The sequence below is a fragment of the Nonomuraea sp. NPDC005650 genome, assembly GCF_040605375.1.
In the GTDB taxonomy this organism is placed as follows: domain Bacteria; phylum Actinomycetota; class Actinomycetes; order Streptosporangiales; family Streptosporangiaceae; genus Nonomuraea.
The window spans coordinates 56,212-169,478 of record NZ_JBEXCR010000018.1; the positions used below are offsets into that span (position 1 = coordinate 56,212).

The 113,267-nt window shown below is 70.5% G+C and carries 102 protein-coding genes (2 of these 102 only partly in view); 54 read left to right on the top strand and 48 right to left on the bottom strand.

Translation table 11 applies throughout. The features are described from left to right. Positions 1–332, bottom strand: the 5' portion of a protein-coding gene (locus tag ABZS69_RS29650) for a hypothetical protein (RefSeq protein WP_355378314.1). Its footprint begins 250 nt before the window's first position; the window shows 332 of its 582 coding nt (coding positions 1–332); the start codon lies at positions 330–332; its stop codon lies beyond the left edge, outside the window. Between the two features lie 96 nt (positions 333–428). Here ABZS69_RS29650 and ABZS69_RS29655 point away from each other — a divergent pair, with 96 nt between their 5' ends. Further along, the gene (locus ABZS69_RS29655; protein WP_355378316.1) at positions 429–2,366 is read left to right on the top strand and encodes a hypothetical protein; all 1,938 of its coding nucleotides are present in this window, start codon (positions 429–431) and stop codon (positions 2,364–2,366) included. A gap of 45 nt (positions 2,367–2,411) precedes the next feature. Here ABZS69_RS29655 and ABZS69_RS29660 read toward each other — a convergent pair whose 3' ends face one another. Next, positions 2,412–3,818, bottom strand: a complete 1,407-nt coding sequence (locus ABZS69_RS29660; protein ID WP_355378318.1) for an MFS transporter — start codon at positions 3,816–3,818, stop codon at positions 2,412–2,414. Positions 3,819–3,905: 87 nt separating this feature from the next. Here ABZS69_RS29660 and ABZS69_RS29665 point away from each other — a divergent pair, with 87 nt between their 5' ends. Next, on the top strand, positions 3,906–4,292 hold the full coding sequence (locus ABZS69_RS29665; RefSeq protein WP_355378320.1) for a MarR family transcriptional regulator: 387 nt from the start codon (positions 3,906–3,908) through the stop codon (positions 4,290–4,292). Positions 4,293–4,381: 89 nt separating this feature from the next. Here the strand turns inward: ABZS69_RS29665 and ABZS69_RS29670 are convergent, their stop codons facing one another. The 6 genes from ABZS69_RS29670 to ABZS69_RS29695 all read right to left on the bottom strand — a co-directional run bounded on the left by ABZS69_RS29670 (position 4,382) and on the right by ABZS69_RS29695 (position 11,221). Further along, positions 4,382–5,662, bottom strand: a complete 1,281-nt coding sequence (locus ABZS69_RS29670) for a thymidine phosphorylase (RefSeq protein ID WP_355378322.1) — start codon at positions 5,660–5,662, stop codon at positions 4,382–4,384. Positions 5,663–5,665: 3 nt separating this feature from the next. Further along, positions 5,666–6,064 carry a cytidine deaminase gene (locus ABZS69_RS29675; RefSeq protein WP_355378324.1) on the bottom strand — a complete coding sequence of 133 codons (399 nt, stop codon included), beginning with the start codon at positions 6,062–6,064 and terminating at the stop codon, positions 5,666–5,668. After that, positions 6,061–7,341, bottom strand: a complete 1,281-nt coding sequence (locus tag ABZS69_RS29680; protein ID WP_355378325.1) for an ABC transporter permease — start codon at positions 7,339–7,341, stop codon at positions 6,061–6,063. Before ABZS69_RS29680 ends, ABZS69_RS29675 begins: the two co-directional genes overlap by 4 nt. Next, complete coding sequence (locus tag ABZS69_RS29685; protein ID WP_355378327.1) at positions 7,338–8,480, bottom strand: ABC transporter permease; 1,143 nt, start codon at positions 8,478–8,480, stop codon at positions 7,338–7,340. The genes ABZS69_RS29680 and ABZS69_RS29685 overlap by 4 nt, the downstream gene beginning before the upstream one ends. Beyond that, the gene (locus ABZS69_RS29690; RefSeq protein WP_355378329.1) at positions 8,480–10,066 is read right to left on the bottom strand and encodes an ABC transporter ATP-binding protein; all 1,587 of its coding nucleotides are present in this window, start codon (positions 10,064–10,066) and stop codon (positions 8,480–8,482) included. The genes ABZS69_RS29685 and ABZS69_RS29690 overlap by 1 nt, the downstream gene beginning before the upstream one ends. Before the next feature lie 84 nt (positions 10,067–10,150). After that, positions 10,151–11,221, bottom strand: a complete 1,071-nt coding sequence (locus ABZS69_RS29695) for a BMP family ABC transporter substrate-binding protein (RefSeq protein ID WP_355378331.1) — start codon at positions 11,219–11,221, stop codon at positions 10,151–10,153. 289 nt (positions 11,222–11,510) lie between these two features. Here ABZS69_RS29695 and ABZS69_RS29700 point away from each other — a divergent pair, with 289 nt between their 5' ends. Further along, positions 11,511–13,397, top strand: coding sequence for a Xaa-Pro dipeptidyl-peptidase (locus tag ABZS69_RS29700; protein ID WP_355378333.1), 1,887 nt, complete (start codon positions 11,511–11,513; stop codon positions 13,395–13,397). A 49-nt stretch (positions 13,398–13,446) separates the two neighbouring features. Here ABZS69_RS29700 and ABZS69_RS29705 read toward each other — a convergent pair whose 3' ends face one another. Further along, on the bottom strand, positions 13,447–14,673 hold the full coding sequence (locus ABZS69_RS29705) for a M20 family metallopeptidase (protein ID WP_355378334.1): 1,227 nt from the start codon (positions 14,671–14,673) through the stop codon (positions 13,447–13,449). A 493-nt stretch (positions 14,674–15,166) separates the two neighbouring features. Between ABZS69_RS29705 and ABZS69_RS29710 the strand changes: the two genes are divergently transcribed. Further along, positions 15,167–16,558: a peptide ligase PGM1-related protein gene (locus ABZS69_RS29710; protein ID WP_355378336.1), complete on the top strand. Its 1,392-nt coding sequence runs from the start codon at positions 15,167–15,169 to the stop codon at positions 16,556–16,558. Here ABZS69_RS29710 and ABZS69_RS29715 read toward each other — a convergent pair. Then, positions 16,530–16,763: a hypothetical protein gene (locus ABZS69_RS29715; protein ID WP_355378338.1), complete on the bottom strand. Its 234-nt coding sequence runs from the start codon at positions 16,761–16,763 to the stop codon at positions 16,530–16,532. The genes ABZS69_RS29710 and ABZS69_RS29715 overlap by 29 nt on opposite strands. Before the next feature lie 89 nt (positions 16,764–16,852). On the opposite strand from ABZS69_RS29715, the gene ABZS69_RS29720 reads away from it, so the two are divergent. After that, positions 16,853–17,962 carry a D-alanyl-D-alanine carboxypeptidase gene (locus tag ABZS69_RS29720; RefSeq protein WP_355378339.1) on the top strand — a complete coding sequence of 370 codons (1,110 nt, stop codon included), beginning with the start codon at positions 16,853–16,855 and terminating at the stop codon, positions 17,960–17,962. Here ABZS69_RS29720 and ABZS69_RS29725 read toward each other — a convergent pair. Together ABZS69_RS29725 and ABZS69_RS29730 are read right to left on the bottom strand one after the other, a co-directional pair. After that, on the bottom strand, positions 17,951–18,913 hold the full coding sequence (locus ABZS69_RS29725) for a YihY/virulence factor BrkB family protein (protein WP_355378340.1): 963 nt from the start codon (positions 18,911–18,913) through the stop codon (positions 17,951–17,953). The two genes, ABZS69_RS29720 and ABZS69_RS29725, sit on opposite strands and share 12 nt — an antisense overlap. Before the next feature lie 44 nt (positions 18,914–18,957). Then, positions 18,958–20,238 (bottom strand): amidohydrolase family protein, encoded by a 1,281-nt coding sequence (locus tag ABZS69_RS29730; RefSeq protein WP_355378341.1) that lies wholly within the window; start codon positions 20,236–20,238, stop codon positions 18,958–18,960. A gap of 61 nt (positions 20,239–20,299) precedes the next feature. Between ABZS69_RS29730 and ABZS69_RS29735 the strand changes: the two genes are divergently transcribed. Then, positions 20,300–20,806, top strand: coding sequence for a MarR family transcriptional regulator (locus ABZS69_RS29735; RefSeq protein WP_355378343.1), 507 nt, complete (start codon positions 20,300–20,302; stop codon positions 20,804–20,806). A 7-nt stretch (positions 20,807–20,813) separates the two neighbouring features. Here the strand turns inward: ABZS69_RS29735 and ABZS69_RS29740 are convergent, their stop codons facing one another. Next, complete coding sequence (locus tag ABZS69_RS29740; protein WP_355378344.1) at positions 20,814–21,731, bottom strand: haloalkane dehalogenase; 918 nt, start codon at positions 21,729–21,731, stop codon at positions 20,814–20,816. Between the two features lie 42 nt (positions 21,732–21,773). On the opposite strand from ABZS69_RS29740, the gene ABZS69_RS29745 reads away from it, so the two are divergent. From ABZS69_RS29745 to ABZS69_RS29755, 3 genes are all read left to right on the top strand, one after another. Then, a complete protein-coding gene (locus ABZS69_RS29745; protein WP_355378347.1) occupies positions 21,774–22,247 on the top strand; it encodes a MarR family transcriptional regulator in 474 nt (157 codons plus the stop codon). A 71-nt stretch (positions 22,248–22,318) separates the two neighbouring features. After that, a complete protein-coding gene (locus ABZS69_RS29750) occupies positions 22,319–23,509 on the top strand; it encodes a helix-turn-helix domain-containing protein (protein ID WP_355378349.1) in 1,191 nt (396 codons plus the stop codon). 77 nt (positions 23,510–23,586) lie between these two features. After that, positions 23,587–23,781, top strand: a complete 195-nt coding sequence (locus ABZS69_RS29755; protein WP_355378351.1) for a hypothetical protein — start codon at positions 23,587–23,589, stop codon at positions 23,779–23,781. A gap of 65 nt (positions 23,782–23,846) precedes the next feature. Here ABZS69_RS29755 and ABZS69_RS29760 read toward each other — a convergent pair whose 3' ends face one another. The 4 genes from ABZS69_RS29760 to ABZS69_RS29775 are packed head-to-tail and all read right to left on the bottom strand — an operon-like array spanning position 23,847 to position 26,425. Further along, positions 23,847–24,713, bottom strand: coding sequence for an MMPL family transporter (locus tag ABZS69_RS29760; RefSeq protein WP_355378353.1), 867 nt, complete (start codon positions 24,711–24,713; stop codon positions 23,847–23,849). A 35-nt stretch (positions 24,714–24,748) separates the two neighbouring features. Then, entirely contained in the window at positions 24,749–25,567 is an 819-nt protein-coding gene (locus ABZS69_RS29765) for an alpha/beta hydrolase (protein WP_355378355.1), read from the bottom strand. Positions 25,568–25,619: 52 nt separating this feature from the next. Continuing rightward, positions 25,620–25,820, bottom strand: coding sequence for a hypothetical protein (locus ABZS69_RS29770; protein ID WP_355378356.1), 201 nt, complete (start codon positions 25,818–25,820; stop codon positions 25,620–25,622). Then, positions 25,817–26,425 carry a hypothetical protein gene (locus ABZS69_RS29775; protein WP_355378358.1) on the bottom strand — a complete coding sequence of 203 codons (609 nt, stop codon included), beginning with the start codon at positions 26,423–26,425 and terminating at the stop codon, positions 25,817–25,819. Before ABZS69_RS29775 ends, ABZS69_RS29770 begins: the two co-directional genes overlap by 4 nt. A gap of 278 nt (positions 26,426–26,703) precedes the next feature. Between ABZS69_RS29775 and ABZS69_RS29780 the strand changes: the two genes are divergently transcribed. Next, positions 26,704–28,248 carry an alpha/beta hydrolase gene (locus ABZS69_RS29780; protein WP_355378359.1) on the top strand — a complete coding sequence of 515 codons (1,545 nt, stop codon included), beginning with the start codon at positions 26,704–26,706 and terminating at the stop codon, positions 28,246–28,248. A 215-nt stretch (positions 28,249–28,463) separates the two neighbouring features. Here ABZS69_RS29780 and trpS read toward each other — a convergent pair whose 3' ends face one another. Both trpS and ABZS69_RS29790 read right to left on the bottom strand, forming a co-directional pair. Further along, on the bottom strand, positions 28,464–29,468 hold the full coding sequence (gene trpS, locus ABZS69_RS29785) for a tryptophan--tRNA ligase (protein ID WP_355378362.1): 1,005 nt from the start codon (positions 29,466–29,468) through the stop codon (positions 28,464–28,466). Positions 29,469–29,482: 14 nt separating this feature from the next. Beyond that, the gene (locus tag ABZS69_RS29790) at positions 29,483–30,796 is read right to left on the bottom strand and encodes a hemolysin family protein (RefSeq protein ID WP_355378364.1); all 1,314 of its coding nucleotides are present in this window, start codon (positions 30,794–30,796) and stop codon (positions 29,483–29,485) included. Positions 30,797–30,882: 86 nt separating this feature from the next. On the opposite strand from ABZS69_RS29790, the gene galE (ABZS69_RS29795) reads away from it, so the two are divergent. Further along, on the top strand, positions 30,883–31,833 hold the full coding sequence (galE, locus tag ABZS69_RS29795; protein WP_355378366.1) for a UDP-glucose 4-epimerase GalE: 951 nt from the start codon (positions 30,883–30,885) through the stop codon (positions 31,831–31,833). 210 nt (positions 31,834–32,043) lie between these two features. Here the strand turns inward: galE (ABZS69_RS29795) and ABZS69_RS29800 are convergent, their stop codons facing one another. After that, positions 32,044–33,030: a malate dehydrogenase gene (locus ABZS69_RS29800; protein WP_355378368.1), complete on the bottom strand. Its 987-nt coding sequence runs from the start codon at positions 33,028–33,030 to the stop codon at positions 32,044–32,046. A 53-nt stretch (positions 33,031–33,083) separates the two neighbouring features. Further along, complete coding sequence (locus ABZS69_RS29805) at positions 33,084–35,036, bottom strand: serine/threonine-protein kinase (protein WP_355378370.1); 1,953 nt, start codon at positions 35,034–35,036, stop codon at positions 33,084–33,086. A 145-nt stretch (positions 35,037–35,181) separates the two neighbouring features. Between ABZS69_RS29805 and ABZS69_RS29810 the strand changes: the two genes are divergently transcribed. Continuing rightward, positions 35,182–36,309, top strand: coding sequence for a saccharopine dehydrogenase NADP-binding domain-containing protein (locus tag ABZS69_RS29810; RefSeq protein ID WP_355378371.1), 1,128 nt, complete (start codon positions 35,182–35,184; stop codon positions 36,307–36,309). Here the strand turns inward: ABZS69_RS29810 and ABZS69_RS29815 are convergent, their stop codons facing one another. The 4 genes from ABZS69_RS29815 to ABZS69_RS29830 form a co-directional block, all read right to left on the bottom strand. Then, the gene (locus tag ABZS69_RS29815; RefSeq protein ID WP_355378373.1) at positions 36,310–37,314 is read right to left on the bottom strand and encodes a polysaccharide deacetylase family protein; all 1,005 of its coding nucleotides are present in this window, start codon (positions 37,312–37,314) and stop codon (positions 36,310–36,312) included. It abuts the gene before it with no gap. A 316-nt stretch (positions 37,315–37,630) separates the two neighbouring features. Next, positions 37,631–38,848, bottom strand: coding sequence for an NADP-dependent isocitrate dehydrogenase (locus tag ABZS69_RS29820; protein WP_355378375.1), 1,218 nt, complete (start codon positions 38,846–38,848; stop codon positions 37,631–37,633). A gap of 53 nt (positions 38,849–38,901) precedes the next feature. Then, complete coding sequence (locus ABZS69_RS29825) at positions 38,902–39,201, bottom strand: DUF3017 domain-containing protein (protein WP_355378377.1); 300 nt, start codon at positions 39,199–39,201, stop codon at positions 38,902–38,904. A 6-nt stretch (positions 39,202–39,207) separates the two neighbouring features. Then, on the bottom strand, positions 39,208–40,329 hold the full coding sequence (locus tag ABZS69_RS29830) for a citrate/2-methylcitrate synthase (RefSeq protein WP_355378379.1): 1,122 nt from the start codon (positions 40,327–40,329) through the stop codon (positions 39,208–39,210). A 181-nt stretch (positions 40,330–40,510) separates the two neighbouring features. Here ABZS69_RS29830 and ABZS69_RS29835 point away from each other — a divergent pair, with 181 nt between their 5' ends. Further along, complete coding sequence (locus ABZS69_RS29835; RefSeq protein ID WP_355378381.1) at positions 40,511–41,158, top strand: FHA domain-containing protein; 648 nt, start codon at positions 40,511–40,513, stop codon at positions 41,156–41,158. Between the two features lie 177 nt (positions 41,159–41,335). Here the strand turns inward: ABZS69_RS29835 and ABZS69_RS29840 are convergent, their stop codons facing one another. After that, on the bottom strand, positions 41,336–42,802 hold the full coding sequence (locus ABZS69_RS29840; protein WP_355378384.1) for a family 10 glycosylhydrolase: 1,467 nt from the start codon (positions 42,800–42,802) through the stop codon (positions 41,336–41,338). A gap of 151 nt (positions 42,803–42,953) precedes the next feature. Between ABZS69_RS29840 and ABZS69_RS29845 the strand changes: the two genes are divergently transcribed. Together ABZS69_RS29845 and ABZS69_RS29850 are read left to right on the top strand one after the other, a co-directional pair. Next, complete coding sequence (locus ABZS69_RS29845; RefSeq protein WP_355378386.1) at positions 42,954–44,390, top strand: glycoside hydrolase family 3 protein; 1,437 nt, start codon at positions 42,954–42,956, stop codon at positions 44,388–44,390. Then, on the top strand, positions 44,387–45,247 hold the full coding sequence (locus ABZS69_RS29850; protein ID WP_355378387.1) for a MurR/RpiR family transcriptional regulator: 861 nt from the start codon (positions 44,387–44,389) through the stop codon (positions 45,245–45,247). The genes ABZS69_RS29845 and ABZS69_RS29850 overlap by 4 nt, the downstream gene beginning before the upstream one ends. A gap of 19 nt (positions 45,248–45,266) precedes the next feature. On the opposite strand, the gene ABZS69_RS29855 is transcribed toward ABZS69_RS29850, so the two are convergent. Then, positions 45,267–46,037 (bottom strand): IclR family transcriptional regulator C-terminal domain-containing protein, encoded by a 771-nt coding sequence (locus ABZS69_RS29855; protein WP_355378389.1) that lies wholly within the window; start codon positions 46,035–46,037, stop codon positions 45,267–45,269. A 101-nt stretch (positions 46,038–46,138) separates the two neighbouring features. Here ABZS69_RS29855 and ABZS69_RS29860 point away from each other — a divergent pair, with 101 nt between their 5' ends. Genes ABZS69_RS29860 through ABZS69_RS29885 form a run of 6 tightly spaced genes read left to right on the top strand, consistent with a single transcriptional unit; the run spans position 46,139 to position 52,431 of the window. Continuing rightward, the gene (locus ABZS69_RS29860) at positions 46,139–47,077 is read left to right on the top strand and encodes an ABC transporter substrate-binding protein (RefSeq protein ID WP_355378390.1); all 939 of its coding nucleotides are present in this window, start codon (positions 46,139–46,141) and stop codon (positions 47,075–47,077) included. Next, positions 47,074–47,853: an ABC transporter permease gene (locus ABZS69_RS29865; protein WP_355378392.1), complete on the top strand. Its 780-nt coding sequence runs from the start codon at positions 47,074–47,076 to the stop codon at positions 47,851–47,853. Before ABZS69_RS29860 ends, ABZS69_RS29865 begins: the two co-directional genes overlap by 4 nt. Then, positions 47,850–48,602 (top strand): ABC transporter permease, encoded by a 753-nt coding sequence (locus ABZS69_RS29870; protein ID WP_355378394.1) that lies wholly within the window; start codon positions 47,850–47,852, stop codon positions 48,600–48,602. The genes ABZS69_RS29865 and ABZS69_RS29870 overlap by 4 nt, the downstream gene beginning before the upstream one ends. Continuing rightward, a complete protein-coding gene (locus ABZS69_RS29875; protein ID WP_355378396.1) occupies positions 48,595–49,365 on the top strand; it encodes an ABC transporter ATP-binding protein in 771 nt (256 codons plus the stop codon). Before ABZS69_RS29870 ends, ABZS69_RS29875 begins: the two co-directional genes overlap by 8 nt. Continuing rightward, positions 49,362–50,960, top strand: coding sequence for a thiamine pyrophosphate-dependent enzyme (locus ABZS69_RS29880; protein ID WP_355378398.1), 1,599 nt, complete (start codon positions 49,362–49,364; stop codon positions 50,958–50,960). Before ABZS69_RS29875 ends, ABZS69_RS29880 begins: the two co-directional genes overlap by 4 nt. 10 nt (positions 50,961–50,970) lie before the next feature. Next, positions 50,971–52,431 (top strand): aldehyde dehydrogenase family protein, encoded by a 1,461-nt coding sequence (locus tag ABZS69_RS29885; protein WP_355378400.1) that lies wholly within the window; start codon positions 50,971–50,973, stop codon positions 52,429–52,431. A 45-nt stretch (positions 52,432–52,476) separates the two neighbouring features. Here the strand turns inward: ABZS69_RS29885 and ABZS69_RS29890 are convergent, their stop codons facing one another. After that, positions 52,477–53,322 (bottom strand): bifunctional methylenetetrahydrofolate dehydrogenase/methenyltetrahydrofolate cyclohydrolase, encoded by an 846-nt coding sequence (locus tag ABZS69_RS29890; RefSeq protein WP_355378402.1) that lies wholly within the window; start codon positions 53,320–53,322, stop codon positions 52,477–52,479. A gap of 279 nt (positions 53,323–53,601) precedes the next feature. On the opposite strand from ABZS69_RS29890, the gene ABZS69_RS29895 reads away from it, so the two are divergent. Beyond that, a complete protein-coding gene (locus ABZS69_RS29895; RefSeq protein ID WP_355378404.1) occupies positions 53,602–54,513 on the top strand; it encodes an ROK family protein in 912 nt (303 codons plus the stop codon). Positions 54,514–54,575: 62 nt separating this feature from the next. Here the strand turns inward: ABZS69_RS29895 and ABZS69_RS29900 are convergent, their stop codons facing one another. The 3 genes from ABZS69_RS29900 to purN all read right to left on the bottom strand — a co-directional run bounded on the left by ABZS69_RS29900 (position 54,576) and on the right by purN (position 57,119). Then, entirely contained in the window at positions 54,576–54,752 is a 177-nt protein-coding gene (locus ABZS69_RS29900) for a hypothetical protein (protein WP_355378405.1), read from the bottom strand. A gap of 202 nt (positions 54,753–54,954) precedes the next feature. Then, positions 54,955–56,493, bottom strand: coding sequence for a bifunctional phosphoribosylaminoimidazolecarboxamide formyltransferase/IMP cyclohydrolase (purH, locus tag ABZS69_RS29905; protein WP_355378407.1), 1,539 nt, complete (start codon positions 56,491–56,493; stop codon positions 54,955–54,957). Continuing rightward, on the bottom strand, positions 56,490–57,119 hold the full coding sequence (purN, locus tag ABZS69_RS29910; protein WP_355378409.1) for a phosphoribosylglycinamide formyltransferase: 630 nt from the start codon (positions 57,117–57,119) through the stop codon (positions 56,490–56,492). Before purN ends, purH begins: the two co-directional genes overlap by 4 nt. 74 nt (positions 57,120–57,193) lie before the next feature. On the opposite strand from purN, the gene ABZS69_RS29915 reads away from it, so the two are divergent. Next, the gene (locus tag ABZS69_RS29915; protein ID WP_355378411.1) at positions 57,194–57,613 is read left to right on the top strand and encodes a hypothetical protein; all 420 of its coding nucleotides are present in this window, start codon (positions 57,194–57,196) and stop codon (positions 57,611–57,613) included. A gap of 11 nt (positions 57,614–57,624) precedes the next feature. Here ABZS69_RS29915 and ABZS69_RS29920 read toward each other — a convergent pair whose 3' ends face one another. The 3 genes from ABZS69_RS29920 to sucC all read right to left on the bottom strand — a co-directional run bounded on the left by ABZS69_RS29920 (position 57,625) and on the right by sucC (position 61,597). Beyond that, a complete protein-coding gene (locus ABZS69_RS29920) occupies positions 57,625–59,250 on the bottom strand; it encodes a DUF6350 family protein (RefSeq protein WP_355378413.1) in 1,626 nt (541 codons plus the stop codon). A gap of 286 nt (positions 59,251–59,536) precedes the next feature. Then, positions 59,537–60,412, bottom strand: a complete 876-nt coding sequence (gene sucD, locus ABZS69_RS29925; protein WP_355378415.1) for a succinate--CoA ligase subunit alpha — start codon at positions 60,410–60,412, stop codon at positions 59,537–59,539. Positions 60,413–60,415: 3 nt separating this feature from the next. After that, positions 60,416–61,597: an ADP-forming succinate--CoA ligase subunit beta gene (gene sucC / locus ABZS69_RS29930; protein WP_355378417.1), complete on the bottom strand. Its 1,182-nt coding sequence runs from the start codon at positions 61,595–61,597 to the stop codon at positions 60,416–60,418. A gap of 337 nt (positions 61,598–61,934) precedes the next feature. Here sucC and ABZS69_RS29935 point away from each other — a divergent pair, with 337 nt between their 5' ends. Both ABZS69_RS29935 and ABZS69_RS29940 read left to right on the top strand, forming a co-directional pair. After that, positions 61,935–62,726: a hypothetical protein gene (locus tag ABZS69_RS29935; protein WP_355378419.1), complete on the top strand. Its 792-nt coding sequence runs from the start codon at positions 61,935–61,937 to the stop codon at positions 62,724–62,726. Between the two features lie 63 nt (positions 62,727–62,789). Continuing rightward, positions 62,790–63,581 carry a hypothetical protein gene (locus ABZS69_RS29940; protein WP_355378420.1) on the top strand — a complete coding sequence of 264 codons (792 nt, stop codon included), beginning with the start codon at positions 62,790–62,792 and terminating at the stop codon, positions 63,579–63,581. A gap of 277 nt (positions 63,582–63,858) precedes the next feature. Here ABZS69_RS29940 and galE (ABZS69_RS29945) read toward each other — a convergent pair whose 3' ends face one another. Beyond that, positions 63,859–64,836, bottom strand: a complete 978-nt coding sequence (galE, locus tag ABZS69_RS29945) for a UDP-glucose 4-epimerase GalE (protein ID WP_355378422.1) — start codon at positions 64,834–64,836, stop codon at positions 63,859–63,861. Positions 64,837–65,361: 525 nt separating this feature from the next. Between galE (ABZS69_RS29945) and ABZS69_RS29950 the strand changes: the two genes are divergently transcribed. The 4 genes from ABZS69_RS29950 to ABZS69_RS29965 all read left to right on the top strand — a co-directional run bounded on the left by ABZS69_RS29950 (position 65,362) and on the right by ABZS69_RS29965 (position 68,860). Next, complete coding sequence (locus ABZS69_RS29950) at positions 65,362–66,822, top strand: glutamate--cysteine ligase (protein WP_355378423.1); 1,461 nt, start codon at positions 65,362–65,364, stop codon at positions 66,820–66,822. Beyond that, positions 66,819–67,466: a neutral zinc metallopeptidase gene (locus ABZS69_RS29955; protein ID WP_355378425.1), complete on the top strand. Its 648-nt coding sequence runs from the start codon at positions 66,819–66,821 to the stop codon at positions 67,464–67,466. Before ABZS69_RS29950 ends, ABZS69_RS29955 begins: the two co-directional genes overlap by 4 nt. Positions 67,467–67,840: 374 nt before the next feature. Further along, positions 67,841–68,098, top strand: coding sequence for a WhiB family transcriptional regulator (locus tag ABZS69_RS29960; RefSeq protein ID WP_355378427.1), 258 nt, complete (start codon positions 67,841–67,843; stop codon positions 68,096–68,098). A gap of 78 nt (positions 68,099–68,176) precedes the next feature. Then, positions 68,177–68,860, top strand: coding sequence for a CPBP family intramembrane glutamic endopeptidase (locus ABZS69_RS29965; RefSeq protein WP_355378429.1), 684 nt, complete (start codon positions 68,177–68,179; stop codon positions 68,858–68,860). Between the two features lie 130 nt (positions 68,861–68,990). On the opposite strand, the gene ABZS69_RS29970 is transcribed toward ABZS69_RS29965, so the two are convergent. Next, complete coding sequence (locus tag ABZS69_RS29970; RefSeq protein ID WP_355378431.1) at positions 68,991–69,710, bottom strand: PIG-L deacetylase family protein; 720 nt, start codon at positions 69,708–69,710, stop codon at positions 68,991–68,993. A 126-nt stretch (positions 69,711–69,836) separates the two neighbouring features. On the opposite strand from ABZS69_RS29970, the gene pcrA reads away from it, so the two are divergent. Next, positions 69,837–72,059: a DNA helicase PcrA gene (gene pcrA / locus ABZS69_RS29975; protein WP_355378625.1), complete on the top strand. Its 2,223-nt coding sequence runs from the start codon at positions 69,837–69,839 to the stop codon at positions 72,057–72,059. Positions 72,060–72,121: 62 nt separating this feature from the next. On the opposite strand, the gene ABZS69_RS29980 is transcribed toward pcrA, so the two are convergent. The 3 genes from ABZS69_RS29980 to ABZS69_RS29990 all read right to left on the bottom strand — a co-directional run bounded on the left by ABZS69_RS29980 (position 72,122) and on the right by ABZS69_RS29990 (position 75,486). Next, a complete protein-coding gene (locus tag ABZS69_RS29980) occupies positions 72,122–73,096 on the bottom strand; it encodes a L,D-transpeptidase (protein WP_355378432.1) in 975 nt (324 codons plus the stop codon). Between the two features lie 552 nt (positions 73,097–73,648). Next, a complete protein-coding gene (locus ABZS69_RS29985) occupies positions 73,649–74,281 on the bottom strand; it encodes a response regulator transcription factor (RefSeq protein WP_355378434.1) in 633 nt (210 codons plus the stop codon). Continuing rightward, positions 74,278–75,486: a PspC domain-containing protein gene (locus tag ABZS69_RS29990; RefSeq protein ID WP_355378436.1), complete on the bottom strand. Its 1,209-nt coding sequence runs from the start codon at positions 75,484–75,486 to the stop codon at positions 74,278–74,280. Before ABZS69_RS29990 ends, ABZS69_RS29985 begins: the two co-directional genes overlap by 4 nt. 113 nt (positions 75,487–75,599) lie before the next feature. Between ABZS69_RS29990 and ABZS69_RS29995 the strand changes: the two genes are divergently transcribed. The 8 genes from ABZS69_RS29995 (at position 75,600) to ABZS69_RS30030 (ending at position 85,841) form a co-directional block, all read left to right on the top strand. Next, positions 75,600–77,219 carry a PspC domain-containing protein gene (locus ABZS69_RS29995; RefSeq protein ID WP_355378438.1) on the top strand — a complete coding sequence of 540 codons (1,620 nt, stop codon included), beginning with the start codon at positions 75,600–75,602 and terminating at the stop codon, positions 77,217–77,219. Continuing rightward, positions 77,209–77,409 carry a hypothetical protein gene (locus ABZS69_RS30000; protein ID WP_355378440.1) on the top strand — a complete coding sequence of 67 codons (201 nt, stop codon included), beginning with the start codon at positions 77,209–77,211 and terminating at the stop codon, positions 77,407–77,409. The genes ABZS69_RS29995 and ABZS69_RS30000 overlap by 11 nt, the downstream gene beginning before the upstream one ends. A gap of 71 nt (positions 77,410–77,480) precedes the next feature. Continuing rightward, positions 77,481–77,963 (top strand): (2Fe-2S)-binding protein, encoded by a 483-nt coding sequence (locus ABZS69_RS30005; RefSeq protein WP_355378442.1) that lies wholly within the window; start codon positions 77,481–77,483, stop codon positions 77,961–77,963. Beyond that, a complete protein-coding gene (locus ABZS69_RS30010; protein ID WP_355378444.1) occupies positions 77,960–80,323 on the top strand; it encodes a xanthine dehydrogenase family protein molybdopterin-binding subunit in 2,364 nt (787 codons plus the stop codon). The genes ABZS69_RS30005 and ABZS69_RS30010 overlap by 4 nt, the downstream gene beginning before the upstream one ends. Next, positions 80,320–81,174, top strand: coding sequence for a xanthine dehydrogenase family protein subunit M (locus ABZS69_RS30015; RefSeq protein ID WP_355378446.1), 855 nt, complete (start codon positions 80,320–80,322; stop codon positions 81,172–81,174). Before ABZS69_RS30010 ends, ABZS69_RS30015 begins: the two co-directional genes overlap by 4 nt. Before the next feature lie 96 nt (positions 81,175–81,270). After that, positions 81,271–81,963, top strand: coding sequence for an SRPBCC family protein (locus ABZS69_RS30020; RefSeq protein ID WP_355378448.1), 693 nt, complete (start codon positions 81,271–81,273; stop codon positions 81,961–81,963). Positions 81,964–82,149: 186 nt separating this feature from the next. After that, a complete protein-coding gene (locus ABZS69_RS30025; RefSeq protein ID WP_355378450.1) occupies positions 82,150–84,777 on the top strand; it encodes a CDP-glycerol glycerophosphotransferase family protein in 2,628 nt (875 codons plus the stop codon). Then, positions 84,777–85,841 carry a glycosyltransferase gene (locus ABZS69_RS30030; RefSeq protein ID WP_355378452.1) on the top strand — a complete coding sequence of 355 codons (1,065 nt, stop codon included), beginning with the start codon at positions 84,777–84,779 and terminating at the stop codon, positions 85,839–85,841. The genes ABZS69_RS30025 and ABZS69_RS30030 overlap by 1 nt, the downstream gene beginning before the upstream one ends. Positions 85,842–85,847: 6 nt before the next feature. Here the strand turns inward: ABZS69_RS30030 and ABZS69_RS30035 are convergent, their stop codons facing one another. The 3 genes from ABZS69_RS30035 to ABZS69_RS30045 are packed head-to-tail and all read right to left on the bottom strand — an operon-like array spanning position 85,848 to position 89,224. Continuing rightward, positions 85,848–86,885, bottom strand: coding sequence for a sulfotransferase (locus tag ABZS69_RS30035; protein ID WP_355378453.1), 1,038 nt, complete (start codon positions 86,883–86,885; stop codon positions 85,848–85,850). A gap of 20 nt (positions 86,886–86,905) precedes the next feature. Then, positions 86,906–87,727, bottom strand: a complete 822-nt coding sequence (locus tag ABZS69_RS30040) for a CDP-alcohol phosphatidyltransferase family protein (RefSeq protein WP_355378455.1) — start codon at positions 87,725–87,727, stop codon at positions 86,906–86,908. Between the two features lie 48 nt (positions 87,728–87,775). Continuing rightward, positions 87,776–89,224, bottom strand: coding sequence for a glycosyltransferase family 2 protein (locus tag ABZS69_RS30045; protein ID WP_355378457.1), 1,449 nt, complete (start codon positions 89,222–89,224; stop codon positions 87,776–87,778). Between the two features lie 133 nt (positions 89,225–89,357). Between ABZS69_RS30045 and ABZS69_RS30050 the strand changes: the two genes are divergently transcribed. Both ABZS69_RS30050 and pseI read left to right on the top strand, forming a co-directional pair. Further along, a complete protein-coding gene (locus ABZS69_RS30050) occupies positions 89,358–89,864 on the top strand; it encodes a GNAT family N-acetyltransferase (RefSeq protein WP_355378458.1) in 507 nt (168 codons plus the stop codon). Beyond that, positions 89,861–90,904 (top strand): pseudaminic acid synthase, encoded by a 1,044-nt coding sequence (gene pseI / locus ABZS69_RS30055; protein WP_355378460.1) that lies wholly within the window; start codon positions 89,861–89,863, stop codon positions 90,902–90,904. Before ABZS69_RS30050 ends, pseI begins: the two co-directional genes overlap by 4 nt. On the opposite strand, the gene ABZS69_RS30060 is transcribed toward pseI, so the two are convergent. Then, positions 90,885–91,850 (bottom strand): hypothetical protein, encoded by a 966-nt coding sequence (locus ABZS69_RS30060; RefSeq protein ID WP_355378461.1) that lies wholly within the window; start codon positions 91,848–91,850, stop codon positions 90,885–90,887. The genes pseI and ABZS69_RS30060 overlap by 20 nt on opposite strands. After that, positions 91,847–92,602 carry an NTP transferase domain-containing protein gene (locus tag ABZS69_RS30065; RefSeq protein ID WP_355378462.1) on the bottom strand — a complete coding sequence of 252 codons (756 nt, stop codon included), beginning with the start codon at positions 92,600–92,602 and terminating at the stop codon, positions 91,847–91,849. The genes ABZS69_RS30060 and ABZS69_RS30065 overlap by 4 nt, the downstream gene beginning before the upstream one ends. Positions 92,603–92,679: 77 nt before the next feature. Here ABZS69_RS30065 and pseB point away from each other — a divergent pair, with 77 nt between their 5' ends. Together pseB and ABZS69_RS30075 are read left to right on the top strand one after the other, a co-directional pair. Beyond that, positions 92,680–93,657: a UDP-N-acetylglucosamine 4,6-dehydratase (inverting) gene (pseB, locus tag ABZS69_RS30070; protein WP_355378464.1), complete on the top strand. Its 978-nt coding sequence runs from the start codon at positions 92,680–92,682 to the stop codon at positions 93,655–93,657. Next, positions 93,657–94,781 carry an aminotransferase class V-fold PLP-dependent enzyme gene (locus ABZS69_RS30075; protein WP_355378465.1) on the top strand — a complete coding sequence of 375 codons (1,125 nt, stop codon included), beginning with the start codon at positions 93,657–93,659 and terminating at the stop codon, positions 94,779–94,781. The genes pseB and ABZS69_RS30075 overlap by 1 nt, the downstream gene beginning before the upstream one ends. Here ABZS69_RS30075 and ABZS69_RS30080 read toward each other — a convergent pair. Genes ABZS69_RS30080 through ABZS69_RS30090 form a run of 3 tightly spaced genes read right to left on the bottom strand, consistent with a single transcriptional unit; the run spans position 94,778 to position 98,940 of the window. After that, the gene (locus tag ABZS69_RS30080; protein ID WP_355378466.1) at positions 94,778–96,664 is read right to left on the bottom strand and encodes a glycosyltransferase family 2 protein; all 1,887 of its coding nucleotides are present in this window, start codon (positions 96,662–96,664) and stop codon (positions 94,778–94,780) included. The genes ABZS69_RS30075 and ABZS69_RS30080 overlap by 4 nt on opposite strands. A gap of 42 nt (positions 96,665–96,706) precedes the next feature. Beyond that, a complete protein-coding gene (locus ABZS69_RS30085; RefSeq protein WP_355378467.1) occupies positions 96,707–98,314 on the bottom strand; it encodes a hypothetical protein in 1,608 nt (535 codons plus the stop codon). Next, positions 98,311–98,940 carry a hypothetical protein gene (locus ABZS69_RS30090; protein ID WP_355378470.1) on the bottom strand — a complete coding sequence of 210 codons (630 nt, stop codon included), beginning with the start codon at positions 98,938–98,940 and terminating at the stop codon, positions 98,311–98,313. Before ABZS69_RS30090 ends, ABZS69_RS30085 begins: the two co-directional genes overlap by 4 nt. Positions 98,941–99,309: 369 nt before the next feature. Here ABZS69_RS30090 and ABZS69_RS30095 point away from each other — a divergent pair, with 369 nt between their 5' ends. The 11 genes from ABZS69_RS30095 to ABZS69_RS30145 all read left to right on the top strand — a co-directional run bounded on the left by ABZS69_RS30095 (position 99,310) and on the right by ABZS69_RS30145 (position 111,427). Beyond that, positions 99,310–99,558, top strand: a complete 249-nt coding sequence (locus ABZS69_RS30095) for an acyl carrier protein (protein WP_355378473.1) — start codon at positions 99,310–99,312, stop codon at positions 99,556–99,558. Then, positions 99,533–100,291 carry an SDR family NAD(P)-dependent oxidoreductase gene (locus tag ABZS69_RS30100; RefSeq protein ID WP_355378475.1) on the top strand — a complete coding sequence of 253 codons (759 nt, stop codon included), beginning with the start codon at positions 99,533–99,535 and terminating at the stop codon, positions 100,289–100,291. The genes ABZS69_RS30095 and ABZS69_RS30100 overlap by 26 nt, the downstream gene beginning before the upstream one ends. Beyond that, a complete protein-coding gene (locus tag ABZS69_RS30105; RefSeq protein WP_355378476.1) occupies positions 100,291–101,598 on the top strand; it encodes an AMP-binding protein in 1,308 nt (435 codons plus the stop codon). Before ABZS69_RS30100 ends, ABZS69_RS30105 begins: the two co-directional genes overlap by 1 nt. Before the next feature lie 118 nt (positions 101,599–101,716). Then, entirely contained in the window at positions 101,717–102,742 is a 1,026-nt protein-coding gene (locus tag ABZS69_RS30110; protein WP_355378479.1) for an acyl-protein synthetase, read from the top strand. Continuing rightward, entirely contained in the window at positions 102,742–103,962 is a 1,221-nt protein-coding gene (locus tag ABZS69_RS30115) for an acyl-CoA reductase (protein WP_355378480.1), read from the top strand. Before ABZS69_RS30110 ends, ABZS69_RS30115 begins: the two co-directional genes overlap by 1 nt. Continuing rightward, a complete protein-coding gene (locus tag ABZS69_RS30120; RefSeq protein WP_355378482.1) occupies positions 103,959–106,181 on the top strand; it encodes a hypothetical protein in 2,223 nt (740 codons plus the stop codon). The genes ABZS69_RS30115 and ABZS69_RS30120 overlap by 4 nt, the downstream gene beginning before the upstream one ends. Before the next feature lie 110 nt (positions 106,182–106,291). Next, complete coding sequence (locus ABZS69_RS30125) at positions 106,292–107,503, top strand: glycosyltransferase (RefSeq protein WP_355378484.1); 1,212 nt, start codon at positions 106,292–106,294, stop codon at positions 107,501–107,503. A 3-nt stretch (positions 107,504–107,506) separates the two neighbouring features. After that, positions 107,507–108,205 carry a class I SAM-dependent methyltransferase gene (locus tag ABZS69_RS30130; RefSeq protein WP_355378485.1) on the top strand — a complete coding sequence of 233 codons (699 nt, stop codon included), beginning with the start codon at positions 107,507–107,509 and terminating at the stop codon, positions 108,203–108,205. 65 nt (positions 108,206–108,270) lie between these two features. Continuing rightward, positions 108,271–108,942 carry a polysaccharide deacetylase family protein gene (locus ABZS69_RS30135; protein WP_355378487.1) on the top strand — a complete coding sequence of 224 codons (672 nt, stop codon included), beginning with the start codon at positions 108,271–108,273 and terminating at the stop codon, positions 108,940–108,942. A gap of 6 nt (positions 108,943–108,948) precedes the next feature. Beyond that, positions 108,949–110,712 (top strand): hypothetical protein, encoded by a 1,764-nt coding sequence (locus ABZS69_RS30140; protein WP_355378489.1) that lies wholly within the window; start codon positions 108,949–108,951, stop codon positions 110,710–110,712. A gap of 193 nt (positions 110,713–110,905) precedes the next feature. Beyond that, positions 110,906–111,427: a hypothetical protein gene (locus ABZS69_RS30145; RefSeq protein ID WP_355378490.1), complete on the top strand. Its 522-nt coding sequence runs from the start codon at positions 110,906–110,908 to the stop codon at positions 111,425–111,427. Positions 111,428–111,487: 60 nt separating this feature from the next. On the opposite strand, the gene ABZS69_RS30150 is transcribed toward ABZS69_RS30145, so the two are convergent. Next, positions 111,488–112,402 carry a CHRD domain-containing protein gene (locus ABZS69_RS30150; protein WP_355378492.1) on the bottom strand — a complete coding sequence of 305 codons (915 nt, stop codon included), beginning with the start codon at positions 112,400–112,402 and terminating at the stop codon, positions 111,488–111,490. A gap of 218 nt (positions 112,403–112,620) precedes the next feature. Here ABZS69_RS30150 and ABZS69_RS30155 point away from each other — a divergent pair, with 218 nt between their 5' ends. Next, a protein-coding gene (locus ABZS69_RS30155; RefSeq protein WP_355378493.1) for a DUF1996 domain-containing protein crosses the window boundary here: on the top strand, positions 112,621–113,267 show its 5' end (the start). 1,345 nt of this gene lie beyond the right edge of the window; only the first 647 of its 1,992 coding nucleotides appear in the window; its start codon is at positions 112,621–112,623; the stop codon falls past the right edge of the window.

Here is a 113,267-nt window from a genome sequence, read left to right on the forward strand (position 1 = left end):
GGCTTGCCCGAGCCGTCCCCGGCGAGCTCGTCCACCCACTGGACGCTGTAGCCGGGGACCTTGCCCTTGAGGTCGATGACCACGCGGTCGTACGTGCCGTGGCCGGCGAACCGGACGGCAGTGACGATCGCAGGCTCGATCCCGTCGCGCTGGACGTCCACCTCGGCGGTGCTCGTCGGCGTGCCGGGCTCCGGCCGATCCGTACGGGTGGCGGCCGGCTGCTCCGGCAGGGCGGTCTGGGTGACCTGGCCACAGGCGGTGAGCAGGGCCAGGCAGGCGAGCGGGGCGAGGACGCGGGCCGACCGGCCTGCTCGCGGGGTTGGCGAGCGCATACCCCTTAGATGCCCGGCTCGCGGGCCCGCATGCGACGTCGCGGCCGGGCGTCCGCTCTGCCGAGTACCCTGATCACCCCACTAGGAGTCATATACGTGAATAAGTCTGCCGATTTATCGACCTTTCTGGCCAACTACTCGACGTCGTTCGCGCGGACCGCGTACCTGCTGACGGGTGACGCGGACCGGGCCCGCGAGCTGGCGGTCGAGGCGTTGGTCACGGCGGGCCGCAGCTGGTCCACCATCCGCCACGGCCAGCCGGCCGTGACGGTGCTGCGGGAGTTGTACGCGCGCTTCCTGGCCGCCGCGCCACCGCCCTCACCCTCGCCCTCGTCCTCACCCGAAGGGCACGTGCTGGCCGTACTGGCGCCCACGGCCCGAGCCGTGCTGGTGGCGCGCTACCACGACAGGCTTCCGCCGGAGCAGGTGGCCATGGTGACGGGCCTGTGGACCGCCGCCCTGGACGAGGAGGCCCGCCAGGCCCGCACCCACCTCCAGGCGGCACACCCCGAGCTCTTCACCCACCCCGAACCACCCGCCGACCCCCCGTCCCCGGAACCGGCCGCCACCTCTCCCTCAGAGCCTGCCGCCCCTTCCACAGAGCCTGCCTCCCCTTCCACAGAGCCCGCCGCCGCCCCTTCCGCGGAGCCGGGCGACGCCCCGTCCCCGGAGGCGGGCAAGGCCCAGGAGGCGGTGCCGGGCGATGCGCAGGAGGCGGTGCCGGAGCCGGGTGACGCGCAGCAGCAGGAGGAGGCTTCAGAACCGGGTGACGCCCAGGGAGCGGCGTCGGAGCCCGCTGCGCCCGGCGACGGGCAGGAGGCGGCCTGGGCGGCGCCGGGCGACCCCCAGGAGGAGGCGGAGTCCACCCCGTGGGCGGCCCCGGCGCAGGCGTCGGACGCCGACGAGCCCGGACTGCGTGCCGCCCTGGTCCGGATCGCGGCCGAGATGCCGCACACCAACCTCTCCGAGCCCGTCCTGACCCGCATCGGCAGGCGGCGCAGGGGCCGCGTCGCCATGTGGGCGACCGTGTCCGCGGGGGTCGTCGGCGCGTTCGCGGCCCTGGTGGTGATCGCGGCGAGCACCCTGGCGGGCAACCTGGAGCGCGCGGCCGGTGACCTCAGCACCGACCTCCCGTCACCGGACGACGTCCCCACGGCGATGCCGGACAAGCTGAGCGACCCCATCCGGTACGCGCACACGAGCTACTGCGAGGGCGACGCCACCGACTCCAGCGACCCGCAGCCGTGCGGCCAGTGGCGGCTGACGACGACGTCGGGCAAGGAGTGGCGGCTGCACGCCGCGCGCGCCGGCTACGACGAGGAGACGCTCCTCGCCCTGCCCCTCGCCATCAGCCAGGACGGCCACCGCCTGGCCTACCGGCACCGCGACGGCACGTACGTGGTGCACGACCTGCCCACGGGCGTCGTCAAGAAGATCGACATCGAGCACGAGGAGACCCTCCCGCACATCACCTCCTCGCCCGACGGCCGCTACTTCGCCCTCGACTTCGGCGCCGCCGACGGCGCGCTGCTCGACTTCGACACCGGCAGGACCCGGCACGTCAAAGGCGCCAAGATCAAGATCCTGGCCGTGGGGAACGACGGCACGCGGGTGGTCAGCGACGAGGTGGACGTGAAAGACGTACCGGGCCACGCGTCCGTCACCACCCTCACCGTCCAGGGCGCGAAGCGCCGCGCGAGCCGCGGGTACCGCGTGGACCCGGGCCTCATCGAGCATGGCGCCGCGCTCTCCCCGGACGGCCGCACGCTGGCCCTGGTGTCGGCGGACGAGCGGCTCGTCACCATGAACGCCCGCACCGGCCGCGTCTTCGGCCCCCGCACGGCCCTGAGCGACTACGGCGTGATCGCGGTCGAACGCTGGCTCAGCACCGGCGAGGTCCTCGTACGCCAGCCGGACGAGGACGAGGAGGACGCCTACCTGACCAAGGTCGACGTACGGTCGGGGAAGAGCGCGGAGCGCGGGGACGACGAGGAGGAGATCGGCTACGACTTCCCGATCGGTGCCCTGGAATGACGAGAAGGCCCCGCCGCGTGCGACGGGGCCTTCTCGTGACGAGGGTCAGACGGTCTCGTAGACCTTGGCGTTCTCGCTCTCGACGGCCACGGCCTTGCGGGCGCGCAGCCCGGTCGCCGAGATCACCAGCCCGACCAGGGCCAGCACCAGCGAGACCAGGATCGCCGAGCGCAGCGAGCCGATCGAGAGCGTCTCGCCGCCGCCCGAGGTGAGCACGGCGGTGACCACGGCCAGCACGATCGCGCCGCCCACCTGGCCGGAGGTGTTGAGCAGCCCGGAGGCCAGCCCCTGCTCGTCGTCGTCCACGCCGGTGGTGGCCTGGATGTTCAGCGAGGGGAACGACAGCGCGAACGCGATGCCCATCAGGAGCATGCCCGGGATGACCAGGCCGCCCAGGCTGGGGTTGCGGTCGATGCCGAGGAACATCGCGTACCCGCCGGCCAGCGCGGCGGAGCCGATGACGATCAGCTTGGCGGTGCCGAACCTGTCGGCGAAGTCGCCCATCTTGGTCGAGGTGACCGCGACCAGCAGGCCGGCGGGCAGGAACGCCAGGGCGGTGCCCAGGGCCGACCAGCCGAGGAGGTTCTGGAAGTACTGCATGGCCACGAACTGGAAGGCCACGTACGAGCCCATGAGGATGAGCAGCCCCAGGTTGGCGCGGACGATGTGGCCGGAGCGCAGGATGCCGAGGCGCACCAGCGGGTGCCGCGTCCGCAGCTCGGCGAAGACGAACAGGCCGATCAGCACGGCCACCGCCACCAGCGAGCCGATGGTCTGCAGCGAGGTCCAACCGGCCTCGGGCGCCTGCACGACCGTGAACACCAGCAGCAGCATGGAGGCGGTGATCAGCACGGCGCCGATCAGGTCGTGACCGCCTTCGGCCCGCTCGTCACGGCCGCGCAGCACCCGCGGCGCGACCAGCAGCGCGATCAGCGCCACGGGAACCGGCATCAACAGCGTCCAGCGCCAGCCGATCTCGGTGAGCAGACCGGACAGCACGAGGCCCAGCGAGTAGCCGCTGGCACCGGAGGCGGTGAAGATGCTCAACGCCTTGTTGCGCTCCGGTCCCTCAGGAAAGGTCGTCGTGATGATCGACAAAGCCGCGGGTGCGGTGAACGCGGCGGCCACACCCTTGACGAACCGGGCCGCGATCAGCAGCCCACCGTCGTCCACAATGCCACCGAGCAACGACGCAACGGCGAAGACCCCCAAAGCGACCAGGAACACCCTGCGCCGCCCGAGCAGGTCGGCGGTCCTGCCCCCGAGCAACAGAAGACCGCCGTAGCCGAGCACGTAGCCGCTGACCACCCATTGCAGAGATGACGTACTCAGGCCCAGGTCGTGCTGAATGGCGGGAAGGGCGACACCGACCATCGAGACGTCAAGGGCGTCAAGGAAGATCACTGCGCAGAGCACGGCGAGCGCGCCCCAACGGGATGAGGAAGAGGACATGGGACAGAACAATACATGCGTCTGCATCTAATGCAAACGCATTTAATGCCGTTGCATCAGTTTTAGCGAAGTGGTAACCTCCGCGACATGGACGAGGAGTTCGTGGTCGACACCTGGCATTACGTCCTGGCCAAGCACGCCAAGGCCATGTGCGCCCTGGAGCGTGAGCTGGGAGATCGGCATGGGCTGGGGCCGAGCGAGTTCGAGGTGCTTGACCGGATCGTCCATCACGACAGGAAGCTGCGCATCCAGGAGCTCTGCGACGAGGTCCACCTGAGCCAGAGCGCGCTGTCCCGGGTGGTGGCCCGCCTGGAGAAGGCCGCGCTCGTGTCGCGCGGGGTCTGCGACGCGGACCGGCGGGGCGTGTTCGTCTGCATCACGGACGAGGGCCGCGCCCGCCACGCCGAGGCCCTCCCCACGCAGCGGGCCGTCCTGACCGAGATCTTCGCCGACGCCCCGGCCCTGGCCCGCTGACCCATCCCCCGGCGTCCTTTCGCGCAGCGACCCCATAGCCCTTCCAGGCCGCTGCGGCGAGAAGCGAGCGCCCCTCGGGGCGGGGCTCGTCAGGAAGCGGTGATGCGGTCGATGACCAGGGGCAACTGGTCCCCACTCGTCGGGCCCACCGCGTAGCCGCCCTCCAGCGCCTCCAGGGCACGCTCGAACCGGGCCGTCTCATCCGCGTGCAGCGTCATCAGGGGCTGCCCCGCGCGCACCAGATCCCCAGGCTTGGCGTGCAGGGTGATCCCGGCCCCGAACGACACCGGGTCCTCCTTGCGCGCCCGGCCGGCTCCGAGCCGCCAGGCGGCCAGCCCCACGGCGTACGCGTCCAGCCGGGTCAGCACCCCGGACGCGGGCACCTCCACGGTCAGGGTCTCCGCCGCCCGGGGAAGCAGGGCGTCGGGGTCGCCGCCCTGCGCCACGATCATCCGCCGCCACGCGTCCATGGCCGACCCGTCGGCGAGGGCCTTCGCGGGGTCCTTGCCGGACGACACCCCGGCCGCCTCCAGCATCTCGCGCGCCAGCCGTACCGTCAGCTCCACGACGTCGGCGGGCCCGCCGCCGGCGAGCACCTCGACCGACTCCGCGACCTCCAGCGCGTTGCCCACGGCCCGGCCCAGCGGCCGGTCCATCGCCGTCAGCAGCGCCACCGTGCGGACCCCCGCGTCGGTCCCCAGGGCCACCATGGTCTCGGCCAGCTCCCGAGCCGTCTCAGGGGTCTTCATGAACGCCCCGGAGCCCACCTTCACGTCGAGGACGAGCGAGCCGGTGCCCTCGGCGATCTTCTTGGACATGATCGAGGAGGCGATCAGCGGGATCGACTCGACGGTGCCGGTGACGTCGCGCAGCGCGTACAGCTTCTTGTCGGCGGGCGCCAGCCCCGACCCGGCCGCGCACACGACCGCGCCCGCCGAGCGCAGGACCTGCAGCATCTCGTCGTTGGAGAGCGAGGCCCGCCAGCCGGGGATCGACTCGAGCTTGTCGAGCGTGCCGCCGGTGTGCCCGAGCCCGCGGCCCGAGAGCTGCGGCACGTACGCCCCGCACGCCGCCACCAGCGGCGCCAGCGGCAGCGTGATCTTGTCGCCGACGCCGCCGGTCGAGTGCTTGTCGGCGGTGGGCCGGTCGAGCGCCGACCAGTCCATGCGCTCGCCCGAGCGGATCATGGCCTGGGTCCAGTCGGCGATCTCGCGCCGGTTCATGCCGTTCAGGAGGATGGCCATGGCCAGCGCGGACATCTGCTCGTCGGCGACCACGCCGCGGGTGTACGCGTCGATCACCCAGTCGATCTGGGCCGTGGTCAGCTCGCCCCGGTCGCGCTTGCCGCGAATGACCTCGATGGCGTCCATGGCTCAGGCGCTCCGGCTGAGGTCCTCGGGACCGAACGCGTACGGCAGGATCCCCGCCATCCGCTTCGGCCCGTCCACGGTCTCGACCAGCAGGTCCTCGCCGCCGAACTCGTACAGCAGCTGCCGGCAGCGCCCGCACGGCATCAGCAGCTCGCCGTGCCCGTCCACGCAGGTGAAGGCCACCAGCCGGCCGCCGCCCGACGCCTGCAGCGCCGACACCAGGCCGCACTCGGCGCACAGGCCCAGGCCGTAGGAGGCGTTCTCGACGTTGCAGCCGGAGACGATCCGCCCGTCGTCCACCAGCGCCGCCGCCCCCACGGGGAACTTCGAGTACGGCGCGTACGCGTTCCGCATGGCCTCCGCGGCCACGTTACGCAGGCCGTCCCAGTCGATGGTGCTCAATGTTGTTCCCCCCGGCGGTAGCGCACGCCGTCGGCCTTGGGCATTCGCAGCCGCTGCGAAGCCACCATGAGCACGAGCAGCGTGAGCACGTGTGGTGTGATGAAGACGAACTCGTTCGGCAGCTGGTCGACGGTCCGCCAGAGCCAGAAGAGCACGACCATGCCCGCGGCGGCGACCGCCATCAGCGTATATTCCCTGGCGCCCCTGGCCGCGAGCTCGGCGGGCCGGTCGGGCGACAACATCCGGCGGACCCTGCCGATCAGGTAGCCGAGCAGCAGCACGGCGCCGAACAGGAAGAACGAGGTGATCGCCTGGTTGCTGCGCAGTTGGAGACCGTCGGCGTAGCCGAACAGCGAGGCGCCGACGGCGAGCCCGCCGGGGCGCCAGTTGCCGAAGATCATGGCGGCCAGGCCGATGAAGCCGCGCCCTTGCGTCTGGCCCTCGACGTACTTGGTGGAGACGAAGACCAGGAACACGCCGCCGAGCCCGGCGAACGCGCCGGAGATGACGACCGCGACGTACTTGATCCGGTAGACGTTCACGCCCAGCGACTCGGCCGCCCACGGGTTCTCGCCCGCCGAGCGCAGCCGCAGCCCGAACGCGGTGTGCCAGAGCACGAAGAACGTCACGGGCAGCAGCAGGACCGCCAGGACGACGAGCACGTTCACGTCGTGCGTGAGCCCGCGCAGGATGCCCGCCAGGTCCGAGAGGAGGAACCAGTGGGTCCCTTCCAGCTTGCCCAGCAGGTCGGGCCCGTCGGAGAGCAGTGGCAGGCTGACCGACGGCGCGGGCGAGGTGATCGCGGGCGAGCTGGTGATGCCGGCGCCCGCGTCCCCCGCGTGGGTGCCCTCCTTGTAGAGCACCTCGGACAGGAAGCGGGTGACACCGGGGCCGAGCAGGTTGATCGCGACACCGCTGATGATGTGGTCGACGCCGAACGACACGGTCGCGATGGCGTGGATGAGCCCGCCGAGCGCGCCGCCGAGCAGCCCGGCCAGCAGCGCGGCCCAGGCTCCCCACTGGTATCCGGCCCAGCCGGCGAACCAGGTGCCGAGCACCATCATGCCTTCGAGGCCGATGTTGACCACGCCGGCCCGCTCGGCCCACAGGCCGCCGAGGCCGGCCAGGCCGATCGGCACCGCCAGCAGCAGGGCGGCGGCGAACGTGCCGGACGAGGTGATGTCGTTCTGGCCGGACACGACGCGCACCAGCGACATCAGCAGGATGAGCGCGGCGATGCTGACGAGCACCAGGTGGTACTTGGTGAACCTGGTCATGCTGCCACCTCAACCGGAGTGTTCATGCCGAGCTTCTGGGCGGCCCGGCGCTCCTCGAGTCTGAGCGCGAGCCGGTTCGTCACCTCGTTGGCCACGACGACCAGCAGGACGGTGACGCCCTGGATGATCGTGATGACGGACGGCGGGACGTTCGCGATCTGCAGCGCGCCCTGCGCCCGGTCGAGGAAGGCGAACAGCAGCGCGGCGACCGCGATGCCGACGGGCTTGTTCCGGCCGAGCAGCGCCACCGCGATGCCGAGGAAGCCCAGTCCGGCGGTGAAGTTGGAGTTGAAAGCGCCCTTGTCGCCGAGGATCTCGGGCAGGCCGATGAGCCCGGCGATCGCGCCGGACAGCACCATCGCCGCGATGACCATCGTCTTGGGGTTGACGCCGGAGGCGAGGGCGGCCGGGCCGTTGAGGCCGCTGGCCTTGACGTTGAAGCCGAACCTGGTCCGCTCCAGCAGCACCCAGACCACCACGCCGAGCACGATCGCCACGGTCAGGAAGCCCCACAGGCCGCCGCCGCGCGTGGGCGGGAGCAGGCCGAACCCGTCGAACAGGAAGTTCAGGTTGGGGAACATGGCCGACTCGGGCAGCTGCGGCGTGGTCGTGGTGAGCTGGCCCGCGGCGCGCTGGCCCGCGAAGGGGCCGCGTACGAGGTAGGACGTCAGGTTGATCGCGATGTAGTTCAGCATGATCGTGGCGATGACCTCGTTCACGCCCCTGGTCACCTTCATGACCGCGGGGATCAGCGCGTAGAGGCCGCCGACGGCCGCGGCGACCACGATGATCACCGCGATCTGGATCGGCGCGGGCGCCTCGAACGTCGAGCCCACGTACGCCGCGACGATGGCCGCGAGCCGGTACTGGCCCTCCACGCCGATGTTGAAGAGGTTCATGCGGAAGCCGACGGCCACCGCGAGACCGGCGATGAACAGGGGCACGGCCCGGTTGAGGAAGGTCGCGATGCCGTTGGAGACGGCCCGCGGGGTCGCGCCGAAGTCGAAGAAGGCGGCGAACGCGTCGAACGGGCTGGCGCCCGCCGCGATGATCGCCACGCTGGAGATCGCGATCGCGAGGACGATGGCGACGACGGCGCCCGCCACGGTGAGCAGCGCCCGGTTGAGCCCGGCGGGCATCACGTCTCCTCAGTGCCGGCGATGGCGCCGGTCATGTAGCCGCCCAGCCGCTCGGGCGTGATGTCGGAAGGGTCGAGCGCGGCCACGAGCCGTCCGCGGTAGATCACCCGGAGCGTGTCGGACAGGCCGATCAGCTCGTCGAGGTCGGCGGAGATGAGCAGCACGGCCAGCCCGGCCGCCCTGGCGTTGCGCAGGTGGTCCCAGATGGCGGCCTGCGCGCCGACGTCCACGCCTCTGGTGGGGTGGGCGGCGATGAGGAACCTCGGCTCGCCGCTCATCTCGCGGCCCACGATCAGCTTCTGCTGGTTGCCGCCCGACAGGGCCAGGGCCAGGGTGTCGACGCTGGGCGTGCGCACGTCGTAGTCCTTGACGATGCGCTCGGTGTCGGCCTTCGAGGCCCGCCGGTTGATCCAGATGCCGCTGCGCGCGGGCCGCCTGGTCTGGTGGCCGAGCACGCGGTTCTCCCACAGCGAGGCCTCCAGCAGCAGGCCCTGCCGGTGCCGGTCCTCGGGGATGTAGCCGATGCCGGACTCCCGGCGCTTGAGCGTGGACCAGTCGCTGATGTCCTGGCCGTCCAGCTCGATGCTGCCGTGCGCGGGCCGGATGCCCATGATCGCCTCGATCAGCTCGGACTGGCCGTTGCCCTCGACGCCGGCGATGCCGAGGATCTCGCCGCGGTGGATCTCGAACGACACGTCGTCGAGGAGCAGCCGCTTGCCTTCTTCGCGCAGCTTGGCGGGGTCGGCGGAGGCGTGGTAGCCGTCGGCCTCCATGGTGACCTGGGCGACCCGCAGCGTCACGACGTCGGTCACCGTGGACTCGCGGGTCTCGGGCGTGGGCAGCTCGCTGCCGACCATCAGCTCGGCGAGCTGGCGGGCGGTGACGTCGCCGGGGTTCACGCTCGCGACCGTGGTGCCGCGCCGGATCACGGTGATCGCGTCGGCGATGCCGAGCACCTCGTCGAGCTTGTGGGAGATGAAGATGACGGTCAGGCCGTCGGCCTTGAGCTCGCGCAGGTTCTGGAAGAGCTCCTCGACCTCCTGCGGCACGAGCACGGCCGTCGGCTCGTCGAGGATGAGGATGCGCGCGCCCCGGTAGAGGACCTTGAGGATCTCGACGCGCTGGCGGTCGCCGACGCCGAGGTCCTCGACGAGCTTGTCGGGGTCGACCCGCAGGCCGTGGCTCTCGGCCAGCTCGGTGATGCGCCTCCTGGCGGAGGCCAGGTCGAGCATGCCGACCTTCTTCGGCTCGGCGCCGAGGACGATGTTCTCCAGCACCGTGAGGTTGTCGGCCAGCATGAAGTGCTGGTGGACCATGCCGATGCCGACGCCGATGGCGTCGCTCGGCGTACGGAAGCTGACCTCGGCGCCGTTGATCTTGATGCTGCCCTCGTCCGGCTTCTGCATGCCGTACAGGATCTTCATCAGCGTGGACTTGCCCGCGCCGTTCTCCCCGACGATGGCATGCACCGTGCCCGGTTCTACGGTGATGCGGATGTCGTGGTTCGCGACGACACCGGGGAAACGCTTGGTGATGCCCTCCAGCTCTACAGCGGGTTTCGCCGTGGCCAGGGTGTCAGCACTCATTTCGCCTCTCCTAGCGGGGGGCGGGGGATAGACAGAAGGCCCGAAGTGGGGACTCCGGGCCCTCAGCTGTCACTCCTACCCCGATTACGGCTTCGACGGAACCGTGATTTTGCCGTCGACGATGTCCTTCTTGGCCGCGTCGAGCTTGTCCTTGATGTCGTCGATCTCGCCGCCGGTGGTGGACAGGCCCACGCCGTCGACCTTGAGGTCGTACGTGGTGTTGCTGCCGCCCTTGGCGCCGCCCTGGAAGGCCTTGATGAACTCGAACACGCCGACGTCGACGCGCTTGAGCATCGAGGTCATGATGACGCTCTGCAGGTCGGTCTCCTTGACCGTCTGGCGCTGGTCGGAGTCGACGCCGATGGCCTTCTTCTTGGCCGCGGCCGCCGCCTGGAACACGCCCAGGCCCGAGTCGCCGGAGGCGTGGTAGACGATGTCGGCGCCGTCCTGGTACATCTTCTCGGCCGCGACCTTGCCCTTGTCGGGGGCCTTGAAGCCGGAGAAGTCACCGTCGGGGGTGAGGTACTTGATATCGATCTTGGCGTCCGGCTTGACCGACTTCACGCCGGCCACGTAGCCCGCCTCGAACTTCTTGATCAGGTCGTTCTCGACGCCGCCGACGAAGCCCACGTGGTTGGACTTGGACTTGGTGGCCGCCGCGACGCCCGCCAGGTAGGAGCCCTGCTCCTCGGCGAACAGCAGGCCGGTCACGTTGGGCCCGTTGGAGGCGGAGTCGACCACCGCGAACTGGATGTCGGGGTACTCGGCCGCCGTCTTCTTGATGTCGTCGCCGTACGCGAAGCCGACGCCGATGATCGGGTTGTAACCCGCGTCGGCGAGCTGGCGCAGCAGGTCGCCGCGGTTGGAGCCGTCGGCCGCCGGGCTCAGCTCCTTGATCTCCGCGTTGAGGTCCGTCTTGGCCTTCTCCAGACCGGCGTAGGCCGCGTCGTTGAAGGACTTGTCACCGCGCCCGCCGACGTCGAACGCCAGCCCGACCTTGAGCCCGCCCTTCGGCGCCTCACTGCTCGCGCCGGCGCTGCTCGGCGCCTCGCTGGCCGTGGTGCCCCCGCCGCCGCCACCACAGGCGGCAACTGCCATGAGCATGACCCCGGCTACCGAGCCGATCGCCATCCTGTTGAATCGCTTGCCGAGCAAGGCGACTCCCTTCCCTTTCCCCGTCGTCTTCGCCGCTGTCGATACTTCATCGCACACGCGAAGCACGTACGGCACCTGCACGGAAGATAGTTGCTTGACCAGGGCGAACCAAACCAGCACACAGGGTCGCAACCGCTCCGTTATCGACATCACTCGCGTCCGTGACCTGACGCGCCAATTCAACCCAATCCGTGACACACGGAAAGATTTGCCCAACTTTGACCCTTGTGTCGGGGCGGGTCATGACGGAGATTCCGACAGACGGTGGAAATCTGAGCTCGGAGCCCGTATGCACCCTTGGAAGGTCCTGACCGTACCGCTGGCCACGCTGCTCGTCGTGGCCCTGAGTGGAACCACCCCCGCCACGGCCGGGACACCGGCCATCAAGGTCGAGAACCGCGCCACGCAGCCCGTCTTCTCCCGGGCGGACGCCGTCAAGCAGACGGTGTTCGTCGAGGTCGAGGGCACTGACAGCGACAACGACGGCCGGCCCGACCGGGTGGCCGTGGACATCCTGCGCCCCAAGGAGACCGACCAGGGCCTGAAGGTCTCGGTCATCATGGAGGCCAGCCCGTACTACGCCGGCGGCAACGACGTCGCCAACCACCTCGTGGACGTGGACGCGAACGGCAACCCGCTGCCCACCCTCGCCTCGGCCACGAACAAGCTGGCCTCCGAGCCGTTCGACGGCTACTACGACAACTACTTCCTGCCCCGCGGGTACGCCGTGGCGCTGGTGGAGAACCTCGGCAGCGGCCGCGCCACCGGCTGCCCCACCAGCGGCGACCGCAACGAGACGGCCGGCCCGAAGGCCGCGATCGACTGGCTGAACGGCCGCGCCAAGGGCTTCGACGCCGACGGCAACCCGGTCGAGGCGACCTGGTCCACGGGCAAGGTCGGCATGATCGGCGTCTCGTACAACGGCACGCTGCCCAACGCGGTCGCCGCGACGGGCGTGGAGGGCCTGAAGACGATCGTGCCGATCGCCGCGATCTCCAGCTGGTACGACTACTACCGCGCCAACGGCGGCGTGCTGGCCCCCGGCGGCTTCCAGGGCGAGGACCTGGACGTACTCGCCAAATACGTGCTGACCAGGGAGAACGGCCAGGCGGCCTGCGGCGCCCTGATCGACGGGATCACCACGGCCCAGGACCGGATCACCGGCGACTACAGCCCGATGTGGGACGCCCGCAACTACCTGAACGACGTCGGCAAGGTCAAGGCCAGCGTCTTCCTCGTGCACGGGCTCAACGACTGGAACGTCAAGACCAAGCAGTTCGCCCAGTGGTGGTACGCCCTGGCCAAGCGGCACGTGCCACGCAAGATCTGGCTGCACCAGGGCACCCACATGAACCCCTTCAACCTGCGCACGGCCGAGTGGCTGCGCCAGTTGCACGGCTGGTTCGACTACTGGCTGTACGGGATCGACTCGGGCATCATGCGCGAGCCGCAGGCCGACGTGGAGATCGCGCCCGGCCAGTGGAACCAGCACGCCTCGTGGCCGCTGCCCGGCGCGACCACGGTGCCGCTCTGGCTGGGCTCGGGCTCGAAGCTGGGCCTGCTGCCCAGCCCGCGCTCGGCCAGGGAGTCGTTCACGGACCAGAAGGCCAGGACGGCCGAGCAACTGGTGGAGGCGACCGGCTCCGACCCGAACCGGCTGGCGTACCTGACCGGTGACCTGCCCTCCGACGTGCGGATCTCCGGCACGCCGACGGTGTCGGTGCGGGCCTCGCTGAAGGACGGCGCCTCGCCGTACCTGACGGCCCTGCTGGTGGACTACGGCACGGACGTCCGCGCCACCGGCGCGCTGGTCTCGACCGGCCAGAACTACTGCTACGGCCAGGGCATCCCGGGTGACACGGGTTGCACGACGCTCAGGACGCTCGGCACGGCCACCACCCCGTACAAGATCGTCACCAGGGGCTGGCTGGACGTCCGCAACCGGCACCGCCCGGACCGGACCGAGGCCCTGCGCCCGGGCAACGAGTACGCGTTCACGTGGGACTTCCAGCCGACGGACTATCTGTTCAAGAAGGGCCACCGGCTGGGCCTGGTGATCATCTCGACCGACGTCGACTACACCCTGCGCTACCCGGCGGGCACGAAGATCACGCTCTCCCCCGGACAGTCGGCGCTGCGGCTGCCCGTGGTCTTCGGCACCTTGCCGCGGCCATGAAAAAAGTCCCCCGCCGTAGTACGGCGGGGGACGACAAGCTGTCGCAGGACTACTTGGCCATCGCGGTGGTGACCGGGTCGAGCGGGCCGACCTCCCACAGCGCGGTCAGCGCGGTGGCGGCCATGACGCGCACGCCCATCGCGATCGCCTTCTCGTCGACGTCGAAGGTGCCCTGGTGGATGTCGTACGTCATGCCGTCGGGCGAGCGCGTGCCCAGGCGGGCGAACGCGCCGGGGGTCGACTCGAGGTACCACGCGAAGTCCTCGCCGCCGAGCGACTGCTGGGTCGGGACCACCGCGCCCGCGCCCAGCACGCGCTCGGTGGCCTCGGCCAGCATCTCGACGCTGACCTCGTCGTTGACCACCGGCGGCACGCCGCGCGTGTAGTCCATTTCGGCCTCCACGCCGTAGGCGCCGGCCACCGACTCCAGCAACGACTTGATCAGGTCGGGCGCGGCGTGCCAGGCCCCCTCGTCGAGGCAGCGGACCGTACCGGCGGCGAGGCCGTCGTCGGGGATCGCGTTGGCCGCGGTGCCGGCCTCGACCTTGCCCCAGACCAGGCTGAGCGAGGACCGGGGGTCGACGCGGCGCGACAGGGCGGCGGGCAGCTCGGTGAGGATCTTGGCCAGCGCGAAGACCAGGTCGGCGGTCAGGTGGGGGCGGGCGGTGTGACCGCCGGGGCCCGACACCCTGACGACCAGCTTGTCGCAGGCCGAGGTGATGGGGCCGGGCTTGAGCCCGACCTGGCCGACGTCCACGCGCGGGTCGCAGTGGAGGCCGAAGATGCGGTCGACGCCGCTGATGCCGCCCTGGGCCATGACCTCGAGCGCGCCGCCGGGCAGCTCCTCGGCGGGCTGGAAGATCAGGCGCACCCGGCCGGGCAGCAGGCCCGCGGCGGCCTGCTGGGCGAGGAAGAGCGAGGTGCCGAGCAGGACCGTGGTGTGCACGTCGTGGCCGCACGCGTGGCAGACACCGCCCACGGTGGAGCGGTAGGGCACGTCCTTCTCGTCCTGCAGGGGCAGCGCGTCGATGTCGGCGCGCAACGCGACGGTCGGGCCGTCGCCGCTGCCCACGTCGCAGATCAGCCCGGTGCCGCGCGGGAGCACCGACGGGGTCAGCCCGGCGGCGGTGAGCCGCTCGGCGATCCGCTGCGTCGTGCGATATTCGGCGAAGGCCAGCTCAGGGTGCATGTGCAGGTCGCGGCGAAAGGCCACGAGATCCTGCTCGGTCTCCGCCAGGAACGCGTCGAGTTCCCCCCGAAGCTCACGTCCCCGCATATGTCACCGTCCCGTCCACGCCGCGCGCCCTAATATGTCTGACCACTGCGGCTCATCCGCTGTGAAAACTCGTCCATCCCACCGCGGCCCCCCGGTCGAGCGGCCACTCGGCGGATCAAAAAACACACCCTCTGGTTGGGGTGCGCGAGATCGTCAGCATGGGCTTTGCGTTCGTCGGTCGCGAGCGCCGCTGCAGCCCGGGAACACAGCGGTCGGCCGTGAGCCCGATGGCGATGCTTCGACTTTATCGCCCCGGCGCAAGTCCGCGGTGACAGATACTCCAAAAGTTCCGGTGAGCATGTCCGTAACCCCAGGTGGTCACGGCCCGTGAACGTTCAGGTGATCCGGAAATGGTCACAACGGATCAGTAGATCATGACCCAATGCTGCCAGTTCAAACGTGGTCAGCGATTACGAATCCTGTCACCTTATGTCATGGTCATCACACTTCGGCGATGGCTGCATTTGAGAAGAATGCGTGTTTCACTCGCAATATGATCACTAATATCCCGTTCGGGGAGAAGTATGCTGGGTTGAGCATCTTCGAGCCGGGCGAGGGGACCCTGGTGGTCGTACCCTCGCTCTCCCTTCCACAGGATGAGCTCCGCCGGATCACGGCGGCCAGGTCCTACGAGGAGCGGCTGCTGTTCCTGCTGCTCACGCTGCGCGAGCCCGGGGTGAAGGTGGTCTACCTCTCCTCCGCGCCCATCGATCCCGACATCATCGACTACTACTTCGCGTTCCTGCCGGACCCGGATGACGCAGCCAAGAGGCTCACGCTGATCAGCCTCGACGACCCTTGGTCTCAGCCGCTGACCAAGGCCCTGCTCGCGCGTCCGGACGTGTTGAAGCAAGTGCGCGCGGCCGTCGATGGAGACGCCTGGCTGGTGCCGTTCGTCCTGAGCGAGCTCGAGGAGGAGCTCGCCGCGTTACTCAACGTCCCCCTCTACGGACCTGCCACCTCCCTGGCCTATTACGGCTCCAAGAGCGGGGCGCGCGAGGTCGGCCACGAGGCGGGCGTGCCGATGCCGCGGGGCTTCGGCGACGTCCGGCACGTGCTGGAGATCGAGGAGGCGATCGAGGCGCTGCCGGGCGAGCGGGTGATGGTCAAGCTGAACGACAGCTACTCCGGGCTCGGCAACGCGATCGTCACCAAGGCCGACAGGTCCCAGACCAGCTTCTCGGCCTCCGGGGAGACCTGGGCCGACTTCACCACGAAGATCAGGGACCGGGGGGCGGTGGTCGAGGAGTTCATCGAGCACCGGCCGCTGTTCTACCCGAGCGCGCTGGCCTGCATCACGCCGGGCGGCCAGGCCCGGGTGCTGGCCACGCACGACCAGGTGCTCGGCGGGCCCAACGGCCACGTCTACCAGGGGTGCACGTTCCCCGCGGCGAGCGAGTACCGGTCCGAGGTGGGCTCGTCCGCCGAGCGGATCGCCCGCGTCCTGGCCGACCGGGGCGTGGTGGGGATCTTCGGCATGGACTTCTTCACGCTGAAGGCCGACGCCGGGTACGCGGCGCTGCTGTGCGAGATCAACCTGCGGATCGGCGGCACCACGCATCCGTTCGGCGCCGCCGTGCTGACGACCGGGGCCACGTACGATCCGGCCACCGGCCTCCTCATGTCCGGAAATCAGCCGAAGTTCTACACCGCGACTGACAATTGCTCCTCGTCCTGCTTACGCGGGCGCAGCCCCGGCGAGGTCGTGCGCATGGCGGACCGGCTCGGGGTCGGGTTCGACGCGGAACGGCGTACCGGGAACGTCTTCCACCTGCTCGGGGCCGTCCCCGAGCACGGGAAGCTGGGCTTCACCTCGATCGGCGACTCACGGGAGGAGGCCGACGAACTGCACGCCCTCACCCGGCGTCTCCTGTGCGGCCCTTGACCCCCTTCCCGCCGCTCCCGCGCAGGCCCCGCCAGCCGATCACCCCCAGCACGACGGCGAGGATGATGTTCACCGCGATCAGGATTCCGTGCACCACGTAGAAGCTGGTCGGATGCCCGTCGGCCAAGTTAAACCCGAGGTTCACCCACTCGAAGATCATGAATGCGCCCAGGATGATGAGGAATCCGGCGATCTTTCGTGACATCTGTGCCTCTCTAGTATCGAAGGTGGATCAACGGGGGATGTGTCGCCACATGGCCATTCACTCGAAGCTACGCTGAGACCGCCATGTGGATGAAACTCGTGCCCGTCACGGCACTCATCGCCTCGGTCTCGCTCACCGGTGGGACCGCGTATGCCGCCCCGACGACACCGGTCGGGGGTGACGCGCTGGGCAGCCGCGGCCTGGTCGCGCCCAAGGGCGTCAAGGAGCCGCCCAAGACCGAGGCTACGTCGTTCGTCATCGCGGACGTGGACACGGGAGAGGTGCTCGCGGCCAAGGACGCGCACGGGCGTTACCTGCCGGCCAGCACGCTCAAGACGCTGACCGCGCTCACGCTCATCCCCAAGCTCGACAAGGACCGCAAGATCCGGCCCAGCGAGAACGCCTGCAACCAGGAGGGCACGGCGGTCGGCCTGTCGGTCAAGGCGACGTACAAGATCGAGGACCTGTTCAAGGCGCTGATGATGTCGTCCGGGAACGACGCGGCCATGGCCCTGGCCGAGACGAACGGCGGCCTGGCCAAGACCATGAGCGACATGAACGCCGAGGCCAAGCGGCTGCAGGCGTTCGACACCGTGGCAAAGACGCCCAGCGGGCTGGACAAGCCGGGGCAGAGCAGCTCCGCGTACGACCTGGCGCTGATCGCCCGCGCCGGCCTCGCCAATCCCGCTTTCCGTGGATATATCAGTACGAAGACGTCTAAGTTCCCGGCCCCCAAGGGCTATTACGAGATCAGCAACCACAACAAACTGCTCTGGCGCTACAAGGGCATGATCGGCGTCAAGAACGGCTGGACCTCGAAGGCCCAGGGCAGCTTCGTCGGCGCGGCCACCCGCGACGGGCACACGATCGTCGTGAGCATCATGCGGCACGAAGGGTACTTCTGGGACGAGGTGGCCAAGCTGCTCGACTGGGGCTTCTCGGTCCGGGGCAAGGCCCAGCCGGTCGGCCGGCTCGTGGACCCGGTCCCCGACGTCCAGGCCGCCCCGCGCTCCTCCGCCCCGCCGGCCGCCTCCAAGGTCACGCCCGCCGCCCAGCCGCCGCTGCTGGACACGGCCGCCTCCAAGCAGACCGACTCCACGAAGACGATCGGGTCCGTGGTGATCGGCGGGGGGCTGCTGTTCGGGCTGGTCTGGCTGGGATACGGCATCCGCCGCCGGCGCGGCCGCTCAGGCACCTGACACGCCCTCGCGCACGGCCCAGGCGTCGGGGTTCGTGGACGGGACCGGGGTCGGGGACGGCGGCGGGCAGCGGCCGGCGGTGGCCGTCCAGGCGGCGACGTAGAGCACGAGCCTGGCCGAGAAGTTGATCCAGATGAGCAGCCCGACGATGACGGCGAACGTCCCGTAGACCGGGTTGCTCAGCGTGTGCCCGAGCAGCAGCGTCGCCGCCTGCTTGAGCACCCCGAACCCGATCGCGCCCAGCAGCGCCCCCTTGGCGATCAGCCGGAACGACCGGGCCGGCCGGTCCACCCACCCGAGCAGGATCAGGAACAGCAGCCAGTCGGCCGCCACGCTCGCCGCCACCCCCGCGAGCCGCAGCACCCAGGTGGCCAGCGCCGACTCGCTCCCGAAGACGAACTCCATGACCTTGTCCGTGGCCGTGGTGGCGAACCCGGCGACCAGCACGGACGCGATCATCGTGACCCCGATCAGGACGATCGAGACCAGGTCGCGCACCTTGCCCATGAGGAATCCGGGCGGCGAGGCGGTGGTCATCGACATCTCGCGCAGGGCCTGGCGCAGCGCGTCGAGCGCGCCGAGCCCCGCGTAGAGGAGGCCGAGCAAGCCGATGATCCCGGCGGCCTCCCTGGCCCCGCCGATGGCGTCGAGGTTGAGCTGGGTGGCGATGCCGGGCAGCCGCTCGGCGATGGCCTGCTCCAGCGCTTTCCTGGTGGTCTCGCTGGTCGCCACCGCGAACCCGAGCACCGCGTACGCGAGCGCGACGAGCGGGAAGAACGACAGGAACGCGAAGTACGTGACGGCGCCCGCCAGCAGGTCGCCGGACTGGAACTGGTAGCGCCGCACCGCCCTGATCCCGTGGTCGAGCGCCGGCCGGCGTTCCCGCCAGCGGGTCACCTTGCCGCGGCCCCACGCTTTGACAGCTTTGATCTGCTTCATCACGCTCGCCATCACGCGCCTCCTGGGGACCCACTACCCCGGCGCCGGGGCGACGATCAGGGGTTTGCCACGGTACCGGCCGATTCGATCAGTGCCGAGAGGATTGCCGCAAGATCGTGGTGGAGCAGCCGCCCATCACGCTTGACCACCCGTCCCCCGACCAGGACCGTGTCCACGGCACTGGTGTCGGCGTTGAGCACGACGGCGCCGATCGGGTCGTGCGCCGCCGCCATGCCGAGCGTGTCCGTACGCAGCAGCACCAGGTCGGCCTGCTTGCCCGGCCGCAGCGAGCCGACGACGTCGGCCAGTCCGAGCACCTGGGCGCCCTCGATGGTGGCCATGCGCAGCGCGTCCCGGGTGGTGAAGCCCATGCCGGCGCCGCCGGGACGGCCGCGTTCGAGCAGGTGGGCGGTCCGCATCAGGCTGAACAGGTCTCCGGGCGCGCAGACCACGGTGTCCGCGCCGAGGCCCGTCGGGATCCCCGCGGCCCTCAGCCGGCCCGTGGCCGGGTAGCCGAGGCCCAGGTTCATCTCGTCCACGGGAGCGAGCGAGGCCGTGCCCCCGGCGGCCGCGATGCGCGCGAGCTCCTCGTCGGTGTAGTGCAGCGCGTGGACGAAGGTCGTGGGGGTGGCCAGCAGGCCGTTCGCCTCCAGGAACGCGAGCCCGCGCGCGGCGCTCTCCGGGCCGTGGCCGCCCAGGTGGGCGGTGACGGGCAGGCCGAGCTCGGCCGCCACCCGCCACTCCTCCAGCGCGCGCTCCTCCCCCGCGATCTCCGGACCGAACGCCGCGACCGCCATCGTGACCAGCTCGGACGCGCCGGAGAGCGTGTCGTGGATCCGCCGGGTCTCCTTGGTCAGCTCGCCGGACCCGCCGCCGTAGCAGTAGCCGAACACGGCCCTGATGCCGGACTCGTCCAGCGCCCGTACGGCCGAGTCGGTGTGGTCCGGGCTGAACTGGACGTGCGACCAGTCGAGCAGCGTGGTGACGCCCGCGTCCAGGCACTCCAGCGCGCCCGCGAGGTTGCCCGCGTAGACGTCCTGGGGGCGGTGGCGGGGGGCGAGCTCGGTGATGACCCGCCGCAGATAGGTGTCGAACGTGATGTCGGTCGCGACGGCCCTGATGCCCGCCTGCCAGGTGTGGCGGTGGGTGTCGACGAACCCGGGCAGCACGATCCGCCCGGTCGCGTCGATCACCTCCGCGCCGGGGACCTCCGGCAGGCCGGGGCCGACCTCGGCGATGCGGCCGTCCTCGATCCGCACGTCCACCTGGCCCAGCACGACGGGCTCCGGCTCGGTGTCGACGACGACGCCGTTCCTGATCAAGATCGTAGATGTCATGACCGAAAGCTTAGTGAGAAGCTTTTTAGAAAGCAATATTGCGACAGGTATCCTCGATGGCGTGAACCACGATGAGGTCGACGCGATGGTCCCCCGCTGGGAGGAGGCGGGCCTGTCGCCGTCCCTCATCGCCACCCTTGAGCTCAGCAAGCGGATGTCGCGGCTGCACCTGCTGTTCGACCAGGTGATCAAGGCCGAGCTGGCCGAGCTGGGGCTGACGTACGCCGAGTTCGACGTGCTGGCCGCGCTGAGCCGGGCGGCGCCGACGTACCGGATGAAGCCGAGCGAGCTGTCGAAGTCGCTCTTCCTCACCTCGGGCGGGATCAGCAACGTGCTGCAGCGGCTGACGGCGGCGGGATACGTCGAGCGCGAGGCCAACGCGGGCGACGCGCGCAGCCGCTGGGTCCAGCTCACGGAAGAGGGACAGCGCGTGGCGACGGCCGCGCTGGTGGCCTCGGGGCGGGCACACGAGGAGGTGGCGGGCGGGGTCCCGGACGAGATCGTCCGGGAGGCGGCCGACGCGCTCCGCGAGATCCTCTCCCGCATCGGCCGCCGCCGCTACCGCTGACCCCCCTTTAGGATGCGCTCCCCCGCAGCCCGTGGCGGGCCGCCCAGGCGGCGATCGCGGCGGCGATGGCCTCGGGGCGGTCCTCGGGGACGTGATGGCCGGCCGGGCCGCAGTGCTCGACCTCCAGGGCGGCCATGTTCGCGACACACCAGGCGGCCACCTCCTCCCCGATCAGCAGCGTCGGGGAGGAGTCGAAGGTGAGCAGCAGCTTGGGCACCTCATCGCTGGCCGCGAACCACTTCCCGTAGGCGTCCACCCGCTCGGCCACGTCGGCGGGCTCGCCGTCCAGCGGCAGGGACCGAGCCCACTCCAGCAGCGGCCGCCTGCTCTCCCGGGTGGGGTACGGCGCCCGGTACGGCTCCTTCTCCTCCTCGCTCAGGCTCGTCAGCACCCCGCCCGAGAACGCCGTCTCCACGAGGAAGTTCTGGTCGAGCGCCAGCGACTCCCCCTGGGCGCTGCGCAGGGTCTCGGCGCGGGCCCGCGGCGCCTCGCCCAGGTCGCCCCAGCTCATCCCGCGGACGATGGTCTCCATGAACGCCACCCCCCGGACGCGCTCCGGGTGCCGGGAGGCCCAGTCGAAGGCGAGCGCGCCACCCCAGTCGTGCCCGACCAGCACCACTTCCTCCAGCCCGAGCGCGTCGAACCACGCGTCGAGGTAACGGGCGTGGTCACCGAACCGGTAGGGGAGGTCCGGCTTCCCCGAACGCCCCATGCCGATGAGGTCAGGGGCGAGCAGGCGGCCGTCCAGCTCCGGCAGCACCTTCCGCCACAGGTGGGACGAGGCGGGGTTCCCGTGCAGGAACACGATGGGCAGGCCGGAGCCGCCGGAGTCCTCGAAGTACATGGTCGAGTTGAGCACGTCGATCGTCGGCATAGCGGTTCTCATTTCGTAAGTGCGACTAACGTTTGTGACACTAACGAACATATATCGTTAGTGTCACTAACGCAAGCGGCTATGATCGGGAGCATGACGGACGACTTCAGGGCCACCCCCGCACCGCTGCGGCTCCTGCCCAGCCGGACGCTGTCGCTGGTCGCGATGTACTCCGACCGGCTGGTGAACGAGGGCCTGGCCGCCGTCGACGCCCGCAAGTGGCACTACGCGGCGCTCGTCGCACTGCGCGAGGCGGGCCCGGTGAGCCAGGCCGAGCTGAGCAGGCGCACCGGCATCTACCGCAGCGACATGGTCGCCGTGATCAACGAGCTCGCGGAGCGCGGCTTCGTCGAACGCACCCCCGACCCCGCCGACCGCCGCCGCAACGTCATCACCATCACCCCCGAGGGCCTCCAGCAGGTACGACGGCTGCACACGCTCATCGCGAGCCTTCAGGACGAGCTGTTCGCCCCTTTGAGCCAGCCGGAACGCGAGCAGTTGTCAGGTCTGCTGACCCGTCTCCTGGAGCACCATTCGCGCCCCGGCAGCTCCTCTGAGCAGGGCTGAATCCAGGACAGGCGATCTCCTGGAGCCCTAGCCTGTGGGATGTCGGGACCCACCCAGGAGGCGTCACGTCCATGTCCGAAATAGCCACCGGGCAGATGATCAGGCTCCAGCGCGAACGAAGGGGCATGAGCACCACCGCGCTGGCGACCCAGTCCGGCTGCACCCCCAGGCACATCGAGCTGATCGAGCACGGCAAGCGAACCCCCTCGCTCCCCCTCCTGCGGGAGATCGCCAAAGTGCTGGGCGTACGCACCGCCGTGCTGTTAGGAGAGACCCCGCGCGACTCGCACGAGCCCAGCAGGCCGCAGATCAGCGACATCGAGCGCGCGCTGTTCACCTGGCACTCGGTGGAGCCCGACCTCGAGCCGCCCGACGCCGACCAGCTCTCCGAACGGGTGGCGTCGGCACGCAACGCCTGGTTCACCTCGGCGCACCGCTACTCGATCCTGATGGCGGCCCTGCCGTCCCTGATCTCCGACGCCGAGAACCTCGCACTCGCGGACACGCCGCAGGCCCACAGCGTCGCGTCCGACGCGTACATGCTGGCCAGGGGCGTGCTCAAGCACCTGCGGCGGGTGGATCTCGCCCATCTGGCCGCGGACCGGGCCATGCGCTTCGCGGAGGAGACGGGCGATCCGCTGATCCGGGCGTGGGCGTACTGGAGCCTGGGGCAGTCGATGTTGTCGGACGACATGCACCAGATCGCGTACGACGTCGGGCGGCGCGGCATCGAGATGCTGGAGCCCCACGTCGGCGACGGCGACGACCGCCACGTCAAGGCGCTCGGCGCGCTGCACCTGCTGACCGCGATCGGCGCGGCCCGCGCGGGCGACGACGACGAGGCCAGGGAGATCGTACGCGGGCCCGCCGCCCGGCTCGCGCAGCGCGTCGAGGACGGGGCCGACGTCTACGACCTGGCCTTCTTCGGGCCGACCAACGTCGCCATCCACATGGCCAGCATCGAGAACGACATGGGGCGCCCGGAGGCGGTGCTGCAGATCGCCGACGACATCGACCTGCGGCGCACGCCGTCCATCGAGCGGCGCGCCACCCACCTCAGCCAGGTCGCCCGCGCCTGCGAGGACGTGGGCGACGACGCCGCCAGCCTGCTCCACCTCCTGCGGATCGAGCGCGAGTGCCCGGAGGAGCTGGACCACAAGCTGCTGCTGCGGGAGATGGTGCGGTCGCTGGCGCGGCGCGCGCGACCGTCGTGGGCGCCGGAGGTCCGCTACCTGGCCGAGCGCCACGGCATCGCGAACTGACAGTTCGGGCTTGGCGAACGGGGAGTTCTGCGGCCCGAGTTCGTCACGGAACGGGGTGCGGGTGACACTCTGCGTTCATGACCATAGCGCCGAGTGCCGAGTTCGTCATGGAACGACTGCTTCAGGAGGCGACGCGGGAGTTCCCCGGGTGGTCGTTCCAGCGGGACCACTCAGGCTGGACCGCCACCCACGGGGACACCCGGCTCACCCGCCCCAGCCTGGCGGCCCTCCGAGCCCTGCTCCGGCTCCACCGCGGGACCCGGAGAACCTGACCGGCCCGCCTCGGCGACCCGCCGAGAGCTCGCCACCCCGGCCCCTCAACCGCCAGGCCAGGACCTCAGCGACCCGAACCCTCAGCTGCCGGCCAGACTGCGCTCGCAGGGGGCTTGACCGATGCAGCGGGCGCAGGATCGTATGCAGAGGGCATCCATCTCAGCCATCGTGGCAGCGCCCAGGCATGTACCCCCATAAGGGACATAGCCGCTGGCAGGAGCACTCCGCGCACGAGGGTGGCGCCGATGAGGATGGCGATCGAGAGCCCCACGCCCATCATTTTGTATTCGATGGCCGTCAGGACGACGAAGACGGTGAAGGCGCCGGTCATGATGACGGCGGCGCTGGTGACGACGCCTGCGCTGCCGCGTACACCGGTGACAATCGCGTCGCGGACGCCCGCGCCGGCGGCGTGATGTTCCCGGATCCGGCTCAGGATGAAGATGTGGTAGTCCATGCTCAGGCCGAAGAGGATCACGAACATGAACAGCGGCAGCCATCCGACCACGCCGCCGTAGGGGGTGAAGCCGAGCGCTGAGCTGACGTGACCATCCTGGAATATCCAGGTCAGGACGCCGTAGGCGGAGCCGATCGACAGCAGGTTGAGGGCGATGGACACCAGCGGGACGGCCAGCGAGCGGAAGGACACGACGAGCAGGACGAACGCCAGGACGAGGACGAAGCCGAAAACCAGCGGCGTGCGGCTGGTGAGCTGCTTGGTGAAGTCGTACGGCACCGCGGTCTTGCCGGCGACCGCGTAGCCGACGCCGTCGAGGGAGCCGAAGGCGGCGGGCAGCGTCTGCCCGCGCAGGTTCTCCAGCGACCGGTTGGCCGCCTCGCCCGTCCCGAAGTGCGCCAGCCGCCCCTCCGCCGCCCGCCCGGCACCCCGGCGACCCCGCCCCTCAACCCCGCGCCAACGCCAGACGCTCAACAGCCGACCAGGAGTCCAGCGCGCCCCTCGGCCCCTCAACCGCCGGCCTGGTCGAGGACCTTGGCGGCGAAAGCGTCGATGACGGCGGCGACCTCGCCGGGCGCCTTGACGTGGGCGGCATGCCCCTGTCCGCGCAGCACCACCCGCTCCGCCCCCGGCATCACCCGCTCCAGCGCGTCGAGCCGCTCCCCGAGATGCGCCGGGCTGCGGTCGCCGCCGAGCAGCACCGTGAGCACCTCTATCCCCGAGTAGGCGTCGAGCCGCACCCCCAGCGAGTCCATCCCTGCGTTGTCCTCGATCTGCGACGGAACGAGCGCCCGCATCCTCGGCGCCACCGTCACGAACACCCCAGCCAGGACCGCCACCCACGCGGGCACCCGCACGGTCTCCCGCAGGAAAACCCTCATCGCCTTCCCCGGCCGCCCGGCCGCGATCGCCGCCCGGGCCCGCGCGTGGACCTCACCGTGCGGCCCGCCAAGCGGCGCCCCGATCACGGTGGGCGGCTCGTACAGGACCGCCCCCGCGAACGCCGACGGATCGGCTGCCAGGGTCTCCAGCGCGATCACGGCACCCGAGGAGTGCCCGACGAGCACCATCGGCCCGCCGCCCAGCGCCGCCACCACCGCCAGCACGTGCTCGACCTCCTGCGCGACCGTGCAGGAGGCGCCGTCGAGATCGAGCCGGTACCGCCGCCGGTGCAACCGCACGACCCGATGGCGCGCGGCGAGCCGCTCGGCCACCTCCCGCCAGGACGAGCCGTCGTCGAGGCCAGGATGGAGAACGAGAACGATCGGCCCCCGCCCTTCGTCAACGGCCAGCGCCTCGGTCCCGTCGGCCGTCATGACCCTGATCATCAGTCCCCCTTAGCGCCGCTAAGGCGAATTTAGCACCGCTAAGGCAACACGGCTACTGCTCGTCCGGCGGTGACTCCTCCACGGTCGGCAGGCGTGCCGCGTCCTGGTACGCCCGGGTGACAGCGGCGATCATGGCCAGCAGCGCGACGACGGGCGCGACGATCCAGCCGATCTCCCCGGAGGCGTACCAGGCGGGAATCAGCTGCGCGGCAGCCAGGAAGACCCAGAAGCCGGGCGTTCCAGGGACTCTCAAAACCGGCTCTCCCATACGTACCAGGGGCCCCGGATATGGGTGTATCCGGTGTGGGACTCGGCCGGCGGCTCACCGCCGGGGCTCCACGCGAACCCGTGACGGTCGAGGAACCCGGTGCCGCTCACCAGGAACCGCGCCCCGCCCTCGATCCGCTCGATCGACGTCAGCGGATAGAGCCCCGCCCATTGGTCGTCAGGCCCGGCGGGCTCGTCTCCCGAGGCCACCGTCCGCGCGAACTGCTCCAGGCTCGACTCCGAGAGCGCGAACCGGGCAGTGAACGGCAGATCGGCGTACACCAGGCCGACCACGGCCACTCCCATGACCGGCGCGCACACCCAGCGCACCCAGTGCCGCCGCAGCCCGGCGCGGCCGTCCGAACGCAGCAGACCCACCACGAACCGCGCGGTCCAGACGACGACCGTGCCCAGCCCCAGCATCAGGCCCGTCAACACCAGCGGGAAGGGACCGCCACCCGGCAGGCTCCAGTGGTTCAGGATGATCAGCGCGAGCAGGGCGACAAGGGGAAGCAGCACCTTGCCGGGCGGGCCGATCAGGATCCGGGTGAGCTCCGGTAACGGAGGTCGCGCGGTGACGTCGTCGGGCACGCCGCGAGCGTATCGCGGCGGGCCCGCGTGGGAGGAGCTACTGGCCCGGGTGGAAACGCACAGCCTGGACGAGCCCGCCACTGCGCGCTATTGGCCGGCGACCTGACGATACGAAAGCTCATGGAGGCACCCGACCTTTGATGAGAATCGAAATCTCCGAATGACCGGAAACCCGGCGTATAGGACCAAAGGCCCAGTGCCGTCGTCCTCGCGAAGGAGCCGCTGATCCATACTTGCGCCCGATTCACAGTCGTCCGGAGGCCGTTGAAGATCAGAGCATGCGAAGACTCACCGCATTGTTGTTCGGACTCATCGTCCCGCTCGCCTTACTCACGCCGGTCGCGTCCGCCACCACGCAGGCCGCGCAGCCACGGGACACGATCTCGTGGACGCCGTGCCCGGAAGAGCCGGGCGTCGAATGCGGAACGCTCACCGTGCCCATCGACTGGAACCAGCCGTCGAGCGGCACGTTCGAGGTGGGTGTGGCCCGCCGCAAGGCCACCGATCCCGCCGCCAGGATCGGCGCGCTCGTGCTGGGAGCGGGCGGCCCGGGAGGATCTGGGGTGGGGCTGGTCTTCGGCAGCCCGCACCGGTTCAGTCCCGAGATCCTGCGCCGCTTCGACGTCGTCGGCCTCGACCCGCGGGGCACCAACCGCAGCCACCCCGTGGTCTGCTCCACGGACGTGATGGCGCAGGCCCCGGATCCGCTCCTGAAGAGCCAGGCCGACTTCGACAGGATGCTGGCCTACAACGACCGTCTGCGTGCCGACTGCCGGGCCCGTACCGGCCCGCTCTTCGACCACGTCGACTCGCTCAGCACCGCGGCCGACCTCGACGCCTTCCGCGCCGCGCTCGGCGAGGAGAAGCTGACCTTCTGGGGCGGCTCCTACGGCACCCTCCTCGGCCAGCTGTACGCCGAGCGTTACCCGTCGCGGGTCCGCGCCTTCGTGCTCGACAGCACGATGGACCACAGCCTGGACACGCGGGGTTTCATGGACACGGAGACCTGGGGCGCGCAGGACGCCTTCAACGAGTTCGTGGCCTGGTGCGACCGCGACAGCCGCTGCGTCCAGCACGGCAAGGACGTCAGGTCGATCTGGAAGGGGCTGCTGGAGCGAGCCGACCGCGGCGAACTGCCCGTCCCGGGAGAGCCGGAAACCAAGATGACCGCGTTCGTGCTGATCAACAACGCCCTGGGCGCCTTCTACGATCCGGCCAACTGGCAGCCGCTCTCCCAGTTGCTCGCCGACCTGGAGGCCGGTGAGACCCCGCGCGCGGGCGCGCTCCCCTTGGCGATCGACCGGACGCAGGAGGTCAGTCCCAACCCGTTCCAGGTCTTCTGCCTGGACTACCGGCTGCCCGTACGCGACTACCGCGAGTTCGGCAAGCACCTGCGCCGCCTGGCGAAGATCGCGCCCGACATGCGTTACAGCCCGCTGGCGATCGGCCCGGTCATCTCGTGCCTCGGCCAACCGGACCCGATCCCCAACCCACAGCACCACCTGAAGGTGCGGACGAACACGCCGCTGCTGGTGCTCAACTCCCTGCACGACCCGGCCACCGTCTATCCGTGGGCGCTGAGCACGACCCGTCAACTGGGCCGGTCGGGCCGGCTGCTCACGTACGAGGGCTGGGGCCACATCGTCTACGGACGTGGAGCCTGCGGCACGGGGGCCGTCGACGCCTTCCTGATCTCGCAGACCCTCCCTGCTCCGGGGACCCGCTGCCCGGCCGTCCCCCCTGCCGAGGTCCAGACGCTCAGGCAGCCCGTCACCCCGCTACCTGGCACACCGGGCTGGATGCCTCCCGGCCTCTTCAAATGATCTTCGGGTGATCTCTTGATGCGGGGTGGCTCGTGCGTATACGAGCCACCCCGCTGTCGACTGTCACGGAGAGCAGGGAGAACGCCGGCTCAATACGCGGGTGCCCCTGTGGTCGACGAACTGCGCTCAGATGACAGGGCGACCTTGGGCGACAGCGCGGCCGAAGGCCGCCCGGGGCGGGGTCCAGCGGGCCCACCTGGGTGGAGTCGCGTGACCTACAGCGTGGGGAGGAAGCCGACCTTGTCGCGGACCTCGGCCATGGTCTGCTTGGCCACCGCCGCGGCGCGTCCGGCGCCGATGGCCAGCAGGCGGTCGAGCTCGGCCTCGTCCGACAGCAGCTTCTCCGTGCGCTCCCTGATCGGCGTGAACGTGTCCACCACCGCCTCCGCCACGTCCTTCTTGAACGTGCCGTACCCCTGCCCCTCGTAGCGGGCCACCAGGTCGGGGATGGGCGTCCCGGTCAGGGCCGACTGGATGCGGAGCAGGTTGGAGATGCCCGGCTTGTTCTCCTCGTCGAACAGCACCTCCGAGCCCGTGTCCGTGACCGCCCGCATGACCTTCTTGCGCAGCGGCCCGGGCTGCTCCAGGACGTCGAGGATGCCGGCGGGGCTGGAGGAGGACTTCGACATCTTCGCCGTGGGGTCCTGGAGGTCGGTGATCTTCTCGACCTCCTTGAGGATGTACGGCTCGGGCAGCGTGAACGTGTCGCCGAAGCGGTGGTTGAAGCGCTGGCCCAGGTCGCGGGTGAGCTCCAGGTGCTGCTTCTGGTCGGCGCCGACCGGGACCCGGTTGGCCTGGTAGAGCAGGATGTCGGCGGCCTGCAGGATCGGGTACGTGAAGAGGCCGACGCTGGCCGCGCTCTCCCCGAACTTGGCCGACTTGTCCTTGAACTGGGTCATCCGCCCGGCCTCGCCCATGCCGGTGAGGCAGATCAGGATCCAGGCGAGCTCGGTGTGCTCGCGCACGTGCGACTGCACGAAGACGGTGGAACGCTCCGGGTCGAGGCCCGCGGCGAACAGCTGCGCGGCGGCGACCCGGCTGCGGCGGCGCAGCGCGGCGGGCTCGGTCGGCACGGTGATCGCGTGGAGATCGACCACGCAGTAGAAGGCGTCGTGGGTCTCCTGCAGAGCGACCCACTGCCGGACGGCACCCAGGTAGTTGCCCAGGTGGAAGGAGTCCGCTGTGGGCTGGATGCCGGAGAGTACACGAGGTCTGGCCATAGAACGCAATTGTGTCAGGAATCCTGGTCGGGCGGCGACTCGACCACTGGGCGGCGTTTCACTCTCACCCTCGCGATACGGCGCCCGTCCAGCTCCGTAACAGTCAGCTCAAAACCCGATATTTCCACCTTTTCCCCGGCAGATGGCACATGTCCCAGCATCGCCATGACAAATCCGGCAAGCGTTTCATAAGGGCCGTCCGGCAGCCGGATGCCGGTCTCGGTGGCGAAGTCGTTGAGGTTCGTGAGGCCGTCGATCTCGATCTCGCCGGCGGGCAGGACCACGACGTCCTCCTCGACGTCGTACTCGTCCCTGATGTCCCCGATCAGCTCCTCGACCAGGTCCTCCATGGTCACGATGCCCGCCGTGCCGCCGTACTCGTCCACCACGATCGCCAGGTGCTGGCCCTCGTCGCGCATCTCGTTCAGGGTGCTGAGCAGCCGCTTCGAGGCCGGCACGAACTTGGCCGCGCGGATCGGCACCACCGCGCTGATCGGCTCGGTCCGCCCGATGAGCTCGGGATCCAGCAGGTCCCGTACGTGCACGAACCCGATGATCTCGTCGTACGACTCCCGATAGACGGGGAAGCGCGAGTGCGGCAGCCCGGCGGCGGTGCGGGCCGCCTCGTCCAGCGGCGTGTCGACGTCCATGAAGTCCACCTCGGTACGCGGCAGCATCACCTCCCTGAGCTGCCGTTTCCCGGCCGCGAACACCTCGCCGATCAGCTTGCGCTCGTCGGCGGTGAGGTCGGTGTGCCCGACCACCATGTCGCGCAGCTCCTCCGTGGTGACCTCTTCGCGGTCGGCCTCCGGATTGCCACCGAGCAGCCGGACCACGAGGTCGGTGGACTTCGACAACGTCCAGATGATCGGCCGCGACAGGGACGCGATCCGGTCGAGGAACGGCGCCACGAACAGCGACAGCCCCTCGGCCCGCTGCAGCGCCAGGCGCTTGGGCGCCAGCTCGCCGAGCACGAGCGACACGTACGAGATCGCCAGCGTGACCAGCACCAGCCCGAGTACTGGCGCGACGGCCTGGGGCACCTGCCACCCCTCCAGTACGGGCACGAGCTGCGCGCCCAGCCGGTCGGCGCCGAACGCGGCCGACAACATGGTGGCGACGGTGACACCGATCTGGACGGCGGACAGGAAGCGGTTGGGGTCACGGGCGAGTTTGGCCACCCGTTCACCTCGGCGGCCCCGGCGGGAGAGCTTGCGCACCTGGCTTTCCCGGAGGGAGACCATGGCGATTTCGGCGGCGGCGAAGAACCCCCCGATCAGGATGAACACCAGAACCAGGGCGATGTTGGCCGCGAGGGTGTCAAACATGGTGGTTGGCAGCGTACTCGGCGGCTTTCGCGCGTATGCTGGGCGGCAAGCCGTACAAAATCCAACATATTTGAACAGGAGTACACATGAGGCTATTGGTCACCGGGGGTGCCGGATACGTCGGCAGTGTTGTCGCGGCGCAGCTCATCGAGGCAGGACACGAGGTGACCGTACTCGACGACCTGTCAACCGGGCATCAGGACGCGGTGCCGGAAGATGCCCGATTTGTCCAAAAAAGCATCACCGCGGCGCATGACGCGCTCGACGACGTGGACGCGGTGCTGCACTTCGCGGCCAAGTCCCTGGTGGGCGAGTCGGTGGAGAAGCCGGGGCTCTACTGGGCCCACAACCTCGGCGGCACGCTGGCCCTGCTCGACGCCATGCGGGACAAGGGGGTGAACAGGATCGTGTTCTCCTCGACCGCGGCCACGTACGGGGAGCCCGAGCGCTCCCCGATCGAGGAGCGCGACCCCACGCGCCCGACCAACCCCTACGGCGCCTCCAAGCTGGCCGTGGACACCACGCTGAGCGCGTTCGCGGAGATCCGCGGGCTGGGCGCGGTGAGCCTGCGCTACTTCAACGTGGCCGGGGCCTACGGCCGCTTCCGCGAGCGGCACACGATCGAGACCCATCTCATCCCGAACATCCTGAAGGTCGCGACCGGCGAGCGCGAGTCGGTGAGCGTCTTCGGCACCGACTACCCGACCTCCGACGGCACCTGCGTGCGCGACTATGTCCACGTGTCCGACCTGGCGCGGGCGCACCTGCTGGCGCTGGACGCCATCACGCCGGGCGAGCACAAGATCTACAACCTGGGCAGCGGCACCGGCTTCAGCGTGCAGGAGGTGATCTCGGTCTGCCGCGAGGTCACCGGGCACGAGATCCCGGCCGTGGTCGCGGACCGGCGCCCCGGCGATCCCGCCGTGCTGGTCGCCTCGTCCGCCAAGATCCAGAGCGAGCTCGGCTGGAAGGCCGAACGGCCCGCGCTGCGCGACATCGTCTCTGACGCGTGGGACGCGCTTTCGTCAAACGCGTGATACGGCATCGGAAAATGTGCTGTGATACCGAAATGTGAGGAACTTTTCACCAAGGGTCACGAAGCTGCTCTTCGGTGTCCTCATCGTGGTGGGTAGCCTTCTGGCCGCAGGGGGCGTGATCTTCGCCACGCCGCCGGCCGTACCCGCCGTGCAGCCCGTGCCCTGTCCGCCCTGAAGCCCCCCGCCTCGCGCGGGGGGCCTGGCGGGTCGTCAGATGAGGCCGAGCTCCTTGACCGCGTCGCGCTCCTCCACCAGCTCGCCCACGCTGGCGTCGATCCGCTCGCGGGAGAACGCGTCGATCTCGAGACCCTGGATGATCTCGAACTTGCCGTTCGCGGCACGCACCGGGAACGACGAGATGAGCCCCTCGGGCACGCCGTAGGAGCCGTCGGAGACGACGGCCGCGGAGGTCCACTCGGTGCCGTTGACCCAGTCGTAGACGTGGTCGATCGCCGCGTTGGCGGCCGAGGCGGCCGAGGAGGCGCCACGGGCCTCGATGATGGCGGCGCCGCGCTTGGCCACCGTCGGGATGAACGTGTCGCGCAGCCACTCGCCGTCGACCTGCTCGGCCGCGATCTTGCCGCCCACCTCGGCGTGGAACAGGTCGGGGTACTGCGTCGCGGAGTGGTTGCCCCAGATCGTCATCTTCTTGATCTCGGCGACCGGGACCTGGAGCTTGGCGGCCAGCTGGGACAGCGCGCGGTTGTGGTCGAGCCGGGTCATCGCGGTGAAGCGGTCGGCGGGCACGTCGGGCGCGTTCTGCTGGGCGATGAGCGCGTTGGTGTTGGCCGGGTTGCCCACGACCAGGACCTTGATGTCATCGGCGGCGTGGTCGTTGATCGCCTTGCCCTGGGGGCCGAAGATGCCGCCATTGGCGCCGAGCAGGTCGCCACGCTCCATGCCGGCCTTCCGCGGCATGGCGCCGACCAGCAGCGCGACGTTGGCCCCGGCGAAGGCGACGTTGGGGTCGTCGGTGATCTCGATGCCGGACAGCAGCGGGAACGCGCAGTCGTCGAGCTCCATCGCGGTGCCCTCGGCCGCCTTCACCGCCGCCGGGATCTCCAGCAGGCTGAGCTTGACCGGGACGTCGGCGCCGAGCAGCTGCCCCGACGCGATGCGGAACAGCAGTGCGTAACCGATCTGGCCGGCGGCTCCGGTGACGGTCACCTTGACGGGCCCATTGGCTGACGACGCCATGGCCTTCCCCTCACTCGCAGGATATTGGTTGACTTTGGGATGCTACCTGCTCGTCATCCGCAGGCTTCCATCGCGGGCACCTTCTGCTCCGGATCGAAGTCGACCTTGGCGAAGTACTTGCTCAGAAGCTGCTTCATGTAGCCCGTGCGGTAGAGGTCGGCGATGACCGCCTTCACCGCCTTGCAGGTCTTCACGTCGCCGTTCTTGATGCCGACCGCGTACCGCTCGTTGTTGAGCTTGGCGCCGAGGACCTTGTAGCGCATGTTCTCGCGGGCGGCGAACCCGGCCAGGATCAGGTCGTCGCCGGGGATCGCGTCCACCTTGCCGTCGCGGAGCAACTGCATGCAGACGGCGTAGTCGCCGGCCGAGACCGGCTCGACCTTCACCTTCCGCTGCACCTCGCCGACGGACGGGCTGTCGGGGGCGCAGACCTTCTTGCCCGTCAGATCGTCGATGGACTCGATGCCGCTGCCCGAGCGGACGAGGACGTCGTGGTGCGCCAGGTAGTAAGGCCCCGCGAACTGGGTCTCGGAGTTGTCGACGGAGTAGGTGGCCACGACCAGGTCGACGCTGCCGTCGTCCAGCGCGCCCTCCCGGTCACCCCTGCTGACCTTGACGAACGCGGTGTCCTTCGCTCCTAACTCGGTGGCGATGCGCTTGGCGACCTCGATGTCGAAGCCCTGGAATTCGTCGCCGTTCTGCAGCGCGATGCCGGGCAGGTCGCCCTTGACGCCGATCACGATCTTGCCGGTCTCCGCCACCTTGTCCACCACGGAGGCGAACACGGTGGGCGCCTTCTGCTCGACCGTCTCCGTGGGCTCGGGCCCCTCCCGGAACGCGAGCGACCAGCCGCCGTTCATCGCCAGCGCGATGGCGGCGGCGGCGAGCAGGACGACGGCGGTGGCCACCGCGATCCACACCCTCGCGCGGCGCGACCGTCCGGGCAGGGAGGGCTCGGTCATCGGGTACGGCACCCCGCCGCCCTCGGGCGGGACCGTGGCGAGCTGGGAGGACTCGGTCACCGGGTACGGCGCGCTCTCAGGCGGCGGCACCGTGGCCGTCGGCGGCGGAATCGTCGTGGGCTGCGGCCGGGGCAGGTCGGTGATCGACCCGGCCGACACCCTGTTGAACGGCGTCGTGTCGTCGCTGGCCACCTGCACGCCCCGGGTGAGCACCGCCGTGGACGCCCCCACCGTGGACGGCTGCCCGAGCAGCCGCAGCAGGATCTGGTCGGCGGACGGCCGGTCGGCCGGAGACTTGGACAGCGCGGAGCGCACCACGCCGCGCAGCGGCTCCGGCATCATGTCGACGTCGACCTCGTGGTTGAGGATCCGGTTGAGCACCACGGCGATGGACTTGCCCTCGAACGCGGGCTGCCCCGTGGCCGCGAACGCGATGGTGGCGCCCCAGGAGAACACGTCCGTGTAGGGCCCGACGTCGTCGCCCGCGATCTGCTCGGGCGCCATGTAGGCGGGCGTGCCGATGGCCCGGCTGGTGATCGTGCCGGTGGAGTCGATGATCCGGGCGATGCCGAAGTCCACCACGCGCGGCCCGTCGGCGGCGATCAGCACGTTGTCGGGCTTGAAGTCTCGGTGGACGATCGAGGCGTGGTGGATCGCGGTGAGCGCGGTCGCGGTGCCGATGGCCAGCCGGTCGAGCACCGTGCCGGTGAGCGGCCCGTCGGTCTCGATGATCTCCCTGAGCGGCCGGCCGTCGATGTACTCGCTGGCGATGTACGGAGTGTTACCGTCGAGATCGGCCTCCATCACCCTGGCGGTACAGAACGACGCCACCCGCTTGGCCGCCTTCAGCTCCCTGGCGAAGCGCGACCTGGCTATCGTGTCACCGGTGAACTTGACGTGCAGCAGCTTGATGGCCGCCTGCTCCCCGTTGTCGTTGACGCCCAGGTAAACGATGCCCTGACCGCCTTCCCCGATCCGTCCGGACAGCCGGAAAGACCCCAGCTGTGTGGGATCGCCGGCGACCAGCGGCGAGATTTGCGGCATTCGTCATCCCCACGTGTGCTAACCCCAACGACGCAAACTTTACGACGTTCAGCAACTCCTCAGGGATCCGTTAACCGTTCGTGACGTCACGGTTTTACCCCGCGTGGAGTTGCGTGCACGAGCCTTCACAGGGAGGCTCTGGATCATGGACCGCCCCTACGACATCGTACTTTTCGGAGCGAGCGGCTTTACCGGCGCGCTCACGGCCGCCTATCTCGCACAGGCCGCCGGACCCGGCACGCGGTGGGCACTGGCCGGGCGTGACCGGGCCAAACTGGAGCGTCTCGGACTCGACGTACCGATCTTGCTCGCCGACGCCACGGACCCGGACTCGGTGGCCGCACTCGCGCGCCGGACGCGCGTCCTGGCCACCACGGTCGGCCCCTATGTCACGTACGGTGAGCCGCTGGTGGCCGCGTGCGCCGAGGCCGGCACCCATTACCTGGACCTGACGGGCGAGCCCGAGTTCGTGGATCTGGTCTACATGCGCTACCACGACCGGGCGGCCAGGAGCGGGGCCAAGCTCGTGCACGCCTGCGGCTTCGACTCCATCCCGTACGACCTGGGCGTGCTCCACACCGTCGGCCACCTCCCCGAGGGGGTCCCGCTCAGGGTGAGAGGCTTCCTGCGGGCGAGGATGGCCCCGTCGGGCGGCACCCTGGCCACCATGATGTCCATCCTCGGCCGCGCGCCCCAGATGGTCCAGCAGGGCACACAGCGCCGCTCCGCCGAGCCGCGGCCCGCCGGCCGCCGGGTGAGCTCGCTGCCCGGCGGCGTCCGCTACGTGGGCGGCTGGGCGCTGCCGATGCCGAGCCTCGACCCGTTGGTCGTCGGCTATTCGGCCCGCCTCCTCGACCGCTACGGCCCCGACTTCACCTACCGCCAGTACTACGCCGTCCGAACCCTCCCCGAGGCCCTGGCCACCGTGACGACCGCCGGCGCCTTCGCCGCGCTCGCCCAGATCCCGCCCGTACGCGGCTGGATCCAGGGCCGGCTGAAGCCCGGCGAGGGCCCGTCGGCCGAGCGGCGCGCCAGGAACTGGTTCAAGGTCACGTTCCTGGGTGAGGGCGGCGGCGAGCGCGTGGTCACGGAGGTCGCGGGCGGCGACCCCGGCTACGGCGCGACGGCCAGGATGTTCGCCGAGTCGGCCCTCTGCCTCGCCTTCGACGACCTCCCGGACCGCGCCGGCCAGCTGACGACGGCCTCGGCCATGGGCCGGCCCCTCATCGACCGGCTACGCGCGGCGGGCATCACGTTCGACAGGAAAGAGTGATCAGTAGGACAGGCCCCACTTGGCGAAGGACTTACGCAGGTACGGGTTCTTGAACTTCGGGTACGCCACGGTCCGCACGTCGCCGTCCGAGGTGTAACGCATGTCCGGGTTGTTCTTGAGCCAGTCCAGCCACGCCTCCGAGCAGAACTGCTTGCAGTCGCCCTTCTTCTCCATGACCTTGATCCGCGGGATCCCCAGCGGGTCGAACGCCTTGCTGAACGGCGCCGGCGCGGGCGTGTAGCCGGCCAGGAACGCGCCCTGGTGGTTGTAGTCCTTGCCGTGCAGGGCCCATGCCTTGTTGCTCGGCTGGTTCCCGTACGGCAGGGCGATCGTGGTGGGTTTGACGCCGGCCAGGGAGTTGATCTGCTCGGCGATCCCGCTGATCTGGTCGTCGACCTCCTTGTGCGAACGTCCGCGCAGGTTGATGTGATCGCGGGTGTGGTTGCCGATCTCGAACCCGTTGTCCTTGAGCCAGCCCAGCATCTGGGCCTGCTCCTCGCGTACGGTCTTGCCGAACATGTCGCGGGTCACGTAGAAGGTGGCCTTCGCCGGGAAGCCCGGGTGCTTGGCCGCCACGTCCTTGAGAATGGCGACCGCGGTGTTCGGAGCCGGGACGCCGACCTCGTTGAGCGTGAGCTGCGACGGCGAGGAGTCGTCGAACGTCAGCACCACAGGATGCTTGCCGGCCGGAATGTCGATCTTGCCCGCCACCATCTCGGCGGCCGTGATCGGCACGTAATCCTCTCTGACCAGCCGCTCCAGATCCGCCCGGAACTGCTGCGGCGTCCGGTCGTCCGTCGTGGCCGGCTTGTCCACGATCCGGTGGAACATCAGCACCGGGATCTGCCCCAGCTCGTTCGCCTTGACCTCGGCGGCGCGCTTGACCCTGGCGGCCTGGGTCGCCTTGATCTTGGCCGCGGCATCGGCCTTGGTGTCGACCATCTTGACGGTGCTGGGCTGCGAGTCGCAGCCGCTCAGGAGGGCGGCGGCGGCCAACAGCCCCACTCCACTGAAAATACGCAGTCGCATCTGAACCCCCCGAGACGCGTACGACTGTTACGAGGTGGCTCTTACCCAGCTGATCAATTGCGCCACGCCGCGTCACCGTCAAGAGATGGTCTGGGAAACGTCCATCGGCCGGCGGCGAGCCGTTTCCCGAAGGGCCGGCGGACGGCGCCCCTTCAGCCCGTCCGTCGCCTGGCTGACCTGGTCGAAGACGGGCCCGATGGCCGATGCGAGCAAATGCGGAAATTCCCGCAAATAGAACTATAAATACGAAACGGCCCCCGCCTCATAACGAGGCAGAGGCCGTATTCGATGTTCAGACGGACATCTTCTTCTTGAGGTTCTCGTCCAGCGCCGCCAGGAAGTCCTGAGTGGTGAGCCACTTGGCGTCGCCGCCGACCAGGAGCGCCAGGTCCTTGGTCATCTGGCCGCCTTCGACGGTCTCGATGCAGACCTCCTCCAGCTTGCCGGCGAAGTCGGTCACGGCGGGGGTGTTGTCGAGCTTGCCCCGGTGGGCCAGGCCGCGCGTCCACGCGAAGATCGAGGCGATGGGGTTGGTGGAGGTGGGGTTGCCCTTCTGGTGCTCGCGGTAGTGGCGAGTCACGGTGCCGTGGGCGGCCTCGGCCTCGACGGTCCTGCCGTCGGGGGTCATCAGGACCGAGGTCATCAGGCCGAGGGAGCCGAAGCCCTGGGCCACCGTGTCGGACTGCACGTCGCCGTCGTAGTTCTTCGCGGCCCAGACGTAGCCGCCCTCCCACTTCAGCGCCGCGGCGACCATGTCGTCGATGAGGCGGTGCTCGTACGTGAGACCGGCCTTCTCGAACTCGGCCTTGAACTCGGCCTCGAAGACCTCGGCGAAGATGTCCTTGAAGCGGCCGTCATAGGCCTTGAGGATGGTGTTCTTCGTCGACAGGTAGACCGGGTAGTTGCGGGCCAGGCCGTAGCGCATCGAGGCGCGGGCGAAGTCGCGGATCGACTCGTCGAGGTTGTACATCGCCAGCGCGACGCCGCTGCTGGGGAAGTCGTACACGTCGAGCTCGATCGGCTCGGAGCCGTCCTTCGGCGTGTACGTCAGGGTCAGCGTGCCCTCGCCGGGGATCTTCAGGTCGGTGGCGCGGTACTGGTCGCCGAACGCGTGACGGCCGACGACGATCGGCTTGGTCCAGCCGGGGACGAGGCGCGGCACGTTCGACATGATGATCGGCTCGCGGAAGATCACGCCGCCGAGGATGTTGCGGATGGTCCCGTTGGGGGACTTCCACATCTTCTTGAGACCGAACTCCTCGACCCGCGCCTCGTCCGGGGTGATGGTGGCGCATTTCACACCGACGCCGTGCTTCTTGATGGCGTTCGCGGCGTCGATGGTGACCTGGTCGTCCGTCGCGTCCCGGTGTTCGATGCCGAGGTCGTAGTACTTCAGGTCGACGTCGAGGTAGGGAAGGATCAGCTGGTCCTTGATGAACTGCCAGATGATCCGGGTCATCTCGTCGCCGTCAAGCTCGACGACAGGACCCTCCACCTTGATCTTGGGCATGCGAATGGTTCCCCTTCAATGAATTGATGCGTTGAGGCTATCGGACCGTCCGGTCATCGGGCGAAAAGGGACAGTATCAACGCTTTGAGCTCGTTGTTGTAGAGCAGGAGCGAGGTCAGGACCAGCACGAACCCGAACCCGGCCAGCGTGATGACGTCGACCTTCTTGCTGCGGATGGTCAGCTGCCCGCCATAGCCGGCGAAGCGGAGGGCGGCGGCGATCATGATGACGGCGCCCAGCACGAACCCGCCCCAGCGCGGGTTCGCGAAAAAGATCACGAGCACGCCAATGACCGCACCCGCCAGGATCAGCGGGTACGGTCCCCAGCGCTCACGCTCAGTCCGTTGGCTCAACGCACCTCATCGCTCGTCTATCGGCTTCCACTTCTGATCGGTCTCACCGATGTACTCACTGTCAGGCCGGATCAGCCTATTGTCTGCGTGCTGCTCTATGACATGGGCAGTCCAGCCGGACATGCGGCTGATCGAGAAGACCGGCGTGAAAAGGTCCGTCGGGATCCCGAGATAGTGGTAGACCGAAGCCGCGTAGAAGTCGACGTTGGGGTAGAGGCCCTTCGTCTCGAAGACGACCTCCTCCATCTCCTTGGACATCCGGTAGTACGTGTCGTCGCCGGCGGCCTCGGCCAGCTCGGCGGACATCTTGCGCAGATGGGTCGCGCGCGGGTCCTCGGTCTTGTAGACGCGGTGGCCGAATCCCATGATCTTCTCGTGGGCCGCGAGCTTGTCACGTACGACCTGGGCCACCTGGCCCGGCGGGATCGACTCCAGCAGCTTCATGACCTGCTCGTTCGCGCCGCCGTGCAGGGGGCCCTTGAGGGTGCCGATGGCGGCGACGATCGCGGAGTGCATGTCCGAGAGGGTCGCGGCGCAGACGCGGGCGGCGAACGTGGAGGCGTTCATGGTGTGGTCGGCGTGCAGCACCAGGCACTCGTCGAAGATCTCGACCTCACGGGGGTCGGGGACGCGGCCGGTGACCTCGTGCAGGAAGTTCGCGGCGATGCTGAGCGACGGGTCGGGCTCGGGAACGCTTCCGCCGGTGCGGGCGGCGTGGTAGCGGGCGACCAGCAGCGGCTGCTGAGCGGTCAGCCGGGCAGCCTTGCGCAGGTTGGCGTCGGGGGCGATGGAGTCCTTGTCCGCGTCGTCCGCGGCGGTCAGCGACACCAGGGTGCGCAGCGCCTCCATCGGTTTCTGCTTCTCGGCGATCTCGGCGATGTTCGCGGATGCCAGTGCGCCCAGCTCCCGGCCCTGCGCCAGCTCGTCGACGTACGCGTCGAGCTCGGACCGGTTGGGCAGCTTGCCACGCTGGAGCAGGTGTGCGGTCTCCTCGAACGTCGCGCGGCCGGCCAGGTCGTGGATGTCGTATCCACGGTAGAAGAGCCGGCCGGCCTTTCCGTCAATGTCGCTCAGCGCGGTGGACGCCGCGACGACATCGGCCAGACCTTTCGTGGGCTTGTCCGCCATGAGTGTTTCCTCCGCTTATCTTCGTCCGAAGTCTACCCGTGAGCAGGCAAAACCGGCCTCAAAGGTCCAGACCAATTTCACGCCGGATTCTCCTTTCGGCAAAGGCGATTCCGCATCCCCTCGTTTGGGTAAGCCGGAGCTGTAGTAATAGTTACGGCGGGCTACCTGGGGAGGAACTGCCGTGGAGGGGCCGTTCATACGCATCGAGGACACTGGCGAGGTGGTCCCGTTGCGCCCCGAGATCACGACGGTCGGGAGGGGTCGAGGGGTCGACATCCGGCTCACCGATCCCAGCGTGTCTCGACTCCATGCCGAGTTCGTCAGGCGAGGACCCTACCTGTACGTCGTAGACCTGGGGCTGTCCAGGAACGGCACACGGGTGAACGGCAGGCCGATCGCCCGGAGGGTCCTGGACGACGGCGACGTCGTCTCCTTCGGCGCGGCGCGGGGTCGCATCGGTGGAGTCCCCCGTGAGGACTTCACCCCTGAGGTCGAGCTCCGCAGGGCCGCGGCGCCCGAGCTGACCAGGCGCGAGGTCGACGTGCTGACCTCGCTCTGCAGGCCGGCGCTGTCGGACGAGGCGTTCGTCGCCCCGGCGACCGCACGCGAGATCGCCGACGACCTGGTCGTGACCGAGGCCGCGGTCAAGCAGCATCTGCTGCGGCTCTACCAGAAGTTCAGGATCCCCGAGGGCACCAACCGGCGCACGCGCCTGGCCAACGAGGTCGTCGCGCTCGGTCTGGTCCGTCCGACCCCCGTGGTGCCACCACAGCGGTCGACCGGAGCCCCGGCCGAGCAGCCATCGGCGGCTGGGCGAAGGGCTTCCTGACGACGGGCCTGATCGCGACCGGGGCTTCGGCGAGGGGTTCCGGCAGCGTCGGAACCTGAGCGTCAGCGTGCCCGCGACCACGGGAAACGGGCACGTAGCCGACCGGAAACCGGCCGGCGACGCGGGCGTGCGGGCGGAGCATGCTCCTGCTCTGAGAGCAGGAGCACGCTCTCAGGCTCAGATGACCCTGAAGCCGTTGCTCGGCTTGCTGGTCCGGTTGGCCCGGTCCACCGCGACCACGTAGTAGTGGTCGCCGCGCTTCCCGTCGGCGTCCGTCCAGCGGACCTGCCGGTCGCCGGGCACGACCGCGACCAGGTTGCGGGCGTCGGCGAAGTCGCCCGAGGACGCGTCCCGGCCGAAGCGGAAGATCGCGAACTGGAAGGGCTCGTCCCTGCCGGTGGCCACCGCGCGCACCTCGACCCCGCCACCGGGGCGGCGCAGCGCGTACGCCAGGACCGGCCTGCGCGGCGGCTCGCCGTCCGCCAGCCGGGGCAGCACGGGAGCCAGCGCGGGCCGCTGGTAGTGGTCGTTGACGGCGGTCGTGATGGAGCCGATCCGGTCGACCTTGACGTCGTTGGCGTTGTACCAGATGTCGCCGCTGATCTCGGGGTGGTCCCGGTTGAGCGTCAGGTGGGCGGACAGCTCGCCGGGGGCCTGCCACTGGGCCACCTGGGCGGGGTCGCCCGCCTTGTAGGCGGCCTGGCCGATCCACAGCAGCGTCTTCGTGCCGCTCGCCACGTCGGACCACCAGGGCACGAGCTTGGAGTAGTCGGCCGGCGGCTGCCCCATGTACCAGTAGAGCTGGGGCGCGATGTAGTCGAGCCAGCCCTTCTTGACCCAGCCGCGGGTGTCGGCGTGCAGGCTGTCGTACGACTGGCCGCCGTTGGTGTCCGAGCCGAGCGGGTCGGAGGCCTTGTTGCGCCAGATCCCGGACGGGCTGATGCCCCACGCGATCTCCGGCTTGGCCGCCAGGACGCGCTGCTGCATCTCCTGCACCATCAGGTCGACGTTGTTGCGCCGCCAGGTGGCCAGGTCGGGGAAGCCGGCGCCGTGCTCGGCGAAGGTGGCGCTGTCGTCGAAAGCCGTGGTGTTCGTGGGGTAGAAGTAGTCGTCGAAGTGCAGGCCGTCGATGTCGTAGCGGGTGACCGCGTCCATCATCGCGTCCTGGCAGAACTTCCGCACCTCCGGCAGACCCGGGTTGTAGTACAGCTTGCCGCCGAACGGCAGGATCCAGTCGGGATGCTTGCGCCCGGGGTGGTCGGGGTGCAGCTTGGCGGGGTCGGCCTGCATCGAGACGCGGTACGGGTTGAACCAGGCGTGGAAGGCCAGGCCACGCTTGTGCGTCTCGGCCACGGCGAACCCGAGCGGGTCGTAGCCGGGGTCCTGACCTTGGGTTCCGGTCAGATACTGTGACCAGGGCTCGTAAGGTGACGGCCAGAACGCGTCCGCGGTCGGCCTGATCTGCACGAACACCGAGTTCAGCTTGCGCTGTACGGCCACGTCCAGCCAGGCGACGAACTCGGCCTTCTGCTCGTCGGCGGTCAGTCCCGGCTTCGACGGCCAGTTGATGTTGACTACCGAGGCGATCCACATGCCGCGCATTTGACGCAACGGCGGTACGTAGTCCTGCGCTAACGCGGGCATCGGAACGGCGGATGCGGCGGCGGCGAGGGCGAGGCCCTTCAAGAGAGTCCGTCTGCTCGGCATGGGGGGTGGCCTCTCGGAAAGTGGTTGTATCGAAGGCGACGATGACAGAAAATTACCTTCAGATCAACAACCGTGAAGGAAAGTGCCGATGAGCGGTGAGCTGTCCAGACTGGCGATGACAGTGTTGCACCCAGGGTACGAGGGGACATCTGTCCCCGAGTGGCTGCGACGCGCGCTGGGCGAGGGTCTGGGCGGGATCGTCCTGTTCGCCCGCAATGTCATTGACGCACAGCTCGTACGGCAACTGCGGGCCGAAAACCCGGACACCGTCGTCGCGATCGACGAGGAAGGCGGCGCGGTCACCCGGCTGGAGGTCCGGGCCGGCAGCTCCTTCCCCGGCAACAGGGCCCTGGGCGTGGTGGACGACGTGACGCTCACCGAGCGCGTGGGCCGCCAGATCGGCCGGATGCTCGGCGAGCTGGACATCACGCTCGACTACGCCCCCGACGCCGACGTGAACTCCAACCCGGCCAATCCGGTCATCGGCATCCGATCCTTCGGCCCCACGCCCGACCTGGTCTCCCGGCACACCGTCGCGTACGTGAACGGCGTTCAGGGTGCGGGCGTGGCCACGTGCGCCAAGCACTTCCCCGGCCACGGCGACACCGTCACCGACTCCCACCTGGCACTGCCCACCGTGCACGCCTCGCGCGAGGTGCTCTTCGCGCGCGACCTGCCGCCGTTCCGGGCCGCGATCGCCGCCGGGGTGCGCTCGATCATGTCGGGCCACCTGCTCGTCCCCGCGCTCGATCCGTCGATGCCGGCGACGCTGAGCCGTACCGCCATGACCGAGCTCCTCAGGGGCGAGCTCGGCTTCGACGGGATGCTCGTCACCGACGCGATCGAGATGCAGGCGGTGGCCGCCATGTTCACCCCGGGCGAGATCGCGGTGCGGGCGCTGAGCGCGGGCGTGGACGCCATCTGCGTGGGGCTGTCCACCGAGGAGAGCCTGCACGGGATGCGTGACGCGATCGTCGCCGCCGTACGCGCCGGAGAGCTGCCCGAGGAGCGGCTCGCGGAGGCGGCCGGGCGGGTGCTCGCGCTCTCCCAGTGGTACGCGGCCCAGGCGGCGCTGCGCGACAAGGCCCGGGGCGACGTGGACGAGGGCGTGGGGCTGGAGGCGGCCAGGGCGGCGCTGACCACCTCCGGCGCCGCCAAGCTCGACCGGGCTCCGCTGGTGGTCGAGGTCAACACCCGCTTCAGCAAGGCCGTGGACCCCTTGACTCCGACCGGCATCACGGCGGCGATCACCTCCCTGCTGCCGAACACGGCCCGGCTGCAGCTCGAACCCATGGGTGACCTGCCCGATCTGGCGGCCGACGGGCGGCCGGTCGTGCTGGTGGTGCACGACGCCGCCCGCTACGACTGGGTGCGCTCGACGGTGGCCAAGGCGCTGGCGATGCGGCCCGACGTGATCGTGGTGGACACCGGCGTGCCCGCGCCGCCCGGAGCGGCCGTCCACCTGGCCACCCACGGGATCTCCCGCGTGTCCGCGCAGGCGGCGGCGGAATGGCTGACGCGGTGACCACCGAACCGGCGAACCCGGTCGCCGCCGTACGCGCCGTCCTGCCCTCGCTCACCCCGGCGGCGCAGTCCATCGCCCGCATCATCCTGGACGATCCGGGGCTGGTGGTGCGCAGCACGATCACCGAGTTCAGCGGGGTCTCCGGGACGAGCGAGGCGACCATCGTGCGGACGGCCAGGGCGCTCGGGTTCGCGGGATACTCGCAGATGCGCTTCGCCCTGGCGGCGGCCGTGGCCAAGGAGCCGGAGCGGCTGGTGCCCGGCGATCTCGCGCCCGACGACCCGCTGACGGACGTGATCGCCAAGGTCGCCCGGGCCGAGTCGGAGGCGCTGGCCGACACCGCCGCGCAGCTCGACCCCGACCAGCTGTGCGACGTGGTGAAGGCCATCTCGGCGGCGCGGCGGGTGGACGTGTACGGTGTGGCGGCCTCGGGGCTGGTAGCGGCGGACATGTCGCAGAAGCTCCTGCGGATCGGGCTGTCCAGCCATCCGTTCAGCGATGCGCACCTGGCTCTGACCAGCGCGGCGCTGCTCCGGGAAGGCGACGTGGCGGTGGCGATCAGCTGCAGCGGCGAGACGCCCGACGTGCTGGTGCCCGCCCGCACCGCGGCCGACGCCGGGGCGTTGGTCGTGGGGATCACCAACAACCCGCGGTCGTCGCTGGCCGAGCTGGCCGATCACACGCTGGTCTCGGCGGGGCGGGAGACCGCGTTCCGGCCCGGGGCGCTGGCCAGCCGGATCAGCCAGTTGCTGATCGTCGACTGCATCTTCGTGGGGCTGGCGCAGCGGACGTACGACACCTCCGACGCGGCCATCCGCGCGACCCGGGACGCCACGGACCGCTACCGCAACCGCTGACCCGCCGGCCTTCGGGGGGTCAGGCGCGGGCGGCCGAGAGGGCGGCGAGGTCGGCCTCGATCTTGGCGGCCGTGGCCAGCAGCGGCGGGAGCAGGTCGCGGCGGGCCGCCTGCAGGGTCGTACGGCTGGCGTGGGTCGAGACGTTGACGGCGGCCACCGTCCGCCCCGAACGGTCGCGGATCGGCGCGGCGATCGAGCGCAGCCCCTCCTCCAGCTCCTGGTCCACCATCGCCCAGCCCCGCCCGCGCACCTTGGCCAGCTCCGCCCGTAAGGCGGCGGGCAGCACGATCGTGTGGGAGGTGAGGCGGCGCAGCGAGGCCCGCTCCAGGTACGCGTCCAGCTCGTCCGGGGAGAAGGCGGCCAGCAGGACCCGCCCCATCGACGTGCAGTACGCGGGGAACCGGGTCCCGATGCTGATCGTCACCCGCATGATCCGGGCCGTCGCCACCCGGGCCACGTAGACGACGTCCTCCCCGTCCAGCACCGCCACCGAGGCCGACTCGTGCACCTCGGCCGCCAGGCGCTCCAGGTGCGGGTCGGCGACCTCGGGCAGCGACAGGCTCGACAGGTACGCGTACCCCAGCTCCAGCACCCTGGGCGTGAGCGAGAACAGCCGCCCGTCGCTGCGCACGTACCCCAGGTCTTCGAGCGTGAGCAGGAAACGCCTGGCCGCGGCCCTGCTGAGGCCGGTCGCGCGGGCCACCTGACTGAGCGTCAGCTCAGGGTCGGCGGCACTGAAGGCCCGGATCACCGCGAGCCCCCGAGCCAGCGACTGCACATGATCAACCATCGTGATCCCCTTGACATGGGCCGGCAGAAGCGTAAGTTCCGCGATACGGGGTTGTTCGGTCAGAGAATACATGTGCGCATCGCGAACAAATAGGAGCCATCGTGCGTCGCGCCCTCATCGTCCTCGTCGCCTTACTCACAGCCGCCTGCGGCGGCACCCAGCCCGCCACCGACGGCCAGGCCAAGCAGGCCGACAAGGTCAACGCCGGAGTGATCGCGATCGTCGACACCGCTCCGATCCACCTGGGCAAGGCCAAGGGCTTCTTCACCGAGCAGAACATCGACCTCACGATCACCCCGGTCCAGGGCGGCGCGGCCGCCGTCTCGGGAGCGGTGAGCGGGCAGTTCCAGTTCGCGTTCGCGAACACGACCTCGCTGCTGACCGCCAAGCAGCAGGGCCTCGACGTCAAGGTGGTCGCCAACGGCGTCTCCTCCACCGGTCAGCAGGGCAAGGACTTCAGCGCGGTGCTGGTCAAACCGGACAGCCCGATCAGGACGCCCAAGGACCTGGCGGGCAAGAAGATCTCCGTCAACCAGCTCAAGAACATCGGCGACACGACCGTACGCGCTTCCGTGCGCAACGCGGGAGGCGACCCCACCGGCATCGAGTTCGTGGAGCTGCCGTTCCCCGACGCGCCCGCCGCGCTGCAGAGCGGCCGGGTGGACGCGATCTGGGTGGTCGAGCCGTTCGTCAGCCAGGCCGTCAGCCAGGGAGCGCGCCCCGTGGCCTGGAATTTCGCCGACGCCGCCCCCAACCTCACCGTCGCCATGTACTTCACCACGGGCAGGACCGACGCCGACCTGACCAAGCGGTTCACGGCGGCGATGCGCAAGTCGCTGGAGTACGCGGACGCGCATCCGGACGAGGTCAGAGAGGTGCTGAAGACTTACACCAAGATCGCGCCTGACGTGATCGCGAAGATCAACCTGCCGAAGTGGCCCGTCGAGGTCAACAGGGCCTCCGTGCAGACCGTGGCCGACCTGGCGCTGGCCGACGGGGTGCTCAAGCAGAAGGTCGACGTCTCGGCGCTGGTGCCGTGACCGGGCCGCTGAGCCGGCTCGGACACGGGCTCGCCGGGCTCGGCGGGCTGCTGGTGCTGACGGAGGCCGTACCGCGGCTCGGCCTGGTCGACGAGCGGTTCCTGCCGCCCGCCTCGCGCATCCTGGGCACGCTGGCCGGGGAGCTGGCCACGCCCGAGCTGTGGATCGCGCTCGGCGAGACCATGCTCGGCTGGGTGCTGGGGCTGGCGCTGGCGTTCTGCGCGGCGGTGGTGGCCGGGTTGGTCATCGGGATCGTGCCGGGCCTGCGCGCGCTGACGAGCTCCACGGTCGAGTTCCTGCGCCCGATCCCGTCGGTCGCGCTGGTGCCGCTGGCGACGCTGCTGTTCGGGCCGTCGATCGGCTCGACGCTCCTGCTCGTGGTGTACGCGTCGTTCTGGCAGGTCCTCATCCAGGTCCTGTACGGCGTCGCGGCCGTGGACTCCGTGGCCTTCGACACCGCCAGGTCGTACGGACTGTCTGCCTGGTCCAGGGTCAGGCACCTGGTGTGGCCGACGGCGCTGCCGTACGTCATGACCGGTCTGAGGCTGGCGGCGGCGGTGGCGTTCATCCTGGCGGTGACGGCCGAGCTGGTGATCGGCAGCCCAGGGCTGGGCGCCGAGATCCAGGTGGCGCAGAGCAGCGGGGCCGTGCCGACCGTGTACGCGCTGATCGTGCTGGCCGGGCTGGTCGGCATCGGGGTGAACGCGGCCGTGCGGCTCCTGGAGCGCCGGGTGCTGGCCTGGCATCCGAGCGTCCGGTCGGAGGTGGCCGCATGATGCGGGTCGTCAGGCTGCTCGCCCTGCCGGCGGCGCTGGTGCTGGTCTGGTGGGCGGTCAGCGGGAGCTCGTTCTACCTGCCGAGCCCCGGCCTGGTGGGGCGGGCGTTCGCGGAGACGTGGTTCTCCGAGCGGATCGTCGACGACGTGCTGCCGAGCGTGGCGCGGCTGCTGGCGGGCTACGTGGTGGCGGGGCTGCTGGGCGTGGGCCTGGGCGTGGCGATCGGGCTGTCGCCGCGACTGCGTGCCACGCTCGAACCGGTGCTGGAGTTCTTCAGGGCCATCCCCCCGCCGGTGCTGGTGCCGTTGATCATGCTGCTGGCCGGGATCGACACCCCCATGAAGGTGCTGGTCATCGTCTCGGGCTGCCTGTGGCCGATCCTGCTGAACACCGTGGAGGGCGTACGGGCGCTGGACGAGGTGCTCGCCGACACCTGCCGCATGTACGGCGTACGCGGGAGCTCCAGGCTGCGGCGGTTCGTGCTGCGCGGCGCCAGCCCGCAGATCATGACCGGGCTCCGGCAGGCGCTGTCCATCGGGATCATCCTCATGGTCATCAGCGAGATGTTCGCCAGCTCCAGCGGGCTGGGGTTCACGATCCTGGTGTTCCAGCGGCAGTTCCAGATCGCCGAGATGTGGAGCGGGATCCTGCTGCTCGGGCTGATCGGCCTGGGCCTGTCCGTGCTCTTCCGCCGCGTGGAGCGGCGGGTGTTGTCCTGGTACTACGGCAGTGGAGCCGCCCGTGCTTGAGATCTCCTCCTTGCGCAAGGTCTACGAGAGCCCCGGCCGCACCGTCGAGGCGATCCGCTCGATCACCGTCGGCGTCGGCGCCGGCGAACTGGTGTGCGTGGTGGGGCCGTCGGGGTGCGGCAAGACCACGCTGCTCAGGTGCGTCGCGGGGCTGCTGCCGGCCAGCGGGGGCGAGGTGCGGGTGGACGACGTGCTCGTGACCGGGCCGCCACCGCGGATGGCCGTGGTGTTCCAGGAGTACGGGCGCAGCCTCTTCCCCTGGATGACCGTGCGCGAGAACGTCGAGCTGCCGCTGAAGGAGAAGAAGGTGCCCGCGGGGCGGCGGCGCGAGCTGGTCGCCGACTCCTTGGAATCGGTCGGTCTCAGTGACGCCGCCGACGCCCATCCGTGGCAGCTGTCCGGCGGCATGCAGCAGCGGGTGGCCATCGCGCGGGCGGTGGCGTACGAGCCGCAGGTGCTGCTGATGGACGAGCCGTTCGCAGCCGTGGACGCCCAGACCCGGGCGGACCTGGAGGACCTGATCCTGCGGCTGTGGCGGGACCTGGGGGTGACCACGCTGTTCGTCACCCACGACATCGATGAGGCCGTCTATCTGGGGCAGCGGGTCATCGTCCTGTCCTCGTCGCCGACCGTGATCATGGAGGACCTGAAGGTGGATCTGCCCTCCGAACGCGACCAGCTCACGACCCGCTCGCTGCCCCGGTTCGGTGAGTTGCGCGGGCACGTCTACCGGCAGATCCAGCGGGCCAGGGGCGAGCCGTGACGACGGTCAGGGACGCCACGTTCGACGTGCTCAGGCGGTACGGGCTGACCACGATCTTCGGCAACCCCGGCTCCACCGAGGTGACCCTGCTGACCGGGCTCCCCGACGACCTGCGTTTCGTGCTCGCGCTCCACGAGGGGTCCGTGGTGGGGATGGCCACGGGGTGGGCGATCGGGCACGAGGCGCCCGCGCTGGCCTTGCTGCACACCACGGCCGGGCTGGGGAACGCGGTGGGGGCCATCGCCACCGCCCGGGTGAACCGGGTGCCGCTGGTGATCCTGGTCGGGCAGCAGGATCGGCGGCACCTGGCGCTGGAGCCGTTCCTGACCGGGCGGCTGAGCGGGCTGGCCGGGGACTATCCGGTGCGGGTGGACCAGCCGGTGCGGGCGCAGGACGTGCCCGGGGCGGTGGCCCGGGCCTGTCACGAGGCGACGACCTTCCGCGGGCCGGCGCTGGTGGTGGTGCCGATGGACGACTGGGAGGCGCCCTTCTCCGGGGAGACCGCGGCGGCGCCCGCGCGGGTGGTGCGGCCTGCCGGCGTTTCCGACGACGACCTCGCGCCGCTGGTGGAGCTGCTGTCGCAGGCCCGGTCGCCGGCGATCGTCGCGGGCGCGGGGGCCGGGTGGGAGGCGCTGGTCGCGCTGGCCGAGCGGCTCGGGTGTCCCGTGTTCCAGGAGTCGTTCGGGGGGCGGGCCGGGTTCCCGCAGGACCATCCGCAGTACGCGGGGGTGCTGCCCGCCGACCGGGCGCGGCTGCGGGAGACGCTGGCCGGGCACGACGTGGTGCTCGCGGTGGGGGCTCCCGCCTTCCGGCAGTACCCGTACGCGCCCGGTCCCCTGGTCGTGCCGGGGACGTCGATCGCGGTGGTCACGGACGACCCGGCCGAGGCGCATCGCAGCCCGGCTGACCTGGCCTACCTCGCCTCGCCGTCGGCCGTCTGCGCCCGGCTGGCCGCCCTGCTACCCGTACTGCTGCCCGCCTCGTCCCCGGCGGCCAGGCGGGTTCTCTCGCCCGACATCCCCGAACTGCCGGCGGAGGGGCGGCCGATGCGGGCGGCGCACGTGCTGCGCGCGCTGGCGCTGCGGCTGCCCGCCGACACCGTGCTCATCGAGGAGACCCCCTCGTCCCGCCCCGACCTGCACCGGCTCGTGCCCGCCAGGACCCCGCTCGGCTTCCTGTCGGCGGCCATGGGCGGCCTCGGGTTCGCCGTGCCCGCCGCGGTGGGCCTGCGGATGGCGCTGCCCGGCCGGCCCGTGGTCGCCGTCGTGGGCGACGGGTCGGCCCTCTACGGCATGCACGCCCTCTGGAGCGCCACGCACTACCGGGTGGGCGCGCTGTTCGTCGTGCTCGCCAACGGCCGGTACGCCGTCATGGACCGGCTGGCCGACAAGCAGGGCGGCAAGGCGCCGTGGCCGCCGTTCACCGAGGTGGACATGGCCGGCCTGGCCAGGTCGCTGGGGTGCCCCGCCAGGCGGGTGGACTCGTACGACGAGCTGACGGCGGCGCTCGACGAGGTGCTGCCGACGCTCGCGGCCCGCGAGGAGCCCCTGCTGCTCGACGTGACCGTCACCGTGGATCCGGACTTCCAGCCTTAGGAGGCTCATCATGACGTTCCTCGACCCCAAGATCTGGACGGGATCGATCTTCGACGGCGGATGGACGGCCTCGCGCGCCGGGGACGCGCCCGTCATCGAGCCCGCCACCGGCAACGAGCTCGGCCGCGCGGGCGTCGCCGGCGCCGACGACGTGGCGGCGGCGGCCGTACGGGCCCGGTCCGAGCAGCGGGCGTGGGCCGCCACGCCGTACGAGGAGCGGGCGGCGCTGCTGCGGCGGGCCGGGCGGCTGTTCGAGGAGCACGCGCAGGAGATCCAGGACTGGATCGTCCGGGAGTCCGGCGGCGTGCCGGGCAAGGCCGGGTTCGAGACGCACGTGGCGGCGCAGGAGTGCTACGAGGCGGCGGCGCTGGCCTCGCAGCCCCTGGGCGAGGTGCTGCCGACGGCCCGCAAGCGGCTCAGCTTCGCCCGGCGGGTGCCGGTCGGGGTGGTGGGGGTGATCGCGCCGTTCAACTTCCCGCTGATCCTGGGCATCCGGTCGGTCGCCCCGGCCCTGGCGCTGGGGAACGCGGTCGTGTTCAAGCCGGACCAGCGTACGGCCGTGTGCGGCGGGTTCTCGATCGCGCGGGTCTTCGAGGAGGCCGGGCTGCCGAGCGGGCTCCTGCACGTGCTGCCCGGCGGCCCCGAGGCCGGTCAGGCGCTGGTCGCCGACCCGAACATCCCCGTGATCTCCTTCACCGGCTCCACCGCCGCCGGGCGCAAGGTCGGCGAGGCGGCGGCGCGCCTGCTCAAGCGGGTCCACCTGGAGCTGGGCGGGAACTCGGCGCTGGTCGTGTTCGACGACGCCGACCTCGGGGCCGCGGCGTCGGCGGGCGCGTGGGCGTCGTTCTTCCACCAGGGGCAGATCTGCATGACCTCGGGACGGCACCTCGTGCACGAGGCCGTGGCCGAGGAGTACGTCGAGCGGCTCGCCGCCAAGGCCGCGGCGCTGCCGGTCGGCGATCCCGCCACCGGGCAGGTCGCGCTCGGGCCGCTGATCGACGCCGGGCAGCGCGACCGGGTGCACCGGCTGGTCACCTCCAGCGTCTCCGCCGGGGCCCGGCTGGCCGCCGGGGGGACGTACGAGGGGCTGTTCTACCAGCCGACGGTGCTGGCGGAGGTGCCGGTGAGCGCGCCGGCGTACGCGGAGGAGGTGTTCGGGCCGGTGGCGCCGGTGACGACGTTCGCCACGCTGGAGGAGGCGGCGGCGCTGGCCGCGGACTCCGAGTACGGCCTGTCGCTGGGCATCCTCACCCGGGACGTGATGAAGGGGCTGGCGCTGGCCGACCTGGTGCCGACGGGGATCGTGCACATCAACGACCAGACCGTGGACGACGAGGCCGTGGCGCCGTTCGGCGGGGTGGGGGCCTCGGGGACGGGGGCGCGGTTCGGCGGGACCGGGGCGAACGTCGACGCCTTCACCGAGACGCAGTGGGTCACCATGCAGGGCGACATCGCCACGTACCCGTTCTAGGGGTTGCGGCCGGCGCGGGGGCGCCGGCCGTACCTTGGGGCTTCGTCAGGAGCGTTCGGCGGCTTCCACCACGTTGGACAGCAGCAGGGCGCGGGTCATGGGCCCGACGCCGCCCGGGTTGGGGGTCAGGAACCCCGCGACCTCGGCCACGTCCAGCGCCACGTCACCGGCGATCTTGCCGTCCACCCGGGAGACCCCCACGTCGAGGACGGCCGCGCCGGGCTTGACCATGTCACGGGTGATCAGGCCGGGCACGCCCGCCGCCGCCACCACGATGTCCGCCCGGCGCACGTGCCCGGCCAGGTCCTGGGTGCCGGTGTGGCAGAGGGTCACGGTCGCGTTCTCGCTGCGGCGGGTGAGCAGGAGGCCCAGCGAACGGCCCACCGTGATGCCGCGCCCGACCACGGCCACCTCGGCGCCCTTGATCGGCACGCCGTACTCCTGCAGGAGCAGCACGATGCCGTGCGGGGTGCACGGGAGCGGGGCGTCGACCATGTGGACGAGGCGGCCCAGGTTGATCGGGTGGAGGCCGTCGGCGTCCTTGGCCGGGTCCATGCGCTCGAGCAGGGCCATCGTGTCGAGGTGCTTGGGGAGAGGGAGCTGGACGATGTAGCCGGTGCACTCGGGCGAGGCGTTGAGCTCGTCGATGGCGGCCTCGACCTCGGCCTGCGTGGCGGTGGCCGGGAGGTCGACGCGGATGGAGGCGATGCCCACCTCGGCGCAGTCGCGGTGCTTGCCCGCGACGTAGATCTGGCTGCCGGGGTCGTCACCCACGAGCACGGTGCCCAGGCCGGGGGTGATGCCGCGTTCCTTGAGCGCGGCCACTCGGGTCGTGAGGTCTGCCTTGATCTTGGCGGCGGTCGCCTTGCCATCGAGTTTCACTGCGCTCATGCGGCAATCCTTCCATGCCCCCTCAGCCCATCAACACGCCACTCCCACCATCGGCCGGCCTTTCCTGAGTGCCCTGAATCCACAACTTATCCACAGACCCCAGGCAGTCAGCCCTACTTATCCACAGGCAATCGATGACATCGTTGTCATTGATCTTGGAAGGGCTTAGTGTTGCTGGGCGCCGGCAACATGCTCGGATGACATGCCCGCCGTCGACCTCGTGCCCGCACCGAACCACTCTGGCGACCCCCGCCAGCCCGACAACCCCCACAGAGATTGATGACCTACGTACTTGCCATTGACATCGGAGGGACCAAGCTCGCCGCCGCGCTGGTGGACGAGGAAGGTTCCGTGTCGCGATCCGGCACGCGGCCCACGCCGCGCACGGACGTCATGCCCGCCCTGGCGGCCCTGATCACGGAGGTGATCGAGGGCGGCCCGCCGCCGGAAGCCGTCGGGATCGGCTGCGCCGGGCCGCTCGACCTGGTCGCCGGGACGGTGAGCCCGGTCAACATGCCCAGTTGGCGCGGCTTCCCCCTGCGCGAGGAGGTCCGGAAGCTGACCGGGCTGCCCACCATGCTGGCCGGCGACGCCCAGTGCTTCGCGCTCGGCGAGCACTGGCTGGGAGCGGGGCGCGACAGCACGTCCCTGCTCGGCATCGTCGTGTCCACCGGCATCGGCGGCGGATTGGTGATCGACGGCAGGCCGTTCCTGGGCCCGACCGGCAATGGCGGGCATGTCGGCCACATGTCCATCGATCCCAGCGGCGAGCGCTGCGTGTGCGGCGGCCGGGGCTGCGTCGAGCGCTACTCCAGCGGCCCCAACCTCGCCCGCTGGGCCCTGGAGAACGGCTGGTCCCCCGCCCTCGACGGGCCGGAGGAGAAGGCCGACGCCCGAGTGCTCGCCAGAGACGCGGCGGCGGGCGATCCGGTCGCGGTGGCGGCGTTCGAACGCGGCGCGCGAGCGCTGGCCGGAATGATCGCCTCCACGGCGGCCGTGGTCGAGATCACCACCGTGGTCATCGGCGGCGGCGTGTCGGCGGCCGGGAAGGTGCTGTTCGACCCGTTGGAGCGCATCCTCGACGACGTGGCCGGGCTGGCGTTCGTCCGGGCGGTGCGGATCCACCAGAGCACCCTCGGCGTGCACGCCGCCCTGGCGGGAGCCGCCCGCCTGGCGTCAATGGCCCTCTAACGGCCCTGGTGAGCGAGCCGAGCTGGATGCCCTGAGGTCATGGACCTCGGCTCCAGCGAGGCTCACTCGCGTTCGGCGGCCTGGGCTTCGCGGCGCTCGATGATCCGGCGGGTGAACGGGATGATCTCCACCGCGCGGCTGCCGAGGTAGCCCCCGATCAGGGCGAGCACCAGGAGGACGAAGGGGCTGGTGGCGACGCCGTTCATGGTGACGAAGACCTGCAGGATCGACTCGAGCAAGACAAGCTCCATGGGGAGGGGGCGGGCTGGAGTGGCACTCAGGGTAACCGGAGCCGGCGAGTGCTCGCCCGCGAACCCCACCGCACCGATCCTTCAGCGCATGCGGCGGGCGCTCCTCAAGGGCACGCCACCGCCGGGTGCAGTGGCCCGTCCCTCGGGGAGGGCCAGAGGGGTGCTCTGGCCCTGGGTGAAAGGGGTCGGGTCAGTGGAAGAAGTGGCGGGTGCCGGTGAAGTAGAGGGTGATGCCCGCCTTTTCGGCGGCCTCGATGACCAGCTCGTCCCGGATCGAGCCGCCAGGCTCCACGATGAACCGGACACCGGCGTCGATCAGCACCTGGGCCCCGTCCGGGAACGGGAAGTACGCGTCCGAGGCCGCGACCGCCCCCGTCGCCCGCTCGCCCGCCCTGGAGACCGCCAGACGGCACGAGTCGACCCGGTTGACCTGGCCCATGCCCACGCCCACGGTCGCCCCGTCGCTGGCCAGCAGGATGGCGTTGGACTTCACCGAGCGGCAGGCGCGCCAGGCGAACTCCAGGTCGGCCAGCTGCTCGGGCGAAGCCGGGGTGCCGGTCTTGAGCTCCCACTGCGCGGCCGAGTCGCCGGAGGCGTCGACCTTGTCCACGGACTGCGCCAGGACGCCGCCGTCGATCTCGCGGAACTCCACCTGCCGCGACGGCCCCTCCGGGCACTGCAGCAGGCGCAGGCTCTTCTTGGCCCGCAGCACCTCCAGCGCCTCCGCCTCGTAGGACGGCGCGATGACGACCTCGGTGAAGATGTCGGCGATCTGCCGCGCCAGCTCGGCCGTGACCTCGCGGTTGACGGCGATCACGCCGCCGTACGCCGAGACGGGGTCGCACGCGTGCGCCTTGCGGTGCGCCTCGGCGACGTCGGCGCCGATGGCGATGCCGCACGGGTTCTGGTGCTTGATGATGGCCACGCACGGCTGGGTGAAGTCCCAGGCGGCCCGCCAGGCGGCGTCGGAGTCGAGGTAGTTGTTGTACGACATCTCCTTGCCGTGCAACTGCTCGGCGTTGGCCAGCCCGCTCGTGCCGCCCGTGTATAGAGCCGCGCTCTGGTGCGGGTTCTCGCCGTACCGCAGGGTGGCCTTGCGCTCGTAGGTCGCCCCCGTGAACGCCGGGTACTCGCCCTCCCCGTACGTCCGCGCGAACCAGTTCGCGACCGCCACGTCGTACGAGGCCGTGTGCGCGTACGCGATGCCCGCCAGCCGCCTGCGCTCGGCCAGGGTGAAGCCGCTCTCGGTCAGCGCGTTGACCACGTCGCCGTAGAACCCGGGGTCGACCACGACGGCGCAGGTGTTGTGGTTCTTCGCGGCGCCGCGGATCATGGCGGGCCCGCCGATGTCGATCTGCTCGACGCACTCCTCGTCGGACGCGCCGGAGGCCACCGTCTCCTGGAACGGATAGAGGTTGACCACGACGAGCTGGAACGGGTCGATCTCCAGCTCCTCCAGCTGGGCCACGTGGTGCGGCTTGGTGACGTCGGCCAGCAGCCCGGCGTGCACGCGCGGGTGCAGCGTCTTGACCCGCCCGTCCAGGCACTCCGGGAACCCGGTGAGCTGCTCGACCTTGGTCACCGGGATCCCGAACGACGAGATCGCGGCGGCCGTGCCACCGGTCGAGACGATCTCCACCCCGGCGCCGTCGAGGGCTCTGGCCAGCTCCTCGAGCCCGGACTTGTCGTAAACAGCGATCAGCGCGCGCCGGATGGCGATGCGAGTCACGTGGATTCCCCTCCTGTTAGGTTGCCGATGCGGACCTGACGTCCGCTGACCGTCCAGCCCTCGCGGGCCAGCCGGCCGACGATCTCGACGAGCAGGCGCCGCTCCACGGTCTTGATGCGCTCGTGCAGGACCGCCTCGTCGTCGTCCGGGAGCACGGGCACCGCCTCCTGGGCGACGATCGGCCCGGTGTCGACCCCGGAGTCGGCCAGCATCACCGTGCAGCCGGTCACTTTTACGCCGTGAGCGAGCGCGTCCCGTACGCCGTGCGCGCCGGGGAACGACGGCAGCAGCGCCGGGTGGGTGTTCAGAACGGGGAAGGCGTCGAGGGTCGGCGCACCCAGAATTTTCATGAACCCCGCCGACACCACCAGGTCAGGCTCGTACGCCGCGATCCTGGCCGCGATGGCGGCATCCCATTCCGCCCGGGTCGCATAATCGCCCAACTTTTCAACAAAAGTCGGGACTTGTACCTTCGCTGCCCTGGCCAGCCCTTCGATCCCATCCCTGTCCGCGCCGACCGCGACCACGCGAACCCCGTACGACGGGTCGGCAGAAGCGTCCAGCAGGGCCTGTAGGTTGGTTCCAGAGCCGGAGACGAGGACGACGAGCCGCCCAGCCTTAGACACGCACACTCCCAAAAGGAAACAGGGTGGGGGTGCCAGCGTATCTGTTCCTCGCCCGGCGACGCAGAGGAGGTCAGGTGTCGACACCGGTGCAGGCACCGGCAGGCCAGCAGCCCGCCGATTCGGCGGGTCGCCGAGCGATCTGGTTGTCCATCGCAGCGCTGGCCATGACGTTCATGTTGCCGCTCGCAGGCCTGGTCATGGCGCTGTTCGCGCTCACGGCCGGGATCCGGGCGATGCCGCTGCTGAAGTCAGCGGGCCGGTCCACGGGTGTCGCCGTGGGCGGCATCACGGTCTCCTCGATCGCGCTGGCCCTGTCGGCCATGGCCACGGGGATGCAGCTCTACCTGATGGACGAATATTCGGCCTACCAGGAGTGCATGAAGGGCGCGGGGACCGTTTCCGCGCAGGGCGAGTGCTTCACGCAGTTCAGGGACGCGGCCGAGCGCAAGCTGCCCGCCGACGTGCTGCAGCTGCTCGGAGCCATGCAGCCCTAGCCGGGCACGGGTCAGTCGCGGTCCCAGGCGTACGGGTCGATGTAGATGACCTTGCCGCCCCGGTCGTCCGACTCGTCCACGATGTCCTTGCGGGGCGGGCGGTCGGGGTCCGGCAGCCGCGGGCGGGCCTGGGCCAGCGTCTCGGCCTCGGCCGAGGCGTGCTCGTCCTGCCAGTCGTCCCGGATGACCGGGATCTCCTGCGTGTCGGCCTCGGTGGCGTCCATCCAGTGGCCGGGCAGCGGGCGCGGGTCCGACTCGGCCAGCCCGACCTTGCTCGCCGCCTTCGCGAGGGCCGCCCCGGCCTTGCGTACGGGAGCGGCCGCCTTGTCCAGCGGCGTACGGGCGCGCTTGTTGAGCAGCAGCAGGTTGGCCACGCCGGCGGAGATGCCGGCGGCCACGCCGACCTCCACCGCGACGGAGACCGCCACCTCCCAGGGCGAGGGCCCGATCGTGGCCAGCCGCCCGCCGCCGATGGGCCCGCCGGACAGCGCCGCCAGCACCCCCGCCACGACCCCGGTGACGACCCCGCTGAGGAACCCCCACAGCGGCGCCGCCTCGTAGGAGGGCGACGGCGCGATCCGGGCCACCATGACCCCCGCGACGGCCCCCGCCGCGAACGGCACCGCCACGACCGCCATCATCCACGCCGGCACGGGCCCGCTCTCGGGCAACGCCCCCAGCAGCGGCAGGCTCGGCACCGTGCCGAGCTGCACCCCCGTGGGCGCGACCAGGGTGTCGGCGCCGATCGCGAACCCTGGCCCGGCGATGTAGGAGGAGGCCCAGACGACGGCGTTGAGCAGGTAGAGGAGCTGCAGCAGCAACAGCAGCACGCCGCCCACGAGCCCCGGCGAGAGCACGTCGGACAGCTCCTTGACCTGCCCGAAGTTCAGCACGATGGCGACCAGCACCAGCGCGAGCCCGGCCACGAGCAGCCCCGCCGTGGCGACCGCCGTGCCGACGGTGAGCGCGCGCACCCGCTCGGGCAGCAGCCGCAGCATCACCCGCCAGGGCCCGATCATCCGCGCCGTGGCCAGCGACCCGGCCAGGAATGCCAGCACGAAGTGGCTGAGCAGCGCCTCGCCGATGAACGGCTGCGTGATCTCGTTGCTGGCCGCGAGCGCGATCAACCCCGCGAGCAGCGCGTACGGCGCCGCCAGCGACACCCCGGCCTGCACGACCACGGCGAGCTGGGCCCGGCGGCGGGCCCCGGCCTGCTCCTTGGGGCTGTTCTTCGGCAGCCGGGCGGGCAGCCGCAGCCGCAGGTCCGCGTCGCGGGCCATCCACCGCCCGGCGCGGTAGAGGAGCACGGCGGGCAGCATCATCAGCCCCAGGGGCAGCAGCCCGACCCGCCCGCCCTGGATCGCGAACCCGGCGTGGTGCGCGGCCAGCCAGAGCTGCGCCGCCGTGCGGAACACGCCCGGCAGCCCCGTGCCCAGCGTGCCGCGTGGCGCGGCGATCCAGCCGACGAGGGTGAGCGTGGTGAGCGCGGCCAGCCCTACGCCCAACGTGGCGGCGGCGGCCAGCATCCCTGACACGGGTAGCGGCCGCCTCGTCTCGTCGTCGTCGCCTGAGCTCCCGGGGAGCTTGCCCAGCATCGACCGGGGGGCCGCACGCAACTGGTCGAGAATCGCCGTCACAGTAGGCGATTTTCTCAAGGTTTCCCGACCGGCGCTTGGTTGACGCGCCGCCGCCCATGCACTTTGTGACGGCGAACTACGCCTGATTTGTCCATCGGCCCCTGGTCTGCCACCGAGACGGCCCACGGGGCGCCGTAACGGCGGCCGGCCCCGCGCACCTCGTGACCGTCTCCCTGGACGGGGCCCGGCCACGTGCGGCGGGTGGGGTTCCCGCCGTGAGCGTAAAAGGCAGGGAAGGGAAAGCCCCGTGCGGGAGAGCCGCACGGGGCTTCTGGAAACCCGACGATCAACGCGCCTGCATGATCTCGCGCATGAGGCGGGCGGTCTCGGAGGGGGTCTTGCCGACGCGGACGCCGACCTTCTCCAGGGCCTCCTTCTTGGCCTGGGCGGTGCCCGCGGAGCCCGACACGATGGCGCCGGCGTGCCCCATGGTCTTGCCCTCGGGCGCGGTGAAGCCCGCGACGTAGGCCACGACCGGCTTGGTGACGTGCTGCTCGATGTAGGCCGCGGCCCGCTCCTCGGCGTCGCCGCCGATCTCGCCGATCATGACGATCGCGTCGGTGCCCGGGTCGTCCTGGAACGCCTGGAGCGCGTCGATGTGGGTCGTGCCGATGACGGGGTCGCCGCCGATGCCCACAGCGGTCGAGAAGCCGAAGTCACGCAGCTCGTACATCAGCTGGTACGTGAGCGTGCCCGACTTCGAGACCAGGCCGATGCGGCCCGCGGTGGTGATGTCGGCCGGGATGATGCCCGCGTTGGAGGCGCCGGGAGAGGCGATGCCGGGGCAGTTGGGACCGATGATGCGGGTCTTGTTGCCCTTGGAGACGGCGTACGCCCAGAACGCGGTGCTGTCGTGGACCGGGACGCCCTCGGTGATCACCACGCACAGCGGGATCTCGGCGTCGATGGCCTCGATGACCGCGTCCTTGGTGAACGCCGGCGGCACGAAGACGACCGACACGTCGGCGCCGGTCTTCTCCATGGCCTCCTGGACCGTCCCGAACACCGGCAGGCCCTCGTGCGTGATGCCGGCCTTGCGGGCGTTCACGCCGCCGACGACACGGGCGCCGGAGGCGAGCATGCGGCGGGTGTGCTTGGTGCCCTCGCCGCCGGTCATGCCCTGAACGATGATCTTGCTGTTCTCAGTCAACCAGATGGCCATGGGTCACGCACCTACCGCAGCGAGCTCGGCGGCACGCTTGGCCGCGTCGTCCATCGTGTCTACCAGCTCGACCCGCGGGAGCGCGGCGTCGGCCAGGATCTGCCGCCCGAGCTGGGCGTTGTTGCCGTCGAGGCGGACCACGAGCGGGTGGGTCACGGCCTCGCCGCGGCTCTCCAGCAGCTTGAACGCCGAGACGATGCCGTTGGCGACGGCGTCGCAGGCGGTGATGCCGCCGAAGACGTTCACGAAGATCGACTTGACGCTCGGGTCGGAGAGGATGATCTCCAGGCCCGCGGCCATGACCTCGGCCGAGGCGCCGCCGCCGATGTCGAGGAAGTTCGCGGGGGACGGCTTGCCGGGGAACGGCTCGCCCGCGTACGCCACCACGTCGAGCGTGGACATGACCAGGCCCGCGCCGTTGCCGATGATGCCGACGTCGCCGTCGAGCTTGACGTAGTTGAGGTCCTTCTCCTTGGCCTTGGCCTCGAGGGGGTCCTCGGCCGCCTTGTCGGCCAGCGCCTCGTGGTCGGCCTGGCGGAAGGAGGCGTTGTCGTCGAGCGTGACCTTGCCGTCGAGGGCCTTAACCTGGCCGTCGGCCGACAGGATCATGGGGTTGACCTCGACGAGCGTGGCGTCCTCGTCGACGAAGCAGCACCACAGCTTCTCGATGAGGTCGGCGGCGCCGTCGAGCGCCTTCTCCGGCAGGCCGCCGGCCACCGCGATCTCGCGGGCCTTCGCGCGGTCGATGCCGGTCAGCGCCGAGACCGGCACCTTGGCGACCTTCTCGGGCGCGGTGTGGGCGACCTCTTCGATGTCCATCCCGCCGGCGGCGGAGCAGATGGCGAGGAATGTACGGTTCGCGCGGTCGAGCAGGAAGGAGAAGTAGTACTCCTCCGCGATCGCGCTGGCCTCCTCGACAAGGACCTTGTGGACCGTGTGGCCCTTGATGTCCATGCCGAGGATGGCTTCGGCCTTGGTCACGGCGTCGGCCGCGTCGTCGGCCACTTTGACGCCTCCGGCCTTGCCTCGGCCACCGGTCTTGACCTGGGCCTTGACGACAACGCGGCCGGTCAGCTCCTCGGCGGCCGACCGCGCCTCCTCCACGTTGTGGGCGACGATGCCACGTGGCACCGGGATGCCGTAGTCGGCGAAGAGCTCCTTCGCCTGATGTTCGAACAGGTCCACGAGGGTCCGTCCTCTTCCCTTGGTCGCTTACCCTCCGTCGGGTTCGCGCCCTGCTTTTCCGACTGATGTTCGACGCCCCGGGCAACCCGTGCGTGCCGGGCGTTTCCGCCGGTAAAGCCTAGCCCGAAGCTTGACCTACCCAGGTCATGGGGGCATGGTTCTTCCACTCTGTGACGGTCATCTCACTTCTCCAGACCGCCTCTGCACGAAAAGTGCACCGTTTTGGCATCGCCTGCCCCGGTTGTCGATATATGGTCGTGATCTTCTATTGGCAGGCTTCTGCTCCCTCTCCTTTTGAATCGAACGGGGAAATCGTATGAAGCGAATTCTCGCGGGCTTGGCGCTAACCACGGCCGCGGCGCTCGTTGCCGCCACACCCGCCGCGCAGGCCGCGCCGGCGGACCCGGTGAAGGCGCTCAAGAAGCAGTTCGTCGCGGGGCACGGGGTGCGAATCTCGGAGCAGACCCGGACGAGCCTCGACGGCAAGAGCCTCGGGGCCACCAAGACGAGCGGCACTTTCGAGTTCGGCAAGTCGGGCGTCGTCGCGAGCGACCTCCGTACCCGCACTCCCAGCACCGACAAGAGCCTTTCCGCCTCGCTCGCCCCGCCGCGCATCATCACGGTCGGCGGCTACAGCTACATCCAGGGCGGGCTGTACAGCGAGGACCTGCCCGAGGGCAAGAAGTGGGTTCGCTACGGCGGCAGTGAGGCGACCGGCGGCACCTTCAACCAGATCCTCGACATCTTCGAGCCGAAGGTGCTGAAGACTCTGGTGTCGAAGGCCAAGAGCTTCAAGGGCGGCACCTACAAGGGCGCCCTGACCTACAACGAGCTGGGCAAGGTCTACGGCCAGAAGATCACCGGCCTGCTCGGCAAGATCAAGATCGACTACACGCTGAAGGTGAACTCCAAGGGCCTGGTCACCACGCTCTCCTCGGGCTGGGCCATGGACTTCGGCGTCCTGGGCAAGACCCGTTCGGTCACCGAGACCCGGTACCTCGGGTGGGGGTCCAAGGTCAAGGTCAAGGCTCCGGCCGAGGACCAGTGGATCGACGTGAAGGACCTCAGTGAGGACAGCGACGTTCCGCAGGAGATCCCGAACAACTCCCTGAACTCGCTCGCCAACTAGTAGCTCCCCCGGCCTCCTCCCGCCCGTTGGGTGGGGGGAGGCTTTCTCCTCTTAAGGATGCGTATGAAGCGAGTTCTGGCGGCGGCGGTGGCCGCCACGGCCCTGATCACCGCCACACCGGCCCAGGCGGCGGCGGCGCCTGATCCGGTGAAGGCGCTGCAGAAGCAGTTCGTCGCCGGACACGGCGTCAAGATCTCCGAGGTCACCCGGACGGAGTCACCCGGCGAGAAGCCTCAAACTTCCCGGAAGACGGGCGTCTACGCGTTCGGCGAGTCGGGGATCGTCGCCGCCGACCTGACCACTCGGAGCAATTACCTGAAGTCTTCCCCCGAAATCACCCTCCGTCTCGTCATCGTGGACAAGCAGGTCTACGTCCAGGGCGGGGATCTCGAGAAGAGACTGCCCGAAGGCAAGACCTGGGTGCACCTCGGCAGCACGACCAACGTGAGCGCCTCCTCTCAACCCGTCGACCCCTTCCGGCCTGCGGCGTTGAAAGGGCTGCTCTCGCACGCGCGGTCCGTCAAGGGCGGCCTCTACAGCGGTTCGCTCACCCTCGGGCAGATGAGGAAGCTCAACAGGGGCAGGGGCAGCAGCCTGCCTATCGACTATCGGTTGAGCACCGGCTCCACCGGCCTGCCCAGCCGGTTCCGCACCAGCTCGACGCTCAACTTGGGTGGGTGGGGCCGGCTCGGGGACACGACCGACACCCGCTACAGCGCCTGGGGACAAAAGGTGACGATCGTGGCTCCGCCGGAGGAGCAGGTGATCGACTCCGAGGACATCAAGAACGCCGAACTCGACGAGCTGATGGAAGAGCTGCAGATCATCCCGAACGAGGCGCTCGCCTCCCGGTAGGCGATCCTCCGCCCGCGCGGGCGTCGGGCACCTCCAGCCAGACGCGCATGGAGCCCGGCCCGCCCTCCTGGATCCGTACCAGCAGCCCAGGGTCTCCTCCTCGATCGCGAACAGCGCCGGCTCCCCTATCGCGAACTTCTCCGTCAGCCCCAGGCGGCCCGGCGGCCCGCAGGCGGCCGAGCACGGCGTGCATCCCGGCGGTCGCCCCGGCCGCGACCGGTCTCTTGGACGCCTTGACCCGCTCGGGCCGCCTCCGCTTCTTCCACAGGACGGAGGTCTAGCCGAGCCTGGACTCCCGGAGGCTCGCCCATTCGAGCGAATGCCGGATGCCCTCCTCAACGGAGTAGCGGGCCTGCCAGTCCAGCAGGAGGCGGGCCCGGTCGCTGCGGGTGTAGGCGCCGGCCACGTCGCCGGGGCGCGGGTCGGTCTCGACGATCTCGATCGGGCGGTCGACGACGCGGTTGAACGCCTCGACCAGCTCGCGGACGGTGGTGCCCGCGCCGGTGCCCAGGTTGATCACGTCGGCCTCCAGCCCGTCGAACCGCCGCAGGGCCGCCACGTGGGCCGCCGCCAGGTCCCAGACGTGGACGTAGTCGCGGATGCCCGTGCCGTCCCTGGTCGGGTAGCCGGTGCCGGTGATCCGGAAGGGGACGCGGTCCTCGTACGCCTCGATCATCTTGCCGAGGGCGTGACTGGGACGGCGCAACTGCAGCCCGGTGCGCATCTCGGGGTCGGCGCCGATCGGGTTGAAGTACCGCAGGGAGAGGATCCTGATCGGACGGCCTGCGGCGATGTCGGCGAACATGGCCTCGCAGACCGCCTTGGTCCGCGCGTACGGGCTCTGGGGGTCGAGGGGGGAGCCCTCGTCCACCGTGTGGTCGTCGCCCGTGCGGTAGATGGACGCGGAGGAGCTGAAGATCATCCGGGTGCAGCCGTTGCGGATCAGGTGGTCGACGAACTCGAGGCTCTTGGTGACGTTCGCGCGGTAGTAGCCGATGGGGTCGGCGACGGAGTCGGGCACCACGATGAGCGCGGCGCAGTGGACGACAGCCTCAATATCCGGATATTCAGCAAATATCTTGTCAATCAGCGAGCCGTCGCTGATATCCCCCTCATAGAACGACCGCCCCTTCGCGAACTCGCGCCTGCCCGTGACGAGGTTGTCGAGAATGACGGGCTCGATCCCGGCATCGAGGCACGCCGAGGCGACCGTGCTCCCGATATATCCCGCCCCGCCAGTAATCAATACACGCATCCCAGCACCTTAAACCCCTTAATCATCTTGTACGGCTGGGTCCCGCACACTGCCTCTCTCGCCCGAGACTCCCCCACCACGCCGCCCTCGGCCCCGCTCGGCACAACCCACTCCCCAAGCCTCGCTCGGCACGCCCCCACCCCTCACAGCCAAGCCCTAACCCTCAAGCGCCTCCACGCCCCAAAACCGCACCCGCCCACACACCCCGCACCCAACACCGCCCTGCCACCACACCCCACACCTAACGCCGCCCTGCCACTCCACCCCGACCACCTCGCCACGCCCCCACCACGCCCCGCACTATCGCCGCGCCGCCGCCATATCGCGAGCCCCATCGCCTCGCCCTGAGACGGCAACAGTGCTCACCACCGTGCCCAGATCCCACCCCGCGCCCGCCACCACACCCCTGCACATCACCGCGCCCGCCACCACCATGCCCTTCGCTGTCGCCACGCTCGCAGGGTGGCGATCTGGGCTTGTTGGCCCTGGCGTTGGCGTGCGACATTTCCTGGTATGGGCAGAGACGTGCCAAGCGTCATCTTCAGCCGGGACGACCGACGGAAATATCGGGAAAAGGTGTATCGATGCCTCGACGTCTTCGCCCAGATGTTGCGCGAGTCCCGATTTGAGGACGAACGCCCCCTCGCCGGCCTGGAGATCGAGCTCAACATCGTGGACGCGTACGGCGAGGCGGCCATGCGCAACGCCCAGGTGCTCGCCGCGATCGAGCAGCCGGACTGGGCGACGGAGCTGGGACAGTTCAACATCGAGATCAACATCGAGCCGCAGGAGCTGGGCGGCGACGGCGCGCTCCGCCTGGAGGACGACGTCAGGGTGCGGCTCAACCACGCCGAGGAGCGCGCCCGCTCCCAGGACGGCCACCTCGTACTGATCGGCATCCTGCCCACGCTGCGCGAGCAGGACATCAGCGAGGGCACGCTCTCCGCGAACCCCCGCTACCGCCTGCTCAACGAGCAGATCTTCGCGGCTCGCGGGGAGGACCTGCACCTGTCCATCGAGGGCGTCGAACGCCTGGACACCCACGCGGACAGCCTCGCCCCCGAGGCCGCGTGCACGAGCGTGCAACTGCATCTGCAGGTCAGCCCCGACGCGTTCGCCTCGAACTGGAACGCGGCCCAGGCCATCGCCGGACCCCAGGTGGCGGTGGCGGCCAACTCCCCGTACCTGTTCGGCAAGGAGCTGCACCGCGAGACCAGGATCACGCTGTTCGAGCAGGCCACGGACACGCGACCGGCCGAGCTGAAGGCGCAGGGCGTGCGGCCGAGGGTGTGGTTCGGGGAGCGGTGGATCACGAGCGTCTTCGACCTGTTCGAGGAGAACGTCCGCTATTACCCGGCCCTGCTGCCCCTGTGCGAGGACGAGGACCCCCGTTCCGAGCTCGAACAGGGCCGCATCCCCCACCTCCACGAGCTGACCCTGCACAACGGCACGATCTACCGGTGGAACCGGCCGGTGTACGCGGTGGTGGACGGCGTGCCGCACCTGCGCGTCGAGAACCGCGTCCTGCCCGCCGGGCCCACCGTGGCCGACATCGCGGCCAACGCGGCGTTCTACTACGGGTTGATGCGCATGCTGCCGTACGCCGAGCGGCCGATCTGGAGCCAGATGTCGTTCCAGGCGGCGGAGGACAACCTCGGCGCGGCGGCCCGGCAGGGGCTGGACGCGCGGCTGTACTGGCCGGGCATGGGCGAGGTGCCGGCGGCCGAACTGATCCTTCGCCGCCTGCTGCCCATGGCGCGCGAGGGGCTGGCCGGCTGGGGTGTGGACGGTCCCGTGGCGGACCGGCTGCTCGGCATCATCGAGGGGCGCTGCCTGACCGGCCGTACGGGAGCGAACTGGCAGGTGGAACGCGTACGCGCGCATGAAAGGATCTCCGGGGACCGGCACGAGGCGTTGCGGTCCATGACGCTCGAGTACATCGAGCGGATGCACACCAATGACCCCGTGCACACTTGGGACGTGTGAACCCCGTGAAGCGCATCCTGGCCCTCGCCCTGGCCCTCCTGGCCGTCGGCGCCTGCGGCCTCACCAGGCCGTCGTCCATGGACACCGAGGGGGCCGACTCGTTCGAGGACGACGTACGGACCGCCCGTACGCTGACGGAGGCGTTCTGGACGCAGCAGTTCCAGCAGAGCGGCCGGACTTATCGGCCTATCGCCGACTTCATCCCCTACTCCGGCAACTCCGGACCGAGCTGCGGCAACCAGCCCGCCGTCCCGAACAACGCCTTCTACTGCCCCATCGGCCACTTCATCGCCTTTGACCAGACATGGATGGATTCGCTCTGGAACGAGATGGGCGACGGGTCGGTCTATGTGATCATTCCCCACGAGTTCGGGCACGCGATCCAGGCCCAGCTGAACACGAACTTCCAGCTCAACGTACAAATGGAGCTCCAGGCCGACTGCTACGCGGGCGGAACCCTCTCGGCGCTCGTGGGCTCGGGCACCCTCCAGGCACAGCAGGGCGACGAGGACGAGCTGCTCCTGAGCCTGGAGGCGGCGGGCGACCCGACCGACGACTGGCTCAACCCCTCGGCACACGGAACGGCCGAGCAGCGCCAGGCGTCGTTCGCCACCGGCTACCGAAACGGCGTGAACGCCTGCTGACCACCACCCGCCCACCCTGCCCGAAACCCTCACCCCCCAGGGACCCACATCACACGGAACCCACATCACCCCGAGACCCGCGCCACCCCGAAACCCGCCCCCCGATGACCCGCACTACCCCAGGGACACGCACCACGCGGGACCCACACCCACCCCAGAACCCACACCACCCCAATGACCCGCACTACCCCAGGGAGCCGCGCCACCCGGGGCCCACACCACCAGGGCCTCACGCTGGCAGCCGGGACCGAGTTGACCGGCACCCGAGCTGACCGACGATGTACGTGACGGGCGCGGATCGGACTCCGGGATGTATACGCGGGTCAACCCAGAGGATGATGTATCTGATCATGCCCAAGCTCTACCGTTGACCCATGCAACTGGAGGAGATCGGCTGGCTGCGAAGGGGTGCGTGCAGATCCAGCGACCCTGACCTCTTCTTCCCCCTCGCCCCCACCCCCTTGCAGGAGGCCCGCGCCAAGGCGGTCTGCGCGCGCTGCCAGGTCATCGAGGAGTGCCGCGAGTACGCGTTACGCTCCGGCGAGTCGGATGGCATCTGGGGCGGCCTGACCCCGGAGGAGCGCCGACGCAGTCGCTTCCCCAACGGCTGGCGCCGCCCGGCCGCCTCCTGACGCCGGGCGACCGACGCGAACCCGACGTGATGAGGAAGAGGCAGGCGGGCAGGAAGGACGCGACGTAGCCTGGCAAGGGTGTTGCTCCGCTCAATCGCGATCCTCGCCGCAGCCAACGTCCTGAACAACAAGGTCGCCCCCCGCCTGGCCCCCCTGACCTCGGCCGCCGCGACCGCCGCCCTGGTCGCGACGGCCCGCAGGTCCGGTCTGTCGTGGCAGGAGCTCGGGTTCGAGCACGGCCGGCGCGGCGCCGTGGCGGGAGGCGCGCTGGCGGCGGCGGTCGCGGCCGTCTACACCGCCGGCATCGCGCACCCCCGCACCAGGCCGCTCTTTCACGACGAGCGCGCCCTGTCGCTCTCGCGCGCCCGCGTCCTGGAGGAGGCCCTGCTCCAGGTTCCGATGGGCACGGTCCTGCTGGAGGAGGTGGGCTTCCGGGGCGCCCTGTACGCGATGCTGCGCAAGAGCCACGGCACGGTGGCCGCCACGGCGATCTCGTCGTCCCTGTTCGGCCTCTGGCACATCCTCCCGGCCATCGACATGGCCCGCGCCAACCCCGCCCTCGGCGCCCTGACGGCGGCCGAGACCACCGCCCGCCTGGACACCGCCCGGGTGGTGGCGGGAAGCGTGGCGTCCACGGCGGCGGCCGGGGTGCTGTTCTGCGAGCTCCGGCGCCGCTACGGCCTCCTGACCCCGGCCATGCTGCACCTGGCGACCAACTCCTTCGGCTACCTCTTCGCCCGCCTCGCCGCCAAGCGAAAGTAACCGAACGTAAGCATTCCGGCCACACCGGCGGATCTTCGACCGGCCGACCGGGACTTCGACACCATCTCCGACGCCACCGGCCGGCCCTCGCTCTGGGTCGTGTCCCCAGGCTCCGTGCCCTAGGAAGGGCTCAGCCCGTGGGCACGACCTGGAAGGCCTCCGCGTAGTGGTCCGAGCCGAAACCGGCCTGTTCGGCCCAGGCGGCGAAGCGGGTCCTGACGAAGTCGGCGAAGCCTTCCACGTGGGCGACCTGGCTCACATGTGACTGCAAGGCCGCGAGCTTGCGGTCTATGGCCTCGGTGACGTCCACCCAGTGGTCGGGGGTCGAGCCGCCCGTCAGCCACACCTCACGTACGGTCCACGCCTCCAGGCCCTCATCCCGCAGCAGCTCCGGGAAGGCGTAGGGGTTGCGGGCGTCCGGGTAGACGGCGTCCAGGGCGGAGCCGCCCACCGCGCGGTGGTCGGGGTGGCTGGGCGCGACGTTGCGGTAGTTGCGATCGGGGTGGTGGGTGATGACCAGATCCGGGCGGACCTGGCGGATCACGCGGGAGATGTCACGCCGCAGCTCGATCGAGGGCACCACGAGCCCGTCCTTGTAGCCGAGGAAACGCACGTCCGTGACGCCGACCGCCTTGGCGGCGGCCCGCTGCTCGGTCCTGCGGAGCTCGGCCATGCCGGAGTTGTCCAGAGTGCGTTCGTTGCCACCCGCGTCACCATCCGTGACCAGCAGGTACGTGACCTCGACGCCCTTGTCGACGAACAGCGCCACGCTGCCGGCCGCACCGAAATCGACGTCGTCTGGGTGTGCGGTCACCACGAGGACCCGGTTGATCTCGGCTTCCGGCAGCATGGCTCCCCTTTCTGAGGCTTTACGAAAAGGACAACCCGCCCCCTGCCGACGGCATTCCGGGCGCCGATTGTCGGTGGAGAGTCTTAACCTAGGTAGGTGCCGACCGAAGTCTCTGTTGACCACCCTCTGCTCGACGGCCTCAACCCTCAGCAGCGCGAGGCCGTGATCCATCATGGCAGTCCGCTGCTCATCGTGGCGGGGGCGGGCTCCGGGAAGACGCGGGTGCTCACGCATCGCATCGCGTACCTGCTGGCCGAGCGGGAGGTGCACCCAGGCGAGATCCTGGCGATCACCTTCACCAACAAGGCCGCCCGCGAGATGAAGGAGCGCATCGACAAGCTGGTCGGGCCGCGGGCCAGGGCCATGTGGGTGATGACGTTCCACAGCGCCTGCATGCGCATCCTGCGGCGGGAGGCGAAGCGGCTGGGGTTCCCGTCGAGCTTCTCGATCTACGACCAGGCCGACTCGCAGCGGCTCATGGCCATGGTCTGCAGGGAGATGGAGCTCGACCCGAAGCGTTACCCGCCGCGCTCGTTCTCGGCCCAGGTCAGCAACTTCAAGAACGAGCTGATCGACTACGAGACCGCGCTCGACAAGGCGGGCTCGCATCTGGAGAAGACGCTGGCGGAGGCGTACAAGGCCTATCAGCTCAAGCTGACCGAGGCCGGCGCGATGGACTTCGACGACATCATCATGAACACGGTGACGTTGTTCCAGCTCTTCCCCGACGTGGCCGAGCACTACCGGATGCGGTTCAGGCACGTGCTGGTCGACGAATACCAGGACACCAACCACGCCCAGTACATCCTGATCAGGGAGCTGGTCGGGCATCCCGAGCTGCGTACGACCGACGGCGAGCTGGTCCGGTCGGGCGCCGACATGTCCGAGCTGTGCGTGGTGGGCGACGCCGACCAGTCCATCTACGCCTTCCGCGGCGCGACGATCCGCAACATCCTGGAGTTCGAGCGCGACTATCCCGACGCGCGCACTATCCTGCTGGAGCAGAACTACCGCTCCACCCAGAACATTCTGGCCGCCGCCAACGCGGTCATCGCGCGCAACGAGTCGCGCAAGCCCAAGAACCTCTGGTCCGACCAGGGCGACGGGCCCAAGATCGTCGGGTACGTCGCCGACAACGAGCACGACGAGGCCATGTTCGTGGCCCAGGAGGTCGACCGGCTCAGCGACGAGGAAGACGTCCGGCCGGGCGAGGTCGCCGTCTTCTACCGGACCAACGCGGCCTCCCGCGTGTTCGAGGAGATCTTCATCCGCACCGGGCTGCCGTACAAGGTGGTCGGGGGCGTGCGCTTCTACGAGCGCAAGGAGGTCAAGGACCTGCTGGCCTACCTGCGCGTGCTGGCCAACCCGGCCGACGTGGTGTCGCTGCGCCGCATCCTCAACGTGCCCAAGCGCGGCATCGGCGACCGCGCCGAGGCGATGGTCGAGGCGCTGTCGACGCGCGAGCGCATCTCGTTCTGGGACGCGCTGCGCAGGGCCGACGAGGCGTACGGGATGGCCACGCGCTCGCTCAACGCGGTACGCGAGTTCGTCGCGCTGATCGAGGAGCTGATCGCCAAGGCGGCGGGCATGCCGCCGTCGGCGCTGGCCGAGGAGGTGCTGGTGGCCACCGGCTACCGCGCCGAGCTGGAGGTGTCGGAGGACCCGCAGGACGAGTCCCGCCTGGAAAACCTCAACGAGCTCGTCTCCGTCGCCTCCGAGTTCGAGGAGGCCAATCCGGAGGGGACGCTGGTGGAGTTCCTGGAGCAGGTGTCGCTCGTGGCCGACGCCGACCAGATCCCCGAAGCCGACGGCGGGCAGGGGGTCGTCACGCTGATGACCCTGCACACGGCCAAGGGGCTGGAGTTCCCCGTCGTCTTCCTGACGGCCATGGAGGACGGGGTGTTCCCGCACATCCGCTCGCTCGGGGAGCCCAAGGAGCTGGAGGAGGAGCGGCGGCTGGCGTACGTCGGGATCACCCGGGCGCAGAAGCGGCTCTACATCACCCGGGCGGCCGTGCGCAGCTCCTGGGGGGCACCGTCGTTCAACCCGGCCTCGCGGTTCGTGAACGAGGTGCCGGGGCAGCTCATCGACTGGCGTACGGATCCGGAGAAGTCCGCCTGGAGCGCGGCCACCCGCAAGGAGCCGGCCGCCCGCCCCGCACCCGCCAAGACCGGCGGGCGCAAGGTGCCTTCGCTGGCGCCCGGCGACCGGGTGACGCATGACGCGTTCGGGCTGGGCACGGTGGTGTCGGTGGACGGGGTGGCGGAGAAGACCAAGGTCAAGATCGATTTTGGGGGCGGCGGGGAGAAGACGCTGCTGCTGGCCTACGCACCCATCGAAAAGCTCTGACGCCGTCCGAGGGCCTGACTTGAGAGGGCCGCTCCCCTTGCCGGGGGGCGGCCCTTCTTGGGTCAGCTCTTCAGCGCGCTGCCCTTCTTCCACTGGGTCCAGTTCAGCTGCCAGTAGCTCCAGCCGTTGTTCCACTGGAGCTTGCGCTTCGTACCGGTGATCTTGACGACGTCGCCGCGCTGGGCGATGCCGTAGAACCACTTGGCCCCGGCGGGGGTGGCCCGCACGCAGCCGTGGCTCTGGTTGGAGCGGCCGAGGAACTGGTAGTAGCCGGCGCTCTGGTGGACGTACTCACCGCTGTCGGAGATGCGGACCGCCCACGGGATCTCTTCCTTGTAGTAGCGCGGATCCTTGGGGTCCGTCACGCCCATCCAGGAGGAGGTCATGGTCTCCATGGCCGTCTTGCCCATGGTGAGGTGAACTCCGCTGGTGGTGAGGTAGACGTCCACACCGTTCCTGATCAGCCCGCCCCTGCCTGCGCTGATCGGGATCTTCTTGGCCAGCTTGCCGTCGCGGTAGACCTTCATCTGGTGGGAACGGGTGTTGACCACGGAGATCTGGGACGTGCCGACGGCGAAGCGGCGGGAGACGTCCTTGGCACCGGTGTTGCCGGGGAGCTGCGACAGGCGGGCGGTGAAGAGGACCTTCTGGTGAGGCTTCCAGTATGTCTTCGTCCGGTAGATGACCTTGCGCTTCGAGACCCAGCGCCAGGCGCCGTCGACCGGCTTCTCCGCTTCCACCTCCAGCAGCGCTTCCACGGCCGCCGGGTCCTTCACATCGCGGTCGAACGTGACGATGATGGGGAAGCCGACGCCTACCTTCTCCGACTTCTCCCCCATTGGGGTTATGTCGGCGATATCGAGCTTGACCTTCTTCTCCGGGGCCGGGGTCTTTACCGGGGCCGTGACGCCCGAAGCGCCGGCGGCCCGGACCACCGAGGCTTGCTGCGTTTGCGGGACGTGGACGCTCTCCGCCGCACAGGCCGTCACGGCGGCCAGTGCGACCAGGGCCGACAGCATCCGGGGGACGCGATTCAAGGGGGCTACTCCTGGGCTGGGTGCTTTTTCTCCTTTATGTGTGACAACTGGGGCGGGAGTTTTGTGGGCACATCCCTGATAACTATCACGTAACGTTCCAAACCTGGCACGGGTGAACACCCGCCCCAGGGGGAAATCGCGCGCGCGGCGGGGGGTGCCGGGTGGGGGATGTGCTGGGGTGCGCGTGGTGTGGGAGCGCTTGGGGTGACTGCGGGGCCTGGGAGTGCGTGCCGACACAGGGTGCTGTGGACGCAAGGAGCGGCGGGTCCGGGACGGCGGAGTACGGGCTGGGCGGCGCAGTGGGGTGGGCGCGGCACAGTGGGGCGGGCGCGAGGGCGGGCCGGGGCGCGGGGCCGGGGGCGCGGTGGAGCGGGCCGCGGGGGCATGGTGCTGGAGTGCGCGAGGGTGCGGGCGTGGTGATGAGGTGAGGGTGCGGGTGGTGGTAGCGAGGTGAGGGGTGCCGGTGGGCGGTGAGGGTGGGGTGTGGCGAGTGCAGGGGCAGGTGGGCGGTGAGAGTGGGCGGTAGTGAGGTGGAGTGCGGGTGAGGGTGGGTTAGACGAGGCGGCGGGCGGTGGCCCAGCGGGAGAGTTCGTGGCGGTTGGAGAGTTGGAGCTTGCGCAGGACCGATGAGACGTGGGTTTCTACGGTCTTGACCGAGATGAAGAGCTCCTTGGCGATCTCCTTGTACGCGTAGCCTCGCGCGATCAAGCGCAGCACCTCGCGTTCGCGCTGCGTCAAGGAGTCCAGCTCGGGGTCGATGGACGGTGCTTCGGACGAGGCGAAGGCGTCCAGGACGAAGCCGGCCAGGCGCGGTGAGAAGACGGCGTCCCCCTCCGCCACCCGGCGGATGGCGTCCGTCAGCTCCTTGCCGCTGATGTTCTTGGTCACGTAGCCCCGCGCCCCGCCCCGGATCACGCCGATGACGTCCTCGGCGGCGTCCGAGACCGACAGGGCGAGGAAACGCACCGGGGAGCCCGCGCCCAGGACGCGGCGCAGCACCTCCTGGCCCCCGCCTCCCGGCATGTGGACGTCCAGCAGGACCACGTCGGGCTGGTGCTCGGCGATCGCCTTGACGGCCGTCTCCACGTCCTCGGCCTCGCCCACCACCTCGATGGAGTCGCCCAGCTCGGCGCGTACGCCGGAGCGGAACAGCCGATGATCGTCGACGATCAACACCCGCGTCATGCCTTCTCCACCTTCATCGTCAACATCACTTCCGTACCCTCACCGACGGAGGTACGCACCCTGGCCGTGCCTCCGTGGCGTTCCATTCTCCCGATGATGGACTCCCTGATGCCCATCCTGTCGAGTGGTACCGCGTTGAGGTCGAATCCCTTGCCACGATCCTTCACGAAAATCGTGACCTCTTCACCCTCTACTTCGGCATAAACGGAAATGGATGGACTCCCAGAGTATTTGGCCGCGTTGACCATCGCCTGCCGGGCCGCCTTGAGCTGGGCGGCCAGCTTGCCCGCCGGGTCGAGGGCGATGTCCCCCACGCAGACGACCTCGATGGGCACCCCGTGCGCGTCCTCCTCCTCAGCCGCGATCCTGCGTACGGCGGCCGCCACGGTGGCGTCGGCGTCCTGGGCGGGCTGGTAGAGCCAGTTGCGCAGGTCGCGCTCCTGGGCGCGGGCCAGCCGGGTGACCTCGCGCGGATCGTGGGCGACGCGCTGGATGAGCGTGAGCGTGTGCAGCACCGAGTCGTGCACCATGGCGGCCACCTCAGCGCGTTCCTCCTGGCGGATGCGCTCGCGCCGCTCCAGTTGCAGCTCTTTCCACAGGCCGGCGAGCCAGGGGGCGGCGATGACGGCCAGGCCGCCGACCACGACGACGGTGAACAGCAGACCGGGCCTGGCCTGGGCCAGCTCGCCCTCGGCGTACAGGAAGCCGGCCGCGCCGATCACCACGAGCACCACGCCGAGCAGCGTGCGAACCCGGTTCTTCCTGATGCTCGACGTGGCGCCCTGCACCCAGCTCTTGCGGCGTTCCGGGTCGGCCTGCTGCCAGAGGATCAGCGCTCCGATCCCGCCCACGGCGAACGGCAGCATGCCGATCCCGCCCTGCGACGCCCCCGTGAGCCAGCTGGCCGCGAACAGCGCCACCCCGATCGCGCTGAACGCGGCCAGCTGGCTCCAGTCGCGCTGCGGCGGCTGCCCCTCGTACGGTTGGCGGGGCGTCACCATCCACAACACGGCGTACGCCACCATGCCGACCCCGTCGACCACACTGAGCAGTACGAACATCAGCCTGATCACCACGGGATCGAGCGCGAGCTGCGCCGCGAGGCCCTGGGCGACGCCGCCCAGCAGGCGGCCCTCCATGGGGCGCATGAGGCGCCGATAGGGCGCGTCGCCGGTCGGCTCGGCGAGAGTCTTCTGGTCAGCCATAACATGGCCATAGTCACATGTCGGGGGCACCTCGGGCATCAGGGAACAACCCCCGGGTCGGGTCAGGGGTGTCCCGGATGCGAGCACACCACGCGTAGGTCCACGATGGTGACATGACAGAAGCTCCGCCCAAAGAGCCGGCCGCCCCGCCCCGGTCGCTGCGACGCAGCAGCGAGGGGCGCTTCCTCATGGGCGTCTGTTCCGGTCTTGGGCGGCGCACGGGCATCGACCCCGTAGTGTTCCGCGTGGGTTTCGCCGCGCTTGTGCTCGGCTCCGGCATCGGGCTGTTCCTCTATCTCGCGGCGTTCCTGCTGATGAAGGAGCCGAACGGCCGGCCGGGGATCATCGAGCAGTGGACGCGCCGCGACTTCGACGCCGAGACCGTGATGGCGTTGCTGACGGCGGTGCTGGCGTTCGGGCTGGCGCTCAACCTGGCGACGGTGTGGCTCGAAACGGGCACCCTGGTGGTGGGCGTCCTGCTCGCCGTCTCGCTGCTCGCCGCCCACTCCAGCGGGGTGGATCTGGTGGGGCTGGCCCGCTCGATGCCCGAACGGCTGAGCAGGAGGCAGACGGCTGCTGCTCCTGAAGCTCCAGAGGCTCCAGAGGCACCGCCGGTCAGGCCGACGCCGACCGCGGGGCCTTCGCCCGTCAGGCCCACACAGACTGCGGAACCATCGCCTGTCAGGCCCACGCCGACTGCGGAACCATCGCCGGTCAAGGCCACACCGGCTGCGGGGGCAGCGCCGGTCAAGCCCACGCCCCCGGTCGAGGAGCCTGCCGCCCCGGAGCCGGTCCAGGAGGCCGCAGTCCAGGAGGCCGCCGCTCCGGAGCCGGTTCAGCGGGGGCCGGAGGCTGTTGAGGAGCAGGAGCCGCCGACCCGGGTGCACGAGGCCGCCCCCCGCCGACCCACCGGCGAGGACGCCAAGGTCACCGCCGAGCACCGGGTCCCCTCGTACCAGCCGCAGCCCAGGACCCGCGCCGACTACACCCCCTACGGCGAGCCGTTCGCGCCGAGCGGCCCCTACCAGCCGCTCGACCCGGCCAGGCGGGCCACCGGCTACTCGCCGTACGACCCCGCCCTGTACGGCCGTCCGATCCCCAAGAAGGAGCGGAAGCGGCGTCCGAAGTCGTACATCGGCGCCATCACCATCCTGCTGGCAATCATCATTGGAGGGATCGTCGTGGCGGTCCAAGCCAGGTCGGCCGCCGGAGTGAGCCCGACCATCATCGGCGGCACCGTGCTCATCACGATCGGCGCCGGGCTGCTGGTCGCCGCCTGGTGGGGACGCGGGGCCGGGCTGGTGGCCGCGGGGACGCTGGTGGCGGTCATCGTTGCCCTGGGCTTCGTGCTCGGGGGCATCCCCAGGAACATCGGCGAGTCGGAGTGGACGCCGACCAGCGTGACCCAGTCGAGCATGCTGTACGACGTGGGCGTCGGCGACGGGCGGCTGGACCTGTCGGAGTTGAAGCTGGAGCCGGGCGGCGAGGTGACGTTCAACGCGGCGGTGACGATGGGCGAGCTGATGGTGATCGTGCCGCCGACGGCCAGGGTGGAGGTGCACGCCACCAACAAGGTCGGCGACGTCAAGCTCGACCATTCGGTCAGGGGCGGCGTGGACGTGCGCTGGAACAAGGTGCTTGAGCCCGAGATCAAGCCCGACGGCAAGGTCCCCACGATCATCCTCAACCTGCGGGGCGGGCTCGGGGACATGGAGGTGCGGCGTGCCGCGTGAGGTAGAGCGGCGGCGCCTGCACCGCACCGACTGGATGGCCCTGCTCAGCGGTGTGCTCTTCGTCGTTCTGGGCATTCTCATAGTGACACGCGCGATCACGGATCCGCTGGTCCTGATCGGCGTCTTGGTGCTGGGATTGGCGTTCGCGGGGCTGGTGGCGATCATCGCCAGGGTGGTTCGTGGTAAGTAACCCTTGACCGAAACAGGCACCGGCGTAGGTTCGGGTGTGTCCGCCAATCCCCTGCTCCTGAGGGAGGACGTATGCCCCGAATCGCCGTCACCGTCGACGGGATCAAGTACGAGGAGGATGTGGAGCCGCGGCTCCTGCTCGTACATCTGCTAAGAGAGCGGCTGGGCAAGACCGGCACCCCTGTCGGCTGCGACACCAGCAACTGCGGCGCCTGCACGGTCATGCTCGACGGCAAGAGCGTCAAAAGTTGCTCCGTGCTCGCCGTGCAGGCCGACGGCTGCGAGGTCCTCACGATCGAGGGCCTGGGCGTCAACGGGTCGATGCACCCGATGCAGCGGGCCTTCCACGAAGAGCACGCGCTGCAGTGCGGTTACTGCACGCCCGGCATGGTCATGGCCGCGATAGACCTGCTCAGGGAGAATCCCGAACCGTCGGAGGAGGCGATCAGGGAGGGCCTGGAAGGCAATCTCTGCCGCTGCACCGGCTACTGCAACATCGTCAAGGCCGTACGCCGGGGCGCGCACGAGATGGGGCAGGCGGTGACGACGCCATGACCATCCAGCAGGAAGCCGGGCCGGAAGTAGGCAGGCCGCGCAAGCGGAAAGAGGACGCCAGGCTCCTGACCGGGCGCACGCAGTGGACGGACAACCTCTCCCGCCCCGGCATGTTGCAGGTGATGTTCCTGCGCAGCCCGATGGCTCATGCGAGGATCACGCGGGTCGACGTGTCGGGAGCGCGTGAGCTGCCCGGGGTCGTGGCGGCCTTCAGCGGGCAGGACTTCGCCGCCGAGCAGGGCAGTCTGCCGTGCGCGTGGCCGGTGAGCGAGGACATCGTCATCCCCGACCACCCGCCGATGGCGGTGTCGGAGGTCAGGTACGTCGGCGAGGCCGTGGCCTGCGTGATCGCGACCGACCGCTACCGCGCCGCCGACGCGCTGGAGGCCATCGACGTCGAGTACGAGCAGTTGCCCGCGGTCCTCGACATGAACGAGGCGCTGACGGACGGCAGCCCGAAGGTGCACGAGGCGGGCAACAAGGCGTTCAGCGTCAAGATCACCTCCGGGGACCTCGAGGCAGCGTTCAGGGACGCCCCCGTCGTCATCGACCGGACGTACATACAGCAGCGGCTCATCCCGAGCGCGATGGAGCCGCGGGCGGTCCTGGCCGACACCGACGGCGACGCGTTCACGATCTGGTCGGCCACGCAGATCCCCCACGTCCTGCGGGTCATGCTGGCCGTGGTGACCGGCATCCCCGAGCACAAGATCCGCGTGATCGCCCCCGACGTGGGCGGCGGGTTCGGCTCGAAGCTGCAGGTCACCGCGGAGGAGGTGCTCTGCCTGCTGCTCGCCCGCAAGCTCGGCAGGCCGGTCAAGTGGACCGAGTCCCGCTCCGAGGGCAACCTGACCGTGCACCACGGCCGCGACCAGATCCAGCACATCCGGCTGGCCGCCGACGCCGACGGGCGCATCCGCGGGCTGCAGGTCGACCTGCTGGCCGACATGGGCGCGTACCTGATGCTGGTCACGCCGGGCATCCCGATGCTCGGCGCGTCGATGTTCAACGCGATCTACAAGATGGACGCGTACGAGTTCGGCTGCACGGGCGTGTTCACCACCAAGATGCCCACGGACGCCTACCGGGGCGCGGGCCGTCCGGAGGCCACGTTCGGCATCGAGCGGATGATGGACGAGCTGGCCGCCGAGCTGAAGTTGGATCCGGTGGAGGTGCGCAGGCGCAACTGGATCAAGCACGACGAGTTCCCGTACACCACCATTTCCGGCCTGACGTACGACTCCGGCAACTACGAGGCGGCCACGGACAAGGCGCTGTCGCTGTTCGGTTACGACAAGCTGCGCGCGGAGCAGGCCGACCGGCGGGACCGGGGCGACCCGGTGCAGCTCGGCATCGGGGTCAGCACGTACACGGAGATGTGCGGCCTTGCCCCGTCCAGGCTGCTGGGCGAGGCCAACTACGGCGCGGGCGGCTGGGAGCACGGCTCGGTACGCATGCTGCCCACGGGCAAGGTCGAGGTCATCACCGGCACCTCGCCGCACGGACAGGGCCACGTGACGTCGTGGAGCCAGATCGCGGCGGACGCGCTCGGCGTGCCGTTCGACGACGTCACGGTGCTGCACGGCGACACGGCCATCGCGCACAAGGGCATGGACACCTACGGCTCGCGCTCGCTCGTCGTCGGCGGCATCGCCGTGCTGAAGGCGTGCGAGAAGGTCAAGGACAAGGCCCGCAAGCTCGCCGCGCACGTGCTGGAGTGCTCGCCGGACGACCTGGAGTTCCGGGCTGGGGCGTTCAAGGTGCGGGGCACGGACTCGCAGAAGACGATCCAGGAGCTGGCCTACGCCGCGTTCACGGCGCACGACCTGCCGGAGGGCGTGGAGGCGCGGCTCGACTCCGATGCCACGTTCGACCCGGAGAACTACTCCTTCCCGCACGGCACCCACATGTGCGCGGTGGAGGTGGACACCGAGACCGGCATGGTGAAGATCCGCTCGTACGTGGCGGTCGACGACGTCGGCAAGGTCGTGAACCCGCTGATCGTCGAGGGCCAGGTGCACGGCGGCATCGCGCAGGGCATCGCGCAGGCGCTGTTCGAGGAGGCCGTCTACGACGCCGAGGGCAACCTGCTGACCACCACGATGGCCGACTACCTGCTGCCGTCGGCGGCGGACCTGCCGACGTTCCAGCTCGACCGGACCGAGTCCCCGGCGACCAGCAACCCGCTGGGCGTCAAGGGCGTGGGCGAGGCGGGCACGATCGCCTCGACCCCGGCCGTCGTGAACGCCGTCGTGGACGCCCTGCGCCCGCACGGCATCCACGACGTGCAGATGCCGTGCACGCCGGAGCGCGTCTGGCGAGCCCTCAGGAATCGGGCCCAGGAAGGAGAGCGGCGATGATCCCCGCGCAGTTCGACTACGTGCGCCCGGGTTCGCTGGCGGAGGCCTGCCAGGCGCTCGCCTCCGACGAGGACGCCAAGGTCCTGGCGGGCGGGCAGTCGCTGCTGCCGCTGATGCGGCTGCGGATGGCGTACCCGTCGACGCTGGTCGACGTCGGCCGGCTGCCCGAGCTGAAGGGCGTGCACGACCGCGGCGACCACGTCTTCATCGGCGCGATGACCACGCACGACGAGGTGCTGCGCTCCGGCGTCGTCCGGGCCGACTGCCCGCTGCTCGCGCTGGCCACCGCCCAGGTGGCGGACCCGGCGATCAGGCACCGCGGCACGTTCGGCGGCTCGCTGGCCCACGCGGACCCGGCGGGCGACCTGCCCGCCGTGGTGCTGGCGCTGGACGGCGTGTTCGTGGCCGGGTCGGAGGAGGGCGAGCGGGAGATCCCGGCCGCCGAGTTCTTCGTCGACTACTGGGAGTCGTCACTGCGTCCCGGTGAGATCCTGGTCGGGGTGCGGCTGCCGAAGCTGGGCGCGGGCTGGGGCTTCCACTACGAGAAGTTCCACAGGACCGCCCAGGCGTGGGCCATCGTCGGCGTGGCCGCCGCCGTCAGGCGCTCCAACGGATCGATCGCCGAGGCCAGGATCGGGCTGACGAACATGGGCTCGACGCCGCTGCGCGCCCACGCCGCCGAGGCCGCGCTGGAGGGGGCGGAGCTGGGCGACCAGGTTCGCCAGGCGTGCGAGGAGGCGGCGGCCGGCACCTCGCCGCCGTCCGACCTGCACGCGCAGCCCGACTACCGGCGGCATCTGGCCAGGGTGCTGACCCACCGCGCGGTCCGCACCGCGGCCGGAACGCCCTGACCAGGGCCGGGCCGCGGACTGGTCGAAGGGGGCGCCTCTTCCGGGGCGTCCCCGCCCCGGCGTAGTGTCGCAACCAGCGGGAAAAGGAGCGGATCGATGGCGATGCGGTTCGAGCACGAATTCACTGTTCCAGTTCCGATCGAGCAGGCGTGGGCGGTGCTGCTCGACGTCGAGCGCGTCGCGCCGTGCCTGCCGGGGGCGACGCTGGACGTCTTCGAGGGTGACGAGTTCACCGGCAGGATGAAGGTCAAGGTCGGCCCGATCGTGGTGACCTACAAGGGCTCGGCCAGGTTCGAGGACGTCGACAAGGACGCCTACACCCTCGCCATCCAGGCGTTGGGCAAGGAGGCCAGGGGCTCCGGCACGGCCTCTGCCACGGTCAAGGCACGGTTGACGCCGGTCGACGAGGCCACCAAGGTGGCCGTGGAGACCTCGTTCAACGTGACCGGGCGGCCCGCCCAGTTCGGGCGCGGCGTGATGGCCGAGGTCGGCGGCAAGCTCGTCGAGAAGTTCGCGGCCAACCTGGCCGAGCTGCTGTCCGAGCCCACGGTGGAGCAGGTCGCCCCCGCGCCGGGCCAGGAGGAGGAGCGGCACCTGACGGCGGTGCCGTCGCCCGAGCCGGAGGCGCGGCCCGCGGGCACGATCCGCACGTCGCGCACGCCGGACGAGGAGGCGTTGGACCTGCTGGAGATCGCCGGGCAGCCGCTGCTGAAGCGCCTGGCACCCGCCGTGGGCGCGCTCGTGGCGCTGCTGGTCATCGTCTGGGTGATCCGCAGGCTGCGCCGCTGATCACCCGAAGCCTGCTGATCACCTGAAGCCCGCTGATCGCCCGAAGCCCGCCGATCGCCCGACGCCGCTGATCACATAAAGGGCAATGGGCTGATTTTCAGCAAATACTCCATCAAGTCCGGACACTTCGCTCACGCTGGGGGAAGTCCCATTTCCGCGGGTGATTGAGCCAGCGGGGGGACTTCGATGCCGGACTGCACCGTGGTGGTCATCTCCTACAACGACGCCGCCCGCCTGCCCAGGGCCGTACGTTCGGTGCTCGGCCAGTCGCTGCGCGATCTCGAAGTGATCATCGTGGACGACGCGAGCACGGACGGCACGCCGGAGGTGGCCGCCCGGCTGATGGACAGCGATCCGCGGGTGCTCTACCTGCGCAGACAGGTCAACAGCGGGGGCTGCGGCGCGCCCAGGAACGACGGGATCGACGCCGCGGCCTCACCGTACGCGATGTTCCTCGACAGCGACGACGAGCTGCCCAGGCACGCCTGCAAGAGCCTGCTCGCCGAGATCGAGCGGACCGGGGCCGACTTCGTGTCGGGACAGATCTCGCGGCTGTTCGAGTCGAACGGGCGGCTGACCCCGTACTACCCCGAACTGTTCGCCAGGCGGCGGGTGGTGGAGGGGATCCGCCGGGAGCCCGAGCTGTTCCTCGACTGCTTCAGCACGAACAAGCTCTACAACGTGGGCTGGCTGCGCGACCACGAGCTGCGCTTCCCCGAGGACATCCATTACGAGGACCACGTCTTCTCGACCGGGCTGTACGCGGTGTCGCGCAGGTTCGCGATCGTGCCGTGGACGGTCTATCTCTGGCACCGGGCGACGACGAACGACTCGATCTCGCTGAGCGTCGACGACCTGGAGAACGTGCGGCAGCGGGTCATCGCGGCCAGGCTGAGCGACGGCGTCCTGCGCGACCACGGGGCCGGGGACCTGGTGCCCCACAGGCAGCGCCGGTTCGTCCGCCAGGACCTGCGGGTCTACCTCAACCCGCTGCCGGCGCGGGAGCTGGTGTGGATCAAGGAGTTCGCCGCGGTGGTCCGGCCGTACCTGGAGGAGCTCCCCCGCTGGGTGCTGGAGGAGCTGGAGCCGCTGGACCGGGTCTGCTGCCAGCTCATCCTCGACGACCGGGCCGAGGACCTGCGGGTGGCCGCGGCCTCGCTCACCGGGCCGAAGGCCGCCCCGCGGTCGGCGGTGCGGCTGAACGGGCGCACGTACTGGGGGACGACGGTCTCGCCGGGCATGGACATCACGAAGCTGCGGCTGGCCGAGCTGCCCTTCTCCGAGTCCAGGCTGCGGCACGAGCTGACGGAGATCGTCCCGGACGGCGAGCAGGTGCGGATGACCGTGCGCACGTACGACCCGTTCGGGGCGCTGCCGCTGGACTGGACGGCGGTCCTGGAGCTCGGATCCCTAAAAATCCCGATAAAGCCGCAGCCGTCCGGCGGCGGAGGCTACGTCACCGACATCCTCTGCCGGCCCACCGGCGGGTGCGATCCGCGCATCGTCTTCACCAGGACCTCCGACGGGCACACCACGTCCGACCGCATCCTCGCCGACCCGCGGTTGCGGCCCGTCGAGCTGCCGGGCTGCCTGGTGAAGGCCGAGGGGTACGCCGCGTACCTGTGCGTACGCCCCGACTCCGTCACCCGTTCGGTGTTGCGGCGGGTCAAGCAGGTGCTGATGAGACGGCTGAACACCCCGGCGAACAAGCTGCGGGCCTACAAGCTGCTCATCAAGGTGGTGCCCCCGCGGCAGAACCTCGCGCTGTTCGAGTCCGACGTCGGCAAGGGCTACAGCGGCAGCCCCCGGGCCATCTACGAGGAGCTGCGCCGGCGCGACCTGCCGATCGACGTGGTCTGGTCGGTGGCCAGGGGCCGCCGGAACTTCCCGCCCGACGCGCGGCTCGTCCGGCGCGGGAGCTGGGCCTACATCTGGACCATGGCCAGGGCCGGGATCTGGGTGGACAGCCACGGGTTCCCGCTGGACTACCCGAAGCCGCACGGCACCCGCTACCTGCAGACCTGGCACGGGCAGGGGATCAAGTCGATCGGGTTCGACGCGCCCGACCTGCGTACCGACTTCGACGGGCCGCGGGCGCAGTGGCGGGCGGCGGTGGCGCGGTGGGACGCGCTGGTCTCGCCGAGCGCGGAGTTCTCGCGGGTGTTCCTGCCGTCCAACGGGTACGCGGGGAAGGTCTACCGGTGCGGGACGCCGCGGTGCGACGCGCTGGTGAAGGCCGAGCCGGCCGATGACGTGCGGAAGCGGCTGGAGATCCCACCCGGGCGAAAAATCCTGCTTTATGCGCCTACGTACAGGGATCGGGCCAAAGGCAGCGGCCAGTCCGTACGGGTGGATCTGGAACGGCTGGCCGACGAGCTGGCCGGCGAGTGGGTGGTGATCCTGCGTACGCATCCGGTGGAGCGCTACAGCCCTCCCGAGCACCTCAAGCACTTCGTCCGGTCCGCCGGGTCGTATCCCGAGATCAACGACCTGATGCTGGCCTCGGACGCGCTGCTGACGGACTACTCCTCGGTGATGTGCGACTACGCGCTCACCGGCAAGCCGATGCTGTTCTACATCGACGACTGGGACGACTACCGGCTGTCCGAGCGCGGCGTCTACCACGACCTGCCCGCCATCGCGCCGGGCCCGTGCGTGTCGACCACCGCCGAGCTGGTGGGCGCGCTCAGGCGGCTGCCCGACCTGCACGCCGCCTACGCCGGCCGGTACGCGGCCTTCCGCGGCCTGTGGTGCGCCGACGAGCGCGGCGACGCGGCCGCCAGGATCGTGGACGACTTCTTCGAGGGCGTGTGATGAGCGTCGTCTTCGCCTGCGTGGACGCCGACACGCTCGGCGGCGTCCAGCGGGTGACGCACACCCTCGCCCAGGGGCTGGCCGGGCGCGGCCACGAGGTGCACGTGGTCGGGCTGCACCGCGCGGCGGCGCCGTTCCGGTACGTGGACGGCCCGCTCTACCACCACCACGTGATCAGCCAGAGCCCCACGAGGTCGCGGGGCCGCCTGGCCCGCAGGAGAGCCGACCGGCGGCTGAAGGAGCTGCTCGGGGAGATCAGGCCCGGCTACGCGGTCATGACCTCGCCGTCCGTGGTGGCCCGGCTGTCGGGGCTGCTGCCCGCGTCGTTCCGGCCGATCGGGCAGTACCACGGCTCGTACGACCACGCCCGCGGCTGCTGGCACCTCGGCTCCATCAAGCGGCACTACCCCGGGCTCGACCAGGCGGTGTTCCTCAGCGAGGACGACGCCCGGCTGTTCTCCGAGCACGCGCTGCTGCCCAACTCCTGGGCCCTGCCGAACCCCCTGGCCCACTGGCCGGAGGAGCTGTCCACGCTCGACGCGCCGCGCGTCCTCGGCGTCGGCCGGCTGGAAGGGGTCAAGCGGTTCGACCGGCTGATCAGCGCGTTCGCCCGCTCGGACGCGCCGCCCCCGTGGGAGCTGCACCTGATCGGCGACGGCACCGAGCTGGACCGGCTGCGGGAGCACGCGTTCAGGGAGGGCGTCGGCGACCGCGTGGTCTTCAAGGGGCTGGTGCCGAGCGACCGGATGCCCGCCGAATACCTGGACGCCTCCGTCCTGGGCCTGACCAGCGGGCACGAGGGGCTGCCCGTCGTGCTGCTGGAGTCGGCCGCGCACGGGGTGCCGTCGGTGGCCTTCGACGTCTCGGGCGGCGTGCGTTCCGCCGGGTCCCTGCTGGTGCCGGCGGGGGACGTGGACGCGTTCGCGACCGCGCTGGGCGGGCTGGTCGCCTCCGCGGAGGAGCGGCTACGGCTGGGGACGGACGCCCGCGCACGGGCCGAGGCGTTCCGCCTCGACCACGTGCTCGACGGCTGGGAGCGGCTGTTCGCCCACATCCGGCGCTAGACGGCGCTAGACGGGCTCGGCCATCTCCGTACGCTGCTGCGGCACGCCCGCCAGGGACCGCTGGCGCGCGGTGAGCATCGCGGCCACGGGGCTCGGCTCACGCAGCCGGTTGAAGCGGTCGCGCACGTGCTTGCGCATGCGGCTGGCCTTGCGCTTCTGCATGGTCTTCTGGGCGGCCGTCACGTGCTCCTTGGCCGGCTTGGGCGCGCCGGTCAGCTCGTACCCCATGGACTCCAGGCGGTCGCCGAGCATGTGCTCGCACAGCGCGATCTCCCAGTCGTCGAGCCGGTTCGCCCAGCTGCCGACGCGGGTGCGGATGACCTCGCCGTGCGTGTTGCTGTGCCAGACCTTGTGCTGCGGCACCGCCACGCTGGCCGCCTCGCGCGGGGAGACCATCGAGGCCGAGAATTCCTCGTCGAGGAAGTGGCAGAGCTTCTTCAGCTCGGTCATCGGGTCGTCGGTGAGGTCCTCGTACCGCAGTTCGTAGTACGTGTCCTCGCCCAGCGTGCGCTTGAGCCGGCCGCCCGCGTCGATGGCCTCGGCCCAGGTGGAGACCGCGTGGAAGGAGTCCAGCGTGTACCAGGGCATCTCCTTCAGCGAGGCCACGCAGTCGCGGCCGTCCCTGATGAGGTGGATGAACTGGGCGTCGGGGAAGAGCCGCAGCAGCAGGTCGACCTGCTTGACGTAGCTGGGCCGCTTGTCGCCCCAGCGGGCCTTGTCGAACCGGTCGGCGTACATGCGGAAGGCCGTCCCGATCACCGATCCCAGCGAGCCGGGCCCCTCCACGGCCTGCCTGACGAACTCGTCCTTGTCGATCTTGAGCTCGCGGAACTTCGTGCTGCGGTCGGTCGCGATCCACTGCGCCAGCGCGCGGCGGCGGGCGCCGATCCGCAGGTCGCCCCACGTCCGGCGGCGGTAGTAGGCGGGAATGAGGAAGCGTGTCTCCGGAGGCACCGCCATGCGGGGGTGCGAGTGGAGCATGAGCTGGAGCATCGTGGTGCCGGACCGCGGACATCCAATGACGAAGACTGGCCGGTCGGACATTTCTTAATAACCCCCGAAAACTAGACGAGAACGTGCTCTCGGCTCTCCTGAGACGAGGCCACGCCGTGCCTGCGCGTGAAGCGCCACATTCGGTAGACCAGGAAGATCTCGTTGACCAGCAGCAGCACCCCGGCCGCCGCGGCGAGCGGGATCAGCGCCCATTCCCCCGTGAGGGGCGCGACCACGAACACCGCGGCGTGAAACTCGATGCCGCTGATCAAGTGCGAGCGGACCCGGTGCCGGGCCAGGAACCTGTTGAAGCGCCTGGGGAAGCTGCGCGGCCGGCGTGCCCTAGGGACGAGCGCCACCCGCTCCAGAGCGTCGAGGTCCTCCTCAAGCCCGGGCTCGGGCTCCCCCCGCTCCTCCCTGACGGCGTCGCGTACGCGCTTCATCTGCGGCGCGTTGACGTACCGGAAGAGGTCCAGTACGGCCACCGCCGCCCCGAGCACGACGTAGCGCACGTCCGAGGTGAGGGCGTACTGCCCGTATGCCAGCCCCCCGGCACACAGGACCACCCTGACCCGGTCCCCCACGTAGTCGAGCCAGAGGCCGAACGGCGTGCCCGTGCCCTTCAACCGGGCGATTTTGCCGTCCACGCAGTCGATCATGAAGCTGAGATAGAAAACCACCGCGCCCGCAATGTGGTGGTTCAGGGCGAAACAGGTGGCCGACACCGCGCCGAGGACCAGCGAAAGCACGGTGAGGGCGTTGGGTGTCAGCCGGGTGTGGTTGGCGACGGGAAGGGCGACCCGACAGGCGACCGGGTCCACGAAATAGACGGTCCACCAGGAGTCTCTCCGCTTGCGTGTCTCGAAGACGTCATCGAGCGAATAGGTCCTCATGGACTCCAGCATGACCACGCGACGTGCCTGATCGATTACTGTCTGGAACTACTGGGTGATGTCCATGCCGCTTCTTGACCAACCCGGCACGGAAAACCGCCACGCGGAGTTCGCGTCCCCGTCCCTGAACCAGCTCTTGAGCACGAGGCCACGGGTCTCGGTACGCACCATGAGGCGCCAGGTCGGCCCTCCGCCTTCGAGCCGCCTGGGGTCGAAGGCCATCGACACGCCGTGTCGGCCGGCCCGCCGGACCTCCAGCGGCACCCGGCGGCGGCCGTCGCTGAGCCACAGGTTGAGCTTGCCGACCTTGTGGTCGACCCGGTGGATCGCCACCTGCCCGCGCAGCCGGTATTCGGACCCGGTCCACGCGCACTCCTCGACCCTGGCGACCAGCTTGAGCTCGTCGCGGGCGTCGAACACCTCGTCGGGGATCCGGAGCCGGCGGCGCTTGCGGAAGAAGGGGTAGTCGCCGTACCAGTTGGTGACGCGCAGCCCCCGCGGCACGATGCGGGTGCCCTCCTCGCAGGTGCGCCGGAACTCGCGTACGGTGCGCAGCTCGGCCACCAGGCCGCGCCTGAGCAGGTGCAGCTCCAGGCGGCGCAGCGACGGCGCGGTGGCCAGCGCCTTCGGGCTCAGCGTGGCCAGCCACGCGTCGGCCAGCTCCAGCAGCGCGCCGCTCTCCTCGCTGCCCTCCAGCGCCTGGAACAGGAACACGATGTCCTTCTCCAGCACCAGCGCGTCGAAGCCGTCGAGCAGCTCGGGCGCCCGCTCGTCGAGGAAGGCGCGGACGGCGCGGATGGCGGCCAGCCGGTCCCAGAGGTTGGGCAGCTCGGCCCGGCGCTGCGTGATCGAGGTCTCCCCCGCGTCCCGCTTGCGCCAGTGGTAGACCACGTGGCCGATCATGTCGACGCTGCCGGCCAGGACGTGCGCCTGCATGGCGACGGGCACGTCCTCGTAGATGCCCGAGGGGAACGTCAGCGCGTTGCGCTCCCAGAAGTCGCGCCGGTAGACCTTGTTCCACACCGTGCGGTCCCTGACCAGCACCTGCTTGTCGGTGATGTGGGTGCACAGCTCGGGCCGCCGGAAGGCCTTCTCGTGCAGGATCGACTCCTCCAGCACGCCGTCCACGAGCCGCGACACCGCACCGCACGCCAGGTCGGAGCCGGTCTCCGCGAGCGTGCGGACGAGCCGCTCGTACGCCTCCGGCGGCACGATGTCGTCACCGTCGGCGAAGGCGAGATAGGTGCCGCGGGCCTGCCGGATCCCCATGTTGCGCGCGGGGCCAGGGCCCAGGTTGTCCCGCTGGTCGATGAGGGCGAAGCGGTGGTCGCGCGCGACGAAGTCCGCGGCGACCCGCCGGCTGCCGTCGTCGGAGCCGTCGTTGACCAGGATGACCTCGATGTCGTCCAGCGTCTGCGCGGACAGAGATTTCAGACATTCCGTGATGTACGGCTCTACGTTGTAGATCGGGACGACCACGCTGAGCAGGGGGATCATTCCGAATCGCTCCTTGGCTCTCGGGATGTGGGTTCGAGGGCAGCATGCCTTGACCACTCCGTGGATTCCGTGTCCCTGATCAGCTCTTTACCGGACGCATAATCGGCTACGTTGTGCAATTGATTGAACACCAATGGTAGGGGGAGCGGTGCTGAGAGGCGTCGAGGACAAAGATCTGCCGTCCATGCGGCGATGGCGCAACCATCCACGCGTGCGAGCGGCCAGCTTCGCCACGCACACGATCGGAGAGGACGAGCACGCCCAGTGGTGGGAGGCCGCCCGGGTCGACGCGCGCAAGCGCGTGCTGATCTACGAGCACGAAAGGGTCCCAGCCGGTGTGGTGACCTTCTTCGGCCTGTCGTCCGAGAGCGGCTCCTGGGGCTTCTACCTGGACCTCGACGGGCTGGAGCAGTCGGGGGAGCTGCTTCGGGCCTGGATCGGCCTGGAACGGGCGGCCGTCGAGCACGCCTTCCAGACGCTCGGCCTTACGACGTTGCGCGGGGAGGTGCTGGCCTGCAACGAGGCGGTCAGGCGGCTGCACCGGCGGTTCGGGTTCATTGAGGTCGGGGCCTACCTGCGGGACGTCGACGGCGAACCCCGCGACGTCGTCGCCATCCGGCTCGTGAAGGAGCAGACATGATCACTATCGAGGGACGGCCGATCGGGATCAACCACCCGCCGTTCATCGTCGCCGAGCTGTCCGGCAACCACAACGGCAGCCTGGACCGGGCGCTGGCCATCGTGGACGCGGCGGCCGCGGCCGGGGCCCACGCGCTGAAGCTGCAGACGTACCGGCCCGACACGCTGACCATCGACTGCGACGGGCCCGCGTTCCGCGTGGGCGACGGGCACGAGCTGTGGGGCGGCGAGAGCCTCTACCGGCTCTTCGAACGCGCCCACACTCCGTGGGAGTGGCACCAGCCGATCTTCGAGCGGGCGCGCAAGCACGGGCTCACCGCGTTCTCCACGCCCTTCGATCCCACGGCGGTCGAGTTCCTGGAGAAGCTGGGCGTGCCGGCGTACAAGATCGCCTCTTCGGAGATCGTGGACCTGCCGTTGATCAGGCTCGCGGCCGCCACCGGGAAACCGCTGATCCTCTCCACCGGGATGGCGTCGATCGGCGAGATCCACTCCGCGCTGACCGCCGCCCATGAGGCGGGCTGCAGCCAGGTGGCCCTGCTGTCCTGCACGGCCAGCTATCCCGCCTCCCCCGACGAGAGCAACCTGCGTTCGCTGATGGTGATGAGCGTGCTCACCGGCGCGGTGGTCGGGCTCTCCGACCACACTCCGGGCATCGGGGTGTCGGTGGCCGCGGTGGCGCTGGGTGCGTCCATCGTCGAGAAGCACGTCACCATGTCGCGCGCCGACGCCGGGGTGGACTCGGCCTTCTCGCTGGAGCCGGACGAGCTGGCGCAGCTGGTGGTGGAGACCCGGCGGGCGTGGCTGGCGCTGGGAGAGGTGACCTTCGGGCCCCGGCCGTCCGAGCGTGAGGGGCTGCGCTTCCGCCGGTCGCTCTACGTGGTGCGGGACGTGCGCGCGGGCGACGCGGTGACCCCGGAGAACGTACGCTCGATCCGGCCCGCGGGCGGCCTTCCTCCGGACGCGGCCACGGCCGTCATGGGGCGCCACTTCACCAAGAGCGTGCCCTCCGGCACGCCGCTCACCTGGGATCTGATCTAAGGAGCGCGTCGGCGACGCGTTCCCTGCCCTTGCCGTCCACGAGGCCACGGCCCAGCCGCCCGTGCTCCTCGCGGGCGGCGGGGTCGGTAAGCAGATGGGCGAGCACGCCGACCGCCGCTGTGTCGACCGCTCGCCCGAGCCCGGCCGCGACACCCCGGCCGACGAGCTCGTCGTACCCGATGAGCTGGTTGTCCGCCACCCAGCTCAGGGCGGTGGGGACGCCGAGGTGGAGCAGCTCCCAGACGGCCGACCCGGCGGCGGTGACCACGAGGTCGGCCCCGGCCATGAGCTCGGGCAGCCGGTCCGTCGGCGGGATCACGGTGATCGGCCCGCCTGCCTCGAACGGCATGGGGCTGACGACCGTGGCCTCGAACGGCACCCCGGTCGCCAGGAGCGCCCCGGCCCAGGCGGGGGCGACGCCGGCGCTGTCGGTGCCGCCGAAGAAGCACAGCACGCGCGGCGCCGGTCCCGTCGACCGGGCCCGCCGGCGCCCGCGCACGCTGTCGCGCAGGAGCACGTAACGGGCACCGGCCAGGCGCCGGGCGGGCCAGGGGAAGGGGCGGCGCTCCGCGCCGAGGTTCTGGTCCAGGTGCAGGTCCGCTTCCTGGCCCAGCGGGTCGCCGTCCACGATCGCCAGCACGGTCAGCCCCGCTCCGCGCAGCGCCGCGCCCGTCCCCTCCGGCAGGTCGTACGAGTCGAGGACCGCGGCGTCCAGCTGGAGCTCACGGGCCAGCGCGGCCAGCCGTACCGGCTGCTCGGGGGCGGGCACCAGCGGCAGCGCGCGCTCCCGAAGCTGCGCCCGCGCCCAGTCGGACCCCCGCACCTGTCCGAGGAAGACCACCTCGACGCCCCGGGCGCGCAGCTCCTCGGCCAGCGCCACGCACCGCACCAGGTGGCCGACCCCGCTCCGCACCCCGGCGTCGCACCGGAAGCCGACCCGGATCACGCGTCCTGCAGCGCTTTCTGCCGCACGTGGGCGTTGAGCCCGCAGATCTCCGGCCGCTCCCGCAGCCAGCTCACCAGCCTCCCGTACGGCACGCACCGGTCGCCGAACCCCTCCACCACCCGGGAGATGAGCCGCCAGTCGTCCTCGGTGTCGAGCGTCACCCGCAGGTCGTCGGCGACCGGCTGGTACGTGAGCCCGAGCAGCCGCGTGTCGTCCGGATGCGAATAGACGTAGGAGGTCACGTGCGTGCGGTGGAAATCGGCGGCCTCGGCGTCGGCCCGCTCCAGCGCGCCCCGGCTCACGATCTCCACGTCGAGCCCGCGCGGCATCGTGCGCGCCAGCGCGGTGCTCAGGTAGCCGAGCCCGCGCACGGCACGGAACACCAGGGCCGCCTCCCTGATCACGGCGGGGTCCAGCAGCGGGCAGTCCGCCGTGAACCGCATCATCGCGTCCCACCGCCGCCCGGCCAGCGCCTCCATGAACCTCGTCAGCACGTCGTCCACCGGCCCCCGGTGCCACGACACGCCGAGCCGGCGGCACTCGGCGACCACCGCGTCGTCGACCTCCTCGGTCGTGGTGGCCACCACGAGATCGTCGAGCGCGCCCGCCTCCCGGGCGGCGCGGACCACCCACCCCAGCACCGACCGGCCGTGAAGTTCCCGGAGCACCTTGCCCGGCAGACGCGTCGAGCCCATCCGTGCCTGAACAATCCCGACAATGCGCACCGAAGCCCCAATCCCCCGTGTGACCATGTGTCGCCAGCCGATCGCGCTATGCTACCGCCCTGCTCGAATGACTACAGCGCGTAAACGCGAATCCAGGGGGCCACGTGAGCATTCTCAGTGGATCGTCGATTCTGATCACCGGAGGCACGGGGTCCTTCGGCAAGGCGTTCATCCGCAACGCACTCGACTCGCTGGGGGTGCGGCGCCTGGTGGTCTTCTCCCGCGACGAGCTCAAGCAGTACGAGACCAGGCAACTCTTCGGCGACGACGACCGCCTGCGCTGGTTCATCGGCGACGTCAGGGACCGCGACCGGCTGACCCGCGCCATGCACGGCGTGGACTACGTGGTCCACGCGGCGGCGCTCAAGCAGGTCGACACGGCCGAGTACAACCCGTTCGAGTACGTCCGCACCAACGTCGCCGGATCACAGAACGTGGTGGAGGCCGCGATCGACAGCGGCGTGCGCAAGGTGGTCGCGCTCTCCACCGACAAGGCCTCCAGCCCGATCAACCTCTACGGGGCCACCAAGCTGGTCGCCGACAAGCTCTTCGTCTCCGCCAACCACTACGCCGCCGCCCACGAGACCCGCTTCTCCGTCGTCCGCTACGGCAACGTCGTCGGCAGCCGGGGCTCGGTGGTGCCGCTCTTCCTGCGCCTGGCCGAGCAGGGCACCAGCCTGCCGATCACGGACAAGCGCATGACCAGGTTCTGGATCACGCTCGACCGGGCGGTCAGGTTCGTGGTGGACTCGTTCGACCTGATGCGGGGCGGCGAGCTCTACGTGCCGCGCCTGCCCAGCATGCGCATCACCGACCTGGCCGAGGCGCTGGCGCCGAACAGCCCGATCTACGAGATCGGCATCAGGCCGGGCGAGAAGCTGCACGAGGAGATGATCGGGCCGGACGACGGCCGCAGGACGCTCCGCCTGGCGGACCGGTACATCGTCCTGCCCACGATCGCGACCTGGGGCTACACGCCGCCGGAGACCGGCGAGCCGCTGCCCGAGGGCTTCTCCTACCGCTCCGACACCAACGACGAATGGCTCTCGGTGGACGACCTGCGCGCCATGGTGGCCGGCTGATGCTCCCCTACGGGCGGCAGTCGATCGTCGAGTCCGACATCGAGGCGGTCGCCGAGGTGCTGCGCGGCGACTGGCTGACCACCGGGCCCGCGGTCGGCAGGTTCGAGGCGGAGCTGGCCCGCTGGACCGGCGGCGTGCCGTGCGTCGCGGTCACGTCGGGGACCGCCGCGCTGCACGTCGCGTACGTGGCGGCCGGGGTGCGGGCGGGCGACGAGGTGGTCACCTCGCCGCTGACGTTCGTGGCCACGGCCGCCACGGCCGTGCTGCTGGGCGCGCGGGTGGTCTTCGCCGACGTGCAGCCCGACACGGGCAACCTGGACCCCGACGCCGTCGCCGCCGTGCTCACCTCCAGGACGCGGGTCGTCACGGCCGTGGACTACGCGGGCCATCCCGCCGACTACGACGAGCTGCGCGCGGTCGCCGACCCGGCCGGGGCGCTGCTGATGGCCGACGCGGCGCACTCGATCGGGGCCGCGTACAAGGACCGGCCTGTGGGGGCGGTGGCAGACCTGACGACGTTCTCGTTCTTCCCGACCAAGACCGTGACCACGGCGGAGGGCGGGGCGGTGGCGGCGGCCGACCCCGAGCGGTTCGGGCGGGCCGCCCGCTTCAGGAACCACGGTCTGGTCAGGGAGCCCGCCGACCAGCGCGAGCCGGACGTGGGCGGGTGGCACCAGGAGGTGCACGAGTTCGGGCTGAACTACCGGCTGCCCGACGTGCTGTGCGCGCTGGGCGTCAGCCAGCTCCGGCGGCTGGAGCGCTTCCGCGAGCGGCGCTCCGAGCTCGTCGCGCGCTACAACGCGCTGCTGCGCGACGTGCCGGGGCTGACACTGCCCGCGCGGCGCGCGTACGTGCGGCCGAGCTGGCATCTCTACCCGGTCAGGGTCCAGGACGGCCGGCGGCGCGAGGTCTACGAGCGCATGCGTGCCGCCGGCATCGGCGTGCAGGTGAACTACCTGCCGGCGTACCGGCACCCGGTGTTCGAGGACCTCGGCTACCGGCGTGGGCTCTGCCCGCGGGCCGAGGCGTACTACGCCGAGGAGCTGTCGCTGCCGCTGTTCCCCGACCTGACCGACGCCCAGCAGGACCGGGTCGTGGAGACGCTGGCGGGCATCCTGCGCTAACGCTCGGCGAGCAGCAGGCAGCCGTCCTCGCCCCGGTCGACGAGGAAGCGTCTGGCCGCGACGGTCGCGACCGGACGCTGCTCGGTCCGCACCAGCGGGCGCAGAGGTTTGCCCTGGTCGATGACGACCTCCCACCACGACTCGTGGCCGACGCTCTCGTCGATGTCCGCCAGTGGCACCCGCGCGTGGAAGTCCTGCCCCGCCAGCGCCACCGGGAAGTACATCTCCTCGCCGTCGCTCCTGCGCCGCAGCCGCAGCACCGGCTCGCCGTCGCCGACGTCGGCGATCTCCCCCGAGAACACCAGGTCGCCGCCGTCCACCCGGCACTCCCCGATGATCGCCCGCGCCTTGCGCAGGCGCAGGCCCCAGGCGCCCTTGGCGCTGCGGATCGGCACCAGCCACACGCCCGACCTGCGCCGCGGCGCGGGAATCCGGGGCGGCAGCCAGCGCGGCCCGGCCACCCGGCCGTCCAGCCGCAGCCCGTGGCCCCTGAGCTGCACGCGCAGGTCCCATCGGCCGCGCCTGGCGAGCTGCGCGGGCGTCAGCACGGCCGGGTCGAACGCGAAGCGGAACGGGAACGCGTGCTCCGGCAGCGCGCCGCCGTCCTCCTGCACGACGCTCTCCCAGGTGGGCGCGCTCACCTCGTCGGACAGCGGTATGGTCTGGCCCGTCCTGCGCTCCTCCAGCCAGATCCGCACGCGCATGCGGCGCAGCTCCCCCACCTCGAACCGGCCCACCGCCACCCGGCCCACCCCGACGAGCACGCTGTCGCGCCAGTCGAGGTCGACCAGCCTGGCGACCAGGCTCAGCTCGTCGGTGACCTCCGACAGGTGCGCCGGCATCGACGGGTGCCGGCCGTACCAGCGCCTGCGCAGCCACCCGGCCGCGCCGACCCGCGGCTGCAGCTGCCCGCAGCGGTCCTGGGTGAAGACGTACGCCAGCTCGCCCAGGCGCCGCTGGTGCAGCAGGTGGACCTGGAGGCGCTGCGCGAACGGGATGCTCTGCCAGGCCTCGCGCGACACGCCGTCGAGATAGCGGACGATCATGTCGAGCAGGGCCGGGTCAGCCGTCGTGCCCATGGCGGCCATGGCCTCCACGGCGACGGCCATGTCGATGTCCAGCGTGTCGCGGTCGAAGTCGGGCTTGAGCCCCGGCGCCCCGCGGCCGAGCAGGGAGGCCGTCTCCAGCACCGACAGCAGGCGGTCGTGCAGGTTGTCGGGCTCCAGGCAGCGCTGGGTGATCGAACTGGCCGGCTCGTCGCGCTGCCGCCAGTGGTAGACGACCGAGGCCAGCACGTCCACCGACCTCGCCCCCACGTGGGCCGCCATCGCGACGGGCTGGTCCTCGTACATGCGCTCGGGGAAGCTCAGGCCGAGGCGGTCCCAGAAGGAGCGGCGGTAGACCTTGTTCCACAGCATGCGGTCGCGGATCAGCAGCGGGTGGCGGGTGATGTGGGTGCTCTTCACGGGCCTGGCGAACGCCTCCCGGTGGGCCCACGACGGGATGAGCAGGTTGCGGTAGAGCCGCATGACGTTGCCGCAGGCCAGGTCGGAACCGGTGGATTCGAGCGAGGTCACCAGGCGCTTGAACGCGTCGCGCGGCACGGTGTCGTCGCCGTCCACGAAGGCCAGGTAGCGGCCGGTCGCCTGGCGCACCCCTACGTTGCGGGCGCGACCCACGCCCATGTTGTCCTGTCTGATGAGACTTATCCGGCAGTCGTCTGCCTGCCTGGACTCGACGACCGCGGGGCTGCCGTCGCCGCTGCCGTCGTCAACGCAGATCACCTCCAGATCGCCCAGCGTCTGGGCGGCGATGGAATCCAGGCAGGGTCCGATGTACTTCTCGACGTTGTAGAACGGAACGATCACCGAAAGAACCGGCACACCCATTCCTCTTCCTCTTGTCTTACGTCCTTGGGGCCCGCCTCAGCCAGAGAGAAGGCGGATCACCTTGCGGGCGACCTTGCGGGGGCTCGCCAGACGGCGGGAGAGGCGATACCCGAGCGTCCTGCGGAAGGCGCTGGCCTTGCGCTGGGTCCTGCGTAGCTTGGCCTTCGCCCTGACCAGCTCGCGTTCGCGGTAGGAGAGCTTGGTCTCCAGGCGCGAGATCCTGGCCAGCGCCGCGGTGAGCTGGTCGGTCAGGCGGTCGCGGGCGCCCAGCAGATCGCGGTACGTGGGCGCGTGCTCCGCCACCTCGGCGGGACAGCCCAGCTCCGCGTCCAGCTTGCGGGCGCGGTCGAGGTCGCCCTGGTCGCAGGGGCGGTCGGCCATGCCGCACAGGGTCAGCGTGAGCTGGTCGGCCTCCAGCGGCCACGGCCACGGGTGATGGTGGCCGGCCGCCAGCAAGCGGACCGCGAACCGCCACAGGATCCGGCACAGGACGACTTTCGGGGCGGGCGGGGTGGACGGGCCGGCGGCGGGGCTGATGGCCGCGAACCGCTCGCCGTCGTACACCAGGCTGTCGGTCGCGGCCGACACGTCGCCGCCCGCCTCCAGCCACTCGGCGAGCCGGGCCAGCAGCTCGCGCACGGTCTTGACGTCCTCGCGGGCGCACGCCTCGACGAGGATCTCCTCGACGACCCGGCCGGCCGGGACCGGCCGCACCTCGCCGTCCGGCAGCCGCCGGGCGCCGTCGCGGGTCAGCTCGTAGAGTGCCGAACCCTCCTCGACCAGCCCCAGCGGCAGCTCCACGTCGTCATCGGCTTCCAGCGCGGTGGTGGCCACGGTCAGCCAGAGCGGCGCGAGCTCCTCGCCCAGGCCGTGCCGGAACACCATCCGGGTCAGCCGGAGCGGGTCGGCCACCGGCATGCGGTCGCCGCCCCGCGCGCTCAGCGGGAACGCGAGGGCGTCCGGCAGGTCGGCGGCCAGCACCTCGCGGGACAGCAGCGCCCGGGGCGCCTGCCTGACCGGGTACGCCGCATAACACCGCCGCACGAGCAGCCCCGCCGACCCCAGGGCGCGGTCGAGCGCCTCGGGGCCGCTGGGGTAGCTCGGGTCGAAGCCGTGCGGCGCCCACTGGTCGTCGGCGCCCTCCCGGTCAGCGGGCCTGGCCTCCAGGAAACGATCGACGCCCAGGTCGTTGCGTACGCCGAGCACGAGCCGCCCCCCGGGCGCGACCAGCCCGGCCAGCGCGTCCAGCGACTCGCTCCACGCCGCCGCCGGGGCCTCAGCCGAGTGCGTGCGCAGCAACCCGTCGAGCGCCAGCACCAGGTCGTACGGCTTCTCCGCGTCGAACACCTCCAGCCGCCCGCAGAACACCGCCAGCCCCGGGTGCCGTTCGCCGAGGGCGCAGGCGTCGGGGTAGGAGCGCAGCAGCATGGCGGCCGACGGGGCGCGCGCGACCACGTCGTCCACCAGCACCTGCGGATGCGGCCCGACCAGCAGCACCCTGCCGCCCTCCGGGACGAGCCGGCCGACCAGCTCCAGTGCCGCGCCCCGCCAGTCCGTGATGCCGCCCATGTTGGACATGTCGGACCACAGCAGCATCTCCCCGCCGATCAACCGGACGTTCTCGGGCGTCTCCCCGGTGATCATGTGCGGGCCCCCCGCTTCCATCCGAACATTCGCCGTAGCTCCTCCGGTGTCGCCTGATACTCGAATCCCAGCTCGCGCCGCGCCACCTCCGACGCCAGCTCGGGATCGACGCGCGTGCCGTGCAGCTCCGGCCAGAGCCGCATGCGCCGCGCCGTCCCCCCGTACTCGGGACGCTCGTCCTCGAACTGCATCGGATCCCCGTACACCGCCACCTCGCATCCGACCGAGGCGCCGTAGAACAGCGCGCTGCCGAGCCGGTTGGAGGCCACCCTGCGGTGGCGTCGCAACTGGACCAGCTGCTTGCGCAGGAAGTCGCGTCCCTTTCCCTCCCACCGGGAGCCGCGCTCGCCATGGCAGATGACCCGGAATCCCCTCGATTCGTACGCTCGCCGAATGTCCGGATTCGCGAATTCCAGCCAATAAAGGCAGACCGTGACCGGACCAGTCTCGACATTTCGTATTTCGTCGGCCAACCGGGCATGGTCACCACTGACGGAATGCTTTTCCCAGCCATGAAAGGGATACCAGATCGTACCCTTGCGTTCGGGTACCACGCCCAGCTCAGGCTCCAGATGAAGGAGATAAATCCACGGCGCGCCGATGAGGTAGTGTCCTCGGCGACCCATGGACCAGCCTCGGCGACGTAGCACGTCAGACCAGATGAAACGGGGATATCCGGGGCTGCACCAATGATCGTTGGGCGGAAATCCGTGGAGATAGTTCCATCCGTGCTGGAGGAAGCCCTGGATGCGTTTCGGCGTATCCTCCGACAGGCCACAGTATCTACCGATTATGCGAGAGTGCCCGTACCAGTGATTGGATTCGTCCATCATTCCCCCCGTACGGTGGACCGTGTCCCGTCCGACATTCCCAGCCCGCAACGGGTGCCACGCCTCGTTATACGGTTCCATTACCGGAGAGGGGGCCTTGGTTTTCTCCTGGCTCGCAATTCCCGCTACACTACGTCGTGGCTTGAGGACAGAGAGTGAGTGATCATGAGTCATCTCGACCGCCTGCGGGCCGTCTTCCGCAGTGCGCTCAACCTTCCGGCCGACGCCGACGTCGACGGGCTCGAATACCGCGCCATCCCTCAGTGGGACTCACTGGCCCACATGGCGTTGATCGCCGCAATGGAGGACGAGTTCTCCGTCATGATCGACACCGACGAGATGATCGACATGAGCTCGTTCGCCAAGGCGAGCGGGCTGCTGGAGAAGCATGGCATCGGCGCCGCCGCCATCTGAGGCCAGGGTCGTCCTGGTCACGGGCTCGACGGCGGGCATCGGCCGGGCCGTGGCGACCACGCTGGCCCAGGCGGGCCACGACGTCGTGCTGCACGGCCGCGACGAGGAGCGGGCCGCGAAGGCCGCCGCCGAGGTCGGGGAGGAGACCGGCGGGGTGACCGACTCGGTCGCCTGCGACGTCGGCGACCCCGCCGCCGTCTCGGCCGTGATGCGGCAGATCTACCAGCGCCACGGCCGCCTCGACGCCCTCGTGATCAATGCCGGCATCCACGCGGCGGGCCCGCTCGGCATGACCCACCCCGACACGGTCGAGAAGCTGTTCCAGGTCAACTCGGTGGGGGCGACGTACACGCTGCAGTCCGCGCTCAGGCTGCTGCGGCGCGGCAGCTCCCCTGCGGTGGTGCTGGTCTCCTCGATGATGGGCCGGATGGGCGGCGCGGGCCAGGCGGTCTACTCCGCCACCAAGGCGTCCCTGATCGGCCTCACCAAGGCGGCGGCCAAGGAGCTGGGGCCCACCGGGATCCGGATCAACGCCGTGGCCCCCGGCTACATCCAGACCGACATGCTCGCCACGCTCGACAAGGAGAGCCGCGCGGCCGCGGTCGCCGCGACCCCGCTTCGGCGGCTCGGCACGCCCGCCGACGTCGCCCGCGTGGCCGCGTTCCTGCTCTCGGCCGACGCGGGGTTCGTCACCGGCCAGATCATCGGCGTCGACGGCGGGCTGGTGCTGTGATGTTCCCGCACCCACAGGCCCGGCTCGTCGTCGCGGGAGAGGCGGCGGGCCTCGGCGGCGGCGAGCTGGCCGGCCACGTCGCGCGCACCGCGGAGGCCCTGACCCGGCTGCGGCCCGGGCCGCTGTTCTGCGGCATGCGCAACAACCTCACGTCCGTCCTGCGCTACCTCGCCGCCTGGCGGTCCGGCCGGCCGATCGCGCTGCTCGACCCCGACCTGGCTCCCGGCGCGCTGGCCGAGCTGACGGCCCGGTTCAGGCCGGCGGCGCTGCTCGGGTTCACGCACGCGGCCGACGGCTCGCCGCCGCCGCGCCACGACGCGCCCGAGCCGCATCCCGACCTCGCCGTGCTCCTCGCCACCTCGGGCTCGACCGGCAACCCCAAGCTCGTACGCCTGTCGCGCGAGGCCGTGCTGGCCAACGCCACCGCCATCGCCACGGCCCTGTCCATCGTCCCCGACGAGATCGCGCCCACCAGCCTGCCGCTCCACTACAGCTACGGGCTGTCCGTGCTCAACAGCCACCTGGTCGCCGGGGCGACGGTGATGCTGACGGAGGCGGGCCTGCTGGAGAGGTCGTTCTGGACGCATCTCGACGCCCACCGGTGCACGTCGCTGGCCGCCGTGCCCTACCAGTACGAGATGCTGCGGCGGCTGCGATACGACCGCTCCGAGCACCCCGCGCTCGTCACGCTCACGCAGGCCGGCGGGCGCCTCGGCGAGGACCTGGTGAAGGAGTTCGCGGGCCAGGCCGACCGGTTCTTCGTGATGTACGGGCAGACCGAGGCCACGGCCCGGATCACCGTCCTGCCGCCCGACCGGCTGGCCGACAGGCCGGGCTCCGCCGGGCAGGCCGTCCCCGGCGGCCGGCTGGCCGTCGACGAGGGCGAGGTCGTCTACCACGGGCCCAACGTCATGATGGGCTACGCCGAGACGGCCGCCGACCTGGCCAGGGGTGACGACCTGGGCGGGGTGCTGCGCACGGGCGACCTGGGGCGGCTCGACTCCGAGGGCTTCCTCTACCTCACCGGGCGGCTGAAACGCATCGCCAAGATCTTCGGCGTGCGGGTCAACCTCGACGACGTCGAGCGGCTGCTGCGCGGCTCCGTCCCGGTCGCGGCGACCAGCGGCGACGACCGCGTGACCGTGTGGGCCGAGGGCCTCGACGCGGCCGGCCGCGCGGGCCTGGCCCGGAAGCTGGGGGCCGAGCTGCGGGTCCACTGGAGCGGGTTCGACGTGCGCGCCGTCGACAGCCTCCCGCTCCTGGCGACCGGCAAGATCGACTACCGCGCCCTGGAGTCCCGCACATGACGGCCCCGCCACGCTCCGCAGGCGGCCGCCCGGCGCGGCACGCCGGGCTCGGGGGTGTCCCCGGCCGGGCGGAGGGTGGCGGGCTCAGGGGTGTCCTCGATCGGGCGGAGGGTGGCGGATGAGCGTTTTCAGTCTGGCGGAGCCCGAGCGTGAGGCGGCGCTGGTGAGCGAGCTGGCGGCGCTGACCGAGCGGCATCGGCGGGCCTGCGCCCCCTACCGGCGGGTGCTCGACGCCATCCAGGCGGAGCCCCCCTACGAGCGGCTCGCGGACCTCCCCTGGCTGCCGGTGCGGCTGTTCAAGACGCACGAGCTGCGCAGCGTGCCCGAGGACGCGGTGTTCAGGGTGCTGACCTCCAGCGGGACCACCGGGCAGCGGCCGAGCCGGGTCTACCTCGACCGCGAGGCCGCCGCTGCGCAGCCGCGCATGCTGGCGGCCACGCTCAGGGAGGTGCTGGGCGGGCGGCGGCTGCCGATGCTGGTCGTGGACAGCCGCTCGGTCGTCCGCGACCCGACGCTGAGCGCCCGCGGGGCCGGGGTGCTCGGGATGATGAACTTCGGCAGGGACCACACGTTCGTGCTCGACGAGCGGGGCCAGCTGGACGCCGAGGCGGTCAAGGGCTTCCTGGCGCGCTACGGGAGCGAGCGGTTCCTGATCTTCGGGTTCACGTTCATGGTCTGGCTCCACCTGCGCGACCTCGGGGCGGACTTGTCGCAGGGGGTGCTGGTCCACTCCGGCGGGTGGAAGCGACTGGCCGAGCAGGCGGTCGACAACGCCGAGTTCCGGCGGCGGCTGGCGGCCGAGTGCGGGCTGACCCGGGTGCACAACTTCTACGGGATGGTCGAGCAGATCGGGACCGTCTTCCTGGAGGGCCCCGACGGCGACGGGCTCTACTGCCCCGACTTCGCCGACGTCGTGGTCCGCGATCCGGAGACCTGGCAGGAGGCCCCCGTCGGCGAGCCGGGGCTGATCGAGGTCGTCAGCACGCTGCCCACGTCGTACCCGGGCCACGTCCTGCTGACCGAGGACCTGGGCGTGGTGCGCGGCGTCGACGACGGGTGCTGGCCGGGCAAGCGGTTCGAGGTTCTGGGCAGGCTGCCCAGGGCCGAAGCGCGCGGCTGCAGCGACACCATGGGGCGGGGCTGATGCCGGACGACCCGAAGCTCGACGTACGCTTCCCCGCCGCCGCCCCGGCGTCCGCCGAGGAGCTGCTGGGTGAGCTGCGCGGCGGGCTCGACGTGGGCGACGAGCGGGTGCGCGACTTCCTCGCGGCCTTCGGCAAGCGGCTGCTGCGGCCCGCGCTGGCGCGGCGCCACCCCGAGCTGGGCTCGCTCGGCTTCTTCCTACGTCCCAGCGAGCTGGCCCGCACCGTCGACGGGCTCGCGAACGAGCACGTACGCGTGCCGCGCGGCCTGGTCTTCCACATCCCGCCCGCGAACGTCGACACCGTCTTCGTCTACTCCTGGGCCCTGTCGGCCCTGATGGGAAACCGCAACGTCGTCCGCCTCTCGCCCCGCTCCGGCGCGGTCGCCGAGGTCATCCTGGACACGCTGCACGACGCGCTGGAGGACGCCGACCCCGTCATAGCCGCGACCCAGCGCGTCGTCTCCTACGGCCGCAGCGACTGCGCCACCGCCGCGCTCTCGGCCGCCTGTGACCTGCGGGTGGTGTGGGGCGGCGACCGCACCGTACAGGAGATGCGGCGGCACCCGCTCGCCCCGCACGCCCGTGACCTGGTCTTCCCCGATCGCTCCTCGTTCGCCGTCGTACGGGCGGCGGCCTGGCTGTGCGCGCCCAGGGCCGCGCGGGTCACGGTGGCCGAAGGCTTCGTCAACGACACCTACTGGTTCGACCAGGCCGCCTGTTCCTCGCCCAGGACGGTGTTCTGGGTGGGCGCGGAGGGCGACTGCGACACGGCGCGGGCCGACTTCTGCGAGCACGTGTCGCGCGTGGTCACGGTCCGCGGGTGGGGCGTCGACGCCGCGATGGCCGTGGAGAAGCGGGTCTCCACCTACGGCCTGGCCGCCGACGGCCTGGCCGAGAGCATCGAGTTCCGGGGCAACGCGCTGGCCAACGTGACGCTGTCGGCCGCCGCCGCCGCGCCCAGGCAGTGGCTGGGCGCTGGCACGTTCGCGCACGCGAGGCTCGGGGCGCTGACCGAGCTGGCGGTGCTGGTCGAGCGGCGGGACCAGACGATGACGCACTTCGGGTTCGCCAAGACCGAGCTGGAGCAGCTGGCCAGGGAGCTGGGCGGGCGTGGGGTCGACCGGATGGTGCCGGTCGGGAGCGCCTTGAGCTTCCATCGGGTGTGGGACGGGTTCGACCTCCCGGCCGAGTTCACGCGACTGGTGACCGTGATCAGATGACGCTCGCGCCACCCTCGGCCCGGCGCGCCCGGTGGCCGGTGTCGTCCCGGCGGGGGCTCGGGTGGCTGCCCGCGGGGGTCGTGTGCGCCGTCGCGGTGGCGGTGTTCCTGTGCTGCGGGGTCTCCGCCCGTGACCTGGCCGTTTTCGCGGCCTATCTCGGGGGCGGGGTCGCGCTGCCCGGGACGCTGCTGTGGCGGGCGCTGACCGGCGGCGGGCGGTCTACGGCCGAGGACGTCGCGGCGGGGCTGGCGCTGGGCTACGCGGTCGAGGTGCTGGCCTACCTCCCGGCCAGGGCGGCCGGGGCGCCGCTGCTCGTGCTGGTGCCGTCCGCGGGGGTGCTCTGCGCGTTCGCCTGCGTACCCCGGCTACGGCGGCACTGGCGGGGCTGCGGCGGTGGGGAGCGGCGGGGTGGCGGCGCCGAGGAGCGGCGGGATGGCAGCGGCGGGGAGCAGCCGGGCGGCGGGTCTGGGGAGCGCATGCCTGTGTGGTGCGCGTGGGCGCTGGCGGCGGTCGTCGCGTACCTGATCGCGTGGAGCGCGCTCCACCTTTACCGCGTGCCGATCTCCGGCGCGTACGTGGACCTGCCCTACCACCTGGCGCTGGTCGGCGAGGTCAAGCACCACGTGCCGCCCACGCTGCCGTCCGTGCTGGGCGAGCGGCTCTCCTACCACTGGTTCGTCTACGCCGAGCTGGCCGCCACGAGCTGGGTGACCGGGATCGAGCCGGTGACGCTGGTCTACCGGCTGGCCACGCTGCCGATGGCGGCGGCCATGGTCGTACTGGTGGCGGTGCTCGGGCGGCGGCTGGGCGGGAGCTGGGGCGCCGGGGTCGCGTCGGTCGGGGTCGCGTACTTCCTGCTGGGCCCGATCCTTCAGGAGGACGTGGTCTTCACGACGCGGCCGATGTTCACCGTCTGGGCCAGCCCGACGCAGACGTTCGGGGCGCTGCTGTTCGCGCCGGTGGTGCTGCTGCTGCTGACCGGCGGGGGGCGGCGGGGCCGGGCGGCGCTGGTCGTGCTGCTGGCGGCGCTGACCGGGGCGAAGGCCACGTTCCTGCCGCTGCTGCTCGCGGGGCTGCTGGTCGTGGTGGCCGGGCGGTGGGTGGTGGAGCGGCGGGTGCCGTGGGCGTGGCTCGGCGCGGCAGGGGGCACGCTGGCGTGCCTGCTGGTCGCGCAGTTCGTGGTGTTCGGGCAGGGGTCACAGGGGACGGTGCTCGCGCCGTTCGCGGCGATGCGGGGGCTCTGGGGGCTGGTGGCGGGAGTCGGGATGCCGGAGCTCGCCGCCGTGCCGGTGACGCCGTTGCTGGTCCTGACCGCCGTGCACCTGTTCTGCCTGCTCTGCGTGTGGGGCGGGGCCGCGTCGCTGGGCCGGCGGGCGCTGGAGCCGCCCATGTCGCTGCTGCTCGGCATGGGCGCGGCGGGGGTCGGCGCGGCCGTGCTGCTCGGGCATCCGTCGGACTCGCAGCTCTACTTCCTGGAGAGCGTCCGGCCCTACCTGTCGGTCGCCGCGGTGTGCGGGGTGGCCGGGCTCTCGGCCGGGCGGCGGGCGCCGTGGGCCATGGTCGCGGCGGGGGCGGGGCTCGCCCTGCTCGCCGCGTGGATCGAGGTGCCCGGGAGCGCTCCGGTGCGGGCGGTGGTGCCGTACCTCGTGCTCGGGGTGGTGGCGGCGGGGGTGCTGCTGTGGCGGCGCGGGGCCGTGCTGGCCGTGCTGGCGCTGCTGGCCGGGTACGCGGTGCCGGCCTCCGCGCGCGAGCTGGTCCTGCGGGTGGTGCCCGAGGACGTCGAGCGCGAGATGGAGATCCCCGCCGGGGCGCTGAAGGCGGGGCGGTGGCTGCGTGCGCACTCCTCGCCCGACGACGTGGTGGCCACCGACCTGCACTGCCGCCCGGTCCTAGCGCCGGGGTGCGACAGCAGGCACTACTGGGTGTCGGGGTTCACCGAGCGGCGGGTGCTGGTCGAGGGGTGGGCGTACGCGGAGAGCACGCTGTCGCGGGCCGAGCTGTTCGTCTCGCCGTACCTTGAGGTGCCCTTCGCGGATCCCGTACGGCTGGCGGCGAACGACGCGGTCTTCCGGGCGCCCACGGCGGAGAACGTCCGGCACCTCGCCACGCGATACGGCGTCAAGTGGCTCTTCACCGGAACAAATCCGGAACTGGGGAAATTCGCGCGACTACGCTTTCGGAATTCCACCTCATCCGTTTATCAACTCGCCGACCGGTAAAGGTACTTCCCGCTCCTGGAATGCTGCCGGAGAAACACCGCGCGCCCCGCTGGACGGCCCCAGGAACATTTCCGTGGACGTACGGCCACCGATCATCATCAGGGACTCCCATGGAAACGCGTACCGCCACGGAGCCTCGCCCCCGCGTTCTCGACACCACGACCCGGCCGGCGAGCGTCGACATCGTCATCCCCGTGCTCAACGAGGAGCGCGCCCTGCCCGGCTGCGTCCGCGCGCTGTCCCGCTTCCTCGGCGACGGCTTCCCGCTGCCGTGGCGCATCACGATCGTCGACAACGGCAGCACCGACGCCACCTGGCCGGTCGCCAACGAGCTGGCCGGGGAGTTCGAGCGCGTGCATGTCCGCCGGCTCGACATCCGGGGCCGGGGCGCGGCGCTGCGCGCGGCCTGGCAGGACAGCCCGGCCGACATCGTGGCGTACATGGACGTCGACCTGTCCACGGACCTCGACGCCCTGTTCCCGCTGGTCGCCTCGGTGGCCAGCGGCCACTCCGAGATCGCCGTCGGCACGCGGCTCGCGCGCAGCGCGCGCACCCGCCGCTCGCTGCGCCGCGAGGTGGTCTCGCGCGCCTACAACGCCCTGCTCAGGTACGGCTTCGGCGTCCGCTTCAGCGACGCCCAGTGCGGCTTCAAGGCGGCCAGGGCCGAGGTGGTCAGGCCGCTGATGGCCAGGGTCCGGGACGACTCGTGGTTCTTCGACACCGAGCTGCTCCTGCTCGCCGAGCACAACGGCCTGCGCGTGCACGAGGTGCCCGTGGACTGGATCGAGGACGTCGACTCCCGCGTGAAGATCGTCAGGACGGCCGTCGACGACCTGAAGGGGCTGGCCAGGGTCGCCTGGTCGATGTCGACCGGCCGGGCCCGCGTCGGGGTGGCGCGGCCGGAGCCCACGCCCACGCATCCGGACGCGGTCCTGGCCCGCCCCCGGGCGGTGACGGCGGCGAAATTCGCGTCGTTCGCCGCGACCGGCATTGTTTCCGCGATTCTGTACGCGCTCATCTATCTGCCGCTGCGCGATTTGTGGCCGCCCGCGGTGACGAATTTGGCCGCGCTCGTCCTCACCGGATTCGTCGGCGCCGAGGCGAACCGCCGCTGGACATTCCACCGGCGCACCGCCATGCACGTGCGGGCGGCGGCGCTCTTCCTGGCCGGTTACGCCCTCACCACCATGGCCGTGCTCGCGCTGCCCCGTGGCGCCGGGCGGCTGGCGGAGGTCGGCGCGGTCGCCGGCACGTACTGCCTGCTCACCTTGATCCGCTTCACCGCCCTGGACCGCTGGGTCTTCTCCCGTACGAGGAACTGATCGATGGAAACCACTGAGATCCACCGCCTGATCGCGCTCGAGGACACCCACTGGTGGTACCGCGAGCGCCGGGCCATCCTGCGCAGGGAGCTGCGCGGGCTGGGCCGTCCCGGGCGGGCGCTGGACATCGGCGCCGCCGGCGGCGGGAACACCAGGGTCCTGGTCGAGGCGGGCTGGGAGGCGACCGCGACGGACTCGTGCGCGACGGCGGTCGAGGTGGCCAGGGGACGCGGGCTCAAGGCCGTGCGCGCCGACGCGCGGGCGCTGCCGTTCGAGCCGGGGAGCCTGGACCTGGTGACCGCGTTCGACGTGCTGGAGCACGTCCGCGAGGACCACCTGGTCGTGGAGGAGATCGCCAGGGTGCTGGCGCCCGGCGGGCACGCGCTGATCGCGGTCCCGTGCGACATGGCGCTGTGGTCGGCCCACGACGACGCGGTCGGGCACGTGCGGCGCTACGCCCGCGAATCGCTGACCGTCGTGGTCGAGCAGGCCGGGCTGAAGGTCGATCGCGTCTGGAGCTGGAACGTGCTGCTCCGCCCGCTCGTCGCCCGGCACCGCCGCCGGTCCAGGGGCAGCGACCTGCGGAAGATGCCGCTCCTGATCAACGCGGGCCTGTCGGCGGTCGTCCGCGCCGAGCGGTACCTGCCGGTCAAGTCACTCAAGGGCGTCACGCTGTTCCTGCGGGCCCGGCTCGGACGATGAGCGTGTTCAGACCGAGACGTCAGGGTGTTCCACGGTGTGCACGCATTGGCCCTAGGCTGTGATCCGTGGTGATTCATGCCCTGCTGGCGGCCGCACTGGCCACGACCTCGCTGCCCGCCCAGGCGGCGACGGTCGACTGCGACCGGGTCAAGTGCCTGGCGCTGACGTTCGACGATGGCCCGGGCGAGGGCACTCCCACCCTGCTCAAGATCCTCAAGCGGGAGCGGGTCAAGGCCACGTTCTTCCTGGTCGGCAACAAGGTGGAGCAGCGGCCTCAGATCGCCAAGCAGACGCTGGCGCAAGGACACGCGATCGGCAACCACACCTACTCGCACGCCTCGCTGACGGCGCTGGTCGACCAGGAGATCAGCGACGAGCTCAAGACCACGCAGAGCGCGATCCAACAGGCCACGGGGCTGCGGCCGACGATGTTCCGCCCGCCGTACGGCCACACCGACGACCGCGTGCTGGGCCTGGCGTACCAGGAGGACCTCGCGCAGGTGCTCTGGACGGGCACGACGCTCGACTGGCAGCTGCGTGACGCCAAGAAGATCAAGGCCGCCGTGCTCAGGCTGGCCAAGCGCGACGGGGTGATTCTCATGCACGACACGGTCCCGGCGACCGTGAAGGCGATGCCCGCGATCCTCAAGGAGCTCAAGAAGCAGGGCTACCACCTCGTCACGGTGCCGACCCTGCTACGCGGCAAGAAACCCGAGCCCGGAGTGAGCTACCCCTGACAGGCCATGGGCACCGCGAAGCCAAGGCCGTGGGTCGCGATCCCGACCTTCCTGATCATTCAGGCCGTCCTCGCCTGCTGGTGGGCGGCCTTCTACCCCGGCCTGTTCAGCCGCGACTCGGTCCTGTACCTCAGCCACACCGTCGTCGGTCCCTGGGTCAGCGACCACTCGGTGCTCTACGACGCGCTGCTGTCGCTGAGCTTCACCAAGACGGGTGATCTGGGCGCGGTCACGTTCGCGCAGACCACCGCCATGGCGGCGGCGCTGACGTACCTGGCGCAGTCGCTCAAGGCGCTCGGCGCGCCGCGCCTGGCGACGACGCTCGTGGCGATGTCCATGCCGCTGGCGCCGCCCGTGGGCGCGTTCTCGGTGACGCTGTGGAAGGACGTGCCGTTCACGATCTGCGCGATCGCCATCGCCGGCGTGTGCGCCCGGATCGCGGCCCGGCGCGCCGTCACCGTGCCCACGCTGGTCGGGCTGGTGCTGCTCTTCACGGCCCTGGGGCTGTTCAGGGCCAACGGCTTCCTCGTCGTGGGCGTCGCCGTCCTCGCGCTGCTGGTGATCGTCACGACCATGCGCGTACGGCTGCTGCTCGCCGGCACCTTCGCCGCGGCGCTGCCGCTCGTGCTCACGAACTTCGTGTTCCCGCAGTTCGGCATCATGGCCCCGGCCAAGACGTACATCTACCACACGGCCTTCGGCGACATCGCGGTGGCGTACCGGGACCGTCCCGAGCTGTTCGACGAGCGGGACAAGGCGTTGATGGCCTCCGTGGCGCCGCTGACGCGGTGGTGGGACGGCGGGACCTGCCACACGATCAACCCGCTCATCTGGCGCAAGGACTTCAGCTGGCCGCAGGCCGACGCGCACGCCTCCGAGCTGCTCGACCTGTGGAAACGGCTGCTGATCTCCCAGCCCGCCATGATCATCGACACGCGGCTGTGCCGGGGGGCGATCGCGTGGCGGCCCGTGCAGGACGAGTACGCCATCGGGGGGATGACGTACCGCTTCTCGCGGCGGCCCAACGCCGACACCTACGTCGGGCCGAACAAGGTGCCCGACTTCCCCGGGCGGTGGGTCTTCTCGCTGCGGCCGCGGTCGTGGGAGCTGAACCAGGTGGCCGAACCGTGGCTGACCGGCTCGCTGGCGCCGCAGTACGACTGGGTGCTCTGGCGGGGGGCGTTGTGGTCGTACGTGTCGTACCTGGCGGTGGCGCTGGGGGCACTGGCGCTGCGGAACCGGTACGTGCTGGGGGTGGCGGCCGTGGTCGCCGGGCAGCAGCTCACCGTCCTGGCGAACATCTCGGCGCAGGACTTCCGGTACATGGCCTCGCCCATCTTCGTGGGGGTGCTGCTGGTGCCGCTGCTGCTGGGGGGTGTGGGGCGGTTGGCGGTCGCCTCGGTACGGGGGGTCGGGCGCGCGCTGCGCCGCAGACCGCCCGAGGCCCGGCTCTCACCGGCACAACCCGGCCCGGCTCCTGACCCGGCCGCCCCCGCTCCTGACCTGGCCGACCTCGCTCCTGACCTGGCCGACCCCGCTCCCGGTCCGGCCACCCCCGCGCCCGGTCCGGCCACCCCCGCTCCGGACGACCCTTCCGCCATCGAGCCCGCCGAGTCGGACGCGCCCACCGAACCCATCCCGCCCATCCCGCTCATCCCGCCCATCCCGCCCATCGCGCACGAGCCTTCGACGGGCCTCTCCGCTTCTGACGCTCACGCGCCCGAGCCGGGCGAGGCGGGCGCTCCTGGACGGGAGGGCGATCGGGAGTAGCGGCGGCCGCCACCGCTCGGCGGGGCAGGTGGCGCTGCCGTGGGCTCAGGGATGGTTCCGGGTCCGGCGAGTGGTGTCGCTGATACGCGACGGCGGGTCCGTGACAGCGTGCGGTCAGTGCGGGAGCAGCGGCGGTCGGCATCGTCTTCCTCGTCGAGAAAGCAGCACTTCCCCCCGAAGAGGAGCCCCCGCCATGATGACCTTCGCCGCCGCCCTCCAGTTGCTCATCGCTTTGGGCTTCGTGAGCATCCCCCTCGTACGCCACCGCTACGGCCGCGAGGCAGGGGTCGCCGCGGAGCGGGAGCTGGAGCGTCAGGGCGTCCCCACCCGCGTACTGAAGGAGAACAACCTCAGCTTCGACGCCAGCGGCCACGAGACCATCGTCCCCGCCACGGTCGCGCTGATCATGACGGTCCTGGCCGTGCTCAACCTGGCGGGGAACCACTGGGGGCAGGTCCTGTCCTGGATCTTCCAGCCGCTCGTCCTCGTCGGCAACGTCCTCATCCTCTACAGCCAGCTGACCGCCGCCACGTCCGTGAAGAAGGCCTTCGAGCGCAAGGGCGACCCGATGCTCCAGCGCGTCGACGTGCGGGCGCTGTTGAAGGCGGCCGAGAGCGCCTTCCCGGGCTGGGTGATGCCGGGTCTCCAGAACGTCCGGCACACGGTGGTGATGGCCGGCTCGATCCTCGTCCTGGTGGCGCTGGTCACCGCCTGAACCGGAACACGCGAACGCCGCGCGGGCGGGATCCCGCGCGGCGCGTTCGTGTGCTCCGGGCTACCAGCCGCCGTTGTGGAGCTGGCCGCGCACCGCGCCGCCGGGGAACTCCGCGGTGTGCAGGTTGACGTACCAGCCCTTGGGGTTGCGCTTGATGCCGGCGGCGACCTTGGGCGAGGCGGTGCCGGTGCCGGCGATGCCGTTGACGCCGGCCGGCAGCCCGTTCGCGGCGGCGAAGAAGTCCACCACCACGGGGCCGTTCTTGCCCTTCACGCCTCGGTGGACGTGGCCGTTCGTCGGAGGGGCGATGCGTTTCCAGGCGGTGGCGAAGTGGACCTTGGTGCCGTTCACCCAGACGAGCCACGCGGCCCGCCCGTCCTTGTCGCCGACCTTCGTACCGGGCGCGGGCACCTCCTGGCGGCCGTCGGCCGACGCGGTGAGCGTGTGGTGCGACGAGCCGGCGGCCAGCACCGACTCAAGGGACACGGGGCGGACCCGGTGCAGCTGGGCGCGGACGGCGCCGCCGGGGAACTCGCCCGTGTGCAGGTTGGCGTACCAGCCCTTCGGGTTGTTCGCGATCCTGGCGAGCAGGCCCGAGTCCTTGACCGTGACGGTGCCCTTGACGGCGCTGAGCGACGCGGGCAGCGCCGCGCCGAAGAACGGGATCTTGACGTCGCCGTTCTTGCCGGCCTTGCCCTGGTGGATGTGGAACGCGGTCGGAGCGGCCACCTTCTGCCACCGGATCGCGTAGTCGACCTGCTGCCCGTGGATGCGGAACACGGCGATCGCGCTGCCGTTCCGGTCACCCACCTTCGCGCCCGGGGCGGGCACTTCGTTCTTGCCCAGCAGCGTCGCGGCCAGATAGACGTCCGTGCTCGACTGCGTGTCGGCCTGTGCCGTGGCCGGGTTGACGGAGGCGGCGATCAGCGCGGTGGCGAGCGCGAGGCCGGAGGCGGTGAGGATGCGCTTCGTCATGATTGACCCTTTCAGTTGGTGTTCGACGCCCGGTTGTACGACCCGCGTCTCGCGCCGGGTTCAATCCGCGAATGTGTATAAATACGCATTCGCGCTGGTAGGAAGCGGTTTAGGCGCCCGCTCCGCCCTCAGCCGGTGAACCCTCCCGCAAGGACCCCCGTACCTCTCGAAGATCGGACTTTCCTTGCCCACGTCACGAAACCGGAGGGAGTGGTCGCATGTGGAGTCCATCGGGGGGAAGAAGATTCAGGCCGTGGTTGGGGGCGGTCTGCCTGAGCGGCAGCGTCGCGCTCGTCCTGTCGGGCTCCCCGCCGTACACGCAGACCGGGGCCGTGGACATTTATCTCAGTACGGCCGCGAGCGAGGGCATCGTCTGCCCGAGCGTGGCCGACCAACTGCCTGACATCCCGGCCGCCGCCAAAGCCGAAGTCGACCGCAACCTCGCCCAACTCGACAAACAACTCCAGGAGGCCAACAACCGACTCGCCACCTCAACAGGACAAGGCGGCCCCAACTTCGTCCAGAACGCCATCCTCGGCCCCCTGGCCGACAAACGCGCCGCCGCCCTCGACCGCATCGCCATAGCCATCGGACGCGTCGCAGAACGCCCCACCGGCCTCGACAAACTCGCCACCTGCTCGCTCGGCGACTCCACCGCCCCGCCGGACCAGGCCACCCCATCCGACCAGGCCACCTCGGCACCGGACCAGACCGCCCCGCCCGAGCAGAACACCCCACCTCCAGAAACCGGCTCCGCCACGCCTGACCCCGGCGGCGGCCAGACCGGGGATCCGGCGGCGCAGACCATCGTCTGCCCGGGCGTGGCCGACCAACTGCCCGAGATCCCGGCCGCCGCCAAAGCCGA

What these genes read in the sequence shown, in the direction of transcription:
- ABZS69_RS29660 (WP_355378318.1), bottom strand. Translation starts at nt 3,818, where the DNA reads ATGTCCTCTTCCTCATCCCGTTGGGGCGCGCTCGCCGTGCTCTGCGCA.
- ABZS69_RS29665 (WP_355378320.1), top strand. Translation starts at nt 3,906, where the DNA reads ATGGACGAGGAGTTCGTGGTCGACACCTGGCATTACGTCCTGGCCAAG.
- ABZS69_RS29670 (WP_355378322.1), bottom strand. Translation starts at nt 5,662, where the DNA reads ATGGACGCCATCGAGGTCATTCGCGGCAAGCGCGACCGGGGCGAGCTG.
- ABZS69_RS29680 (WP_355378325.1), bottom strand. Translation starts at nt 7,341, where the DNA reads ATGACCAGGTTCACCAAGTACCACCTGGTGCTCGTCAGCATCGCCGCG.
- ABZS69_RS29685 (WP_355378327.1), bottom strand. Translation starts at nt 8,480, where the DNA reads ATGCCCGCCGGGCTCAACCGGGCGCTGCTCACCGTGGCGGGCGCCGTC.
- ABZS69_RS29690 (WP_355378329.1), bottom strand. Translation starts at nt 10,066, where the DNA reads ATGAGTGCTGACACCCTGGCCACGGCGAAACCCGCTGTAGAGCTGGAG.
- ABZS69_RS29700 (WP_355378333.1), top strand. Translation starts at nt 11,511, where the DNA reads ATGCACCCTTGGAAGGTCCTGACCGTACCGCTGGCCACGCTGCTCGTC.
- ABZS69_RS29705 (WP_355378334.1), bottom strand. Translation starts at nt 14,673, where the DNA reads ATGCGGGGACGTGAGCTTCGGGGGGAACTCGACGCGTTCCTGGCGGAG.
- ABZS69_RS29710 (WP_355378336.1), top strand. Translation starts at nt 15,167, where the DNA reads ATGATCACTAATATCCCGTTCGGGGAGAAGTATGCTGGGTTGAGCATC.
- ABZS69_RS29715 (WP_355378338.1), bottom strand. Translation starts at nt 16,763, where the DNA reads ATGTCACGAAAGATCGCCGGATTCCTCATCATCCTGGGCGCATTCATG.
- ABZS69_RS29720 (WP_355378339.1), top strand. Translation starts at nt 16,853, where the DNA reads ATGAAACTCGTGCCCGTCACGGCACTCATCGCCTCGGTCTCGCTCACC.
- ABZS69_RS29725 (WP_355378340.1), bottom strand. Translation starts at nt 18,913, where the DNA reads ATGGCGAGCGTGATGAAGCAGATCAAAGCTGTCAAAGCGTGGGGCCGC.
- ABZS69_RS29730 (WP_355378341.1), bottom strand. Translation starts at nt 20,238, where the DNA reads ATGACATCTACGATCTTGATCAGGAACGGCGTCGTCGTCGACACCGAG.
- ABZS69_RS29740 (WP_355378344.1), bottom strand. Translation starts at nt 21,731, where the DNA reads ATGTTCGTTAGTGTCACAAACGTTAGTCGCACTTACGAAATGAGAACC.
- ABZS69_RS29745 (WP_355378347.1), top strand. Translation starts at nt 21,774, where the DNA reads ATGACGGACGACTTCAGGGCCACCCCCGCACCGCTGCGGCTCCTGCCC.
- ABZS69_RS29750 (WP_355378349.1), top strand. Translation starts at nt 22,319, where the DNA reads ATGTCCGAAATAGCCACCGGGCAGATGATCAGGCTCCAGCGCGAACGA.
- ABZS69_RS29755 (WP_355378351.1), top strand. Translation starts at nt 23,587, where the DNA reads ATGACCATAGCGCCGAGTGCCGAGTTCGTCATGGAACGACTGCTTCAG.
- ABZS69_RS29765 (WP_355378355.1), bottom strand. Translation starts at nt 25,567, where the DNA reads ATGATCAGGGTCATGACGGCCGACGGGACCGAGGCGCTGGCCGTTGAC.
- ABZS69_RS29780 (WP_355378359.1), top strand. Translation starts at nt 26,704, where the DNA reads ATGCGAAGACTCACCGCATTGTTGTTCGGACTCATCGTCCCGCTCGCC.
- trpS (WP_355378362.1), bottom strand. Translation starts at nt 29,468, where the DNA reads ATGGCCAGACCTCGTGTACTCTCCGGCATCCAGCCCACAGCGGACTCC.
- ABZS69_RS29790 (WP_355378364.1), bottom strand. Translation starts at nt 30,796, where the DNA reads ATGTTTGACACCCTCGCGGCCAACATCGCCCTGGTTCTGGTGTTCATC.
- galE (WP_355378366.1), top strand. Translation starts at nt 30,883, where the DNA reads ATGAGGCTATTGGTCACCGGGGGTGCCGGATACGTCGGCAGTGTTGTC.
- ABZS69_RS29800 (WP_355378368.1), bottom strand. Translation starts at nt 33,030, where the DNA reads ATGGCGTCGTCAGCCAATGGGCCCGTCAAGGTGACCGTCACCGGAGCC.
- ABZS69_RS29805 (WP_355378370.1), bottom strand. Translation starts at nt 35,036, where the DNA reads ATGCCGCAAATCTCGCCGCTGGTCGCCGGCGATCCCACACAGCTGGGG.
- ABZS69_RS29810 (WP_355378371.1), top strand. Translation starts at nt 35,182, where the DNA reads ATGGACCGCCCCTACGACATCGTACTTTTCGGAGCGAGCGGCTTTACC.
- ABZS69_RS29820 (WP_355378375.1), bottom strand. Translation starts at nt 38,848, where the DNA reads ATGCCCAAGATCAAGGTGGAGGGTCCTGTCGTCGAGCTTGACGGCGAC.
- ABZS69_RS29830 (WP_355378379.1), bottom strand. Translation starts at nt 40,329, where the DNA reads ATGGCGGACAAGCCCACGAAAGGTCTGGCCGATGTCGTCGCGGCGTCC.
- ABZS69_RS29840 (WP_355378384.1), bottom strand. Translation starts at nt 42,802, where the DNA reads ATGCCCGCGTTAGCGCAGGACTACGTACCGCCGTTGCGTCAAATGCGC.
- ABZS69_RS29845 (WP_355378386.1), top strand. Translation starts at nt 42,954, where the DNA reads ATGAGCGGTGAGCTGTCCAGACTGGCGATGACAGTGTTGCACCCAGGG.
- ABZS69_RS29855 (WP_355378389.1), bottom strand. Translation starts at nt 46,037, where the DNA reads ATGGTTGATCATGTGCAGTCGCTGGCTCGGGGGCTCGCGGTGATCCGG.
- ABZS69_RS29870 (WP_355378394.1), top strand. Translation starts at nt 47,850, where the DNA reads ATGATGCGGGTCGTCAGGCTGCTCGCCCTGCCGGCGGCGCTGGTGCTG.
- ABZS69_RS29885 (WP_355378400.1), top strand. Translation starts at nt 50,971, where the DNA reads ATGACGTTCCTCGACCCCAAGATCTGGACGGGATCGATCTTCGACGGC.
- ABZS69_RS29890 (WP_355378402.1), bottom strand. Translation starts at nt 53,322, where the DNA reads ATGAGCGCAGTGAAACTCGATGGCAAGGCGACCGCCGCCAAGATCAAG.
- ABZS69_RS29895 (WP_355378404.1), top strand. Translation starts at nt 53,602, where the DNA reads ATGACCTACGTACTTGCCATTGACATCGGAGGGACCAAGCTCGCCGCC.
- sucD (WP_355378415.1), bottom strand. Translation starts at nt 60,412, where the DNA reads ATGGCCATCTGGTTGACTGAGAACAGCAAGATCATCGTTCAGGGCATG.
- ABZS69_RS29940 (WP_355378420.1), top strand. Translation starts at nt 62,790, where the DNA reads ATGAAGCGAGTTCTGGCGGCGGCGGTGGCCGCCACGGCCCTGATCACC.
- galE (WP_355378422.1), bottom strand. Translation starts at nt 64,836, where the DNA reads ATGCGTGTATTGATTACTGGCGGGGCGGGATATATCGGGAGCACGGTC.
- ABZS69_RS29960 (WP_355378427.1), top strand. Translation starts at nt 67,841, where the DNA reads ATGCAACTGGAGGAGATCGGCTGGCTGCGAAGGGGTGCGTGCAGATCC.
- ABZS69_RS29970 (WP_355378431.1), bottom strand. Translation starts at nt 69,710, where the DNA reads ATGCTGCCGGAAGCCGAGATCAACCGGGTCCTCGTGGTGACCGCACAC.
- ABZS69_RS29985 (WP_355378434.1), bottom strand. Translation starts at nt 74,281, where the DNA reads ATGACGCGGGTGTTGATCGTCGACGATCATCGGCTGTTCCGCTCCGGC.
- ABZS69_RS29990 (WP_355378436.1), bottom strand. Translation starts at nt 75,486, where the DNA reads ATGGCTGACCAGAAGACTCTCGCCGAGCCGACCGGCGACGCGCCCTAT.
- ABZS69_RS29995 (WP_355378438.1), top strand. Translation starts at nt 75,600, where the DNA reads ATGACAGAAGCTCCGCCCAAAGAGCCGGCCGCCCCGCCCCGGTCGCTG.
- ABZS69_RS30005 (WP_355378442.1), top strand. Translation starts at nt 77,481, where the DNA reads ATGCCCCGAATCGCCGTCACCGTCGACGGGATCAAGTACGAGGAGGAT.
- ABZS69_RS30010 (WP_355378444.1), top strand. Translation starts at nt 77,960, where the DNA reads ATGACCATCCAGCAGGAAGCCGGGCCGGAAGTAGGCAGGCCGCGCAAG.
- ABZS69_RS30015 (WP_355378446.1), top strand. Translation starts at nt 80,320, where the DNA reads ATGATCCCCGCGCAGTTCGACTACGTGCGCCCGGGTTCGCTGGCGGAG.
- ABZS69_RS30020 (WP_355378448.1), top strand. Translation starts at nt 81,271, where the DNA reads ATGGCGATGCGGTTCGAGCACGAATTCACTGTTCCAGTTCCGATCGAG.
- ABZS69_RS30025 (WP_355378450.1), top strand. Translation starts at nt 82,150, where the DNA reads ATGCCGGACTGCACCGTGGTGGTCATCTCCTACAACGACGCCGCCCGC.
- ABZS69_RS30030 (WP_355378452.1), top strand. Translation starts at nt 84,777, where the DNA reads ATGAGCGTCGTCTTCGCCTGCGTGGACGCCGACACGCTCGGCGGCGTC.
- ABZS69_RS30035 (WP_355378453.1), bottom strand. Translation starts at nt 86,885, where the DNA reads ATGTCCGACCGGCCAGTCTTCGTCATTGGATGTCCGCGGTCCGGCACC.
- ABZS69_RS30040 (WP_355378455.1), bottom strand. Translation starts at nt 87,727, where the DNA reads ATGAGGACCTATTCGCTCGATGACGTCTTCGAGACACGCAAGCGGAGA.
- ABZS69_RS30045 (WP_355378457.1), bottom strand. Translation starts at nt 89,224, where the DNA reads ATGATCCCCCTGCTCAGCGTGGTCGTCCCGATCTACAACGTAGAGCCG.
- ABZS69_RS30050 (WP_355378458.1), top strand. Translation starts at nt 89,358, where the DNA reads ATGGTAGGGGGAGCGGTGCTGAGAGGCGTCGAGGACAAAGATCTGCCG.
- pseI (WP_355378460.1), top strand. Translation starts at nt 89,861, where the DNA reads ATGATCACTATCGAGGGACGGCCGATCGGGATCAACCACCCGCCGTTC.
- ABZS69_RS30065 (WP_355378462.1), bottom strand. Translation starts at nt 92,602, where the DNA reads ATGGTCACACGGGGGATTGGGGCTTCGGTGCGCATTGTCGGGATTGTT.
- ABZS69_RS30075 (WP_355378465.1), top strand. Translation starts at nt 93,657, where the DNA reads ATGCTCCCCTACGGGCGGCAGTCGATCGTCGAGTCCGACATCGAGGCG.
- ABZS69_RS30085 (WP_355378467.1), bottom strand. Translation starts at nt 98,314, where the DNA reads ATGATCACCGGGGAGACGCCCGAGAACGTCCGGTTGATCGGCGGGGAG.
- ABZS69_RS30090 (WP_355378470.1), bottom strand. Translation starts at nt 98,940, where the DNA reads ATGGGTCGCCGAGGACACTACCTCATCGGCGCGCCGTGGATTTATCTC.
- ABZS69_RS30095 (WP_355378473.1), top strand. Translation starts at nt 99,310, where the DNA reads ATGAGTCATCTCGACCGCCTGCGGGCCGTCTTCCGCAGTGCGCTCAAC.
- ABZS69_RS30100 (WP_355378475.1), top strand. Translation starts at nt 99,533, where the DNA reads ATGGCATCGGCGCCGCCGCCATCTGAGGCCAGGGTCGTCCTGGTCACG.
- ABZS69_RS30105 (WP_355378476.1), top strand. Translation starts at nt 100,291, where the DNA reads ATGTTCCCGCACCCACAGGCCCGGCTCGTCGTCGCGGGAGAGGCGGCG.
- ABZS69_RS30110 (WP_355378479.1), top strand. Translation starts at nt 101,717, where the DNA reads ATGAGCGTTTTCAGTCTGGCGGAGCCCGAGCGTGAGGCGGCGCTGGTG.
- ABZS69_RS30115 (WP_355378480.1), top strand. Translation starts at nt 102,742, where the DNA reads ATGCCGGACGACCCGAAGCTCGACGTACGCTTCCCCGCCGCCGCCCCG.
- ABZS69_RS30120 (WP_355378482.1), top strand. Translation starts at nt 103,959, where the DNA reads ATGACGCTCGCGCCACCCTCGGCCCGGCGCGCCCGGTGGCCGGTGTCG.
- ABZS69_RS30125 (WP_355378484.1), top strand. Translation starts at nt 106,292, where the DNA reads ATGGAAACGCGTACCGCCACGGAGCCTCGCCCCCGCGTTCTCGACACC.
- ABZS69_RS30130 (WP_355378485.1), top strand. Translation starts at nt 107,507, where the DNA reads ATGGAAACCACTGAGATCCACCGCCTGATCGCGCTCGAGGACACCCAC.
- ABZS69_RS30140 (WP_355378489.1), top strand. Translation starts at nt 108,949, where the DNA reads ATGGGCACCGCGAAGCCAAGGCCGTGGGTCGCGATCCCGACCTTCCTG.
- ABZS69_RS30145 (WP_355378490.1), top strand. Translation starts at nt 110,906, where the DNA reads ATGATGACCTTCGCCGCCGCCCTCCAGTTGCTCATCGCTTTGGGCTTC.
- ABZS69_RS30150 (WP_355378492.1), bottom strand. Translation starts at nt 112,402, where the DNA reads ATGACGAAGCGCATCCTCACCGCCTCCGGCCTCGCGCTCGCCACCGCG.